General features: G+C 41.2%; 76 protein-coding genes, 20 tRNA genes, 2 rRNA genes, 1 pseudogene, 1 riboswitch and 1 other annotated feature. Of the genes and pseudogenes, 22 read left to right on the top strand and 77 right to left on the bottom strand.

Annotated features, from left to right (window positions below):
• Positions 1 to 46 precede the first annotated feature (46 nt).
• Positions 47 to 1,750 carry a septation ring formation regulator EzrA gene (ezrA, locus tag FQ085_RS07900; protein ID WP_149456340.1) on the bottom strand — a complete coding sequence of 568 codons (1,704 nt, stop codon included), beginning with the start codon at positions 1,748 to 1,750 and terminating at the stop codon, positions 47 to 49.
• A 152-nt stretch (positions 1,751 to 1,902) separates the two neighbouring features.
• Between ezrA and hisJ the strand changes: the two genes are divergently transcribed.
• Positions 1,903 to 2,703: a histidinol-phosphatase HisJ gene (gene hisJ / locus FQ085_RS07905; RefSeq protein WP_149456341.1), complete on the top strand. Its 801-nt coding sequence runs from the start codon at positions 1,903 to 1,905 to the stop codon at positions 2,701 to 2,703.
• A 48-nt stretch (positions 2,704 to 2,751) separates the two neighbouring features.
• A complete protein-coding gene (locus FQ085_RS07910) occupies positions 2,752 to 3,231 on the top strand; it encodes a GAF domain-containing protein (RefSeq protein ID WP_058385754.1) in 480 nt (159 codons plus the stop codon).
• A 43-nt stretch (positions 3,232 to 3,274) separates the two neighbouring features.
• On the opposite strand, the gene megL is transcribed toward FQ085_RS07910, so the two are convergent.
• Positions 3,275 to 4,483, bottom strand: coding sequence for a methionine gamma-lyase (gene megL / locus FQ085_RS07915; RefSeq protein ID WP_149456342.1), 1,209 nt, complete (start codon positions 4,481 to 4,483; stop codon positions 3,275 to 3,277).
• Positions 4,484 to 4,816: 333 nt separating this feature from the next.
• On the opposite strand from megL, the gene rpsD reads away from it, so the two are divergent.
• Positions 4,817 to 5,419: a 30S ribosomal protein S4 gene (rpsD, locus tag FQ085_RS07920; RefSeq protein WP_149456343.1), complete on the top strand. Its 603-nt coding sequence runs from the start codon at positions 4,817 to 4,819 to the stop codon at positions 5,417 to 5,419.
• A gap of 313 nt (positions 5,420 to 5,732) precedes the next feature.
• Here rpsD and FQ085_RS07925 read toward each other — a convergent pair whose 3' ends face one another.
• Positions 5,733 to 6,524, bottom strand: coding sequence for an STAS domain-containing protein (locus FQ085_RS07925; RefSeq protein WP_262499773.1), 792 nt, complete (start codon positions 6,522 to 6,524; stop codon positions 5,733 to 5,735).
• A 365-nt stretch (positions 6,525 to 6,889) separates the two neighbouring features.
• Between FQ085_RS07925 and FQ085_RS07930 the strand changes: the two genes are divergently transcribed.
• Positions 6,890 to 7,696, top strand: coding sequence for a cobalamin-binding protein (locus FQ085_RS07930; protein WP_149456345.1), 807 nt, complete (start codon positions 6,890 to 6,892; stop codon positions 7,694 to 7,696).
• Between the two features lie 49 nt (positions 7,697 to 7,745).
• Here the strand turns inward: FQ085_RS07930 and tyrS are convergent, their stop codons facing one another.
• Positions 7,746 to 9,011 carry a tyrosine--tRNA ligase gene (gene tyrS / locus FQ085_RS07935; RefSeq protein WP_149456346.1) on the bottom strand — a complete coding sequence of 422 codons (1,266 nt, stop codon included), beginning with the start codon at positions 9,009 to 9,011 and terminating at the stop codon, positions 7,746 to 7,748.
• Positions 9,012 to 9,383: 372 nt separating this feature from the next.
• On the opposite strand from tyrS, the gene FQ085_RS07940 reads away from it, so the two are divergent.
• Positions 9,384 to 12,356 (top strand): transglycosylase domain-containing protein, encoded by a 2,973-nt coding sequence (locus tag FQ085_RS07940; protein ID WP_149456347.1) that lies wholly within the window; start codon positions 9,384 to 9,386, stop codon positions 12,354 to 12,356.
• A gap of 46 nt (positions 12,357 to 12,402) precedes the next feature.
• On the opposite strand, the gene acsA is transcribed toward FQ085_RS07940, so the two are convergent.
• Positions 12,403 to 14,121, bottom strand: coding sequence for an acetate--CoA ligase (gene acsA / locus FQ085_RS07945; RefSeq protein ID WP_058385762.1), 1,719 nt, complete (start codon positions 14,119 to 14,121; stop codon positions 12,403 to 12,405).
• 166 nt (positions 14,122 to 14,287) lie between these two features.
• Here acsA and FQ085_RS07950 point away from each other — a divergent pair, with 166 nt between their 5' ends.
• The 3 genes from FQ085_RS07950 to FQ085_RS07960 are packed head-to-tail and all read left to right on the top strand — an operon-like array spanning position 14,288 to position 16,736.
• Positions 14,288 to 14,920, top strand: coding sequence for a GNAT family N-acetyltransferase (locus tag FQ085_RS07950; protein ID WP_058385763.1), 633 nt, complete (start codon positions 14,288 to 14,290; stop codon positions 14,918 to 14,920).
• Positions 14,921 to 14,943: 23 nt separating this feature from the next.
• Positions 14,944 to 15,588 carry an acetoin utilization AcuB family protein gene (locus FQ085_RS07955; RefSeq protein ID WP_058385764.1) on the top strand — a complete coding sequence of 215 codons (645 nt, stop codon included), beginning with the start codon at positions 14,944 to 14,946 and terminating at the stop codon, positions 15,586 to 15,588.
• On the top strand, positions 15,585 to 16,736 hold the full coding sequence (locus FQ085_RS07960; RefSeq protein ID WP_058385765.1) for an acetoin utilization protein AcuC: 1,152 nt from the start codon (positions 15,585 to 15,587) through the stop codon (positions 16,734 to 16,736). The genes FQ085_RS07955 and FQ085_RS07960 overlap by 4 nt, the downstream gene beginning before the upstream one ends.
• A gap of 99 nt (positions 16,737 to 16,835) precedes the next feature.
• Here FQ085_RS07960 and ccpA read toward each other — a convergent pair whose 3' ends face one another.
• The 13 genes from ccpA to FQ085_RS08025 form a co-directional block, all read right to left on the bottom strand.
• Positions 16,836 to 17,834: a catabolite control protein A gene (gene ccpA, locus FQ085_RS07965; RefSeq protein WP_058385766.1), complete on the bottom strand. Its 999-nt coding sequence runs from the start codon at positions 17,832 to 17,834 to the stop codon at positions 16,836 to 16,838.
• 101 nt (positions 17,835 to 17,935) lie between these two features.
• On the bottom strand, positions 17,936 to 19,021 hold the full coding sequence (locus tag FQ085_RS07970; RefSeq protein WP_058385767.1) for a bifunctional 3-deoxy-7-phosphoheptulonate synthase/chorismate mutase: 1,086 nt from the start codon (positions 19,019 to 19,021) through the stop codon (positions 17,936 to 17,938).
• A gap of 168 nt (positions 19,022 to 19,189) precedes the next feature.
• Entirely contained in the window at positions 19,190 to 19,519 is a 330-nt protein-coding gene (gene ytxJ, locus FQ085_RS07975) for a bacillithiol system redox-active protein YtxJ (protein ID WP_058385768.1), read from the bottom strand.
• A gap of 16 nt (positions 19,520 to 19,535) precedes the next feature.
• Positions 19,536 to 20,267 carry a YtxH domain-containing protein gene (locus FQ085_RS07980; protein WP_149456348.1) on the bottom strand — a complete coding sequence of 244 codons (732 nt, stop codon included), beginning with the start codon at positions 20,265 to 20,267 and terminating at the stop codon, positions 19,536 to 19,538.
• 37 nt (positions 20,268 to 20,304) lie between these two features.
• Positions 20,305 to 20,796: a DUF948 domain-containing protein gene (locus FQ085_RS07985; RefSeq protein ID WP_058385770.1), complete on the bottom strand. Its 492-nt coding sequence runs from the start codon at positions 20,794 to 20,796 to the stop codon at positions 20,305 to 20,307.
• Positions 20,797 to 20,929: 133 nt separating this feature from the next.
• Positions 20,930 to 22,243, bottom strand: a complete 1,314-nt coding sequence (gene murC / locus FQ085_RS07990) for a UDP-N-acetylmuramate--L-alanine ligase (RefSeq protein WP_149456349.1) — start codon at positions 22,241 to 22,243, stop codon at positions 20,930 to 20,932.
• Positions 22,244 to 22,483: 240 nt separating this feature from the next.
• Complete coding sequence (locus FQ085_RS07995; RefSeq protein ID WP_149456350.1) at positions 22,484 to 24,985, bottom strand: DNA translocase FtsK; 2,502 nt, start codon at positions 24,983 to 24,985, stop codon at positions 22,484 to 22,486.
• 6 nt (positions 24,986 to 24,991) lie between these two features.
• Positions 24,992 to 25,600, bottom strand: coding sequence for a YtpR family tRNA-binding protein (gene ytpR, locus FQ085_RS08000; protein WP_149456351.1), 609 nt, complete (start codon positions 25,598 to 25,600; stop codon positions 24,992 to 24,994).
• On the bottom strand, positions 25,597 to 26,412 hold the full coding sequence (locus tag FQ085_RS08005) for a DUF1444 family protein (protein ID WP_058385774.1): 816 nt from the start codon (positions 26,410 to 26,412) through the stop codon (positions 25,597 to 25,599). Before FQ085_RS08005 ends, ytpR begins: the two co-directional genes overlap by 4 nt.
• 64 nt (positions 26,413 to 26,476) lie before the next feature.
• Positions 26,477 to 26,794 (bottom strand): thioredoxin family protein, encoded by a 318-nt coding sequence (locus FQ085_RS08010; RefSeq protein WP_058385775.1) that lies wholly within the window; start codon positions 26,792 to 26,794, stop codon positions 26,477 to 26,479.
• Between the two features lie 12 nt (positions 26,795 to 26,806).
• Positions 26,807 to 27,322 (bottom strand): hypothetical protein, encoded by a 516-nt coding sequence (locus FQ085_RS08015; protein ID WP_058385776.1) that lies wholly within the window; start codon positions 27,320 to 27,322, stop codon positions 26,807 to 26,809.
• A gap of 59 nt (positions 27,323 to 27,381) precedes the next feature.
• On the bottom strand, positions 27,382 to 27,900 hold the full coding sequence (locus FQ085_RS08020; protein WP_078080281.1) for a DUF84 family protein: 519 nt from the start codon (positions 27,898 to 27,900) through the stop codon (positions 27,382 to 27,384).
• Positions 27,901 to 27,941: 41 nt separating this feature from the next.
• On the bottom strand, positions 27,942 to 29,015 hold the full coding sequence (locus FQ085_RS08025; protein WP_058385778.1) for a M42 family metallopeptidase: 1,074 nt from the start codon (positions 29,013 to 29,015) through the stop codon (positions 27,942 to 27,944).
• A gap of 166 nt (positions 29,016 to 29,181) precedes the next feature.
• On the opposite strand from FQ085_RS08025, the gene FQ085_RS08030 reads away from it, so the two are divergent.
• Complete coding sequence (locus FQ085_RS08030; protein WP_058385779.1) at positions 29,182 to 29,496, top strand: PepSY domain-containing protein; 315 nt, start codon at positions 29,182 to 29,184, stop codon at positions 29,494 to 29,496.
• Between the two features lie 26 nt (positions 29,497 to 29,522).
• Here FQ085_RS08030 and FQ085_RS08035 read toward each other — a convergent pair whose 3' ends face one another.
• From FQ085_RS08035 to pepV, 6 genes are all read right to left on the bottom strand, one after another.
• On the bottom strand, positions 29,523 to 30,377 hold the full coding sequence (locus FQ085_RS08035; protein ID WP_058385780.1) for a YtnP family quorum-quenching lactonase: 855 nt from the start codon (positions 30,375 to 30,377) through the stop codon (positions 29,523 to 29,525).
• Positions 30,378 to 30,399: 22 nt separating this feature from the next.
• Positions 30,400 to 31,050, bottom strand: a complete 651-nt coding sequence (trmB, locus tag FQ085_RS08040) for a tRNA (guanosine(46)-N7)-methyltransferase TrmB (protein ID WP_149456352.1) — start codon at positions 31,048 to 31,050, stop codon at positions 30,400 to 30,402.
• Positions 31,051 to 31,173: 123 nt separating this feature from the next.
• Positions 31,174 to 32,100 (bottom strand): diacylglycerol/lipid kinase family protein, encoded by a 927-nt coding sequence (locus tag FQ085_RS08045; RefSeq protein ID WP_058385782.1) that lies wholly within the window; start codon positions 32,098 to 32,100, stop codon positions 31,174 to 31,176.
• A gap of 33 nt (positions 32,101 to 32,133) precedes the next feature.
• Entirely contained in the window at positions 32,134 to 32,661 is a 528-nt protein-coding gene (thpR, locus tag FQ085_RS08050; protein ID WP_262499774.1) for an RNA 2',3'-cyclic phosphodiesterase, read from the bottom strand.
• A 93-nt stretch (positions 32,662 to 32,754) separates the two neighbouring features.
• On the bottom strand, positions 32,755 to 33,603 hold the full coding sequence (gene dat, locus FQ085_RS08055; protein WP_149456353.1) for a D-amino-acid transaminase: 849 nt from the start codon (positions 33,601 to 33,603) through the stop codon (positions 32,755 to 32,757).
• A 17-nt stretch (positions 33,604 to 33,620) separates the two neighbouring features.
• The gene (gene pepV, locus FQ085_RS08060) at positions 33,621 to 34,994 is read right to left on the bottom strand and encodes a dipeptidase PepV (protein WP_058385784.1); all 1,374 of its coding nucleotides are present in this window, start codon (positions 34,992 to 34,994) and stop codon (positions 33,621 to 33,623) included.
• Between the two features lie 302 nt (positions 34,995 to 35,296).
• On the opposite strand from pepV, the gene FQ085_RS08065 reads away from it, so the two are divergent.
• The gene (locus tag FQ085_RS08065; RefSeq protein WP_058385785.1) at positions 35,297 to 35,518 is read left to right on the top strand and encodes a DeoR family transcriptional regulator; all 222 of its coding nucleotides are present in this window, start codon (positions 35,297 to 35,299) and stop codon (positions 35,516 to 35,518) included.
• Between the two features lie 39 nt (positions 35,519 to 35,557).
• Here the strand turns inward: FQ085_RS08065 and FQ085_RS08070 are convergent, their stop codons facing one another.
• Together FQ085_RS08070 and FQ085_RS08075 are read right to left on the bottom strand one after the other, a co-directional pair.
• Positions 35,558 to 36,271 carry a pseudouridine synthase gene (locus FQ085_RS08070; protein ID WP_058385786.1) on the bottom strand — a complete coding sequence of 238 codons (714 nt, stop codon included), beginning with the start codon at positions 36,269 to 36,271 and terminating at the stop codon, positions 35,558 to 35,560.
• 10 nt (positions 36,272 to 36,281) lie between these two features.
• The gene (locus tag FQ085_RS08075; protein WP_071154612.1) at positions 36,282 to 37,886 is read right to left on the bottom strand and encodes a putative polysaccharide biosynthesis protein; all 1,605 of its coding nucleotides are present in this window, start codon (positions 37,884 to 37,886) and stop codon (positions 36,282 to 36,284) included.
• Between the two features lie 129 nt (positions 37,887 to 38,015).
• Between FQ085_RS08075 and FQ085_RS08080 the strand changes: the two genes are divergently transcribed.
• Positions 38,016 to 39,281 (top strand): BaiN/RdsA family NAD(P)/FAD-dependent oxidoreductase, encoded by a 1,266-nt coding sequence (locus tag FQ085_RS08080; RefSeq protein WP_149456354.1) that lies wholly within the window; start codon positions 38,016 to 38,018, stop codon positions 39,279 to 39,281.
• A 633-nt stretch (positions 39,282 to 39,914) separates the two neighbouring features.
• On the opposite strand, the gene leuS is transcribed toward FQ085_RS08080, so the two are convergent.
• The 3 genes from leuS to FQ085_RS08095 form a co-directional block, all read right to left on the bottom strand.
• Positions 39,915 to 42,326: a leucine--tRNA ligase gene (leuS, locus tag FQ085_RS08085; protein ID WP_149456355.1), complete on the bottom strand. Its 2,412-nt coding sequence runs from the start codon at positions 42,324 to 42,326 to the stop codon at positions 39,915 to 39,917.
• Between the two features lie 42 nt (positions 42,327 to 42,368).
• Positions 42,369 to 42,574 (bottom strand) — a binding site (T-box leader).
• A 44-nt stretch (positions 42,575 to 42,618) separates the two neighbouring features.
• Positions 42,619 to 43,272, bottom strand: a complete 654-nt coding sequence (locus FQ085_RS08090; RefSeq protein ID WP_149456356.1) for a 3-oxoacid CoA-transferase subunit B — start codon at positions 43,270 to 43,272, stop codon at positions 42,619 to 42,621.
• Positions 43,273 to 43,289: 17 nt separating this feature from the next.
• Positions 43,290 to 43,982, bottom strand: coding sequence for a CoA transferase subunit A (locus tag FQ085_RS08095; protein WP_058385791.1), 693 nt, complete (start codon positions 43,980 to 43,982; stop codon positions 43,290 to 43,292).
• 152 nt (positions 43,983 to 44,134) lie between these two features.
• Between FQ085_RS08095 and mnmL the strand changes: the two genes are divergently transcribed.
• Entirely contained in the window at positions 44,135 to 45,112 is a 978-nt protein-coding gene (gene mnmL / locus FQ085_RS08100) for a tRNA modification radical SAM protein MnmL/YtqA (protein ID WP_188074732.1), read from the top strand.
• The gene (gene mnmM, locus FQ085_RS08105; RefSeq protein WP_149456358.1) at positions 45,109 to 45,672 is read left to right on the top strand and encodes a tRNA 5-(aminomethyl)-2-thiouridylate-methyltransferase MnmM; all 564 of its coding nucleotides are present in this window, start codon (positions 45,109 to 45,111) and stop codon (positions 45,670 to 45,672) included. The genes mnmL and mnmM overlap by 4 nt, the downstream gene beginning before the upstream one ends.
• 41 nt (positions 45,673 to 45,713) lie before the next feature.
• Here mnmM and FQ085_RS08110 read toward each other — a convergent pair whose 3' ends face one another.
• The 8 genes from FQ085_RS08110 to FQ085_RS08145 form a co-directional block, all read right to left on the bottom strand.
• Entirely contained in the window at positions 45,714 to 46,997 is a 1,284-nt protein-coding gene (locus tag FQ085_RS08110) for an MFS transporter (protein WP_149456359.1), read from the bottom strand.
• A gap of 162 nt (positions 46,998 to 47,159) precedes the next feature.
• Positions 47,160 to 47,663 (bottom strand): redoxin domain-containing protein, encoded by a 504-nt coding sequence (locus FQ085_RS08115; protein ID WP_149456360.1) that lies wholly within the window; start codon positions 47,661 to 47,663, stop codon positions 47,160 to 47,162.
• A 42-nt stretch (positions 47,664 to 47,705) separates the two neighbouring features.
• Entirely contained in the window at positions 47,706 to 48,371 is a 666-nt protein-coding gene (locus FQ085_RS08120; protein ID WP_149456361.1) for a haloacid dehalogenase type II, read from the bottom strand.
• Positions 48,372 to 48,581: 210 nt separating this feature from the next.
• Complete coding sequence (locus FQ085_RS08125; RefSeq protein ID WP_149456362.1) at positions 48,582 to 50,006, bottom strand: murein hydrolase activator EnvC family protein; 1,425 nt, start codon at positions 50,004 to 50,006, stop codon at positions 48,582 to 48,584.
• A 354-nt stretch (positions 50,007 to 50,360) separates the two neighbouring features.
• Positions 50,361 to 50,831 (bottom strand): peptide-methionine (S)-S-oxide reductase, encoded by a 471-nt coding sequence (locus FQ085_RS08130; RefSeq protein WP_058385797.1) that lies wholly within the window; start codon positions 50,829 to 50,831, stop codon positions 50,361 to 50,363.
• 108 nt (positions 50,832 to 50,939) lie between these two features.
• On the bottom strand, positions 50,940 to 51,503 hold the full coding sequence (locus tag FQ085_RS08135; RefSeq protein ID WP_058386929.1) for a GNAT family N-acetyltransferase: 564 nt from the start codon (positions 51,501 to 51,503) through the stop codon (positions 50,940 to 50,942).
• A 72-nt stretch (positions 51,504 to 51,575) separates the two neighbouring features.
• Positions 51,576 to 51,881 (bottom strand): hypothetical protein, encoded by a 306-nt coding sequence (locus FQ085_RS08140; protein ID WP_058385798.1) that lies wholly within the window; start codon positions 51,879 to 51,881, stop codon positions 51,576 to 51,578.
• Between the two features lie 84 nt (positions 51,882 to 51,965).
• Entirely contained in the window at positions 51,966 to 52,682 is a 717-nt protein-coding gene (locus FQ085_RS08145; protein WP_262499775.1) for a kanamycin nucleotidyltransferase C-terminal domain-containing protein, read from the bottom strand.
• Between the two features lie 326 nt (positions 52,683 to 53,008).
• Here FQ085_RS08145 and FQ085_RS08150 point away from each other — a divergent pair, with 326 nt between their 5' ends.
• Both FQ085_RS08150 and FQ085_RS08160 read left to right on the top strand, forming a co-directional pair.
• A complete protein-coding gene (locus FQ085_RS08150) occupies positions 53,009 to 54,208 on the top strand; it encodes an MFS transporter (protein WP_149456364.1) in 1,200 nt (399 codons plus the stop codon).
• Between the two features lie 171 nt (positions 54,209 to 54,379).
• Positions 54,380 to 54,649 (top strand): addiction module toxin RelE, encoded by a 270-nt coding sequence (locus tag FQ085_RS08160; RefSeq protein WP_149456366.1) that lies wholly within the window; start codon positions 54,380 to 54,382, stop codon positions 54,647 to 54,649.
• A 235-nt stretch (positions 54,650 to 54,884) separates the two neighbouring features.
• On the opposite strand, the gene FQ085_RS08165 is transcribed toward FQ085_RS08160, so the two are convergent.
• Together FQ085_RS08165 and FQ085_RS08170 are read right to left on the bottom strand one after the other, a co-directional pair.
• Positions 54,885 to 55,655: an ABC transporter permease gene (locus tag FQ085_RS08165; protein WP_149456367.1), complete on the bottom strand. Its 771-nt coding sequence runs from the start codon at positions 55,653 to 55,655 to the stop codon at positions 54,885 to 54,887.
• A gap of 12 nt (positions 55,656 to 55,667) precedes the next feature.
• Complete coding sequence (locus FQ085_RS08170; RefSeq protein ID WP_058385804.1) at positions 55,668 to 56,582, bottom strand: ABC transporter ATP-binding protein; 915 nt, start codon at positions 56,580 to 56,582, stop codon at positions 55,668 to 55,670.
• Positions 56,583 to 56,795: 213 nt separating this feature from the next.
• On the opposite strand from FQ085_RS08170, the pseudogene FQ085_RS08175 reads away from it, so the two are divergent.
• Positions 56,796 to 57,679, top strand: a pseudogene (locus FQ085_RS08175) (IS30 family transposase).
• A 505-nt stretch (positions 57,680 to 58,184) separates the two neighbouring features.
• Here FQ085_RS08175 and FQ085_RS08180 read toward each other — a convergent pair.
• The 4 genes from FQ085_RS08180 to FQ085_RS08195 form a co-directional block, all read right to left on the bottom strand.
• Positions 58,185 to 58,697 carry a GNAT family N-acetyltransferase gene (locus tag FQ085_RS08180; RefSeq protein WP_149456368.1) on the bottom strand — a complete coding sequence of 171 codons (513 nt, stop codon included), beginning with the start codon at positions 58,695 to 58,697 and terminating at the stop codon, positions 58,185 to 58,187.
• A gap of 362 nt (positions 58,698 to 59,059) precedes the next feature.
• Complete coding sequence (locus FQ085_RS08185; protein ID WP_262499776.1) at positions 59,060 to 60,142, bottom strand: M14 family zinc carboxypeptidase; 1,083 nt, start codon at positions 60,140 to 60,142, stop codon at positions 59,060 to 59,062.
• 267 nt (positions 60,143 to 60,409) lie between these two features.
• Complete coding sequence (locus FQ085_RS08190) at positions 60,410 to 61,447, bottom strand: LLM class flavin-dependent oxidoreductase (protein WP_149456369.1); 1,038 nt, start codon at positions 61,445 to 61,447, stop codon at positions 60,410 to 60,412.
• 33 nt (positions 61,448 to 61,480) lie between these two features.
• Positions 61,481 to 62,287, bottom strand: coding sequence for an alpha/beta hydrolase (locus tag FQ085_RS08195; RefSeq protein ID WP_058385817.1), 807 nt, complete (start codon positions 62,285 to 62,287; stop codon positions 61,481 to 61,483).
• Positions 62,288 to 62,399: 112 nt separating this feature from the next.
• Between FQ085_RS08195 and FQ085_RS08200 the strand changes: the two genes are divergently transcribed.
• Positions 62,400 to 62,915: a gamma carbonic anhydrase gene (locus FQ085_RS08200; protein WP_071153370.1), complete on the top strand. Its 516-nt coding sequence runs from the start codon at positions 62,400 to 62,402 to the stop codon at positions 62,913 to 62,915.
• 56 nt (positions 62,916 to 62,971) lie between these two features.
• Here FQ085_RS08200 and metK read toward each other — a convergent pair whose 3' ends face one another.
• Entirely contained in the window at positions 62,972 to 64,168 is a 1,197-nt protein-coding gene (gene metK / locus FQ085_RS08205) for a methionine adenosyltransferase (RefSeq protein WP_149456370.1), read from the bottom strand.
• Between the two features lie 201 nt (positions 64,169 to 64,369).
• Positions 64,370 to 64,482: riboswitch (SAM riboswitch) on the bottom strand.
• 384 nt (positions 64,483 to 64,866) lie between these two features.
• On the opposite strand from metK, the gene pckA reads away from it, so the two are divergent.
• The gene (gene pckA / locus FQ085_RS08210; RefSeq protein ID WP_058385820.1) at positions 64,867 to 66,456 is read left to right on the top strand and encodes a phosphoenolpyruvate carboxykinase (ATP); all 1,590 of its coding nucleotides are present in this window, start codon (positions 64,867 to 64,869) and stop codon (positions 66,454 to 66,456) included.
• 42 nt (positions 66,457 to 66,498) lie between these two features.
• Here pckA and FQ085_RS08215 read toward each other — a convergent pair whose 3' ends face one another.
• From FQ085_RS08215 to FQ085_RS08225, 3 genes are all read right to left on the bottom strand, one after another.
• A complete protein-coding gene (locus tag FQ085_RS08215; protein WP_058385821.1) occupies positions 66,499 to 67,278 on the bottom strand; it encodes an alpha/beta hydrolase family protein in 780 nt (259 codons plus the stop codon).
• Entirely contained in the window at positions 67,259 to 67,717 is a 459-nt protein-coding gene (ytkD, locus tag FQ085_RS08220; protein ID WP_058385822.1) for an RNA deprotection pyrophosphohydrolase, read from the bottom strand. The genes FQ085_RS08215 and ytkD overlap by 20 nt, the downstream gene beginning before the upstream one ends.
• Before the next feature lie 66 nt (positions 67,718 to 67,783).
• A complete protein-coding gene (locus FQ085_RS08225; protein WP_058385823.1) occupies positions 67,784 to 68,230 on the bottom strand; it encodes a Dps family protein in 447 nt (148 codons plus the stop codon).
• A 106-nt stretch (positions 68,231 to 68,336) separates the two neighbouring features.
• On the opposite strand from FQ085_RS08225, the gene yidD reads away from it, so the two are divergent.
• Complete coding sequence (yidD, locus tag FQ085_RS08230; protein WP_058385824.1) at positions 68,337 to 68,567, top strand: membrane protein insertion efficiency factor YidD; 231 nt, start codon at positions 68,337 to 68,339, stop codon at positions 68,565 to 68,567.
• Positions 68,568 to 68,653: 86 nt separating this feature from the next.
• Complete coding sequence (locus FQ085_RS08235; RefSeq protein WP_149456371.1) at positions 68,654 to 69,616, top strand: metal ABC transporter solute-binding protein, Zn/Mn family; 963 nt, start codon at positions 68,654 to 68,656, stop codon at positions 69,614 to 69,616.
• A 52-nt stretch (positions 69,617 to 69,668) separates the two neighbouring features.
• Here FQ085_RS08235 and FQ085_RS08240 read toward each other — a convergent pair whose 3' ends face one another.
• The 8 genes from FQ085_RS08240 to FQ085_RS08275 all read right to left on the bottom strand — a co-directional run bounded on the left by FQ085_RS08240 (position 69,669) and on the right by FQ085_RS08275 (position 78,416).
• Entirely contained in the window at positions 69,669 to 70,337 is a 669-nt protein-coding gene (locus FQ085_RS08240) for an MOSC domain-containing protein (RefSeq protein ID WP_149456372.1), read from the bottom strand.
• 69 nt (positions 70,338 to 70,406) lie between these two features.
• Positions 70,407 to 71,126, bottom strand: coding sequence for an AAA family ATPase (locus tag FQ085_RS08245; protein WP_149456373.1), 720 nt, complete (start codon positions 71,124 to 71,126; stop codon positions 70,407 to 70,409).
• Complete coding sequence (menC, locus tag FQ085_RS08250) at positions 71,117 to 72,220, bottom strand: o-succinylbenzoate synthase (RefSeq protein ID WP_149456374.1); 1,104 nt, start codon at positions 72,218 to 72,220, stop codon at positions 71,117 to 71,119. Before menC ends, FQ085_RS08245 begins: the two co-directional genes overlap by 10 nt.
• Complete coding sequence (locus FQ085_RS08255) at positions 72,211 to 73,635, bottom strand: o-succinylbenzoate--CoA ligase (RefSeq protein WP_149456375.1); 1,425 nt, start codon at positions 73,633 to 73,635, stop codon at positions 72,211 to 72,213. Before FQ085_RS08255 ends, menC begins: the two co-directional genes overlap by 10 nt.
• A 63-nt stretch (positions 73,636 to 73,698) precedes the next feature.
• The gene (gene menB / locus FQ085_RS08260; protein WP_038703419.1) at positions 73,699 to 74,517 is read right to left on the bottom strand and encodes a 1,4-dihydroxy-2-naphthoyl-CoA synthase; all 819 of its coding nucleotides are present in this window, start codon (positions 74,515 to 74,517) and stop codon (positions 73,699 to 73,701) included.
• The gene (gene menH / locus FQ085_RS08265; protein WP_058385829.1) at positions 74,514 to 75,341 is read right to left on the bottom strand and encodes a 2-succinyl-6-hydroxy-2,4-cyclohexadiene-1-carboxylate synthase; all 828 of its coding nucleotides are present in this window, start codon (positions 75,339 to 75,341) and stop codon (positions 74,514 to 74,516) included. The genes menB and menH overlap by 4 nt, the downstream gene beginning before the upstream one ends.
• Positions 75,338 to 77,038, bottom strand: a complete 1,701-nt coding sequence (gene menD, locus FQ085_RS08270; RefSeq protein ID WP_149456376.1) for a 2-succinyl-5-enolpyruvyl-6-hydroxy-3-cyclohexene-1-carboxylic-acid synthase — start codon at positions 77,036 to 77,038, stop codon at positions 75,338 to 75,340. Before menD ends, menH begins: the two co-directional genes overlap by 4 nt.
• Positions 77,025 to 78,416: an isochorismate synthase gene (locus FQ085_RS08275; protein ID WP_058385831.1), complete on the bottom strand. Its 1,392-nt coding sequence runs from the start codon at positions 78,414 to 78,416 to the stop codon at positions 77,025 to 77,027. The genes menD and FQ085_RS08275 overlap by 14 nt, the downstream gene beginning before the upstream one ends.
• Positions 78,417 to 78,586: 170 nt before the next feature.
• Between FQ085_RS08275 and FQ085_RS08280 the strand changes: the two genes are divergently transcribed.
• Complete coding sequence (locus tag FQ085_RS08280) at positions 78,587 to 79,498, top strand: 1,4-dihydroxy-2-naphthoate polyprenyltransferase (RefSeq protein WP_058385832.1); 912 nt, start codon at positions 78,587 to 78,589, stop codon at positions 79,496 to 79,498.
• Between the two features lie 130 nt (positions 79,499 to 79,628).
• Positions 79,629 to 80,594 (top strand): DMT family transporter, encoded by a 966-nt coding sequence (locus tag FQ085_RS08285; protein ID WP_058385833.1) that lies wholly within the window; start codon positions 79,629 to 79,631, stop codon positions 80,592 to 80,594.
• Between the two features lie 13 nt (positions 80,595 to 80,607).
• Here the strand turns inward: FQ085_RS08285 and FQ085_RS08290 are convergent.
• The 22 genes from FQ085_RS08290 to FQ085_RS08395 all read right to left on the bottom strand — a co-directional run.
• Positions 80,608 to 80,679 (bottom strand) — tRNA-Glu (locus FQ085_RS08290).
• Between the two features lie 6 nt (positions 80,680 to 80,685).
• Positions 80,686 to 80,776: transfer RNA gene (locus FQ085_RS08295), tRNA-Ser, on the bottom strand.
• A gap of 4 nt (positions 80,777 to 80,780) precedes the next feature.
• A tRNA-Asn gene (locus tag FQ085_RS08300) sits at positions 80,781 to 80,855 on the bottom strand.
• Between the two features lies 1 nt (position 80,856).
• A tRNA-Ile gene (locus tag FQ085_RS08305) sits at positions 80,857 to 80,933 on the bottom strand.
• Between the two features lie 13 nt (positions 80,934 to 80,946).
• A tRNA-Gly gene (locus tag FQ085_RS08310) sits at positions 80,947 to 81,020 on the bottom strand.
• A 6-nt stretch (positions 81,021 to 81,026) separates the two neighbouring features.
• A tRNA-Phe gene (locus FQ085_RS08315) sits at positions 81,027 to 81,102 on the bottom strand.
• A 17-nt stretch (positions 81,103 to 81,119) separates the two neighbouring features.
• A tRNA-Asp gene (locus tag FQ085_RS08320) sits at positions 81,120 to 81,195 on the bottom strand.
• 3 nt (positions 81,196 to 81,198) lie between these two features.
• Positions 81,199 to 81,275, bottom strand: a tRNA-Met gene (locus FQ085_RS08325).
• A gap of 47 nt (positions 81,276 to 81,322) precedes the next feature.
• Positions 81,323 to 81,415 (bottom strand) — tRNA-Ser (locus FQ085_RS08330).
• A gap of 15 nt (positions 81,416 to 81,430) precedes the next feature.
• Positions 81,431 to 81,507 (bottom strand) — tRNA-Ile (locus FQ085_RS08335).
• Positions 81,508 to 81,515: 8 nt separating this feature from the next.
• Positions 81,516 to 81,589 (bottom strand) — tRNA-Met (locus FQ085_RS08340).
• Between the two features lie 21 nt (positions 81,590 to 81,610).
• A tRNA-Ala gene (locus tag FQ085_RS08345) sits at positions 81,611 to 81,686 on the bottom strand.
• A gap of 6 nt (positions 81,687 to 81,692) precedes the next feature.
• Positions 81,693 to 81,769, bottom strand: a tRNA-Pro gene (locus tag FQ085_RS08350).
• A gap of 26 nt (positions 81,770 to 81,795) precedes the next feature.
• A tRNA-Arg gene (locus FQ085_RS08355) sits at positions 81,796 to 81,872 on the bottom strand.
• Between the two features lie 31 nt (positions 81,873 to 81,903).
• A tRNA-Leu gene (locus FQ085_RS08360) sits at positions 81,904 to 81,992 on the bottom strand.
• A 29-nt stretch (positions 81,993 to 82,021) separates the two neighbouring features.
• A tRNA-Gly gene (locus FQ085_RS08365) sits at positions 82,022 to 82,096 on the bottom strand.
• A gap of 5 nt (positions 82,097 to 82,101) precedes the next feature.
• Positions 82,102 to 82,186 (bottom strand) — tRNA-Leu (locus tag FQ085_RS08370).
• Between the two features lie 20 nt (positions 82,187 to 82,206).
• Positions 82,207 to 82,282: transfer RNA gene (locus FQ085_RS08375), tRNA-Lys, on the bottom strand.
• Between the two features lie 7 nt (positions 82,283 to 82,289).
• A tRNA-Thr gene (locus FQ085_RS08380) sits at positions 82,290 to 82,365 on the bottom strand.
• A gap of 11 nt (positions 82,366 to 82,376) precedes the next feature.
• Positions 82,377 to 82,452: transfer RNA gene (locus FQ085_RS08385), tRNA-Val, on the bottom strand.
• 8 nt (positions 82,453 to 82,460) lie between these two features.
• A 5S ribosomal RNA gene (gene rrf / locus FQ085_RS08390) occupies positions 82,461 to 82,576 on the bottom strand.
• Positions 82,577 to 82,715: 139 nt separating this feature from the next.
• Positions 82,716 to 82,840, bottom strand: a 23S ribosomal RNA gene (locus FQ085_RS08395); the annotation flags it as partial.

Below are 82,840 nucleotides of genomic sequence, written 5' to 3' on the forward strand. Positions count from 1 at the left end.
GAAAAGAAAACCACCAGCAGATTAGCTGGTGGTTTTACATGTTGTTTTAAATGCGCCATGCGTCTTCTTTAACCAGCACTTCAATCCGTTTCATCGAACCTGGTTCAAAGTTTTCGACTGCAGTTGCCGCTTCTTCTAATGCTTTTGTATAACGAAGCTGTCTAAATGATTCTTCAGCTTCTTCAAGTTTGGCATCTAACTGAAGATTGGATTTGCGGTAACGGTTGCCATATTGAATGATGCGCTCAATCAAAAGTACATTTTCAACCATTTCAACTGCTTTAGTATGACCGTCTTCAATACTTTTTTCAGCTTGTTCTAAATAATTATCCACAAGCTTGATGTTTAATGGTACTTCACGCAAAGTCTGTATTGTCACGAAAAGGTGTTCTTCGGCTTCTTCTAGACGCACATCCATGTCTTCTGGAATACCCGGTATATTGGCTTTATGCAAAACACGATCGGTTTCTTGCAATTTGCGTTTCAACTGTTCTACTTTCGCGCGCGCATTGTTTTCTTCGATGCGCAAGCTCTTAAGTGCCGTCATAAAATCAATTTGTGTCGAGTCAACAATCGATAAATCCTCACGAATATGAACCAATTCTTCTTGAAGACTTGAATATGCCGATTGATCTTCTTCGAGACGTGATGCCAGCAAACTATAGCGTTTCGCTAATTGCTCCATTTTATCCATACATGACTTTGGAATGGCCGCTTCGCTTTCGCTAATTTTATAGCTATGCTGAACGTATCTACACTCTTCTTCCATTTCTTTCGTATCTCGTGCCACAACTTCTAAATGACGCTCTGTATCGATGCGGAATTCGTCTACATATTGTTTCGCTTCCACTTCTTTTTCCAAAAGTTCATAAAATGAATCGATGCGATCTTTTATTTTTTCGACGGCAATTTTCGTTTGTGGAATTTCCAGAAGCGTTATATTTTCTTTTAATACTTCTAGTTCTTCTTCTATTTCGTCCAGTTGAAGAGTCAATTCTAAATGTCCTAAGTAATAAGACTGCTCTTCCATTTCTTCTTTGCCTTGACGCAATTCAGCAACGTAAGAAGGAATTTTAGTTTGGACATCCGACAATAACGGTGGAATGTCATCAACTAGTAAAAACGCCTCTTCGCCTTCTGACGATAAACTAATGACGGTTTCACGTGCTTTCAGGTAATTCCCTTCATTGGTCAGTTGTTCATATTCATCAAATAACGGAATAAAAGACTCAAGTTTTTTCTCTAACGGTACAGCAGCCATCCCGTAAGAATGCTGATGAGCCAATAAGTTTTTGCGTGCACGACGGTATTTTTCTTGAAGGAGATCAATTTCACTGCGATTTTTTTCCTCGCTACCAATCAACTCTTTTAGTTCTACCAAAATGCCGTTCATCTGCTGATCCACAAGATCAATTTTAACTTCTGTATCTTGTTCTAGCTTTGTCGCCTTGTTGAATCTGAAACGATTAATTGCTTCTTCTGCATCATATAAAGCAGCATCAATTTTCGGAATATGCACATCCATAATTTCAGTCCACACGTTGCGCCAGCGTTCGAACATTTCTTCTGTCTGGCCATTCATGTTCAACTGTTTCACTTTAGTCAATTCTTCAAGTATCGGTTTATTTTGTATTTGCAGTTTTAACTGTTCCAAGCGCTCAATTTCAGCTAAATGTTTTTTACGAAACATAAAACCAATGATTGTTACCGCTAATAGAATGATGACCGCAATGATGATATACTCCATCATAAGTCACATAGCCCCCTGTTCCAAATCACATTACCAGTTATACGTAAATGTATTCATGATTCTTTTATTTTAACATGTATTCTACTCTTTTGTTTGCCAAATTAGAAGAAAAGCGATTATATTTTTTAATAGACAGAAAAGAGGATGCCTTTATGAAGCGAGACGGTCACATTCACACCCCCTTTTGTCCACACGGGACAAAAGACTCAACAAAATTATATATTGAAAAAGCAATAAAGTCCGGATTTACGGATATCTCTTTTACTGAACACGCTCCACTTCCAGCTAACTTTTCAGATCCTACTCCTGATCAAGACAGCGGCATGAGCACAACTCAGCTAACTGCCTATATAAATGAAATTACCCATCTTAAGCATGTTTATGAAAAAGATATTCGCATTCGATTAGGGTTGGAAGTTGATTACATTGAAGGCTTTGAAAAAGAAACAGCCCTTTTTTTGGATGAAATTGGTCCGGAATTAGATGATTCTATTTTATCGGTTCATTTCCTGCACGTAAATGACCACTATGTTTGCGCTGACTTTAGTAAAGAAGTATTTACAGAACTCGCAACGGCTTGCGGATCTGTAGAAGCTGCCTATCAGCTTTACTATGACACGCTTGAAAAATCGATTTACGCAGATCTTGGCCAATTCAAACCCAGACGAATTGGTCATCCCACATTAATTCACAAATTCCAAAAAGCACATGGCGAGAACATCAATGATGACAAACAAATCCGACACATTCTCGAGCTAATAAAGAACACCGGCTTAGAACTGGATGTAAACGGGGCGGGGTACTCGAAATCAGATTGTTTGGAAGCCTATCCTCCGCTCCCTTATATCGAATTCGCCCAATCACTTGGCGTTCCGTTAGTATTCGGCTCAGACGCCCATAGTGTCAATGGCTTGCATAAGCATTACGACAAAATTTATACTTACTTAAGTTAAGCGGATTTGATTTTCAACATACAATACACCGAAACGAGGGAATTCTTTATGTTTACACAAACAGATTACAGTGGCAGTAGCATTGAACAATACACGATGCTTTCAAAACAATTAGATGCTTTATTAGACGGTGAGAAAAACAGCATTGCTAATTTAAGTAATGCCTCTGCTTTACTCAATCAATTTCTTGAACGCATCAACTGGGTTGGATTTTATTTGATGGAAGAAGGCGAACTTGTTCTTGGGCCTTTCCAAGGTTTGCCGGCATGCGTACGAATTTCAGTCGGAAAAGGCGTTTGCGGTACAGCCGTTGCTGACAAAAAAACCATGTTAGTAGAAGACGTTCAAGCATTTCCTGGTCACATTGCATGTGATGCAGCGTCACGTTCTGAAATTGTCGTGCCATTGATGAAAGAAGATCAAGTGATTGGGGTTCTTGATATTGATAGCCCTGAGTTAAGTCGTTTCACAGAAGAAGATCAGCAAGGCTTAGAACTATTCGCCAAAGTGTTGATGAAGCATTTATAATCGAATGAAAACCCGAAACTCAATTGATGAGTTTCGGGTTTTTTTAGATTTCTTGAAGTTTTGGTTTCACTTGTTCGAATGCTTTGTTTAAGTCTTCGATTAAGTCGTCTGTATGCTCAAGTCCAACTGATAAACGCAGTAAGGAATCACTGATGCCCATTGCTTGTCTACTTTCAGGTGGCACGACCGCATGCGTCATCGTAGCTGGATGCTGAATCAATGTTTCTGCATCTCCTAAACTAACAGCAATTTTGATCAGTGATAACGCATTTAAAAAGGCTTGCGCTTCTTTTTTACCACCCTCAATTTCAAATGAAATCAAACCGCCACCTTCACGCATTTGGCGTTTCGCAATTTCAACTTGCGGATGACTGTCATCAAACGGGTAATATATATTTTTAACGATTTCTTGTTGTTTTAAAAATTCTAAAACTACTTTTGTATTGCTAACATGTCGATCCATTCTGACATGAAGTGTCTTTAATCCTCTAAGCAATAGCCATGCATCAAATGGCGACATAATACCACCGACGTCTTTTTGTACCGTCATTCGAATATGTTGCATTTCTTCTGCATCACTTCCGACCAAAACGCCACCAACTACATCTCCGTGGCCATTCAAGTATTTCGTCGCACTATGCAAAACAAAGTCTGCGCCCATTCGCAATGGATTTTGTAAGTAAGGTGAACAGAAGGTATTATCTACAACGACTCGAATGTTGTGTTTTTTCGCTACCGCCATGACTGCTTCAAGATTCACGAGTTCCATAGTCGGATTGATAGGTGTTTCTACGTATATGCAGACCGTTTCTGGGCGAATCGCATTTTCTACCTCTTCTTCAGTAGTCATCGACACCAAGCTATGCGTAATGCCATATTTCTCTTCCATAATCTCCAACAAACCGAACGTGCAGCCGTAAATCCCCCGTGAACAAAGAACGTGATCTCCCGCTTTTGTTAAGTAAATCAAAATTGCACTAACCGAGGCCATCCCCGACCCAAAAGCTAATGCACCTTGACCGCCTTCGATTTCTGCCATTCGTTCTTCGAGTACGCGAACTGTTGGATTTCCGAGACGCGAGTAAATATTTCCTTCGCAATTCCCTGCAAAACGATCTTCCCCTTGCTCGGCATTTGCAAACGAATACGTTGAAGTTTGATAAAGCGGTGTCACCAAACTATCATGATGTTTAGTGCTGTCGTACCCTTTATGGATAACCGCCGTCTCAATGTTCATTTCTTTATCTCTCATTACACATACACCCCTTACCTAATTATAGAAAGCGCTTACATACATACTCATTTCCATTCTACCTTGTCCTATCAAAAAAAGAAAGTTAGGTTGCCTAACTATTTTATAGGGGTTACTGTTGACTTACAGTTCTAAATTCAGTTATACTATGCTTTGTGTAAAATAATCGCAGCAGTTGTATGTGCGTGTTTGCCCATTTTATTCCTCATAGCAGGTGTATCGTGTAACTCTTTGGCTGCTGAGCGAAGGTACAAGAATATAAAATGGCTTGCAGCATGAATGCATCTGGTTTTTATTTTACTCTAAAAACCAAAAATAGAGGAGGAGACTTATATGTCTCGTTATACAGGTCCAGCATGGAAACTGTCACGCCGCTTAGGAATTTCCCTTACAGGCACAGGTAAAGAATTAGAAAAACGCCCTTACGCACCAGGTCAACACGGTGCTAACCAGCGCAGAAAAGTTTCTGAATATGGTTTGCAATTACAAGAAAAACAAAAACTACGCTTTATGTACGGAGTGAACGAACGTCAGTTCAAAACTTTGTTCAACAAAGCTGGTAAAATGGACGGCAAACACGGTGAAAACTTCATGATCCTTCTTGAAGCTCGCCTTGATAACGTTGTTTATCGTTTAGGTCTTGCGCGCACTCGTCGCCAAGCTCGTCAAATCGTAAACCACGGCCACATCCTTGTTGATGGCAAACGCGTTGACATCCCGTCATTCAGCGTGAAACCAGGACAAACAATTGCTTTCCGTGAAAAATCAAACAACCTTGATGTAGTAAACGAAGCAATCGAAGTAAACAACTTTGTTCCTGAATACGTAACTATCGATACTGATAGCAAAACAGGAACATTCGTACGCCTTCCAGAGCGTAGCGAATTGTCTGCTGAAATCAACGAACAGTTGATCGTTGAGTACTACTCACGTTAATTCCAACTTGATTTCGAAAACCTCTCAAACCTTTTTAAGGTTTGGGAGGTTTTTTCTTTGGGTTTTGGAAAGCGCAAACAAACTTGGTTATCACGCAAACAACTTCTCCTCCGCTGCAAACAAACTAGCTTAATCCGCAAACAACCCCCTTTTTCCCGCAAATAAACTCCCTCCCTGCAAACAATCCGGTCTTTCGCGCAAACAAAGTGAGCGATCCCGCAAACAACCACACAGTCACCGCAAATAAAACCAGATTTCACTATAATAAATCACAAAAAATCCCTAGAACCTTTATTGGTTCTAGGGATTTCTATTACAATGAATCAACTTTATTTTGTTTTAATGCTTGAGCAAGCGTGTTGTACACTTCAATGTCAATAAATTTAATGCCTAACTGCACAGCAGTTTGAGCGATGACTGGACTAATGCCAGATAAAGCCACTTTTACACCAATGATTTCTAAACCTTTGATTAGCTGGAACACTTGTTGCGCAACCATCGTATCAATCATCGGTACGCCTGATAAATCGATAAATAGTTTTTCTAAATCGTGTTTCGAACTTTGTGCCAATGTTTTTTCAAAAATAATGTCTGCACGATGTGGCGTGATTTCGCCGACCAATGGTAGCATTCCAATCTTGTTAGCCAACAGAATGACTGGCGCACTCATTTCCACAATCATTTGTTGCTGTGAGTTCATCCGTCTTTCTGCAGCCATGGAATTTTTATCTGTGAATTTAAGACTTACCTCACTAATTACTTTGACGATTGTTTTTGTCCATTCCATCAGCTTTTCAAGACTTACCTGCTCTTTATGATTCAAAGCAAAACGTTCAATTTCATCCAAGTATTGCTGTTGAGTCCGGAAAAATTCACCAATAACTTCTACAATAGGTGTGTCGAGATGCGCTTCGTCCGTGGCAACCAGATCTATCCAATGCTGAAAGTCTGATTTAAAATTAAGCTTCCCCTCTTTAAACATCGTACAAAACAAAAGATGAAATTCATGATTTTGTTTTTTTAATAGAGCGATTTTATCCGGATCGGTCGAACCATAAACACCGGCTTTACTTTTGTCCAGTGAATGGTACCAGTCTTCAGTCATTTTCCAAGTTCTTGCGCTCAAGTGTTCATATAAATCTTGGTCTTTCAACATTTAATAGCTATTGCGGCAAATCGACTATTAGGTACTCGCATAATACAAGTTCGAAAATTTCTCGTCTCATTTGGCAATAGCCTCACCCCGCTCTCACTAATAATTTCATTGTTGTTTAGCAGTTTAGTTTTTCTACTCAACTATGAATACCCATTTTTTTGAAAGTTAAACGTTGAGACTTGCTCTTTCTCTTTTTAAAAAAGTACTACGCAAATTCCCCAATCCCCTTACACGCTTTTGTTTTATCAATTTCACCGAATTGAAAGAATTTAATCAATAGACATGGTAGACTGAAAAAATGGAGGTGGAGCTAAATGCGAATTATTTCAATTTGCCCGAGCAATACAGAATTACTAGCATTTTTAGATGCCGAACATCTACTCGTCGGGGTTGATGATTATTCTGACTGGCCTAAAGAAATTACAACATTGCCTCGTCTAGGACCTGACTTGTCGATTCGAATGGATGAACTAGAAGCGTTACAACCTGACTTGGTATTGGCGTCATTGAGTGTTCCTGGAATGGAAAGGAACATAGACGAGTTGGTGCGGAGAAAAATCCCTCACCTTATTTTGGATCCTCAGTCATTAGAAGAAATCGGACAAGACCTGTTAAAGGTCGCGCATGCTTGTGGACTCGATGCCACGACTGTTCATAACGAATACCTAGCCGTCATTGAAGACATCAAAACACGTGGGCAACTTGCTGCAACTCGTCCATCGTTGTACTGGGAATGGTGGCCAAAGCCTGTTTTCACACCAGGTAACATCAACTGGCTAACAGAAATCAGTGCCATTACCGGCGCTAGAAATTTGTTCGATGACACTGATTCTGCTAATATCCAAACAGATTGGGCCGATGTACTCGAGCGCCAACCTGATTATATTTTACTTGCCTGGGTCGGTATTTTAACGGCAAAAGTAAAACCGGAACTCGTTAAAAAACGCCCCGGCTGGGATGACATGACCGCTATCAACCACATTCATGTAATGGAAGAAGAATTGTATTGCCGACCTTCTCCTCGCTTGATTGAAGGCGCTATCCGCTTAGGAAAACTCATTCATCCGAATGAATTCAATGATATGGCACTGCCTCGCTTCATTAAAGAAAAGCAAATTTAATCTGCTATGTTGAAAGGACAGCCAAAATCCGGCTGTCCTTTCTTCATTTTTATTGAAATTGCACCATATGGTATTTCTTTTTGCCGCGGCGGATAATGGCAAAAGCATCTTCCAAACGGTCTTTTCCATCAACAATGTATGCTACGTCAGTTACTTTTTCACCATTTACTGAAATTGCACCATTTGTAACGTCTTCACGCGCTTGTCTTTTTGACGAAGAAATACCGGCTTCTACAATCAAGTCCACAATTGTCTTGTCTTCTTTTGACATTTCCACAGAAGGAACGTCTTTAAATGCGGCTTTCATCTCTGAAGAAGACAAAGCTTTCAAGTCTCCACTGAACAACGCTTTGGTAATACGCTGAGCATCTGCAAGTGCAGCTTCCCCGTGAATCAGTTTTGTCATTTCTTCTGCCAGCGTTTTTTGCGCTTGGCGTAGATGTGCTTCAGTTTCAACCGTTTTTTCTAACGCCTCAATGTTTTCACGGCTAATGAATGTAAAAATCTTCAAGTATTTGATTACATCTGCATCAGCGGCATTGATCCAAAACTGGTAAAACTCGTAAGGTGTTGTCTTTTTTGGATCTAACCAAACTGCACCACCGGCTGATTTCCCAAACTTCGTACCGTCCGCTTTTGTGACCAGTGGAATGGTAATACCAAATGCTTTAGATTCTTCATCATGTGTTTTGCGAATCATTTCAAGACCTGAGGTAATATTCCCCCATTGGTCCGAACCACCGATTTGAATGCGACAATTGTGTTCATTGTACAGATGGTTAAAGTCGATCGCTTGAATAAGCGTGTAAGCAAATTCTGTAAACGAAATTCCTGTCTCTAAGCGTGACGCAACTGAATCTTTTGCGAGCATGTAGTTAACTGAAATCAGTTTGCCGTAATCGCGTAAGAATTCGATCACGTTCATCGCACCGATCCAATCGCGATTATTAACCATTTTGGCTCCGTTTTCAGACTGAAAATCAAAAATTTGTTCCATTTGAACTTTGATGCCTTCGACGTTGCGGTCAATTTGTTCGGTCGTTTGCAATTGACGCTCTTCGTTGCGACCTGAAGGATCCCCAATCATGCCTGTAGCTCCACCGACTAATAAAATCGGTTGGTGGCCATGCATTTGAAAACGGCGTAATGTAAGGAGCGGCACAATATGCCCAATATGCATACTGTCTGCTGTTGGATCGACTCCGCAGTATAATGAAATTTTTTGTTCATTTAGTAACTTCTCCATACCTTCTTCATCTGTTTGTTGGTATAACAAACCGCGCCATTGTAAATCTTGAATTAATTCGTTAGCCATTCCAATTCCTCCTTTAACTTTTAAAAAGATGAGCGCCATAAAAAACCACATAAAAAAGCCCCTGCATGAAAAATTCATGCAGGGACGCAATTAGCGCGGTACCACCCAGCTTGGAGAACACAGTCTCCCTCTCATCATGTGCCATACGGGACACTTCCGTAAACTCCAGACCTGTAATTCGATCTATGCATTTTGACCGGTTTGCACCACCCACCAGCTCTCTAAACAAAATTGCACACTCTACTTCGGGACCTTCATCGTTTTAAATATGAATTATAGTAGTAGTTTACGTTATTTTTCAATATTGTCAATATGCTTCGATGCAATTATAACTTTATGATATACTATAAAAGATTTTAGGAGGGTGATCATGTGCGCGATAAAATAAAAAATTGGATTCATAAAGCCGAAGAAACAACTGATAGATGGACTTCAAGTAAGTGGTTCAAGCGAATGAGTATAACATCAGGAGTCCTGTGGAATTTAGCCTTGATTCTGGCCATTGTCTTAGTGACAGGAGGAGTTTTTGCTGCATCGGTTGGAGCAGGATATTTTGCTTCGCTCGTTGATGAAGAAAAGCTTCGTTCTGAAGATGAAATGCGAAACGAAATTTACAGCTATGTGGAAACGTCAGAAATGTTTTTTGATAACGATGTCTATATCGGAAAAATTCAGACTGACTTGGAACGAAAAGAAACAACACTTGATAAAATTTCACAGACCGCCATCGACGCTGTATTTGCAACGGAAGATGAATACTTTATGGAACATGAAGGCATTGTTCCAAAAGCCATCTTCCGCGGCCTACTTCAAGATGTTGCAAACTCCGATAGTCAAACAGGTGGATCGACGCTGACACAACAGCTCATTAAAAACCAAATTTTGACAAACGAAGTTTCTTACGAGCGAAAAGCAAAAGAAATTCTCCTTGCTATGCGTCTTGAAAAGTTTATGACAAAAGATGAAATCATGGAAGCTTATCTCAATATTATACCGTACGGCAGAAACTCATCAGGTGCTAACATTGCCGGAATTGAAACTGCAGCTAATGGACTGTTTAACAAGTCAGCAAGTGAATTAAGCTTGCCTCAATCTGCTTTTATCGCTGGAATACCAAAAGCCCCTTTCCGCTACACACCTTATAATTCAGTTGGCCAGTTGAAAGACGCGGATGGATTAGCACCAGGAATCGATCGGATGAAAACCGTTTTATTCCGAATGAAAGAAACTGAGTACATCACACAAGAAGAATACGATGCTGCCATTGCTTATGACATCGTTAAAGATTTTCGTGAAAACGAATCACGTTCACGAGATAGCGAACCGTATATTACAGATGAGCTCGAAAAACGAGCAGCACGTATTATTATGGATGTGCTTGCTGAAAAAGACGGTATAGATCCGAAATCACTTGAAGAAAACAATAAGCTGTACGAGGAATATGCAATTTTAGCTGACCGGGCAGTTCGTTCAAATGGTTACCGAATTCACTCAACCATTAACAAAGAGCTGTACTTGGCTCACGAAAAGGCAAAAGACGCTTATGCACGTTACGGCACAACATTGTCCGTACCAAGTGAAGACGGCGGAGACAAAATGAAAGACCTTCCTGTTCAAGTTGGAAGCATGATGATGGAAAACAAAACAGGACGTATTTTAAGTTTTGTCGGTGGACGTGATTTTGAAATTGAAGAATTGAATCACGCAACTCAAGCATATCGTTCGATTGGTTCTACAGTAAAACCTTTACTCGTATACGGACCAGCTCTTGACCTTGGTACGATTGGTGCAGGAAGTCCCGTTGTTGATGTGAAATTCAAATTAGCTGACGGTTACTCGCCTGCAAACTTCATCCCTTCTAGCGAACAAGGCATCATGTCAGCACGTGATGCGCTAGCACAATCTCAAAACTTGCCAGCTCTTCGCTTGTTTGGTCAAATTAGAGAGCAAATGCCGATCAATTACTTGATCAATGCCGGCTTCTCCAAAGTCAAAGAGGAATCAAACTATTATCCTGCTACTGCTTTAGGTGGTGGTGTCGAAGGATCTGTAGAAGAGTTAACGAGTGGTTATGCCACTGTCGCAAATGGCGGTAAAAAAGTTGAGCCGTATATGATTCAACGCATTGAAGATGCAGATGGCAATGTCATTTTTGAACACAAAGTTGCCGAAAAAGAAATTTATACACCGCAAACTGCTTATATTTTGACCGATATGTTAAGAGATGTGTTTACTACAGATCGCGGTACCGCGAACCGAGCGAATAGTTTACTAAATTTTAGTGGCGACTTCGCCGGGAAGACAGGAACTACTCAGAACACAAAAGATGTTTGGCTAGTTGGCTATAACCCAAACATTACGATGGGTCTATGGCTTGGATACGATAGCGAAAAATATTCACTTGATAATTTCCCGAATTCGAATTTACAGCCTTCTGTTCGTGTCAACCAACTGTGGGCAAGCTTAATGAACACCACTTATCAAACAGTTCCAGAGCTAGTTGGAGCAAAGTCGACTTTCAAACAACCTGAAGGTGTCGTTACCAAGTCGTTTTGTGGAATTTCTGGCTTGGCACCAGGAGGAGCTTGTCAAAGTGCTGGCCTTGTACGTTCAGATTTGTTTAATGCCAACGTTATGCTTCCAAAAGGACAAGATGATAGTTTAACAAGTAGTTCCTTTACAACAATTAATGGTAAACGTTATACAGCTTTATCAACTACACCCAGCGAATTCGTCTCTGGTGGAGGCATTGGTGTATCGCAAAAATACATTGATCGCATGATGGCTCCGTTCGGCGGAGATGCTGGTAAATTGTTCCCTGGTAATTCAAAATTCTCTTCAGTAGTTGCAGGGGCAACTTTCAAAGCAGATGGCGCTGCTCCTGGAGCTGTTCAAGCAGCAATTAGCGGCCAAACCATTACGTGGACCAATTCTGGTTCAACTGATGTTGTTGGATACCGAGTTTACAAAGGCGGCTCACGCGTTGCTTCTATTTCGGAATCGAGAAGCAATTCATATAGCGCGAGTGGGGCTGGAAGTTATACAGTCGTTGCTGTAGACATCACAGGCAAACAATCAGGTGCTTCAAATAGTGTCAGCATTGCTGCACCAAAGCCAAAGCCTGAACCAAAACCAACTCCACCACCTGAAGATAAAGAACCAGAAAAAGAAGAAACACCACCGGTTGAAGAAGAAGTTGTGACTCCTCCTGAAGAAGAGGAAACTCCTCCTGAAGAAAAACCGGAAAAGCCAGTTGAAGAAAAACCGGATCCTGAAAAACCTGAGAAACCAGAAGAACCTGAAAAACCGGATCCTGAAAAGCCTGCTGAAGATGACGCAGCGTAACTAAAAAATCCCGATTCGCTCGTTTAGCGAATCGGGATTTTTGCTATTAATCTTCCATGGAAGACAAGTCACCTGTTGGCAAATTAAGTTCCCAAGCCTTTAGCACTCGGCGCATAATTTTACCACTTCGTGTTTTCGGAAGTTTGTCTTTAAACTCAATTTCACGTGGTGCCGAATGGGCAGCTAACCCTTTCTTAACAAATTGCTGAATATCTTGAACCAATTCTTCTGAAGGCTCATAGCCATCGTTTAATGCCACAAACGCTTTAATAATTTCGCCACGTACCGGATCTGGCTTACCAATCACCCCGGCTTCAGCAACTGCTGGATGTTCCAGTAATTTGCTTTCTACTTCAAATGGTCCAACTCGCTCACCAGAAGTCATAATGACGTCATCCACGCGACCTTGGAACCAGAAATACCCTTCCTCGTCCATATAAGCTGAGTCCCCTGAAACATACCATTTATCTTTTAAGAAATAAGAATCGTATTTCGCTGGATTATTCCAAATTTGACGCATCATTGCTGGCCATCCTTTTTCAATCGCTAAGTTCCCCATCTGATTAGGTGGCAATACATTGCCTTGGTCATCGACAATGGCAACATTGATGCCCGGCACCGGTTTCCCCATTGAACCTGGCTTAATGTCGACAGATGGATAATTACAGATAGTTTGTGCTCCCGTTTCAGTCATCCACCACGTATCATGAATACGTTTGTCGAATACTTCCGCTCCCCATCTGACCACTTCAGGGTTTAACGGTTCCCCTACAGACAACACATGACGCAGCGTCGATAAATCATATTCTTTTACTAGTGCATCTCCTGCGCCCATCAACATACGGAAAGCTGTCGGTGCACTATACCAAACTGTTACGCCAAAATCTTCAATGGCTTTGTACCAGCCATCTGGAGAAAAGCGTCCACCTAAAATGACGGTCGTCACGCCATTCAACCAAGGCGAAAACACGCCATAAGCTGTTCCTGTCACCCAGCCTGGATCCGCTGTACACCAATAGATATCCGTTTCATTAAAGTCCAACACCCATTTCCCTGTCTGGTACTGCTGGACCATCGCATACTGGGCATGCAAGACACCTTTTGGTTTACCTGTAGAACCAGATGTGTAGTGAAGAACCAAACCATCTTCTTTGTCTAACCACTCAATATCAAATGTATCTGAGCTGACCGGTAACTGTTTCAACACATCGACGTGTCCGTCTTGCGCTTTAACGTTCTCCCCTACTAGAAAAATCGTTTCAAGCTCCGGCAAACGATCATAAGGAATCCGCTCTAATAGTTCTGGCGTTGTAACAATTGATTTGGCTCTACTGTCGTCAAGTCGATCGTAAATAGCGCCTTCCATAAATGCTTCAAACAGCGGGCCGACAATTAGCCCCATTTTTAACGCTCCGAACATCATGAAATAGAGCTCCGGAGAACGAGGCATAAAAATGAAGAGGCGATCTCCTTTTGCTAATGTTGAATTTTCTTTTAACAAATTAGCTGCACGATTTGTCATACGCTTCATTTCATAAAACGTGTATGACTCATTACGATTTTGATCTTTGTAGTAAAGAGCTACTTTGTTTTTCCGGTCGGAATCTGCGTGACGATCAATGGCTTCGTGCGCCATGTTAACTCGACCAGTCTCATACCAACTAAATTCTTTTTCAACGTCAGCCCAATCAAAATTGGCAGCTATTTCTTCGTAATTATGTAATTGATGAATTCCTGGTTTTGCTGGTAAGATTTTCACATTCATACTGTTCACCCTTTCAAGTTGATTACTTATATTCTACAACATTGCCACAAATTATTGCGAACTATTTAAACTCTTTAGAAAACACTGCATATTCCAGTGGCTTTTTTCCAAATCTACTTACGTTCATGTATAATGGAACCAATTGTATCTGACAGGCGGTGAAATGATGGAACATAAAAAAATGTACAACTCGATGGAATTAGAAACTGAACACGGTCTTCTGGTCATTGAAGGTCCTATACCTGGAAAAGAAATAAGCAAACTTGAGTTCCACGAAGACTTGGTCGCCTTCAGACCACCCGCTCAGCAACACAAAGCCATTACCGAAATTGCCGATTTGCCAGAAGGACGTATTCTTATTGTTCGAGATGATAACATGATTGTCGGTTATGTTACATTTCTTTATCCGGATCCTTTAGAACGTTGGTCAGAAGGAAAAATGGATAACTTGATTGAACTTGGGGCAATTGAAGTAATTCCAAAATACAGAGGTAGCGGTGTTGGAAAAGCCTTATTGAGAGTGTCAATGATGGATGATGCTTTCGAAGATTTCATTGTCATTACAACAGAATATTATTGGCATTGGGATTTAAAAGGGACAGGCTTGAATGTTTGGGAATACCGAAAAGTTATGGAGAAAATGATGCAAGCTGGTGGACTAGAATATTATGCTACCGATGACCCTGAGATTAGCTCTCACCCAGCGAACTGCCTAATGGCCAAAATCGGTAGCCGGGTCGATAACGAGTCAATCCAGAAATTCGATCAGTTACGTTTTATGAACCGTTATATGTATTGATTTAACACAAAGGGGGTGCTCATATGTTAGTGGAAGAAATTATGAAAACGGACGTTCATACGCTCACGTCCAACCAAACTGTGCAAGATGTTATGGACTTATTCAAAGACAAGCGAATTCGCCATGCACCTATTGTTGATGACGGGAAAGTAGTCGGCATTGTAACCGATCGTGACTTAAAAGATGCAGTTCCTTCTCGATTTACCGTCTCACCAAAAGGTGAACCTTACAAAAAAAAAGTAACAGAAATTATGACACCTAATCCGGTTACAGCACATCCGCTCGACTTCGCAGAAGAAGTAGCCATGATTTTCTATGAGCAAAAAATTGGTTGTATCCCAGTAGTCAGCAACCAGAAACTTGTCGGCTTTCTGACCGAAACAGATCTTTTGTACACCTTTATTGAACTAACCGGCGCACACCAGCCTGGTTCACAAATCGAAGTGCGCGTAGAGAACCGATCAGGAATTCTATACGAAGTTTCAAAAGTATTTCATCAACAGAATGTCAATGTGCTCAGCGTCCTCGTTTACCCCGATAGAGAAAATAATGCCAACAAAATTCTGGTTTTCCGAGTCCAGACGATGAATCCACTTGCAATTATCAATAATTTACGAAAAAACGGATTTGACGTTTTGTGGCCAAGTATGCCACAAGTGAACGAATGAAACACGCTGTATTCGTCTTTTCAGAAGATCAATTGGGGTATAAATTTTCTGAAACACATCCATTCAACCAGAAAAGACTCGTCTTAACGATTGATTTATTAAGAGAAATGAACGCGCTTCCAAAAGATTTAATTGTCCCAGCTCGCATTGCAACCGATGAAGAATTATTACTAGCACATGATGAACGTTATATTGATATTGTCAAAAAAGCGAGTCGCGGTGAAATCACACCAGAAGCCGGTGAAAGTTATGGCATCGGCACAGACGATACGCCCATTTTTGAAAATATGCATGAAGCGAGTGCACGTCTAGTAGGTGGGACGCTAACCGCTGTGGATTATGTCATGGAAGGAAAAGCACAGCATGCATTAAATCTAGGCGGCGGTTTGCATCACGGTTTTCGAGGTAAAGCATCCGGGTTTTGCATTTACAATGACAGCTCGGTTGCTATCAATTACCTAAAAAGTAAATACAATGCACGGGTGCTCTACATTGATACCGATGCTCACCATGGCGACGGTGTGCAATGGAGTTTTTACGACGACCCTGATGTCTGTACAGTCTCTATTCATGAAACAGGACGTTACCTGTTTCCAGGAACAGGTAATATTAATGAACGCGGCAGTGGTCAAGGTTATGGTACTTCTTTCAATTTTCCAATCGATGCTTTTACTGAAGACGAGTCTTTTCTCGAAGTTTACCGGACGTCCATGAAAGAAATCATTGATTTTTTTAAACCGGATGTCATCTTGACACAGAATGGGGCAGATGCCCATTATTTGGACCCTCTGACCCACTTATACGGCACGATGAATATTTACAAGGAAATACCCCGGATTGCTCACGAACTCGCTCATGAGTATTGTGAAGGCCGCTGGATAGCTGTTGGTGGTGGCGGCTATGATATTTGGCGTGTAGTTCCACGTGCTTGGTCGTTAGTTTGGATGGAAATGAATAATTTTCCTATACCTTCTGGGAAATTACCCGAGTCGTGGACCGCGAAATGGCAGCCAGAGTCGCCAGTTAAGTTGATCGATACGTGGGAAGATCCACCGAACTTGTACAAAGCCATACCACGTAAAGCAGAGATTACCGACAAGAATCTGCAGATGTTGAATAAGGCTTTGTATATGATTCGTAACAAATGATGAGGTATTCGTTTCCCCTACTGAACAACAAAACCCTTGTGCAGATCATTTGATCCGCACAAGGGTTTTGTTTGTTTATAGCAATGAAGTTTTAAAAACTTAATCGTTTTTAGTCGATTGTCTTTCTTCAATTCGGTATGGGAGAATAACTTGCTGTTCTTCGATTTCTTCGTTGTTCATATATTTTGTTAACAAACGCATTGATACCGCTCCAATGTCGTAAAGCGGGAAAGCGACTGCTGTTAACGTTGGACGTGCCATACGTGACAGTTTGGAATTTTCGTAGCTAATAACTTCTGCATCCCTTGGAATCTTTCGGCCTTGCTCTTCTAATCCATGAATGACCCCGATTGACATTTCGTCGTTCCCTACAAAATAGGCAGTCGGCTCGGCAGTCGCTAAAATTTTGACAGCCTCAATGCCCTCATCATAAGAGTTGTTGCATTCAACGACCAGTTTTTCATCGTAAGCAATCCCTGCATCTGCTAATGCTTCTTTATAAGCTTTTAACTTATATTCCTTGTTAATCATCGAAGTCATTGGCCCTGAAATAAGCGCAATTTTCTTATGACCATTATCAATGAACTTCTTAACAACTTCGTAGGCAGCACCATAATAATCAATATTAACCGAAGCAATTGCTGCTGATTCATCAATTGAACCAGCCAGGACGATTGGAGTTGGAGAACGCTCCATTTCTTTGAGAAGTTCAGGTGAGATGACATCACTCATGAAAACAATTCCATCTACTTGTTTTCCGAGCATTGTTTCCAATAGCTGAAGTTCCTTATTTTCGTTCTGATCTGAGTTGGATAAAATAATATTGTAACGGTACATTGTCGCGATATCTTCAATTCCACGGGCTAGTTCAGCGTACATGCTATTGGAAATATCGGGTATAATGACGCCGACCGTCGTTGTTTTTTTACTTGCAAGTCCACGAGCCACAGCATTTGGACGATAGCCTAATTCTTCTATCACTTTTAATACTTTCTTCCTTGTGGCAGGTTTGACGTTTTGATTAGCATTTACTACACGTGACACAGTAGCCATAGAAACGTTCGCCTCTCTTGCCACATCATATATCGTAACGGTCATTGTGCACCCTCCTTTTCCAGTCTTTCTATAATCATACGACAAAAACTTCAACAATATCAACTAAAAAAAAGAAAAGCCGAAGAAACTCCGGCTTTTCATGTTTATACTTTCATTTCGTACTGTTTCATGAATTTCATTAATGCATCGTAGTATTCATCAAATTGACCTAAATCCATTTGCTGTTGAGCATCAGATAATGCTACTGCTGGATCTGGATGAACTTCAGCCATTACGCCATCCGCTCCAATTGCGATAGCCGCTTTAGCAGCTGGAAGCAATAAGTCACGACGACCTGTTGAGTGAGTTACGTCTACAAATACCGGAAGATGCGTTTCTTGTTTTAAGATGGGCACAGCCGAGATATCTAATGTGTTACGTGTCGCTTTTTCGTATGTGCGAATTCCACGTTCACATAAAATGATGTTTTCATTTCCTGAAGCAATAATGTATTCAGCTGCATGGATAAATTCATCCACAGTTGCTGACATGCCGCGCTTTAAAAGAACAGGTTTGTTGATCTGGCCTACCGCTTTTAATAATTCGAAGTTTTGCATATTACGAGCGCCTACTTGAACAACGTCTACATAGTCAAGAGCCGATTCTAAATGTCCAGGTGTTACGATTTCTGAAACCACAGCCAAATTATGCTGATCAGCTGCTTTTTTCAACATTTTCAATCCTTCTAAGCCAAGTCCTTGGAAATCATAAGGTGATGTACGTGGTTTGTAAGCTCCACCACGAATCATTTTCAAGCCTTTCGCTCCGATAGCTTCAGCAACTTTCATCACTTGGTCTTGAGATTCAACTGCACATGGGCCAAAGATGAATGATGGATCTCCAGAGCCTACTAGTTCGCCGTTAATGTTGATAATCGTATCTTCAGCTTTTTTCTTACGTGAAACAAGTAAAGCTTTGCGGATATCTTCTTCTTGCATATCCAGTGCTGATTTGAAAATTTCTTTAAAGATATGATCAACTGTTTTCTGATCTAATGGTCCAGCATTATTTTCTTTTAACAGATTCAACATATGACGTTCACGCAACGGATCGTAACGGTTAACTCCTTGTTTCTCTTTTAGTTTACCGATTTCCTGAATTACGGAAGCTCTCTCATTAATCAGAGATAGAATCTGCAGGTTGACTGCGTCCACTTTTTCTCTTAGTTGCTCTAAATCTAAATTACTCATTCTATAACTTCCCCTTTCGCGAATAACCTTTATCAGGTGACTCATATTAACATGATAGGACTATTATAAGCAAACTATTCAATAAAGTCACGGAAAATGTTTTAGCGATTCAACGCGCTAAAGTATTTTCACGCAATAAAGCCGAAGCGACTAGGCTTCGGCTTTGTTTTAAAAAATAAATTCTTTCATGGAATCACTTTTAATTTTATCGTGTGAAGCGTGCCAGTCCATTTTTTGACTTGTAAAATGAAACAATTGTGGCGACTCATGCGTAACTCCCGTAATCTCTTCGATAGCTTTAGAAAGTTCACGATTTTCCTGAACGACTAAATACAAAAAGAGTTGATTCGGGTGCAACGAGCTGTACTCATTATACTCATTCCACGCTTTAGCAGACACTGGGCACGTACTACTGTGTTTGAAGAGCCAGTAATGCTGATTATGCCCTACTGCTTGTTTTAGACTGTCTAAATCGTCTACATGCACTAAGTTTTCCATCTAAATCGCTCCTAGATTAATTCTTTTTATCGTAATTAGTCGTTGGATTTGATGATTTATTGCTGTTGTTGTTGCTGCTGGTCGTATTTGGACCCTTGCTCGCACTTGCTGTGTTGCTGTTCATGTTGCTGCCTGTGTTGGCAGCATTTGACGAGCTTGATTTTTTTTCTTCTTTTACTTCTTCAACCGCTTCTTTTAAAGCGTTGGCTGTGGAAGTGAACGCATCAAAGTCGGCAGATGAATTTTGAATTGTCGAATGAATGTCAATCGACTCTTCGCCTTCTGATGAAGCGGTTCCATCGTCCATCGGTGAATTACCAGCCTTCATATTTTTTACTTTATCAACTACTTTTGTTGATTGTTCTTTTAGCTGTTTTGCGAATCCACCTGAACCATCGTCATTAAAGTCTGTCTGCTGAGAGGCTTTTTCTTTTAATGTAGTTGCTTGAGTTTTAAGATCAGCTTGGAATTCTTTTCCTGATTTAGGCGCAAGAAATAACGCAGCTGCAGCTCCGATAACTCCCCCAACCAAAATACCAACCAAGAAACTTGAACCTCCATCTGATTCTTCATAGTCGTAAAGATCGTCGTAACGGTTTGAAGCTCCGTATGACTGAGGTACATAGTCGCTCTGCTGATAGCTTCTGCCACTATTTTGGCTGTACTGGCCACCTTGCGTATAGTAATCCTTATTATACTGTGAATCGTTCGCATCAGATTGATTATAAAAGTTTTTGTTTTTACTCATTGATATTCCCTCCATTTAATTTATGATAAAAGCAATTTTAGTATTGTTCGTTATGAGGTAATTTTTTTTGTCCAGGTACAGGTACCGAAGCAGCATTCGCACGAGCTTCGTAGATTTTACGCTCGTTCCACTTATCACGGATTCCCATAGCCACGTTGCCCCATTGAACAACTTGAGCAATCTTATCTTCATTTTGTTCTACATGCACTCCAACGCTTGACGTAATGCGACGGACAGTAGAGTTTAAATCAGTAACTGAGTTGCCGACACCTTTTACTGCATCTACGACACCGTTTAATTTTTCTGATTTCACTTGAATGTCTTCAGCTAGTTCATTTGTTTTATGCAATAGGTTTGTTGTTTCCAACGTTACCCCCTGCAATTGATTTTCAAGACCGGCTACGGTACCTGAAACTTCTTTTAATGTGTTTTTCAACGAATTTAATGTCATTGCCAACGCTATGCATAGAACTAAGAATCCAATAGCGGCCACGATCGCGGCAATGTAAAGCAAAATTTGCCAATCCATTCTATTTCCTCCTTTTAAACGAATTATGTTATATCCTTTTCTACCCTTGAAGAGTTTGGATTAAACACCGTCTTTATTATTATTCGACAAAAATAGTTTCGTTCCTGCATGAAAAAACAGTTTAACTCGAAAGTTAAACTGTTTTTCCTGTATTCAATCCATTTTCGAATGCTTCTTGGAATTTAGTGACGTCTCCCGCACCCATGAACAAATAAACTGCGTTACCATGCTTGGCTAGTAAGTCTACCTCTTCTAACTGTAGCAAATGACTGCCTTCGATTTTCTCAGCTAAATCTTGAATTTTAAGCGTCCCTACTTTTTCGCGTGCAGAACCAAAGATGTCACAAAGATAAACCTGATCTGCTTCAGCCAGGCAATCAGCGAACTCTTGTAAGAAAGTTTGTGTCCGCGTAAATGTATGTGGCTGGAAAATAGCGATAAGTTCACGCTCCGGATATTTTTGGCGAGCGGATTGTAAAGTTGCCCGGATTTCTGTCGGATGATGCGCATAGTCATCGATTAAAATTCGATCACCAATTGCTGATTGTGTGAATCTGCGCTTTACTCCTTCAAAATCTTCAAATTGCTGCTGAATGATATCTGCAGGAATGTTTTCATAATGGCAAAGCGAAATAACTGCTAACGCATTTAAGATCGCATGATCTCCAAACATCGGTAGCGTAAATGTATGAAAAAACTCATTACGAATCACGACATCAAAAGTAGTACCCTCAACGGTTTTCGTAACATTTCTCGCTTGGAAGTCATTTTCTTCCCCAAAGCCGTAGTAAACGACAGGGATTGGTGCTTGAATCCGTTGCAAGTATTCATCATCACCACAAGCAATGATGCATTTCTTCACTTGCTGCGCCATTTCTTCAAATGCCTTAAAGACATCATCAATTCCCGTAAAATAATCGGGATGATCGAAATCGATATTGGTCATAATTGCGTAATCTGGGTGATAAGCCAAAAAATGTCGACGGTATTCGCAAGCTTCTGCGACGAAGAAATGAGAATCTCCTTGTCCGACGCCTGTTCCGTCTCCTATTAAATACGACACAGGTTTATAGCCAGCTAAGACATGCGCCATTAAGCCTGTCGTCGATGTTTTACCATGCGCGCCTGTAATGGCAACTGATACGTATTGGCGCATCAAATCCCCTAGGAACTGATGATACCGAATAATCGTAGCACCTAATTCACGTGCTTGAACCAACTCAGGATGATCATCACCAAATGCATTTCCTGCAATAATGGTCATCTCTTTTTCTATATTGTTTGCATCAAACGGCAAAATGGTAATGCCTCTTTCGCGTAATCGATCTTCTGTAAAAAAATGTTGCTCAATATCCGAGCCTTGTACGTGTTCTCCCATATCATGCATGATTTGGGCAAGTGGACTCATACCAGAACCTTTGATTCCGGTAAAATGTAAAACTGTCATAAATGAACCTCCTGTGGGAGTTGAAAATTAGTCTATATAAGTCGCTAAGCGAATTTTATAGCTGATAAAGATAAGCACAAGTACAGTATTATATCATAAATTTGTCTTTCTTTAAAATGCCTCATTATTTACTGCATTCTTTTTTATGTGGCTAGCTTGTAGATTTTTCTACTTAGCGTTTCTTTCTCGTATTAAAGGAAAACTGAAGTCGTCTGTAGAAAATCCACAGACGACTAGCTTTTACCGAAATACTTCTTCAATATCGTTTTCTGTAATTAACACTGACCGAGCTTTGCTCCCATTCTGCTCTGAAATAAAACCATGTTTTTCGATTAAATCCATTAACCGCGCAGCTCGATTATAGCCAATATGGAACTTCCTCTGCAACAGCGATGTGGATGCACTTCCTTGTGTCATGATGAATCGACAAGCCTCTTCAAACAGGTCATCCTGTTCAGCAGGAGACTCACTTCGCTTAATCAATTCTTCTTCTCTAAAAAAGTATTCAGGCTTGCCTTGCAATCTGACATGCTCAATGACTTTTTCAATTTCGTCATCGGTAACAAACGTCCCTTGTAAACGATTTGGAGCCGACATTCCGTTTCCAAGATACAACATGTCTCCTCGTCCAAGAAGACGCTCTGCACCTTGAGAATCCAGTATCGTGCGACTATCTACTTGCGATGAAACCGAAAACGCAATACGTGTCGGAATATTGGATTTGATCAATCCTGTAATCACATCTACAGACGGACGTTGAGTCGCAATCACTAAATGGATACCGCAAGCGCGAGCTTTTTGTGCAATCCGACAAATAGAATCTTCGACATCTGAAGGAGACATCATCATTAAATCGGCTAATTCATCAATCACAATTAAGATATACGGCAAATGCTGCACGTAATCTCCTTTTTCTTTCACTAATTTATTGTAGCGACTAATATCACGCACACCACTATGTGCGAACAATTGATAGCGTCGTTCCATTTCTTCAACTGCCCATTTTAATGATGCAGTTGCCGCTTTGACATCCGTAATAACGGGACTGACTAGATGCGGTATATGATTATACGGTGCCAGCTCGACCATTTTCGGATCGATTAGCAACAGCTTCAAGTCTCTTGGTGATGATTTATATAACAAGCTGACCAGCAACGAATTGATGCACACCGATTTCCCAGAACCTGTAGCACCCGCAATTAAGCCATGAGGCATTTTACGTAAATCAAGCGTGACCGGCTTGCCAGTCAAGTCCAGCCCAAGAGCCGCTTCGAGTGGAGAATCCGACTCTTCAAAAATAGTACTACCGATAATTTCAGAAATCCGTACAGCACGACTTGTGCGATTCGGAATTTCAATTCCAATGGAACTTTTCCCAGGAATTGGCGCTTGAATTCGAATATCTCTAGCTGCTAACGCCAATTTTAAATCATCCGCTAAATTGCGAATTTTGCTAACTTTTATGCCTTGTGCAACTTTCAACTCGAACTGCGTTACAGCTGGACCTTGGACGATACTTAAAATTTCAGCTTTAATCTGAAAATGAGACAATGCTTCGATTAACCTTATGCCTTGCTCATCCATCCAAACATCATCTTTACGATCGTTTTCAGGAGCCATCAAATATTCTAAGAGTGGCAGCTGATAAGCTTGAGATTCAGCTTCTGATACTGAATTGAAGGCATGTGAAGGCTGATCAACTAAATTTATCGTTTTTTTTTCCGATAGTGGCGTTGTTACTAGTTGCTCATCATGCGGTGGAACATCTGGCAATGGTTTAGTTTTGTTTTTTAACAGTTCTTTGTCTGATTTAAGCATTAGCACATTAAATGGCACGGTTTTTTCGCGTTTTGGCGCAGGTGTTGACATTGCTTCAGTTGCTGGCTGTTGTTCCTGTGCCGGTAACTCTCTAGCCATTGCTGATTCGGACTGCTCTTCGTCAATTTTCAGCTCTGTTACTGCGCACAACTCGATCGTAGGCTCTGATATTGTTTCTAATTCATTGTTTTCCTCCGTAGCAGCTGCTACTGGTGCCGTTTTTATCGGTGAAAAGGGCGGTACTATCCGTTCATCTTGCTTCTCTTCTACAATAGAAACTTCAGCTGGCTCTTCTTCGGAAACATTGATTACTACAGACTCTTCGATTGATTCTGTAGTTTCAACAGCTTTGGCAACCGCTATTATCGGTTCTTCCTTTTTTTCAAAAATTGGAGCAATCTCGTGTTCGATTGGCGCTTTCGGTTTATGCCATCCGCTTCTAGCCTTTTCTTCTATAGCTTCATCTAGCAACTGACGGTTTATCTTTTCTTCTCTGTCCTCTCCTAACTTTTGAGTAGGTGCAGGTCGAGCCGTGTTAAAGCCGTGAATCGGTGAAGCGATACGAGTTGGTTCAAACCGGTGCGTCTTATTGACCGGCAATTCGGCATTTTTTCGATTGGCAATTGTCGATTGACGGATTGGTGCCTCTTTTGGCCCCATCACTTTTTTTTCTATAGGAAATACGGGCTCTTTTCGAGGGGTTTCCCTTTCACGTCCATTGAAAAACGGCTTTTCTTGACGCGGTGCTGCGCGTTTTACATCGTGAATAAAACCCTCTTTTTCTTCATCTGGAATAAGTGGAAAGCGAAAAGGTGCTTTTTCTTTTTTTACAGTCGGGGGCGTTTCAGAGATAATTTCTTCTTCTTCGAACTCCTCGGCGTCATCTGTGAACATGCGATTCCATACATTTTTAATCCAGCTCATTCTGCATCACGCCTTTACTTTGAAAGCTGAACCGATTTCTGCATCATCAGACAAGACAAGAATTCCTTTTTCCTCTGGTGCATCTGGTAAAGCTAGCTCTTTTGCCGAACAAATCATTCCAGACGATGCCACTCCCCGAAGTTCTGCATCACGAATGATCATTCCTGAAGGCATTACAGCTCCTACTTTTGCCACAACAACTTTTTGTCCTTGCTCAACGTTTGGAGCACCACAGACAATCTGTAATTGCTCGTCTCCAACAACTACTTGGCAAACATTCAATTTGTCAGCATTCGGGTGCTTTTCTTTAGCTTCTACAAATCCAACAACAAATTTTGGTGAAAAATCGACTTCAAGCGTAAAATCAATACCGTTTTTAGCTAGTGCATTTTGCAAAGATGTTACAAGCTTTTCAGACACTTCTACTTGTTGGCCTTCAGCTAATTCTGCATAGCTTGAAGCGTTGAATACATTAAATCCAGCAATCGTTCCCGTTGCATCTTTGATCAATGTGATATCCCCAAATTGTTCTGGGTTAATTTTTTCTGGAGTTTCTGTTTGCAGTTGAATGAGCAACACATCGCCAATTCCTTCGTTGTTATAAAATACATTCATTTTTTATCGTTCTCCTCGTTTGGTCTATTTTTTGCCATAATGAAAATCGGCTCTAATTCGTCATTTTCATAAATGAACGATAAGGAAGTGATCGGCACTTTGCCATTCGTAAAGAAATGCATAGCCATTTGCGCGAGCACGTCGTATCCCGTTTCATTTCGGATATCGCCTATAATCAATACATCTTGATGAGGTACAGATACGGTCATATCCCCTGTAATTTTAGCTTTCATTTCTTTTAAAAACGATTCGTTCAAAATTCTTGAAGCGTCATAACCATCGTTTTCGTTAAGAAAATAAAAGATATTGCCAGCAACATGGTCTTCTTTCACAGCAGTTTTTAGTTTCTTCACTTGAAATTTCGCAATTTCCTTAATTTGCTCTTCTGTGAGACTTAATGAATTTACCACATTTTCATCAATTAAGCGATAGGTAGTACCAGCATCTAAAGCAAAATAAACGCGTGTTTCTGCAGTATGTTCAGCTGTGATAAATTTATGGCCCTCGTTAGATTCAGTTGGGAAAGAAGTTGAGCGAATAACCGGAAAAATATGTTCGGTCGATTTCATTTCTCCTTTCGCTTCTTTTTCCATCGCTTCAAAAGTTTCCGTAATGGTATAAACGATTTCTTGAATCGCGGCATCACCTTTTGCTTCGAATCGGTTGATTACTTGCGGCAAGGAAATACTCATGCCTTTACCGAGTTCTTTGTGTTGAATGTTGACAACATCTTGTTCGCGGTCAAAGCGCCATTCTAGTTGGCGGCTTGGCATACGCTCTCTTAATATATTAAAAAGTTCAGTAGATTTCATCGTTGGTTGGCCTCACTTTCATAAATAAACGGTTCAGCCAAGTATAGGCGAACCGTTTTTGTTGTTATTGCGACAAATTCGAAACAAACTCTTCGATTTCTGCCTGTGTTTTACGGTCTTTGCTAACAAAGCGTCCCGTTTCCTGTCCATTTGCAAAACCAAGAAAACTAGGAATGCCATAAATATCTTGCTCAATACACAAATCGATAAACTGGTCGCGATCCACTGATATAAACGTATAAGCTGAAAACTTCTTTTCGATATCAGGCATGATTGGATCAATTACACGGCAATCTGGACACCATGCTGCAGTGAACATAAAAACAACCTTTTTTTGCTTCGTTAATTCGTGAAATTCATCCGTAGATTGCAAGCTTCTCATTTGAGTAATCCCCTATTCATTCTTCGCGATTGAGCGTACAGTTTTCATCATCCAGTCCATATTTTTTGGAAGTTCGTTTTCGTTTGTAGTCGTCGTCAAGCTCACTCCACCCGCACTAACAACTAGTTCTAACTGATTTTCCGCAACTTCTTTAACTGTTGTAAATCCGAAACGACCGTTTTGCTGAAACGTCTCATCTACCAGCCATTGCTGATCCGAATCAACTTTTTGCAAATCATAGAAGAAAGTACTTGTAGCTTTTTCGTTCGGATTAATGACTAAAGCAAAAGAGTTTTTGCCATTTGTGATTAAGCGATTGAATTCATCCGCTGTTTCTTCAATAACGTAATCATTTGGCACAAACAAATCGACTTGCCCAACCATTTCATTGGGATTTTCCGGCTTTGCCTGAAACGCATCACGTGCGTTCGATACTCCCTGTAAAACCTGTTCTTCCGGCGCTACCGCACAGCCAGACAATAGGCCTAGCAGCACAGCCAGCATAAAAACCCGTCTATATCGAGGCACGCACATTCCCCCTGACATTACTGCTATTTATTTTAAAGGTGTTTTCAAAGACATGCAACTTAATCGCCGTCTCTCTGATACTGCCCAATTAATAATTTAACAACGTGACCGAACATTTCTCCTCGATTAACAAGACCATCCGTTAAAATACCAATGGCTCCTTTATGATGACGGATTCCACTTTCGTTGGCGTAGTCATCCATGATTGTACCAAGTTCAGTACCCGAACGAAGACCTGCTGCAATTTCCTCTGGTAGTGGAATTTGAGCACCCGCTGCTGTAAACAAACGTCCGTCTTGAGTTGCTAACGCCCCCCAATTGCATAAGTATAAAATCTCTTCAACTTCATATACTCCGCCTTCTAGCCCGATAGCGAAATCTTGATCTCCTAATGCATTTTTGGCTCTGTTAACTGCTCCTTGACGCGTTTCTTGCTGAGAAAAAGGCTGTGCTGAAACTTCCGATTCAGCATCTACAGCGGATAAATCAACAGCCCATTCTAGGTTTTTAAATACATTTGACACTGCCGTAATTTTCGCAGGATTTTTTGATGCAATTGCTACACGATTTTTTCTCATCAATAGTATTCCCTTCAAAAAAAGAGCCCTGCAGGCACTTTTTAGACATTTTTTTGGATGGTTTCAAGCGTTGTTCGATCTGTCGCTTTTATAAGCTTCACTAATAACTCTTTAGCTGCTGCATAATCGTCTGTGTGAATGATTGACGCTGAAGTATGAATGTAGCGAGAGCAAATTCCAATTACTGAGCTTGGAATTCCTTCATTGGCTGTATGTACTCGTCCTGCATCTGTTCCACCTTGTGAAACAAAATATTGATACGGAATATTATGTGTTTCGGCTGTATCCAATATAAATTCACGCATACCACGATGAGTGACCATGCTCTTGTCTAGAATACGTAATAATGTTCCTTGACCAAGCTGGCCAAACTCATTTTTATCGCCTGTTGCATCATTGGCCGGACTGGCATCTAGTGCAAAAAATAAATCTGGTTTGATCATCGTTGCTGCTGTCTGTGCTCCTCGCAAACCAACTTCTTCCATCACTGTAGCGCCTGAGAACAATTGGTTCGGTAGTTTTTCATCTTTTAGTTCTTTTAAAAGTTCAATCGCTAAGCCACAGCCATAACGATTATCCCATGCTTTCGCCATAATTTTCTTATCATTAGCCATTGGAGTAAATGGGCTGAATGGCACAATTTGTTGCCCAGGTTGGATGCCAAGTGCCAGTGCATCTTGTTTATCATCGGCACCAATATCAATCAACATGTTCTTAATGTCCATTGGCTTACTGCGAAGTTCTTCGCTTAATAAGTGTGGAGGAATAGAGCCGATCACACCTGGAATTACCGTGTCGCCTGCCATAATGTCTACACGCGTAGCTAGCATCACTTGGTTCCACCAGCCACCTAAAGGCTGAAAACGAATCATGCCATTATCGGTAATTTGGGTGACCATGAATCCCACTTCATCCATATGGCCAGCAACCATAATACGCGGGCCGTCTTCTTGACCATCTTTAACGCCGAAAACGCTTCCTAAATTGTCTTGAAGCAAGCGGTCAGCGTATTTCCCCAGCTCCTGTCGCATAAATTTACGGACAGCGTGTTCATTTCCTGGTGCTCCTGGTAGTTCGGTTAAGATTTTAAACATTTCAAGAGTTTCAGTATGCATATTAAAATTCCCCCTAATTCATTTACCTTTATCAAGTTTAGTGCTTTTATCAGATAATTTCCAGTTTTATACTCTCTTTTTTAAAATAACTAGACTTTCAAGCTTTCATTTCGTCCTTCAAAATATTTATGGTACAATTTATCCACTAAGCAGAGGAGGGATTTTAGTGAAAAATCGTGATTTACTTATTGGATTTGCTACAGGCATCGCAGCTTCGTATTTAGCAAAAGAAGTCTATAATCGTACAGAAAAGCTATATCCAGCAGATGACGTATTAAAAGAAGTTAAATCTGCATTTAAAGAAGAAGGCCCTATTGATGGTTCTTGGATTTTTATGAAAACCGAGCCTTATAAGCAGCATGCATTAACAACCGAAGTCTATAAAGGCGGTATTACTCGCCATAAAGAAGATGAACTTCAACAATTCGAATTTTTAGCTGATGCTTTTACCGGTGCAGTGATCGAAGTAAAACAAGTATAAAAAAAGGAGCCCATAGGCTCCTTTTTTTATAGATTTTTTTCTTTCCGCTCTAGTGCTTCGACAATTTCTTTGCCGTCTGTACTCCACTTCAGAATGCGGTAATACGCATCGTGATAAAAACTAAAATAATAGCCGTTTTCCAATGCTTCTTTCATCAGCTTTTCTTTTGCGTAAATTGAATCCATCGGGTAATCATCAAAAGCTAACACCCATAATGGATTTTGATGCGCGTGAGTTGGCATGATGTCGGCCATATGCAAAATTGTTTCATGGCCACTAGTCATTTTGATGACACTATGGCCATCTGAATGACCTCCGGTATGAATGAGCGTGATAGCATCAAACAAGGTTTTTTCACCTTCAAAAGTTTCGACTTGATCGACAATAGGTTGCCAATTTTCTTTCCAGTAAGTGTTTCGTGAGCGGATATTCGGATGTTGCATTTCATTCCATTCTACTGCTGATACATGGATTTTAGCATTTGGAAAAGTAGACACCAGCTCTTCGCCTTGCCATTTCGTTAACCCCGCTGCATGATCGCCGTGAAGATGAGTCATTAAGACGGTATCAATATCTTCAGGTGCTAGCCCAAGCTCCGCCAAATCTTCTTCTACTCGCGACTGCTCAGAAACACCTAGGTTCCGCAACTGACGCTCTGTCAATTTGCCATCACCAAGACCGCTGTCGATTAGTATATTATGACCTTCAAACTGGACAAGTATAGGATGTGTTGGTAATTCAATTTGATTTTTTTCATTGGTTGGATAACGTTTTGACCAAATGACTTTTGGTACTACCCCAAACATCGTACCGCCGTCCAAAAAAGTCGTGCCCCCATCAAGCCAAGTTAAGTTCATCTCGTGAAATTGAAATGTCTGCATTCCCTTATCCCCCCTATTATGATCAACTACCTGAAAACTGTGCTTCCATTCGGTAAATTGGTTGGCCTTTTTTCGAGAATTTTTCTTCGTACTCGGTCATGATGTTCCATTCAGGCTCATTGTCATGAAGATCCAATGACACCTCTTTTAATAACATACCATATTCAGAAATACTCGTGAGTGAATATTCGAACAGGTTTCTATTGTCAGTCTTAAAGTGAATTTCGCCTTTTTTAGGTAATACGGCTTCATATAATTTAAGAAATGATTCATGTGTCAACCGGCGTTTTGCGTGACGTGTTTTTGGCCACGGATCCGAAAAATTTAAGTAGAGTCTGTCCACTTCACCTTTTTCGAAATAATCAGCAATTTTTTTTGCATTAACTTTTAAAAGCCGTAAGTTTGGAACGCCGTTTTCTTGTTCAAGAACTGTCTCAAGAGCTGTGACGATGACACTATCAAACAGTTCGATGCCGATGTAGTTGATGTCTGGATTTGCTTTTGCCATTCCAATAATAAAGCGGCCTTTACCGGTCCCTGCTTCGATATGAAGCGGCTGATTATTGCCAAAAACTTCGTTCCACTTGCCTTTTTGTTGTTCTGGATCTGGTATAACAATCTCCGGGTGATTATCGAGCAAATCTGCTGCCCATGGTTTAAAACGTGATCTCATGTTTCATCCTCTTTCTATTTATATAAGCTGAGCTAGTAATTCTAACCTGTCGCAAACCAGTACCTGCATCACGAAGCGTACTTTGTCATCGGCAACTGTTATTGACTTAAAACTCCTTTTAATTCAACTTATATAGTCGGTTAATTTTATTGATTGCCAATCGGTTTGACTTACTGTGTAGCTGACTAAATCGTTTGCTGGGCTCATGCCAGCATCATCTCCATCTACATGACGGCATACTGGCTTTTCGGTCGAGAGCCAAAATTCTGTGCTGCTCATTTGAGTAACTTCTTTGAAACGTGTATGTGCTCCGCTGAATACCGTACCAAAAACCAGCAATAGTTTCAAACGGGAAATTTTGTGAACGACCGTCAATTCAAGTAAACCATCGTCCGTTTTTGAGGAAGGCGAGATTTTCATGCCCCCACCAAAATAAGGTTGGTTGTTGACAGTCGCTAACCAAACGTCTTTGTAAGTAACTAGATTACCGTCGCATTTTACAGACAACGTAAACTTCTCGAATTTCAATAAAGTCCGGATGACATAGACAACGTAAACTAATTTCCCTAGACCCAGTTGGTTTAGTTTTTTCTTAAGAGGTGACCGGTTAACCGAAATGGATATTTCTGCATCAAAGCCGATACCTGAACTGCTAACAAACTGAAAAGCTTTGCCGTTAGTGAATTCACCAAGGTCTTGCCGTTTGGGTAACGGCTTGTGAAGAAATTGTTCAATTGCCTGCGCATCTGTAAAAGTGCCGTAAGCACGTCCAAAATCATTGCCTGATCCTGCTGCTATTGAACCAACAATCAATTTTTCAGATCCTGCTGCACCTGCAATAATTTCACGCAGCGTACCATCTCCACCAAAGCCGATTAAGAGAGCAACTTGTTTACTTTCCCGGTAGTTTGCAGCAATAGCTAAGGCGTGTCCAGAATATGTAGTGACGACTTGTTCGAATGGAAACTGAATTGTTTTCTCAAAGCGGCGCCATCTTTTCAAGGCTCGACCATTCCCAGCTGCAGGATTAATAATAAATACTATTTTCATAAACACTCGCCTTCGGATGTATTAGATGGGTCTTTAAAGCGGATAATCGAAGATCTTTTGATAACGTGGTATTTCTTTCATTGCAATTCGGAACAGTGAAAACTCCGTCACTTCAAATTGCATCTGATCAATTGAAAATTGTGGTTCTGCAGGCACGCCTCCTGCCCATTTACTAGCCAATGTGATATGCGGCACGAATTCTTTCAGGTTTGGACTCACCTGTAGTGAATCCAAAGCATGGACAATTTGTCGCTGAAGCACATTTAATTCTTCACAACTTTCAAGAGAGGCATAAATTATACGTGGAGTTACCGGGTTACCGAAAGTCTTAATGCCATTCACTGTTAGTTTAAATGGCTGCTGATTGGTTCTGGCTAGTAGTTTTTCAATTTGACCTATTTCGCCATTCACATCTTCGCCAATAAACAGTAAGGTAATATGCATATCTTGAGCTGGGGTTTGCCTTTTATGACTTTTCAACTTCCAACTGTCTCGTTCTGCAACTAAGTTCTCTGCAATGTTCTGTGGAATTTTTATGCCAATAAAGTAATGTGGTTTCATTTAACGTCACCTCGCTTCAGTTTACCATGTGCACGGGTACAAAAAAATAGTGATTGGCTTGAGCCAATCACTTTTCTTCTGATAAATGATGGATTACGATTTTACGCCGACTCCAATGCGCGCTTCAAAAGCCGCCTGTAATTTACGCGTCAATTCTCCAGGAACACCTTGACCGATTTTTTTATCACCAATTGCGACAACTGGCATTACTTCAGTGGTCGTTGAAGACATGATAAATTCGTCCATTTCAAGTGCTTGAGCTTTTGTGAAAGGTGTTTCTTCTACTGGAATTTCCAACTCTTCGCATAATTCAAGAATTACACGTCTCGTAATGCCATTTAAAATAAGGTTGTTAGCAGGATGGGTATAAAGGATGCCGTTTTTAATGCCATACATATTCGATGAACAGCCTTCTGTCACGGTTTCACCACGGTGCAAAATCGCTTCAAAATATCCTTCTTCATAAGCTTCTTGTTTCGCTAGTACATTGCCGAGCAGGTTCAAGCTTTTAATGTCACAACGCAACCAACGAATATCTTCGATAAACTTCGCCGTTACTCCAGACTCTAAACTCCCAACTGGACGCTCTACTGATTTCGTATTGCCGGTAATCACAGGATTTGCTTGTGTTGGGAATTGATGCTGTCGTTCTGCAGCGCCGCGCGTAACTTGAACGTATACCTGACCGTTATCAATCATGTTCAATTCCACAAAATCATACATCATTTTATGAAAAACATCTTTTGTATAGGGAATAACAATTTTGATTTTATCAGCACTTTCATAGAAACGGTCAATATGTTCTTTTGCTGTAAATAAGTTGCCGTCATAAACACGAATGACCTCGTAAATACCGTCTCCAAACTGATAGCCACGATCTTCTTTCGAAATCACCAAATCCTCTTCACGAATAAACTCACCATTATGCAATATCAAATCCATATCTAATCCCTCTTCCCTTATTTTTTACAAGCCAATTGATAAATTGCTTCTGCGTAAATTGCAGTTGCTTTAACTAAATTGTCGATATCGACAAATTCATCTGCTTGGTGCGCAACGTCCGGCTCACCTGGAAACAGCATACCAAATGCTACACCTTTATCAAGTACGCGCGCATATGTGCCCCCACCAATAGCAAGAAGGTCTGCTTTGTCACCTGTTTGTTTTTCATAGGCATTTTGTAGCGTCTTGATAAATGGATCGTTTCCATCCACGTAATGAGGAGGAGAATTGGACGCTATGTCCAGAACAAAATCCTTGAGTCGATAAGCCGCGATCTTTTCTTCAAATGGATAACTGATGGAATACCGCATGCTGACTGTAATCATCGCTGTTTTCTTTTTCTCAAAGCGAATAATTCCCGCGTTAAATGTCGTATTTCCTGATTGTTCATCCATAAACTCCAGTCCCAGTTTGCGACCACGCGAATCTTGATAAAACGTATCCGCGACAAATGCCACAAATTTCTGGCCATCGCCTTCTAAGCGATCTTTCAAAAATAATGCCAGTAAAACCCCTGCATTGACACCGTCTTCAGGCTCCATGGCATGGGCTGACTTTCCATTTAACGTCAACTCGGTCGAGCCGTTATGCTGTTCGACGACTCCTGTAACATTGTGTTCTTTGCAAAACGCTTTAAAATCTTCCTGCCATTCTGCTAGTTGGCCATTTAAAATAGCGGTTGCTTGGTCAGGCACCATATTGGTTCGATGACCTGCAATAAAAGATTCTAAAATCGCATCTTCATGCATGGAAAATGTTGAAAACACCAAGGTTGCGATCCCCTTTTCAGCATTGATGATTGGGAAATCCGCATCTGGTGTAAAGGCAATAGAGGGCATTTCTTCTGTTTTAAAATAACGATCCATGCAGCGGAACTCACTTTCTTCATCGGTTCCAATAATCAACCGCACGCGTTTTGTAAATTCTACGCCTGCTTCTTTTACCATGTTCAAAGCCGTCCATGCGGCAATTGTCGGACCTTTGTCGTCGATCGTGCCTCTGCCATAAAGTCGACCATTTTCAATTTCTCCACCAAATGGAGCTTTTGTCCATCCACTTCCCACTGGCACAACGTCAACGTGTCCTAAAATACCGAGCAATTCTTCACCTTGCCCAATCTCAAGATGCCCTGCAATGTCCCCTACATTTTTTACTGAATAGCCCTGAGTTTTCCCTTTTTTTAAAAACCAATCCAATGCCTGTTTAACTTCTTTTCCAAAAGGAGCCGTTGGTGTTGTGTCGTCACTTAACACGCTGGGAATCGCCACTAATTCCTGTAATTCTCTCAGCATGGTCTCTTTGCGTTTGTTAGCTTCTAGCAGCCAATCCATGGTTCACACTCCTTTTTGTTATGGCTATTGTACACCTTTTTCCATCAAATTAAAGAATTTGTGACAATTTGCATAAAAAATTCTGTCTTTCTATTGTTATTTTTGTGTAAAGATAGAGGGAAATCCTAGAATTCGAGATGTTTTTCCGGTATACTGGAATTGTCAGACTAGTCAAATTGACACACTATTTTAGGAAAAGGGGCTGTCTTTGGCATCAATCATAAACCAGCTGTATAAATCTCAGCCTATCGTCCGCTAGTCTTTGCCAATGGGAAAAAAGATGAAGGAGTGGTTCTATTATTATGAAACCCACAACCGATCGCATGCTCATTCGAATTAAAGATATGTATAAGTACATTCTCGACAACGGGACTGTAACGACGCAAGATCTTGTCGATGAATTCGGCATCACTCCTCGCACCATTCAAAGAGATTTGAATGTGTTAGCCTTTAACGACTTGGTGACCAGCCCAACTCGAGGCAAATGGACAACGACGCAACGGAAAGTGAAAATGACGTCTTAAACAATTTCCTAAACAAAGAAAATGACCGCAGCTATGCGGTCATTTTCTTTGTTTTAAACTAGTTACTTCTTCTTCCGTCAAATGACGGTATTCTCCAAGACCAAGCTCTGGATCAAGACTCAGAGGCCCCATCGACAAACGTTTCAAATAAACTACCCGCTTGCCGACACTTTCGAACATCCGTTTAACTTGATGGAATTTGCCTTCAGTAATCGTCAATTCGATTTTAGATTCGGCACCACTCTCAATTATATTTAAACTAGCTGGCTTCGTCACGTAACCATCGTCAAGCGCTACACCTTTTTTGAATGCTTCTGCATCCTCTTCTGTGACTTGTCCTTCAATTACTGCATAGTAAGTTTTGTCTACATGCTTTTTGGGTGATAATAATTCATGGGCTAACTTGCCGTCATTCGTCAGCAACAAAAAACCTTCAGTATCTTTGTCCAGTCGCCCAACTGGAAACGGCTCGAAATGCTGTTCTTGTTCTCCCAATAAATCGATTACCGTTTGGTCGTATTTATCTTCGGTTGCAGAGATGACGTCTTGCGGCTTGTTCATCAGCAAGTAGATAAACTCAGTATAAACAACCGCCTCGCCTTCTACTGCTACTTGATCTGTCTGTTCATCTACATGTATTTTTGGATCACGGACAATTTCCCCGTTCACTTCCACTGCAGTTGATTTCAGTAGGATTTTAACTTCTTTTCTAGAGCCAAAACCCATATTCGAAAGGAATTTATCTATGCGCATTGTGTCACTCCTAAAAGCCTAATTTCCGAGAAATTTTCGTTATTTTTGACCCCATTAACTTTTGTGCTAGTCCTGTTTTCAGTCCAAGATAACCATAAACAACTATTCCCACACCACCAACTAAAAGCAAGCGCAACATTGATAATAATTTATTGTCCATGCCTATAAATAGATCTAATCCCGACATCGCTAAGAAAACCGCTCCCGCCATAATCACGTTTAAGATGACGATTAAAATAACACGTCTTCCAACCATTTGCGAACGGTAATTCATGGTTTTAGCGATGACCACCATGTTCATACCAATCGCTACTAAATAGCCAATAATCGTTGCAGCAATAGCACCGTCTGTTTCAAAGCGTTCGATCAACGGTGTATTTAATACTGCTTTTAATAATAAACCTATCGACAAGTTGATAATAATCCATTTTTGTTTGTTAATCCCTTGTAAAATAGAAGCAGTGACTGGAAAAGCTGAAAATAAAATTGCTACTGGTAAATAATGTGCCAGGATTTCAGATCCAACATCACTGACTTCGTAAAAGACATGGTATAACTCATCAGACAGCATCGTCATACCGATAACAGCCGGTAATGTCAAGAATAGTAGTAACTGTATTGATTGATCGAGTGTTCGCGATACTTGAAGATATTCACGACGCGTAAAATGTTTGGTGATCAATGGAATCAATGCCATTGAAAATCCAGTTGCGAGCATCACAGGAATCATGACTAGCTTATGAGCAGTCAAATTTAGAATTCCAAGAAGATCGATTTCAGAGACATTCCCACCCGAGCTCATCGCTCGGTTAAATGTCATCAAATCAACAAATTGGAATAATGGATTGGCAATTCCTAGGAAAATAACTGGAACCGCGTAAATCAAAATCTCCTTGTACATATCACGTAACTTTACATCGTACGATTCAACGGAGTTCGCTAACAGACGATTATATTCAGGCTTTTTCTTTTTCCAGAAATAAGCTAGTGTCACAACACCACCAAGTGCCCCAACTGCAGCTGACAACACAGCAAATTGAATCGCCGTTTTTGGTGTACCTCCGAAGATATAAATTACTGCATAAGATCCGCCTAATAGGAAAATAATACGAACGATTTGCTCCACTAACTGTGAAACAGCGGTCGGCATCATGTAATTATAGCCTTGGAAAAACCCTCTCCACAAACTCATAAACGGCACGACAATTAATGCAAAGCTGACCCAGCGAATGGCTTCAGTAATGTCGCCTACTGAATAAATAAGCTCATCTTCAGAAATGGTGATGCGCGCTAGTGGTTCTGCGAAGATATAAAGTAAAAGAAACGACACAAAACCAGTAATCATCATTGTCAAAAGACCTGACTTTAATAATCGCCTACCGGTTTCATAATCACCGAGAGAATTGTATTTCGCGGTAAATTTCGAGAACGCAATCGGTGCACCGGAAATAGCCAGTGCCAGCATCAAGTTATACGGGATATACGCATATTGATAAAGTCCGATATTGTCTTTTCCTACCATGCTATAAAACGGGATGATATAAAGAACGCCAAGGATTTTCGATAAAAATAGACCCAAGGTTAAGATGGCTGTACCTTTAATTAATGATGACATTTTACACTTCCTGACTTGTTCGTGATAAAAACAATCTACACGATAGTTTACACCTATAGAAGAAATTACTCAACGTGTTTCGCTGCATCGTGTATACTTGAGAGAAAAACGAAAGCGAGTTCTTATTCTATGTATGACGTTATAATCATAGGCGGAGGTTCCTCCGGCTTAATGGCATCTATTGCCGCAGCTTCGATTAACCAAAAAGTATTGCTGATCGAAAAAGGTAAAAAGTTAGGAAAAAAATTAATTATATCTGGCGGTGGACGTTGCAACGTCACCAATCGATTGCCACTCGATGAAATTGTTAAACACATTCCAGGGAATGGACGTTTTCTTCATAGCCCCTTTTCTGTATTCGATAACGAAGATATTATTTCCTTCTTTGAAGGACTTGGTGTTGCCCTAAAAGAAGAAGACCATGGCCGCATGTTTCCCGTTTCTAATCGGGCACAGGACGTAGCAGATGCCATGTTTAAAGAAATGGAACGACTCAACGTCACCATTTTATTGGATTCACCCGTGAAAAAATTATTAATGACCGATGAAAAAGTAACCGGTGTCCGTCTGCACACTGGTGAAGAATATACGGCGAAAGCAGTGGTTGTAGCGGTTGGAGGCAAAGCCGTGCCACAAACTGGCTCTACTGGAGACGGCTACCCGTGGGCAGAAAAAGCAGGTCATTTGGTGACAGAGCTTTATCCAACTGAAGTACCACTTTTATCAAAAGAACCGTTTATCGTCAGTCGCGAGCTTCAAGGTTTGGCTTTACGTGATGCCGCTGTAACCGTATTAAACAAAAAAGGCAAGGTGCTTGTCACGCATCAAATGGACATGCTGTTTACGCATTTTGGATTGAGCGGTCCTGCAGTTTTGCGCTGTAGCCAATACGTTGTCAAAGAAATGAAAAAAAATGGTGGTCACCCAGTTGAAATGCGTATCAATACCTTGCCAGATGAAAATGCAGAATCTGCCTTTCAGCTGTTAAACAATATGATGAAAGACGAACCCAAAAAATCATTGAAAAATGTTTGGAAAAGTTTAGCGCAAGAGCGTTGGTTGCTGTTCCTTATGGGCCGTGCAGAAATTGATCCATTACTGACTGGTGCCGAATTGCCAAGTGACAAAGTACGCGCAATGGCTCAACAGCTAACCGCTTTTACAATGTTCGTTAACGGTACACAATCGATTGAAAAAGCGTTTGTTACGGGTGGCGGTGTATCGATCAAAGAAATCGAACCCAAAACGATGGCTTCTAAAAAGAAACCTGGATTGTATTTCTGTGGTGAAATTTTAGACATTCACGGCTACACGGGTGGCTACAACATCACGTCTGCATTAGTCACAGGCAACGTAGCCGGACAAAGCGCAGCACAATTTGCCAAAGAAAGTTAAAGAGAAGGCGGAGGTTAAACGCTATGGGTGATGTAACCGAGTATGTTCTGTTGCTAGTCTACTCCCTTCCACTGCTCATCATTTTCGGCGCCTTGTTAATTGGGCGTGCTTTTGGTAAAAAGAAAAAGAGTTAGTTTTCAAACAAATAAGAAGTGTCTATTTTGAATAATCTGCTCTAAGTGATTGCTTTTCACTCGTTCTCTTAAAAGCCTTTAGTCTATTTTTTGTACCATTAAATCACACTAAAGCTTATGTCCTATCAAAATTGGCCAAAGCAGTTCATAAAGACAAACAAGCTACTGGTAACAACACAAAAGAGGCAGACCGGAATTTCTCCGATCTGCCTCTTTTGTTATTCGTTTTAATAAATGCTACCGGAAGACTCCGCTTTTCTTTGTCCAGACTTTGTCTTCCAGCTCCTCGAGTCTTAAGTCAGCCCAGCTGTGTGGCAAAACGCCACTTCGCCAGTCTGTCTTAAGCTTGTCGGAGCTACCGGAAGACTCCGCTTTTCTTTGTCCAGACTTCGTCTTCCAGCTCCTCGAGTCTTAAGTCAGCCCAGCTGTGTGGCAAAACGCCACTTCGCCAGTCTGCCTTAAGCTTGTCGGAGCTACCGGAAGACTCCGCTTTTCTTTGTTAGCCTACTACGATGTTAACTAATTTCCCTGGAATGACGATGACTTTACGTACTTGTTTACCTTCTGTCGCTTTCTGGACTTGTTCGTCTGCAAGTGCAGCTGTTTCTAGTTGTTCTTTTGAGCTGTCTTTAGCGATTGTCAGCTTAGTTTTTACTTTGCCGTTTACTTGAACTACAACTTCGACTTCATCGTCGACCATTTTCGATTCATCGAATTGTGGCCAATTTTCGTAAGAAACAGATCCTTCATGACCCAATTTCTGCCACAGTTCTTCTGCTACGTGAGGTGCGATTGGCGACAGTAATTTCACAAAGCCTTCTACGTATTCTTTCGGAATCGAATCGACTTTGTAGCCTTCATTGATGAACATCATCATTTGTGAAATAGCCGTGTTAAAACGGAGTCCTTCAAAATCGTCCGTGACTTTTTTTACGGTTTGATGATAAACTTTTTCCATTTTGCCATCGTTGGTGTCCGTGACTTTCGCACTCAATTGATCTTCATCCATCAATAAGCGCCAAACGCGGTCTAGGAATCGACGAGAGCCATCTAGTCCGTTTGTCGACCAAGCAATTGATGCTTCAAGTGGCCCCATAAACATTTCGTACATACGTAATGTATCTGCACCGTGGCTTTCGATAATTTGGTCGGGGTTGACGACATTGCCTTTTGATTTCGACATTTTCTCGTTTCCTTCGCCCAGAATCATACCTTGGTTAAACAATTTCTGGAAAGGTTCTTTTGTTGAAACTACACCGATATCGTAAAGCACTTTATGCCAGAAACGGGCATACAGCAAATGAAGCACTGCATGCTCTGCACCGCCGATATAAACATCGACCGGCAACCAGCGTTTCAATAGTTCTGGGTCTGCCAACATTTCGTCATTCGTTGGATCGATAAAGCGCAAGTAATACCAGCAGCTTCCTGCCCATTGTGGCATCGTGTTGGTTTCGCGGCGCCCTTTCATGCCTGTTTCTGGATGAACAATATTGACCCAGTCCGTAATATTAGCAAGCGGTGATTCACCAGTTCCACTTGGCTTAATATCCGTCGTTACCGGCAACATCAATGGCAAATCTTGTTCTTCAACGGGTGTCATCGTGCCGTCTTCCCAGTGGATAATTGGAATCGGCTCGCCCCAGTAACGTTGACGGCTAAACAACCAGTCACGCAAGCGGTACGTAATTTTCTTGTCGCCGACTTTCTTGTCAACTAGCCATGCAATGGCTTTTTCGATTGCTTCTTTTTTGTTCAATCCATTAAGGAAATCAGAATTGATCAATTCACCATCGCCAGCATAGGCCTCTTCTTTGATATTGCCACCTGATACAACTTCCACAATTGGCAAATCGAATTGCTGAGCAAATTCATAATCGCGCTCGTCGTGAGCAGGAACCGCCATGATGGCACCTGTTCCATAAGTTGCCAATACATAATCGGCAATCCAAATCGGCATTTTCTCACCACTTGCTGGATTTGTTGCATAAGCGCCTGTGAAAACACCAGATTTGTCTTTTGCCAAATCAGTACGTTCCAAATCACTTTTCGTTTTCACGTCATCAATGTATTTTTCAACAGCCTGTTTTTGTTCTACTGTTGTAATCGCAGCTACTAATTTATGTTCAGGGGCTAGTACCGCATAAGTCGCACCAAAAATCGTATCCGGGCGTGTCGTAAATGCGCGGAAAGAATGTTCCGTGTCTGCTACTTGAAATTCCAGTTCTGCGCCTTCTGATTTACCAATCCAGTTGCGTTGCATATCTTTCAAGCTTTCTGGCCAATCCAAGTCTTCCAAATCTTCAAGAAGACGATCTGCATAATTTGTAATACGCAACACCCATTGGCGCATTGGACGACGCTCAACCGGATGACCTCCACGTTCTGATTTGCCATCAATGACTTCTTCATTTGCAAGAACCGTACCGAGTGCTGGGCACCAGTTAACCGCTACTTCGTCAACATACGCCAGTCCTTTATTATACAATTGAATAAAAATCCATTGTGTCCATTTGTAATAAGACGGATCTGTCGTGCTAATCTCACGGTCCCAGTCATATGAAAATCCAAGTTCTTGAATTTGACGTTTAAAGGTTTCAATGTTTTTAGCTGTAAATTCAGCTGGGTCATTTCCAGTATCCAGTGCATATTGCTCTGCCGGCAGACCAAATGCGTCCCAGCCCATTGGGTGAAGAACGTTGTACCCTTGCATGCGTTTGACACGACTTAAAATGTCCGTCGCCGTATAGCCTTCTGGATGTCCTACGTGAAGTCCAGCACCTGATGGATACGGGAACATATCTAGTGCGTAAAACTTTGGTTTTGATGGGTCATCCACCATTTTAAACGTCTTATTATCTTGCCAATATTTTTGCCATTTTTTCTCAACTAGTTTGTGATTGAATGTCATTTCCGATTCCTCCTCAAAATAAAAAAATCCCGTCCCTTAAAAATAAGGGACGGGATTTTCCCGCGGTACCACCCAAATTAGCGATTGCTCGCTCAACTTGATTCCTTAACGCGGAAAACGGTGTATCTTACTTAGTTTCACATACACGGACTCCAAGGCGAGTTCACTTGCGCATTTTACCAGCTTGCACCTACCGCCGGCTCTCTGTCAAAAACACACAAACTACTAGTCCTCTTCACTGTCATTGGTTATTGTCTCTATTTTAGACGAAGCGCTGTTTTTTCGCAATAGCTTAAGAAACTTTGACGTTTTTCGTATTCAACGGTGCGTCTGTAGAATCGATGATATCTTGAACAGTAAAGCCTTCAAATACCTCTGACAACACTAAACCCTCTTTTGTTACTTCAATCACTGCACGCTCTGTGATGATTTTGTTGACCACGCCTTTGCCAGTTAACGGCAAATCACATTGTTTTTTGATTTTAGCAGACCCGTCTTTTGACACATGATCCATAATGACAATGACTTTTTTGGCACCATGCACTAAATCCATCGCTCCGCCCATGCCTTTAATCATTTTGCCAGGAATCATCCAGTTGGCTAAGTCGCCGTTTTCAGCTACTTCCATTCCACCAAGAATGGCGACATCAATATGTCCGCCGCGAATCATCGCAAAAGATTCCGCACTGGTAAAGAAAGACGATCCTGGGATTGTCGTTACGGTTTCTTTTCCAGCATTGATCAAATCCGGATCTACATTGTCTTCTGTCGGATAAGGGCCGATTCCTAAAAGTCCATTTTCTGATTGAAGCACAACACTTTTGTTATCGGAAATGAAATTCGCTACCAAAGTCGGCATACCGATTCCTAAGTTAACGTAATCGCCATCGTTGATTTCTTTTTCAGCGCGTTTTGCAATGCGTTCTCTGACCAATTGTTTATCCAATATTTCTCCACCCTTTCTTAAACAGTGCGTGTTGTAAGACGTTCGATCCGTTTTTCCTGATCTGCTTGAAGCAAGCCTTGTACATAAATGCTTGGCGTTTGAACGTGATTCGGATTGATGTCACCGATTTCCACGATTTCTTCCACTTCCGCAATGGTAATTTTTCCAGCTGCTGCAGCAAGCGGATTGAAGTTTTGTGCCGTTTTGTTGTAAACCAAGTTCCCCATCTTATCAGCTTTATGTGCTCTCACCAAAGCAAAGTCAGCTCTTAATGCGTGTTCTAGTACGTGTTCTTTGCCGTCAAATTCGCGAATTTCTTTGCCTTCTGCAACAGTTGTACCAACCCCAGCTGGTGTAAAAAATGCTGGAATTCCAGCTCCACCTGCGCGCATTTTTTCAGCAAGTGTTCCTTGCGGTGTCAATTCCACTTCGATTTCGCCCGACAATACTTGACGTTCGAATTCTTTGTTTTCACCCACATAAGAACCAATCATTTTTTTTATTTGTTTGTTTTTAAGTAGCAGTCCCAGGCCCCATTCGTCTACACCGCAGTTATTAGAAATGACGGTCAGATTGGTTACCCCTTTATCAACTAGTGCTAAAATAAGTTGTTCAGGTATGCCTACTAACCCAAAACCGCCCACCATAATTGTGGCACCGTCTTGAATTTGTTCAACTGCCTCTTTTGCAGAACTGTAAATCGGTTTCATTCCATTATGCCTCCTCTGACTCATCAACTAAAAAGTAATTAGTAAAACGCTTCCATAACCAATTTAAACAAACTATCGCACTAAACGCAATATTCATAAATATCGGCACTACATTTCACTAGCATTGTTGATCGTTTCCACGGCATGCTACAATGTTGTTTAAGGAGTTGTTACGAGTGAATACAGAATTTCCTTTTTCATCTGATGGAAAACGTTATTATACATGGAATCGCCATTTGCGCGATCATTTTGGTTTTAAGGTCATGAAAATCGCGTTAGATGCCGGATTTGATTGTCCGAACCGGGACGGCACAGTCGCACACGGGGGCTGTACATTTTGCAGCGTAGCAGGTTCTGGTGATTTTGCTGGAGACCGTGTGGACTCGATTCCCAAGCAGTTTGATCAAATTAAAGAAAAAATGCATCGCAAATGGAAAGATGCCAAATACATGGCGTACTTCCAAGCCTATACCAATACACATGCGCCGTTACCGGTGATTAAAGAAAAGTTTGAAGCGGCACTTGAGCAAGAAAATGTTATCGGGTTAAGCATCGCAACGCGTCCGGACTGTTTGCCAGACGATGTCGTAGATTATTTAGCCGAATTAAACGAACGAACATATTTATGGGTCGAACTTGGCTTGCAAACGGTTCATGAGCGAACGGCCCTTTTGGTCAACCGTGCACATGATTTTGAAGCTTATGTCGAGGGCGTAACGAAATTACGCACGCGCGGCATCCGGGTATGTACACATATCATCAACGGCTTACCACTTGAAGACCGTGACATGATGATGGAAACTGCGCGTGAAGTGGCAAAACTTGATGTTCAAGGCATTAAAATTCACTTATTGCATTTATTAAAAGGCACACCGATGGTCAAGCAATATGAAAAAGGCATGGTCGAGTTTCTTGAAAAGCAAGAATACATTCACTTAGTCGCCGACCAACTTGAAGTGTTGCCACCTGACATGGTCGTGCAACGCATTACAGGAGATGGCCCGATAGACTTAATGATTGGTCCGATGTGGAGCGCAAACAAATGGGAAGTCTTAAACGGCATCGATGCAGAACTCGCACGCCGTGAAAGTTGGCAAGGTAAACGGGCTACAGGGAGTGTGACTTCATGACGGTACAACGTGTATTGCCTTTTACAAAATCATTACTTGAACAAGCGGTCTCTTCTGGAGACGTAGTCATTGACGGCACTGCTGGCAACGGACATGATACACACTTTCTTGCGAGTTTAACTGGAGCAACCGGAAAAGTTTTCGCTTTTGATATTCAAGCAGAAGCGATTGACGCGACACGAATTCGAGTGCAAGACGTTGACCACGTCGAACTTATTCATGACAGCCATGCCAAAATAAAAGACTATGTGTCAGAGCCCATTGCAGCTGCTGTTTTCAATCTTGGCTATTTGCCAAAAGGCGATCACAGCATTATTACGAAAGCACAAAGTACACTTTCTGCTCTCCAACAATGTTTAGAGCTGTTGAAAATAAATGGCGTATTGCTAGTTGTTGTATACAGTGGACACGAAGGTGGCAGTGAGGAACGGGATGCTGTTATGGAATTCGTTTCCTCGCTCCCGCAAAAAACGTTTGATGTGCTAAAATACGAATTTATCAACCAGCAACATTCCCCCCCTTTTTTATTAGCCATTGAAAAAAAACATGCAAGCAATTAAAAAAGCAGAAAAGAGCACTTGCTCTTTTCTGTTTTTTTAGCTTAGTTTTCTATTCCTTCTTTTTCCGGCGGATTTGCTAGTAATGCTGCCACAATTCCAAGAAGCGGGAAAATCATAATAACCCATAACACTTCCTTATAGCCGCCAAAGAAATCGTAAAACAAGCCGAACGGCAACGGCCCAAGAGCAGAACCAACGACCATAAAGGCCATCGAAATACCGGTTATGCTACCAAGGTATTGCCGACCGAAATAATTCGGCCATACAACACTGAGAGTTACCCGTTCAATTCCCAACATAAAGCCCCAAACAACCGCAAATAGAATCGCGCCTGAAAACAGGTCCGCTTCTTTTAATAAAAAAATTGAGGCGATTTCCCCAACGAATACAAAAGCTAACATCCACTGCACACGTATTTTATCAAGCAAATAACCTGCTAGAAACGTTACCGGAAAACCGATAATCGCCATTAAACTCAAGACAGTCGCAGCTGTTTCAGGTGCTAACGATTGAATTGAAAAAATAGACACCAAATGGAAAGTCATTCCCGTATTAACCAAAGCAGGAACCACTACACAAAACAACAAGAGCCAAAAAGAGCGGGTCTTTTTCGCTTCTTTTACTGTCCAACTACTATCTGAGGATAACGGCTTTTGTTGATCCTCATCTCTTACTAGAGGTCCATTATCTGGAAGCAAGCCAATATCTTCTGGTCGATTTCGGATAAAGAAAAATGCTAAAGGTGTAAAAATCAGGACAATGGATGCGCCAAGAATTTGCCAAGTCGTCCGCCAGCCATATGCTTCAATTAACCAAACATTGATCAATGGAAATGCAGCCGATCCAATCATCCCACCCAATGCAGCTAAACCAAGTGCACGACCTCGTTTTTGTATAAACCATTGTGGTACCAACGCATTTGGTACGAGCGTCATTGATCCTTGACCAAACAACCGTATAGCGAAAAACCCCATAAATAACATCACCCAATTGACTACAAAGCTATTAAATATACTGGCTGCTGCTAAAATTAAGGATACCGCAATTGCCATTTTTCGCGCACCGACTTTATCAATCATTCGACCGATAATAAACAATAAAAACCCTGCAAGAAGTGTCGCTGACGAATAAATACCGGACACGGTTGAGCGGCTCCAGCCAAATTCTTCTATGTAATAATCAATAAAAATGGCATTTGAATAAGTTTGTCCAGGTCCAGAAAAAAAGTGAGACAATCCTGCGAGAATGACAATAACCCAGCCGTAATAAAATGGTGTCTGGATAACACCATTTCCATTAATCCTTTTTCCTTTTGTTTTCTTCACAACAACCCTCCTCCAAAGAAAAAGAGCCCCTTTGAGCTCTTTTTATCCGTTCTATTATTTTACAATTAACACTGAGTAATTTGCACGTCTTACCTCTTTATGGCTAACACACAAAAGAGACCTTGCCCCATTAATAGGCAAGGTCTTTTTAAGTGATTTGTATCACTTTAAATTCTTTTTAATATACTGCACAACTTTGCGAAGTTCTGTTGCGCTCGGACGTCCATAAGGGCTCGTTTGCTGCTGTTGATAAAGAATATTCCCTTTTTCATCAAGCAAATAATGAGCAGCTTCCCCGTGGATTCCATGATCTTCATATGGTGCATCTTCTCCGTGGTAATAAGCTCCGTACTGCTTTAATAAATCTGTTGTAAGGTCACACAGGAGTGGAAAACTTAAGCTATGCTCATTTTTCATCCCTAACGAATTTTCTTGGCTATCTGTTGATAGAGCCGTAAAATAAACGCCTTTTCCTTCAAAATAAGAAAGGCTTTCTTCAATTTCTTTTAAATCTTGGTTACATACTGGGCACCATGATCCTCTGAAAAAGACCAAAAATCTCCAACCTGGACGATCCGTCAAATCTTGTTCCAAAGAATACGTACCGCCTTCTGCTAATGGTAATTCAAATTGTGGTGCTTTGTCACCGAGTTGTAATGTTGTCATAGGTAGTTTCCTCCTTATTTTTAAAACGCAATCAAGTGAACGTTATTTCCACTTTAACAATCCAGTTAAATCATCAAATACATAATCCGGCTCGAGATCGAGTTCTTCAACTGGCATCCCTTTTCGGTTGATCCAAGCTGTTTGGAATCCAAAACTTTTCGCCCCTGATACATCCCAGCCATTAGACGACATGAAAAGAACTTCATGACTTTCGATTCCAAGTTGTTCTAATGCATATTGATAAGATGCCGGTGTTGGTTTAAATTCTTTCACGTCATCAATACTCAATACTTGATCAAACAACTCTTCTAAACCTGCATTTTTAACTAATGGATCCAGCATATCGTGAGAGCCATTTGAAAAAACCACTAAGTTTTTATCTTTTAACTGCGTAAGAATTTCTTTAGATTCTGAGTAAAGCGGTAAATGCAGATATGCAGCTAATAATTTTTGCTCGTTTTCTTTACTTGGCTGCAAATCATTTTCGTTCAGTGCATATTTTAATGCATCATGTGTAATGGCATAGAGCGTGGCATAATTACCCATAAGCTGGCGCAACATAAAATATTCCACTTGCTTAGATCTCCATGTTTGACTGATCTTCTCGCCGTAACCTGGATATAATTCCTCGCATTCTCTTTTTATTGCCGTAACATCGAACAAGGTTCCGTATACATCGAACACGAAGGCTTTGATTGAACTGTCCACTCTCCATCCTCCTTTTGATGATTCTGCAAACATCGACTATACGTATGTACAATTGGTTGACCTACAATACAGTCTCTTCTCTTTATACCCAAAGGCAGTCGGATTAATCGGAAATCAACAAATTAATCTAAATGTAAAATAAAAACCCGAACGGGCACACTTTTAAAAGTGCCAACAATCGGGCTTAATCTCTCATTTATTAAAATTAGTTTAGAAATAATTCATCGGATCCACAGCATTTGAGCGAGCCCCATTCCAAGAGCCAATATGGACTTCAAAATGAAGGTGAGGTCCGGTAGAACGTCCTGTGCTACCGACTAATCCTACATTTTGGCCTTGTGAGACTGCTTGACCAGCTGAAACGTTAATAGCGCTCATATGACCGTATACAGTTGCATACGATTGACCATTGATTGAATGGGTCAAAATTACAACGTTACCGTAGCCGCCCATATTACCTGCAAAGGAAACATAACCGGATGCCGCGGCAGAAATTGGTGTGCCCGTTACATTGGCAATGTCCTGTCCGAGATGCGATTCAGCACCGTCGCCAATATCCCGTCCACCAAAGCCTGACGAGTATCGTCCAGAAACGGGTCTAATAAACATCGCGCTAGATGAAGGTGCAGGTGCAGTTTCCACTTTTTCAGGCGCGCTCACAACCGGGCTTGATACTTTCGGCTTACTCGCTGTTTCAGCTTTGGCGCTAGTTTTAGCTTGTGCTTCACGCGCTGCTTGTGCACGGGCTTCTTCTTTTGCAGTAGCATCTGCTTGTGCTTGTGCTTGTGCTCTTGCTTCTGCTGCAGCTTTCTCAGCAGCTATTTTTCGTTGACGTTCTTCTTCTGCTTTTCTGGCAATTTCAGCTAAACGTGCTTGTTCGTTCATGATTTGCTTTTCTAAATCAGCGCTAATTTCGATAGCTTCTGTACGTTTATTTTCTAAACCGCCTTTTTCTGTTGCTAATCGTTGCTGTTCAGTTTCTAAGTTCCGAACAAAACCTGCTTGCTCTGTTTTTTTACTACCTAAAGATGCTTTTAACCCAACTAATTCCGAACGGCGTAATTCTTGTTCAGCTAGCTTGGATTCTACTTGTTCTTTTTGTTCCGCTAGCAGTTCTTTATCTGCTGCTTGTTCGCGCATGATTTCTCGGTCTGCTTCGATCAATGTATTGACTGCAGAAAATCGATCAATAAAATCTACGAAACTGTTTGCGCCAAGTAGAACGTCCATGTAATCTACAGAGCCGCCACTCAATTGAATTGCACGCGCTCGTTCTTTCAATAACTGTGTGCGTTCCTCAATTTTTCGTTCCAGCTCTACAATTGATTTTTTTAGCTCATCAATTTCTATTTTCGTTTGATCAATTTCTGCTTGAACATTGTTAATGTTTGCTTCTGTATCATTGATTTGCGTATTCAAATCTGCAATTTTTGATGCAAGCTGCTCTAGCTTTGATACATTTTGAGTGATTTGCCCTGCTTTTTCATTAATACCTGCATTCAATTCACTTTGCTGTTGTTGTGTTTCTTGCTGTTTTTGCTCTAATTCACTTAGTGTATCTGCGTTAGCTGTTGGTATCAATATTGATAAGGCTAATACAGAGGATAAACTAGTTACCATCCATTTTGAAATCACGTGTCTAATCCCCTCTCGAATCTTTCTAATGTTTTAATCTCTGTATGTCTTATGTATATAAGTGTAAATCGTATAGGTTTCTTCGAAAATTGCGACTCGCTCAGTATACCAGCTAGGAACCTCTATACTGTTACAGCAATATTTCTTTTTCTTCTAATAATGAAATATTTTTGTAATATATTAGGAATTATAATAATCAGAATTTTACACCTACTTAAAACTACTTATTGTTTTACACTAGTTGTTCGAGAAAAAAAGAATTTCAAAGTTTCTTTACCGTACTATTAACATGAACTAATAAGAAAAGAAGCTCTGATTAGAGCTTCTTCTTGTTCCGTAATAAGCGATAGTTTCTTACTTATATTTGCTCAAAAGTTCTTCAGGAATATGACAGTAATCATCTGGGCATCTGGTCAACCGATCTTGATGTTCTTCTGCACTTTTTACGTAGTTTGTAAGCGCCCGTACCTCAACTACGATAAGGTCGTAATCGCTTCTCTCGCGAAGAAATGCCTCTGCTTCTTCTAAGTGCTGAGGCTTTTCACTGTATACACCCGTTCTGTATTTCTCACCAATGTCCTGCCCTTGTTTGTTTAAACTGTATGGATCGATAATTTCAAATAAATAGCCCATTAATTCTTGGCATGTCACAATGGCTGGATCAAATGCTGTCTTCACACATTCGGCGTAGCCATCGTAATCTCCTTCACGTGTAGGACTTGTTCCGTTAGCCCTCCCCGCTTCTGTAAATATGACACCAGGCAAAGTTTTAATAAAAGCTTCTACTCCCCATAAACATCCACCCGCAATATATAACACTTCCATGTTGTACCTCCTAGTAGTTTTTAATATAACTTCGATTGTTCCAATAACATAAGCGAAAAAAATGATTCTGTTAATGGATCATATGTAAACTCAATGAAACAGGTTAAATTATATAATAGCGCTTAGTTTCTCCCATTCTTCTCTCAATATACCCATTTTGATGGCATCAAAATACTGTCCTTCTACTGTTCGGGCATTTCTAATACGCGCTTCTATAATCATCCCCATTCGTTCGGCCACTATTATCATTCGTTCGTTTCCGGACCAGGTTGACATTCCCAATCTATGTAATTCTGTTGATTCAAAAAGAAAATCAATCCAGAGTTTGTAAGCTTCCGAACCATAGCCACCATTCCAATAGTCTTTATCGTAAATCACAATTCCGGTCTCGAGCCAGTTTGTATTCTTATCTATCCAGTAGGCACCCACATAGCCAATCACTTTTCCCTCAGCTCTTATCACAAGAGAAGCTGGAACTCCTGTTGCAATCTCTTCTTCATTTAGCCAGTGTTTGCGATGTTCTTCCTTTGTTATTCGCTTTTCGGGTATGTAAGGTCCATTCCATTTTTTCGCTTCTTGTTCCTTTTCTTCAAATCTCCAAAAATACAAATCATCCAAGTTTGCTTCCCTATTTCCTATTAATTCAACTTTTCTTCCAATTATCTTTATCATAGTTATGGTTCAGCCTCTCTTCCTGTAATCATATGTCCATTTTGTTAGCCCTTTCAAATAGAATTGAACTGTTTACTTTCTATTTAAGAAGTTATATTTAACTCCCTTTATTGCATTAATTTCAGACAAATACTCATAAGCAGCAAGAAGCAATAATGGCTTTTTGGTTTTTAGAATCTCTACTGTTTTTCCTTCGTCCTCGATTCTAGACATTAGTCTATCTGACTTGGGGAACTTGAAGACGATTTCTTCATTTACTATTAAAATATCATTATCCCAACCCGTGCTATTTGTTTGCACTTTATTTAGTGGTAAATCCGGAAACCTATTTTCTACAAAACTAACATGTCTTCCTTGGTCATAAGCGTCTTCCTCCATATTTAATCCCCTTCTGATAATCCACAATTTGTAAACCACTTAACCGACTTCTGCTGTCATTTCCGGCTTCTTATTGCTGAAAAATCAAATGGGAAGCTCCTTTAACCGATAGTCCAGTCCCATATTGTTATACCACTCATTTAGGCCGGTCCATAAATCTTCACAAAGGGAATAAAATTTTTCTTTGTCTTGCAGCTGCCCTTCCGTGATGAAATCCAAGAGTTTTTTGTATCCTGAAGGAATGGATTCCAGTTCCACCGATTCTTTAAATGTTCTGGCTCTTGTAGTGTAAAACGTCTTATTTGCAAGCCCAATCAGTTTCGCACTTTGCCAGAGCAAATCTCTGGCACCTATATCTAGATAATTTAAGTTGCCATTGCTGTAATTATTTCTTATTTTCGCAATGGTTTCATAAGGCTCCCAGACCATGAACTCTTGCATAATATCTCGCCTATTAGCATCCAATGCTTCAAAAGGAAGGTCTTTGACTTGCTCGAATAAATGAGTTGGATCATGAATCGAAAGAATATGAATAAACACACCGGCCTTAATCGCCCATGAATCGTCCACTTCTTTTGCTTGTTCGATAAATGTACGATGGTCTTTTGTACTGAGTTCGATTTTGAATTTGTCGCAGATAAATTCAAGGCTCTTTAACTGATTGGCATCTTTTGTAGTGACATGCAATTCGATGTCTGAAAACGGTCCATCCGTTTTTAAAGCGATAGATCCATAAGCACCGATAGCCAATATGGCATCCCCGTGTGCATCGAGCAGTCTCTCTTTTATCGTGTGTATCATTTCTAACTTTTCTTTTCTCGTCGTTGAAACCGGATAGGCTAGCATGTCTAAATCCTTTCATACACCTTACCCGCAACGAAAAGAACATGCTAAGGCCTCTTGAAAAAATGGCGTAGTTTCTATCTACTATATCCAAAATTTTCTTTTAACGCCATTTATTTTCTGTTAATTTCACGTATAATAGGAATAATCAAATTTCTCGATAAATCGAAATCCCCCAAGATTTATCTTCAATCGGAAAGGAACTGCTGATATGATAATTAGTCCAATTTGATCTCCCTTCAATAGAAATCATTTAAGAAATGAACTCTTGGGGGAACTTATTCATGAAACTGAATCGAAATTTCAACTTATTGCTGACCGGGCAATCGCTTGCCAACATCGGCGATGTCTTGTACATTGTCAGCATCATTTACATGATTTTCGAATTGACCGGATCAGCCACTGCGGCTGCTTTTGTGCCGTTTACCATCACCAGTTCAATGTTCATCTCGAACACCTTAACACCTTTGTTGATGCAACGCTTCAACCTGAAATGGCTGTTGGCAGGTTTGCAGATGGGCAAAACGGTGTTGCTAATCGGACTGGCATTCTTTCTGCCGCAACTCTCGCTGGCCAATTTTTACGGACTGTTTTTGCTTATCAGCCTAGTCGCCTTACTGGACGGCTGTGCCAATCCCGTAACCCAATCGCTCATTCCGAATTACGTGAAAAGCGAACAGTTGCTAAAAACAAATGGCCTTATGGAAACTGTTACCCAACTAATCCAAACCGCCATGTGGTTTGTCGGTAGCTCCTTGTTGATTTGGCTCTCTGCAAATGAATTGGTCTGGTTGACAGCTGGCTTGTTTTTGGTCTCGAGTCTGCTATTGAGCTTTTTGGAGACGATCGACTTTACGCCATCGAAGGAGCAAGAAAAGTGGAAACAAATCAGCCAAGGCTGGCAAACGGTCTCCACTTCGCCTGTACTCAAGCGAATTGTCTGGATGGATGTCCTGGAGACGATAGCTGGGACGGTGTGGATTGCGGCGATTCTCTATGTTTTTGTCAGTGATGCCTTATTGGCAGATGAAAAATGGTGGGGGTTCATCAATGGCGCATTTTTTTTAGGATTGATCGCTGGCAGCTTGTTCTGTCTGCGGTTTTCAGATTGGATCGAACAAAAGCTCAGCCAGTTTATTTTCCTGGGTGCAATCTCCAGCAGCTTGGTCACCATCTTCTTTGGCTTGACGAACCTTCCGATGCTTGCGCTGCTTTTTTCCTTTTTGGTTGGTGTTTTTGGTCAGATTAAAAATATTCCGCAACAGACGGTAGTTCAGACAAGTGTTCCCAAAGCACAATTGCCAACCGTATTTACTACACTCGGCGCAATTGGTACCGGAACCTTTGGCATTGCTTCCCTTTTGATGGGTGTTCTGGCAGACGCATTTGGCATTCGCGGGGTATTCATTTTGTCTGGAATTTTATTGAGCATCGTCAGCTTGATTGCTTATAAAGGCAGAGTCTTACTATGGCGAACAGTATAAGTTTTTAATAGAAGAACTTTACGATCAGCTGGCTGATTTGATGGCTGAAAAACGGCTACTGACGGAAAATGTCTCTACTTTTTCAGTCGTGGAAGTTCGCGGTGCGAGTGCTACTGAATCCCCTGTTATCGATGAAGAAGACGGGTGGGAATAAACGTTGTATCAGCTTGAATGGACACAGTATTCAAGGAAGATTATGAACAACTTGATGGCAGCCAAAAGATTTTCGTCAATAAAGCGCTGGACCGAATCAAATTGAGAGGGATGGAAGCGGGCCAATCCCTTCACGGCAACTTGGCGCAATGCAACAAGCTGAAAAACAAGAAGATGGGCCTGCGGATTATTTTCAGAGAAGCCGAGGCGACCATCCAAATAATTCAGATTGTAGCTATTGGAAAACGCGATAAAGAAAAAATTATAAAATGGCTGAAGAGTGATTAAGCTAATTGAAATGAAGAACAGGTTTTCCCAACTAAAAAGAGTCCGACAAAGCGAACACTTTAGAAGTGCTCGCTTTGCCGGACTCTTATTTTGTTGAACCAAATTATTCTCTATTTTGATGACTACAACTTCTGATAATCTGATGATACGTAAACTAGACTATCTTTATAAAGTTGATTTTCTTCTTGTAAACTGATTCTGATCTACATACATATATGAACCAAGCCTATAGATATTAACTTCTCAGCCCACGGCCTTTTTCGATCAGATACCAATTGAGTCCATAAAGTAAAACCACAAAAATAATCGAAATGAGAACAGAGAATAGAATCGGTACATCGATTACACCGAGGATCCCGAATCGAAATCCAGAAATCATATAAACAATCGGGTTAAACTGTGATACAATCTGCCAAAATGGAGGCAACATTGAGATGGCAAAAAATACACCACCTAAGTAAGTTAATGGCTGAAGAACAAAAGTAGGAACAATAGACACATCGTCAAACGATTTTGCAAAAATGCCGTTCAACAGACCAGCCAAAGAGAACAAAATAGACGTCATTAAAAACGTTAATATGACAATACTCCAAGAATGGACTTGCAACGGGACAAAAAGTAGCGAGATAATGGTGACCAGTACCCCTACCAGAGTACTTCTTCCTAGTCCTCCCATCACAAATCCCCAAATAATAATATGGGTCGGGACGGGAGCGACCAATAGTTCTTCAATATTCTTTTGAAATTTTTGTGAGAAAAATGATGACGATACATTCGAGTAGGAACTGGTAATGACTGACATCATAATCAATCCAGGAACAATAAACTCCATGTACGAAAATCCTTCCATTTCGCCAATCCTTTTGCCAATCAAATTCCCAAAGATGATAAAGTATAAGGAAGTCGTAATAACAGGCGGAACCAATGTTTGGATCCAAATTCTAAGATAACGGTTCGTTTCTTTGACCGCCAAACCTTTTAATGCTACTAAATATAGTTTAAACATGTGAATCCTCCACTACGCAGTTTCTTTTGTAAGTTTTAAAAATAACTCTTCTAATCGATTAGACTTATTACGCATCGACAACACTTTAATCCCTTGTTCGGTCAATTGGTTAAACAGTTCGTTGATCCCTTGATCACGCCCTACTTCCACAGAAAGGGATCCTTCATCCATAAGTTCACTCTTATAGCCTTTAATTACCGGAATTTGTCCTGAAGATTCAATATCTAAAATAATTGTTTCAAACTGAAGCTTAGCAAGCAATGATTTCATACTTGTATCTTCAATCAGCTGCCCCTTTTGAATAATACCAATATTGCGGCATAACATCTCCGCTTCTTCCAAATAATGTGTTGTCAAAATTATCGTCGTACCATTATCATTCAACTCTTTCAGAAACGTCCACATCTCTCGTCTCAATTCAATGTCCACACCCGCCGTCGGCTCATCAAGAATAAGTAGACGCGGTTCATGCATCAAGGCGCGTGAAATCATCAATCGACGTTTCATCCCTCCGGAAAGCATCCGTGCCTGAACATTTTTTTTCTCCCATAAATCAGACTGCTTCAAGTACTTTTCGCTGCGCTCTAATGCTTCCTTCCTTGATACGCCGTAATAACCTGCCTGGTTCACGACAATCTGTTGAACCGTTTCAAAAGGACTGAAGTTAAACTCCTGGGGGACCAAACCAATCTGCAGCTTCGCCTGCATTAACTGTGTGTCCATATCATAGCCGAAGACTTTGACATTTCCTGATGTCTTATTGACAAGGGATGTCACAATCCCGATGGTCGTAGATTTCCCAGCACCGTTAGGACCTAAAAGAGCGTAGAAGTCTCCTTCTTCTACTTTCAAATCGATGCCACGCAAAGCCTCAACGCCGCCAGTATAGACCTTTTTCAAGTCGTTTATTTCTAATGCATATGTCATTCACTTTATCTCCTAACTATCTTTTTATTAGTTGTATTTAACTACCTAATTGCCAGTATGCCACTCCCTTATATTCGTAAAGCTTTGTGTATACATTTTTTAAATGCGCCGGTTGTGAAATTAAGCTAGACAACCGAAAAAGTCATTCGTGGTACCTCACTATGTGTTTTCCAATCAAAGAAAAACTTCAGAGTGATCACGAATGAACCGGTGATGATAGAATCCTACCACCACCAAATATGCACGTTTCAATCATCGCTGAGTGCCTGAATCGTTCCAGACAGCCAATTTATAATATCATAAAATTCCTGGAATCGGGGCATAAAGCCCTCGACTTTCACAAGTAGTACGAAAGAAACAAGAAACCTTGCGTTTACTGAAAATGGGCTTACCGAAGGAAAAATCGCTTATATTCAAGACAAGATGACGCAAGTCTAAACAACAGATGTCATTGTCGGTCGTGAAAAAAAGCAATCCACTGTTTCATGCGCACGCTCTATCACATGTTCAAAAATCGGATTTTTAATGTAGCGACTCTGCCGATAAAAGGGAAACGGAAATCCCATAGTCACCAGGAACGCCGTGGAAAACAGGCGTTCAAAAGGTACATTTTCGAAAAAGAATTCGGGCACATTGAAGAGATACCATTGTGGGCGCCCGACACAAAAGTGCGGTAACCACGCTCGTTGAAAGGCTAACAAAAGTCATCATCGCCGTGAAGCCTGCAGGATAAGGCGTGCCATAGTGAGACCACATTACATCAGTTGTTTCGAGGGATTCCCAGAAATCTGTTCAAGTCCATCACGTTTGATTCTGGAAAGGAATTCTTCAACTGAAAAGCGCTGTGGAACCAACATGACGTCTCGATTTATTTTACGGATCCCGGCACGCCTTCTAAGCGCCTTGAATGAACATTCCAACGGGCTGCTTTGAAAAGGCTGCCAAAGGAAATGGACTTCGACCAGGTGGATCAACCGTTCATTTCCTCAGTGGGCGACAAGCGGAATCACATCCCTCGTAAGTCGCTGGATTACCGCACACCTCTGGAAGCATTTTTGAGTCACCTGAATGGAGTGGACTTGTCTAGCTTATATTGACAAACGGATTAAAGAAAAAAAGATTTCTTGAAACAGATGATTTTAACAGATTTCAAAATACACTATTCCTCCCACCAATCGTAAATTTCTGGCTGTTAAAATTGTTTTTGATCATAAGCGGTTCGCTTTTCATATTATTCGGTATCTATTTAATCGTAATCGGTGTATTTTGAATAAAATTTCTGCGGTAGGCTATCAGAAGTAGCAGTAATTCTAATAGCCAAATAGGAAGAGCTCCTAAAGTTAAACAACTTTCTAAATAAACTTGACGAGAAAAAGGATATAGATCGAAATCGCAGTTCCGTATTTGTTATTCGATTTTTTTTACAAATTATAAATTATAAGAGCCATTAAGAAAAGAAGGAAGATGCTTAGTCAATAGCATCTTCTTTCTCTTTAATTAGGAGACTTCCGATAATTCGGGATATGTAAACTTGCTATACAGCTTTGTCTTAGAATGCTATTTTTCTGTAAGAAAGGAAATATTCAAATCGAAATTCCCCCTTCACACTTCTAATCTATATTGTATAAGCAAGCCAATCATTCCTAAGTATTCTTCACTTCCTACTCTGCTGATTTCTTTAAAACCAATCTTTTTAAGCATTTTTCGTGAACGCAAATTTGCTTCATTTGTTTCTGCTTTAAAAATCATAATTCCTAATTGATCTGCTGCAAACTTCATCATACATTTGAAAGAGTTATATCCAATTCCTTTTCCCCATAATTCACTGTTCCCTATTGCAATACCTAACTCCGCCGTATAATCCTTAATATTAGCCAAATCTGCATATCCGACTAAATTCCCGTCATATTCTATTCCCATTCGAATAAAGTCGTTTGATACATTGTTAACACAAAGAAGCCACCATCTATACAATTCTTCAGGATTTCTGTTTATCTCCCATCCATTAGCCAAACAAAAGGAGTCGTCTTTGCTCCATTTTAAAACCCTTTCATAATCATGTATAGCTATAGGTCTAAGTTGAATGTATGATGAAAGGTTCTGTTTTTCATTCATTTCTGTTCCCCCGAACTTTTTTTATTTAAATCGTTCCTTTTATAAATTCTTGAAGCTTATTTTTCACTTCTAAAAAAGGAGTATGATTACTTTCCTCGTTTAACTAAATATACTCAGAGCTTTGAATAATAGCTAGATAATTTTGGAAACAGAAACGTTCGCAAAAGTACACTTTTACGAACACTCTAAAAACAGCACAAAAACTAAAAAAAGAACGTTCGTAAACGTATCTAGACACTTTACGAACGTTCATATTTTACATATACATTTACGAACGCTTTTCTTAGTCCCATTCCTATTAGCGTCTATATTCCGTTAACACTAAAGTTAAAATAGTAATTCGTTCCTTACATATTCACATCTCACTCAGATGTACGGTTTTCTTGATAAGAAAGTGTATCCCAGAATGAGATGTCCGCATCTGCAATAGAATCATCCGCAATTGCACGAACTGTTGCATCGAGTGTCGTGATGGTTTGTTTAATTAGATAGCCATTGCTCTTTTGTCCCAAAACATACGACTCGTAAGAATGATCCGACATGCCGCGCATTTCGAATAACAGGGTAGAAATTCCATACTCGACTGCAATGCCATTTCGACTAATGGTTTCTGCATTTCCGCCTCTGTACTTGCCTAAATGGCCCCATCCTTTTGAATCGATAGCATCGAATACTACAGCTCCCAGCTGCTTGGATTTAAGAAGTACATCCGGGTCAACGTTCGGTGTTGTCGGGTACAAAATAGAACCGGATACCAGTTCTCCATCTCGCTCACTTTGAGTACCTTGATGATGCAAATCAATCATGTAATCAATATCATATTTTCTCATCACATTTTCGTGGAAGGCTTTTGTTTCAGGTTGAATTTTGGTAATGTGATCACGGTTCAAATCAATGCCGTCCGCGTTATAGCGTGTGAGATTCCGCTCTCCTTTCGCTATGTAATCATCTAATGAAAAATTCACATCTCCCATTGCTCCATCTGGATTGAGCATCGGCACGATTAACATATTGACGCCATCTATTACCCCTTTCATCTTGCCTGTTCCAAGGTGTTTGATAAATTCAAGCGCGCCTTCTGTTGTCAATTGTTCGTTGCCATGTTGTTGAGTGAGAAAAAGAATGGTTGGATTTTCAGGATTTGTCACATACTTAACTAAGTACAAATCACGCCCTTTAATACTTTGTCCAATTACTTCAAGTTCCATATTTTTTTGTTTGGCTTCTTGTGTTTGTAAAAAATCCGCCATTTCATCATATGTTGTTAGTATGGATGTGTTGATGGTTTCGTTGCCACCATAAGCTGGTCCATCCCCCACTGCTCCGACAACAGGCGACATAAAAGGAGAAGCGCTCAAAACCATCGCTCCGGCAATTGTTAATGTCATCATTTTTTTGCGAATCATCTTCTTGTTAGCTGTTTTCGTCACATTCATTTTCTTCATCCATTTTCCACCCCTATGATTTTTTTAGAAACGGTCTTAAGAAAAACAATTCAGCTCCATCTGTAGCCTCCGCTCCAAAGTATTTCGTCACACTAAGTTCTTCCTTCTTTATTGATTGAAATCCTTTAATTGATTTTAAAATGAACAAATGGAATCAGTATATTTTAAATTAACAGTCTATTAGTCATATTGAACACTATAACTTTCTTCTTAGCATCAAAAAACCACTTCCTCTAGTGGAAGTGGTTAGAATATAAAATGTATTTATTATTGATCTGTGAATAAAGAAATGTCAGTTTGTCTACGTCTTTTCATTTCTTCAGCAATCAATTCAAAGGTTTTGAGTTTGTCCTTAAAATCGTACGTTGCTGAAACTAGCATGACTTCGTCTGCTTCGTATTCTGAAGCTACTGTTTCGAGTTGGTCTACAACGTGTTGCGACGTGCCCACTACCATGCGACGACGATTTTCAGCGACTAATTGCTTTTCGAATTTCGAGTATGGATAAGCACTTGCTTTTTCAGGTGGCGGTGTGCCGTTTGAGGGCATCCCTTGCGCACTCATGGATAATGATAAATCTAAAGAAGAGGCGATCCACTCTACTAGTTCAGGTGTTTCTTGGCAGACTACAAAAATGGCAATACCGACATAAGGGTTACTGCCATCAATTGACTTAAACTGTTTTCGGTATTCTTTTGTAAAGTTTTGGCCGCCTTCTCCATTGATAAAGTGAGCAAACATATAAGGCAATCCTTTTTCAGCTGCTAGCCGTGCTGAATTTTCACTAGATCCTAAAATCCAGATGGGTGGCGTATTTACCGTAACCGGCGTTGCTTTCATGCCAAAGTATGGATGGTCTTCTGGAATAGCATCGTTTAAGTACATACAGAGCTCGTCTATTTGTTTAGGAAATAGACTACTGTCTCGCTTTTTCCCTTCATTTAATGCATAAGAAGCACGTGGCATACCACCAGGTGCTCGTCCCATTCCTGCATCGATTCTTCCAGGATATAAGGCTTCCAGCAATTTGAAGTTTTCCGCAATTTTAAAAGCAGCATAATGTGGCAGCATGACGCCACCAGAACCTAGCCGTATTGTTTGAGTCACAGCTCCTAGATGCGCAATCAGCACTTCTGGAGAAGATCCGGCTAGCGTTGTTGCATCATGATGCTCAGACACCCAAAAGCGTGTATAACCCCACTTTTCAGCTTGTTGTGCAAGAATGGCGGTATGCTTTAATGCCTCCTGCGGTGTGCTGCCTTCTGAAATTGGTGATTGGTCTAATAGGCTATACTTTAATGCCATAAAAATTCTCTCCTTTACAAAAAAACAAACAGCTTATTCTTCAACCAAGTAACCGACAGAGCGCAAAACTGTATGAATAAACGCCTGCGCTGCTAGAAAGACTTCTTCTTTTTCAGGTTCTTGGAAAATATCGTGATAGCAGAATTTCCATTCTTTGTAGCTGAATTCGTTTAGTTGTTGCTTTAGTAACCATTGACGAGCTACTTCTTTCTCAACAATCAAATCTCGCTCTGCTGTATACAAACAAGTCGGAATCTGCGGATACCTGTCAATACTTGCAGCCGTTTCTTTCATATAACTCTGCACTTCTTTATACCAACTTGCAGTAATAACCGTTTGATACCGCTTGCTTTCGGTTTCTTGACTATAAGAAAAACGATCGCGTGTCAGGTGGCGTAATTCGATGCCATGATCCATCTTTCTGCGGCCAGTCAATTGCGCAACTCCCGGAAATGCGTTTGGCGCTTTCGGTGGCAATTTTTTTAACTGCAACCAAGGCGACGTAAAAATAACTCCGGCTACATTGAATTTCCGGTTCCCTAAGACATTCATCGCAATGGTTGCGCCCAGTCCATGGGCAATGACAAATACTGGCAACTCATTTTCTGACGACAGTCTCAGCAACTCATTTACTGCCTGTTCATAGTCATCAAACGATTCTCGGTGAACTTTGTCCGCTCCCGCATTTTTGCCATGGCCCGGTAAATCTCCTGTATATACGTCAAATCCTGCCGATCGCCATTTTTCAATTTGCCATGCATAGCGCAGGTGTTGTTCATACGCACTATGTATGAACACAACTACTGCCTTTGCTGATCCTTCAGCCTGCCATTTCCACATAATCCAACTTCCTTTCCCTGCTAATCAATTCTTGATGTTGTCTGTTAATTTGACGTTTTGATTTGATTTGTTACGATTAAGAATATCTTATCTTGTTTAAAGGAGCTTTGCTATGATTTATCCATTTAAAGACAAATTCCCTAAAATCGATCCATCTGTTTTCATTGCAGACTACGTCACAATTTCTGGTGATGTGACAATTGGCACAGACTCTTCTGTGTGGTTTAATACGGTGATTCGCGGGGATGTCTCTCCGACGATTATTGGCGATAAAGTCAACATTCAAGACCTCTGCATGCTTCATCAAAGCCCGGGTAAAACCTTGCTTCTTGAAGATGACGTGACCATTGGCCATCAAGTTACACTTCACAGTTGCATTGTTCGTAAAGGTGCTCTCGTCGGCATGGGTTCGATTATTCTTGACGGCGCTGAAATCGGAGAAGGCGCATTTATTGGTGCGGGTAGTCTCGTACCGCCTGGAAAAGTTATCCCTCCTGGCATGCTAGCACTCGGACGCCCCGCGAAAGTCGTCCGCGAACTTCGTGAAGACGATAAAGAAGATATGGAACGTATTGTTCGAGAGTATGCAGAAAAAGCAGCTTATTATAAATCACTCCAAAAAAAGTAACAATAAAAAAGGACGACCGGGCATCACTGCCTAGTCGTCCTTTTCGTTTTGTTAACTTATACGCCAGCTTGTTCTTTTAAGATCGCTGCTTTGTCTGTACGTTCCCACGGCAAATCAACATCCGTACGGCCAAAATGTCCGTAAGCTGCCGTTTGCTTGTAGATCGGGCGACGTAGATCCAACATTTTAATGATGCCAGCAGGACGCAAGTCAAAGTTTGCACGTACCAAATCATCTAATGTGTCTTCATCAACGATGCCAGTTCCAAACGTATCAAATGCGATCGATACAGGATGTGCTACACCAATTGCATAAGCTAGTTGCACTTCGCACTTATCTGCAAGGCCAGCTGCGACAATGTTTTTTGCAACATAACGTGCCGCGTAAGCCGCTGAACGGTCAACTTTTGTTGCGTCTTTCCCTGAGAATGCGCCGCCACCGTGACGAGCATAACCACCGTATGTATCTACGATGATTTTACGTCCAGTTAAACCTGCATCTCCTTGAGGTCCACCGATAACAAAACGGCCAGTTGGGTTGATAAAATATTTTGTTTCTTCATCGATCCACTTTGCTGGAACAACTTCGTTAATGACGTATTCCTTAATATTACGTTGAATTTGTTCTAACGTTACTTCTGGATGATGTTGAGTTGAGATAACAATGGTATCCACACGAAGCGGTTTGTTGTTTTCGTCATATTCAACGGTCACTTGCGTTTTGCCATCTGGACGCAAGTATGGAAGAATTTCTTCTTTGCGTACTTCAGCCAAACGATGTGCCAATTTATGTGCCAATGAAATTGGCAAGGGCATTAACTCTTCTGTTTCGTTGTTCGCATATCCAAACATTAACCCTTGGTCACCTGCACCGATATCGTCTAACTCTTTATCTGTCATTTGGCCTTCGCGTGATTCAAGCGCTACGTTTACTCCAGCAGCGATGTCCGGTGATTGCTCATCGATTGCGGTAAGAACTGCACTTGTTTCTGAGTCGAAACCATATTTAGCTCGCGTATAGCCAATTTCTCTTACCGTTTGTCGAACGACTTTCGGAATATCCACATACGTAGAAGTGGTAATTTCTCCGGCTACTAGAACGAGTCCTGTCGTAACGGTCGTTTCACACGCAACGCGTGCATTTGGATCCTCGGTTAAAATGGCATCCAAAATAGCATCTGAGATTTGATCACAAATTTTATCTGGATGTCCTTCTGTTACTGATTCTGATGTAAATAATCGACGGTTTTTCAAAAAATGTTCCTCCTTATATCCTGCGAGATTGCTCTCGAAATTGATACGGTACTCGTTTCCCATGTCAAGTCCGTTCCAGACAATCTGGATTGAACTTCAAGCCGTTTGTGGCCTTTCACACGAGGATTAAGGGCATTTCACAAAAAAATCCCTTCACTCATTCGTCATGAGGAAAGGAAGAATCATCATTAGCACCTTTCACTCTTATCATCCAAGGTCTGTGCACCTTGTGTCAGGTTGGGCACCATCACTGCAAAAGCAGCAGGTTGCCGGGTTTCATAGGGCCTGCCCCCTCCACCAGCTCGGAATAAGAGTATCCGTTCAATTTTTCATCATACGGAATTAGCAAAGCGATGTCAACAATTTTCGAAAATAAAATTACATTCTTCAAATAAAAACAATGATTTTTTGATTATGCTATTCTACTAAACTTTAGATTCCCGCAAGTAAAAAACCAAACTATTCAGTAATATCTCTGTTCACACAAAGCCATTGTACACTGTAGAAAACCGCTTTAAAAGGCATCAGTACTATTTAGAAATTATAGAAATAATTCTACGTATTGTCGGAGCTATCCTCTAATATTTTTTAATTTCCCCAGTGGATTAGTGTAGACTAATAAAGCTAATGTGTTATACTAATGAACGAATATACATCCTCCCCATTATGGGAATAACAGAAAAGGAAGGTACATATATATGACTTCAGTGAACTTTGCAAACGATTTAAAAGATCTTTTGACTGGCCAAAATGTGCATGTTCAATTATCAGTGCCACAATTAGTGGAAGCGGCAACATCCCGCAAAGAAGCAGTATTAACTCGGGAAGGCGCTGTAACAGCGGAAACAGGAAAATATACTGGCCGCTCACCGAAAGACAAATACATGGTGGAAGAAGAAAGTTCTAAAAACAAAGTCGACTGGGGCAATGTGAACCGTCCGATTTCAAGCGAAGTATTTGAAAAGCTTTACGCTAAAGTGATTAAGCACCTTAAAGACAAAGATGCGCTTTATGTATTCAAAGGATTTGCCGGAGCCGACCATGAATCACGTGTGCCCATCCAAACAATCAATGAATACGCATGGCATAATCTATTTGCTCACCAATTGTTCATCCGGCCTACAGCTGAAGAATTGCAAACACACGAAGCTGAATTCACAGTTGTGTACGCTCCGACTTTTCAAGCAGACCCTGCAGTTGATGGTACAGCTTCTGAAACATTTATCATTGTATCGATGGAGCAAGGCATTATTTTGATCGGCGGCACTGAGTACGCTGGCGAAATGAAAAAATCAATTTTCTCTATCATGAACTACTTACTTCCTGAAAAAGGAATTTTACCTATGCATTGTTCAGCAAACGTTGGTCCAGAAGGCGACGTAACTTTATTTTTCGGTTTATCCGGAACAGGTAAAACAACTTTATCAGCTGACGGTGATCGCAAACTAATCGGTGATGATGAGCACGGCTGGTCAGATAACGGCGTATTTAACATTGAAGGCGGTTGCTACGCTAAAACGATTAATTTGTCTCGTGAAAATGAACCACAAATTTACGACGCAATCCGTTTTGGTTCAGTACTTGAAAACGTAGTAGTGGACCCTGAAACACGCATTCCAAATTATAATGACGGTTCATTAACTGAAAACACACGTGCAGCATACCCAATGCAAGCAATCGACAATATTGTAGACCCTTCTGTTGCAGGACATCCGAAAACAATTGTCTTTTTGACTGCTGACGCATTTGGCGTATTGCCTCCAATCAGTAAATTAACAAAAGAACAGGCAATGTACCACTTTTTAAGCGGCTATACATCGAAACTTGCTGGAACAGAGCGCGGAATCACTTCACCTGAAGCAACATTCTCTACATGCTTCGGTTCACCTTTCTTGCCGTTGCACGCAACAGTTTACGCTGAAATGCTTGGTAAGAAAATCGACGAGCACGGCGCTCAAGTTTTCCTCGTTAACACTGGATGGACTGGTGGCGTATACGGAGTCGGTAGCCGTATGAAACTTTCTTACACACGCACAATGGTTCGCGCTGCGATCAAAGGCGAATTAAACACAGTGCCAACTGAAAAAGAAGCAGTCTTCGGTTTTGAAATTCCAACTGAAGTACCTGGAGTTCCAAGTGAAGTATTAAACCCACGCCATGCATGGTCAGACAAAGCAGCTTATGACCAAAAAGCAAATGAATTGGCGCAAGAATTCCAAGAAAACTTTAAAAAGTTCGGCACTGTCGCACCTGAAATCAGCGTGCTAGGCGGACCAACTCAAAAATAATCTTGCAAAAACCCGTTCGGATTTTATTCCGAACGGGTTTTTTTACTTTTCTTTTTCTCTCATCCACAGACAAACTGCTTTGACTGTTTTCCAATTCGCTGCAGGTGGAAAAAAGTGCGTGTAATCTGGAAAATACCATGTTTCATGCGGCTGATCCTTTAACTTTAATGCCTCTTCTAACAAATATGCTTGTCCGGGTGAGACATTGTCATCTAGTAAACCGTGAATGATCAAAACGGGCGCAGTATTTTCTTCAATCCGCAATAATGGGTTGCGCTCTTCAAATTGAGTTAAAGCGGTGTTCGGCGTTCCTCCGTAAAGTCGCTTCATCATGCGACGCATATCCGGACGTTCTTTATACGTTAATACCGTATCTGTAACACCTGCCCATGTAACAACCGACCTAATATCTTGACGCAAAATAGCTGTCCATAATGCCATAATCCCGCCTCGTGAAAATGCCAGTAAGTGGACATTTCCATTACTGAATTTTTTTAAAACATCGACAGCATGAACGGCATCCCACCTGTCCTCTCCTGCAAATTCATCACGGCCTTCACCGCCTCGATTGCCTCGATAATACGGAGCAAACACCACAAAGCCTTGTGCGGCAAATTGAGCGATTCGTGCAGGACGTACCATCCCAATCGACTGAATGCCTCCTCTTAAATACAAGATGCCACTATTGCTTCCTCTTTTTTTCGGTTCAGCTAGCATTCCTTTTACGCGTAATCCTTCTGACCAGTAAACAATTTCTGATAACCGAACGTGTGGATTCGGCGATGGATAAGGTCTCTTCGATCTAATCGTTCCATTTTTCAAGCTGCTTCACCTTTTCTATTATTTTACTCATTCCTTCATCTTTCATTAAAAAACTAAAGTGGCTAGTTGTCTTTAATTCTTTTAACAAGACGATTCCCTCTGTTTCAAGAAGGGAAATTCGGTCTATTCCTTCTACCTCTGCGACAAAAACCGTTTTGCAAAACGGTTTCTCTGAATACACCACGTATTCAGCAAACCAGTCTAAGTTTTTGATATGCGCCCCAGTTTCTTCGTAAACTTCCCTCTTGGCAGCCTCCTGTAAACTTTCCCCCACTTCTACTTTGCCACCTGGAAATTCTAACCCTCGCTCATTATGCTTGGTCAGTACCCACTTTCCGTTATCGCTACAGATTACCAATACATGTCTACTTTCAATAGAAAAGCTATTTTTTTCAAATGATAGTTCACATAAGTAGCCGTTCAAGTCTCGATAATGCATTTTTTCACCTCAATGCCATAAGAAAAGCGTACACTAAATTTCAGTGTACGCTTGTATAATTCTATCTTACTTCTTTTCGCCCAAGAATGCTGATAACATCCAAGAATGTTTTTCAAGGTTTTGATGAATGGCATTCAACATGTCTTCTGTCATGTCGTCACCATCTTCAGCTGCCAAATGCATTCCTTTTTTCAGTGATTTCATAATTTTATCGTAATCACTCACAACAGTATCTACCATTTCCTCAGCCGACTCCTTGCTATTCGCTTCTTCGATCACAGAAAGCGCTAGCTGTTCTTTCATTGTAGCGACCGGCTTTCCACCAAGCGCTAATAACCGTTCTGCAATCTCATCCATATGCAATGTCGCTTCATTGTATAATTCCTCAAATTTTACGTGCAATGTAAAAAACGAAGGGCCTTTTACATACCAATGGAAATTATGTAATTTTGTATAAGCAACAGACCATGTTGCCACCTGTACGTTTAGTTCTTGGTTTAATTCGTTTGACATTTCCGATCACACTCCATTTTTTTGATAAGTTCATATACTTTATTTATACCACTGATGCCCCTACAATAAACATATGAAGTAATTCTGCGAAAAGAGTTGAAATTTTATGAAGACGACTTTACTACGGATGTTCCGTTTTTATCAACGATTCATCTCTCCTTTATCACCCCCAAGCTGCCGATTTTATCCAACATGTTCGCATTACGGCATTGAAGCTGTCGAAAAGCATGGCGCGTTAAAAGGCGGATATCTAGCCGCGAAACGCATTTTAAGCTGCCATCCTTTCCATAAAGGGGGAATCGATTTCGTCCCTGAAGAATGGCCACCAAAAAAATAATTGGTGGTTTTTCTTGTGTTTTTATTGCGTATACTGTAATATTCAACTAGTCATTAAAACGTAATCATTACATTTTGGAGGAAAATATGAAAAAAATACTATTACTAATCTCTATTGTTTTATTATTAGCAGCTTGTGGAAAAACAAGTGATGAAGCGCAAAGTATCGATACTGATGCTTCGAAGCTACAAATTTACACAACGGTTTATCCACTAACTTATTTTACGGAGCGCATCGGTGGTGATTTGATTGATGTTCAGTCAATTTATCCTGCCGGTTCCAATGAACACACCTTTGAACCCACACAACAAGAAATGATTCAACTCGCAGATGCAGATTTGATGTTCTCGATTGGTCTGGGTCTTGAAGGGTTTATCGACAAAGCTCAAAAAACATTGAAAAATGAAAATGTTGAATTTGTAGCGACAGCCGAAACAATGACAGAGGAAGATTTTGAAGCGGTACTTGGCCATACAGAAGAAGCCCATGTTGAAGAATCTGCAAGCGACGATGGTCATGATCACGGTTCAACTGACCCGCACGTCTGGATGTCTCCTGTACTAAGCGAGAAATTAGCAGAATCGATTAAAGATTCCTTGATAACAGCCGACCCAGAAAACGCAGAAACTTACGAAAGCAACTACACAGAATTAGTTGTTGAGCTCGAAACCTTAGACCGTTCGTTCGCTGCGCTATCTGAGCGCGTCACGAAAGACACCTTTTTCGTTTCCCATGAGGCTTTTGGCTACTTGTCAGAGCCTTACGGTTTTGAACAAATGGCAATCGCTGGGCTAAATAGCCAGGATGAGCCTTCGCAAAAAGAGTTAACAGAGATTGTTGATTTAGCGAAAGAAAAAAACTTAGAGTATATCGTCTTTGAACAAAATGTTTCGTCTAACCTGACAGAGGTTATTCGAAAAGAAGTAGGTGCTGAAGCAATCCAAATGCACAATCTTGGCGTTTTGACACAAGAAAACATCGACAATGAAGAAACATATTTTACCTTGATGGAAAAAAATCTTCAAGTACTTGAGACCATTCTAAAATAGCAAAAAGGCACAGCAGAGAGACCTTCTCTGCTATGCCTTTCTTTTTTTCATATTAGCTACCCGATGTTAATTTAGTTAGTCGTTTGGTCAAAAATTGCCGCCATTCAGCTGCGAGTTCTTCTACTTCCAATACTTTGACGATCCCATCGATGTCTCTTGGTCTATGGAAATTGATTTCATTGGCATATAGAACCGATACTTGTTGTGGGCTTTTTGCTACTAGACGAATCGATGAATCGGCTCTCACAATGCCTTCTTCTAGTACACGGCAAAGATAACCAGTAAAGCCCGTTTTCACCATTTCTTTTAGTAAAGGCTTCATGTCCAGTCGCCTGTCAATGGTATTACAAGGAACTCTTCCTTGCGTCACTTGAATAATAGCCTCTCCCACTTGAAAAATGTCCCCAATGCAGACGTCTCGCTCTAACATATTTGTCACCGTTAAATTTTCGCCAAAAGCAGCAGGGGGTAACTGAACTTTAAATTGGTCCTTCCAATAAGCATAATGTTCATACGAATAAATGCACACGGCACGTTCTGGACCTCCGTGATGCTTAAGATCTGCGACACCATCTCCTTGAAAACCGTCCTTAGTTAACAACACCGTTTGCGCTTGTTGTTTACGAATAGCGGTTTCCATTTCCTTGCCGTTTTCATAGGTCATTTTCTCAGGTAAACCAATCGCAAAATTTTTGATGACCGCTTTTTCTGAACTTCTCATACATCCCCCACCTTTTGATCCGTCAGCTAATCGACTCTGATTTACTTTTCTGTATTATACATCAGACCATCAATTTTCTAAAATTTCATTTAAAAACTTTTCGCGATGATCTAAAAAATATTTGGTGATTCGGTAATGGTCGGTCATTTCATAATCGATTTCTTCAATCGCTCCTCCGTCAAAACTTAAAATTTGTGCATCTGGATATCCAAGAAGAATAGGTGAATGTGTCGCAATGATAAATTGACAATTCTCTTGTGTAGTCAAGTCTTTTAAAATCCTCAAAAATGTCAATTGTCGTTGGGGGGACAATGCGGCTTCTGGCTCATCAAGCAAATACAGTGCTCGCCCATTAAAGCGATTCAAAAATAAAGACAAGAACGATTCCCCGTGAGATTGCTTGTGCAACGAACGACCTCCATATGACTGAAATCCATCTTCATCCACATCTTCTAAATGTGTCGCAAAATGATAAAATGATTCAGCGCGCATGAAAAATCCATTGGTCACTTTCGGCATCCAGGATAATCGAATGTACTCACCCAACACCGATTCAGAAGCGTGTACGTCATAGTTATTGTTGCGTCCACCTCCCGCTGTATTAAATTCGCATTTATCTGCGATGGCCTCGAGTAATGTTGACTTGCCCGACCCATTTTCTCCAACAAAAAAGGTAATGGGGTTGCTCAGCTTGACTTGTTTCATACTGTTTACCGCAGGTACTGTAAAAGGGTATTGTTCAAAATCCTCTACTTGGTCTCTCAATAAACGGATGCCAGTCAAAAACATTCCTTCGCCTCCTCGCTAGGGCTTAAATGAGCAGTGTCTACTTTATAACCGATTCCTGTAAGCTGACTTAACTGGATCTCACCATTGTCGACAAAAATTTCCGGCTCGATTATATCTTTTTCCCAAAAATGAGTAGAAGCAGAAAAATCACCTGGATATTCTATACCTGGTAACGACGCCAGCGCTAAATTATGAGCCTTTGATACGCCAAATTCAATCATGCCCCCCACCCACATGCCTATAGAATGCTCACGACACAATTCCACCACTTTCAAGGTTTCTGTCCAGCCTCCAAGACGACTCATTTTTAACACGACAATGTCTCCTGCTTTCATATCGATCATTTGCTGAACATCATCTACACTAGAAATACTCTCGTCCAAACAAATTTTAGTGTTGAGTTGCGCTTTTGCTCGCGCATGTAACGCCCACTCACGCTCTCCAAACGGCTGTTCAATAAGCGTGAACCCAACATCATCAAATTCTTTTAACCGTTCAAAATTGGCTTTGTTGAAACTACCATTGGCATCCGCAAAAAATAATAGCTCGGGATAGTTAGTAACAACAGATTTCAACACAAACGGATCTGTATCTGGATGAATTTTGATTTTGATACGCTTGTACCCCGCATTGTTCGCTTGCGCTACTCGGTCTCCTATTTGAGACGGATCTGCAGCTACAACGATGCCAGCAGGAACTGCTTTCAAAGTGCCACCGACAAATTGCCAAAGCGGCTGCTGTTGCTGTTTTGCAAACAAATCCCACACAGCCATTTCTACGGCTGCTTTTGCCATCCGATTGCCTTTCACAGCTTTGAACAGTTCCCAAACTTCTTTTGGATGTTGAAAATTTTGACCCGTGAGTAGTGGCAGTAACACGTGCTCAATTACAAAACGACAGCTGGTAATGGTTTCTTCTGTATACCAAGGAGTTTCAAATGCTACACATTCTCCGTAGCCAATGTCTCCTGACTCGTCTCGTACACTTACAACAATTACTTCCCGCTGATCTACTTGCTGTAAAACAGATTTAAAAGGGGTTTTGAGCGGTCTTCGTACTTTCTTAAAGCCAATCTCTTTAATGGTTATACCCATGCTCTCAGCTCTCTTCTCAGCAGCTTGTTGGAAGCATTGCGCGGCAACGACTCAACAACCGTCAATTGTTTTGGCACTTTGTAAGACGCCAACTGCTCGCGGCAATAATCTAGCAATTCTTCTGCAGTCACGTCTTGTTGCAATACCACAAATGCCACGGGAACTTCTCCCCACCTCTCACTCGGTGCCCCGCAAACGCCAACTTCTTGAATAGCTGGATGACCCGATAAAACTTTTTCAATTTCAGCTGGGTACACATTTTCCCCACCAGAGACGATCAAATCCGAACGGCGGTCCACCACAAACAAAAATCCTTCATCATCTAAATAACCCATGTCTCCCGTATGAAGCCAGCCATCTTGTTGCACATTCCGCTCCGCAAATTTCCCGATATAGCCGGGTGTTACTTGAGGACCGCGAATCAGAATTTCTCCCACTTCACCCAATTTTTCCGTTTTGACTTCATATAAAAATAATGGCTTACCCGCTGATCCAATTTTTCGCTCTGCGTCCGCCACTTGTAAGGTTGTTGTTTGCGATGATGTTTCTGTCATGCCGTATGTTTGCAACACCGGTATCCCACAGTTTTCAGCACGTTTCATATAGGCAATGGGAATCGGTCCACCTCCAGCAAGAACCGCTTTAAAACGATCAGAAGCTTGCGTGGAACCTCTTTCGACACTCGTTAATATGCGTTCTAACGTCACACCCACAACCGACATATGCGTCACGCTGCCGTTACAAATTTCTTCTGCGCTGCGTTCTGCGTCAAATTTCTCATATAACCGGACGCCCATGCCATAAATTAACGATCTCATCAATATGGAAAATCCACTAATATGGAACAATGGCACGGCACATAGCCAAACATCTTCCGGTGCAACGCCAATATTAAGTGCAGAAGATACAGCACTTGAAAAATGATTTTCCGCTGTTTGGCGAACACCTTTTGGATGTCCGGTAGTACCTGACGTATACATAATCGAAAGAGTCCGGTCTTTTGCCCATTGTTGTTGCGGTTCGAATTGATCGGCGTTGGCTTTTTCGATTTCACTAAATAAAACCATGCGTGAATCGTCCATTTTTTCTTTTAGCACATCAGCTACGAAAATAAACGCGACTTCCGCATCGTTTATTTGGTACGTTAATTCATTGCTTGATAAACGCTCATTGAGCATGACCATTTCACAGCCTAGATGCATACAACCATACAAGACAAAAACAAATTCTGGAGTAGATTTTGCTAATACTGCAACACGTGAATGTTCTTTCACGCCAAGCGCGCTAAGTTTACGTGCATAATCGAGTGCAATCTTATTGATTTCAGAAAAAGTCCATTGCTGCTGCTCAAACGACAAGGCCATACGGTCCCCGCTCAAATAACTTCGCTGACTCAACCAATTCGGATAGGTCATGTTAAAAATCCTTTCTTCAAAAAAAGCTGTCCCCCAAGAGGACAGCTTTCAATTATTCTATAATCATGGGAAACGTGGGAATTGACCAAAGTCCGGTTTGCGTTTTTCTTTAAACGCATCGCGTCCTTCTTTTGCTTCGTCTGTTGTGTAATACAATAGCGTTGCGTCTCCAGCCATTTGCTGCAATCCAGCAAGACCGTCTGTATCAGCATTCATCGCCGCTTTTACAAAACGAAGTGCAGTTGGGCTCATTTCAAGCATTTCCTGACACCATTGAACCGTTTCGTCTTCTAACTGTTCAAGAGGTACAACTGTGTTCACTAAGCCCATGTCCAGTGCTTCTTGTGCGTCGTATTGGCGGCATAAGTACCAAATTTCACGTGCTTTCTTGTGACCAATAATACGTGCCAAGTAACCAGAACCGTAGCCAGCGTCAAACGAACCAACGCGCGGTCCTGTTTGCCCAAATCGTGCGTTGTCTGCTGCAATCGTCAAGTCACACACAACGTGCAAGACGTGTCCGCCGCCAATTGCATAACCTGCAACCATTGCGACAACTGGTTTTGGAATAACACGGATTAAACGTTGTAGATCCAATACGTTCAAACGTGGAATTTCATCTTCCCCAACGTAACCACCGTGTCCGCGTACAGATTGGTCGCCACCTGAACAGAAAGCTTTTTCACCTTCGCCAGTTAAAACAATAACGCCTACATCTGCGTTATCGCGCGCACGTGAAAACGCATCGATCAATTCATGAACTGTTTTCGGACGGAATGCGTTGCGCACTTCCGGACGGTTAATCGTAATTTTTGCAATACCGTTAAAAATTTCATACTTAATGTCTTCATATGTACGTTCTGTAATCCACTCGCGTGTCATGATTTTCCTCCTTGATAGTTCAAACTTAAATACTCTCTTACTATTGTAGCAAATTCAGCAGGTTTTTCCACATGTATTGCATGTCCTGCGTCGATAGTTTTATGAATGGCCTTTGGCATCAGACTAGCCATCTCTTTAGCAATCAACTCAAACTTCAAGTCCAACTGCCCTGTCACCAATAAAACCGGCATATTTAAACACATTAACTCTCCCCAATAAGAAGCTTGAGAACCGGTTCCCATACCGAGTAAACTATTCGCAAGCCCTACTGGATTTTGCTCCAAGCGTTCTTGGCGAATTGCGTCCTTGACCTTTTCTGGCAAAGATTTCTGACTATCGAACAATGCAATGTTTTCCCAGGAATCGATAAAACCTACAAGACCTTGCGTAACAATTCGCTCTACAAGATGTGCGTCATTGGCTCGGCGTTTTCTTCTGGCCTCTTCACTTCGGAGTCCAGGAGAAGCACTTTCTAGAATCAATCCACTAACTCGCACTGGAAATTCACAAGCATAAGCAAGCGCTGTACGCCCGCCCATTGAATAGCCGATAAGAGAAAAGCGATCAAGCTCTAACTGGTCAAACAAAGCATCTAAATTGGCGAGTTGCCGTTCCATTGTATAAAATTCGACTGATTTTGGACTCTCCGTCTTTCCGTGACCAATCAAATCAATGAAAACAAGTTTGTGGTCCGTCCAACCTGTTGCAACTGAGTGCCAGCTTTTTGTAGTGCCCGTAAAGCCATGCAGAAATACTACGGTTTCTTGTTTTTCTCGATTCCTTACTTCTATATGGTAGTGAGTTCCATTAACTGTTAGTTTCATTGCTTAGCCAGCTCCTCATCAAAGCGGCTCCATAATTTACGATGTGTCATCACATTATTTTCACGATTGGTGAACACTTCAATAATCTTCACTGATTTTGTTTTCGGCTCATCTAACGCGGCAGCAAATTGGGCAATCGTTTCAGCAGATACATATTGCGCATCGTACATGTTCGCTGCATCGCTAAACGTTAATCCAGTCGGCGTACCGAACAGTTCTTCAAAATGACGTTCTTCTTGAGACTGAGGCAAATAAGAGAAAATGCCGCCACCATCGTTATTCATCACAACAATCGTCAAATCGGTTTCCTGCATTTTAGACGCAATCAAGCCGTTCATGTCATGCAAAAAGGATAAGTCGCCAATATATAAATACGCAGGTCGCTGTTTTGCCGCTTGTACGCCAAACGCCGTTGACACCACACCATCAATGCCATTCGTCCCACGGTTCGCATACATCATGATATCCCGCTCTGTTGATTGGAAGAAGGTATCCACGTCGCGAATTGGCATACTGCTACCAATGATCAAATCGCAGTTTTCCAATGTCTCAAAAAACACTTTTGCTAACACGCCTTCATCCAACTCTTCTTGACTATGAAGAGCTACAACTTTCCAATATAAAGAGGATGCCTTGGTCCATTTTTCACGGTACGAATTCGTTTGTTTCATTTCTAAAGACAATTGCCACAAACCATTTATAGAAGCCTGAATGTGATGCGTTGCTACCGATTGCGCATCTCGCAACATCGGACTTTCATCAAACACCACATAAGTTTCAGGTCTAGCTGCTGCCAAAAACAAACTCAGTGGTTTTGAAACCGGTTGTGGCCCAATCCGAAACACGACTTGTGGGGTTACTTGTTCTTTAAACTCTTTATTTTTTAACAACGCATCGTATGAATCAACAATCAGATGTCTTGTAGTTGATGGACAATTGCCTCGTAAATTCGATAGTGGATCGGCAAGTACTGGCCAGTTGAGCTTTTGAATAAACTTCCAAAATTCAGGTGGCATCGGTTTGGTCATTTCCCCAACAATTAATAGTCCCCGGTCCTTTTTTAACACGTTCTGCAAAAACACACGACTTTCGGCAGGTAGGGAAAGTTCTCCACCAAAATGGGCAATGTCTCCGCTACTTTCATAAGTTTGTTCAAAATCAATACCGAGTGGTTCACGAAATGGTACATTGATATGCACGGGTCCTCTTGGTTCACTGTTGGCATTTTGAACAGAACGGTGCAAATGACGCGTTAAGAACGCCAATTGATTTTCCGTTTCCGGCATCGGCAAATCAGTTGACCATTTAACATGTGATCCAAACAAATTGATTTGATTGATTGCTTGCGGTGCCCCGACTTCTCGCAACTCGTGCGGTCGGTCAGCCGTTACGACGATTAACGGTACACGTGCGTAGTAAGCTTCGACGACTGCTGGAAAATAATTAGCGGCTGCAGTTCCAGATGTGCATAACAGCATCACCGGTTTACCAGACGCCTTCGCCATGCCCAGCGCGAAATAAGCTGCGGAACGTTCATCGATTTGACGGTATACCGTCAAGCCTTCTTGTTTCATACAAGCATAAGCTAATGGTGTTGAACGAGATCCTGGACTAATGACTGCAGCTGCCACGCCTAGTTCAACTAGTGAATGGGTGAATGCAGATACATATTCTGTTAATGCTTTACGACTCGTCACTCAATTGACCTCCCAATGCCCGGAGCATCGGCCTAAACTTAACCCATGTCTCGTCATATTCTGACTCTGGCGTGGAATCTGCTACAATTCCACCTCCCGCATATAAATAAGCTTCTTTGCCATCTAGTAAAGCCGACCGAATAGCAACCGCAAATTCGCCGTCTCCTTTGGCATCAATCCACCCAACAGGCGCAGCATAATAACCGCGATTCATTGCTTCGTAGTTCCGAATCATTTCCAACGCTAGTAATTTGGGTTCTCCACCGAGTGCTGGCGTAGGATGAAGAACTTGCACCAAATCAAATAGCGTAGCACCTGGATTCAAGTCTCCTTCAACCGGTGTATATAAATGCTGAATATCCCTAATTTTCATCAATTTCGGCAATTTGGGTACGATTGTCCGACTGCAATTCGCTCTAAAAACTTCACTAATCATGTTTACTACATATTGATGTTCAGCACGATTTTTAGAATCTTTCAGTAAAATTTCCCCAAGTTCGGTATCCTTCTCAATGGTTTTTCCACGCGGAGTAGAACCCGCTAAACATGTCGAAAGGGCTTTATGATTTTCCACTTTTACTAATCGTTCAGGAGTCGCACCAAAGAAAAATTGGTCTTCTGCCTCCAAACCAAATAGAAAACTTTCAGGTTGTTCATTAGATACTTGATACAATGCTGAAGTCGGTGTAAACACATCTTCAAATTCCAGTTTCATCGTGCGTGCAATAACGACTTTTTCAACTTCTTTAGCTTTAATAATGTCGGTTACTTGTTTGATGGAATCCAAATAAGCTTGTTTTTTCAGTTCTATACGACCCGTTGTTTGCGGTTTATCGTATTTGTCCACTTCTGATACTTGGGCTGCATGGATCAATTTATCCCGCTCTTTGCGCATCGCCTCAAATTCTGCAAAACTCTCTTGCTTTTGAGTGATTAAATGGATACTAATAAAAGCCTGTTCTCCTTTTAACACTAGTTGAAAAGTCGGCACTGCGAAATAAGCCTGAGGAAATCTCTTCCATTCACTCGCTTTATTGTTTAACGGATCAAACGAAAATCCACCAAATAGAACCGGCTGAACCGAATGCTCTTCATTGACAATTTGGCGACATAAGTTCTGCCAATCTTTTTTTATTTCTTCAAATCTTCCATTTGCCTTGTTTGTAGACAATACATGGGCATGACCGATTCCGACCAACGTAAAGGTCTTTTCCCGATTTTGCCAGTACAGTCGTTTTCCTGAGTGGTCACTTCCGCCGGCTTCAAAAAATGCCAATGCTGACATGCGTGTTACTTCAATTGTTTCCGTATAAAAGCGGTAGCCTTCGTATTGGCTATCCGCAGATTGTTGAGTCGATGAAGACGATTCTGAATTCACCTGATTACCTCCGTTTTAAGACAACAGTCTAGTTTATTCCACAAACGTTCTACTTTTTAATCTCTACCTTCTATCATACTCTTTTCTGCTAAAATCAGCACATCATTTGCTGTATTCACTGTTACTTTGAAGTACAATGAGGAGTGGAAAGAATTAAAGGAGAGAGATATATGACACATTCACTACAAGCAGACAGCGGATGGCGCGTATGGTGGCAACTAACTCGGCCGCATACCTTAACCGCTTCTTTCGCTCCCGTATTCCTCGGAACGATGATTGCTTTACAGTATTCCCCTATCGATTGGATTTTATTCCTAGCTATGCTCGTTGCGAGTTTATTGATTCAAGCAGCTACTAATATGTTCAATGAATATTACGATTTTGCTAGAGGGTTAGACAATGAGAACTCTGTCGGTATTGGGGGTGCAATTGTTCGGAACGGTGTGAAACCGAAAACTGTATTAACTCTAGCTTTATTGTTCTACGGGATTGCTGCAGTTATTGGTCTCTACATTTGTTCACTAACTAGTTGGTGGCTTTTAGTTGTAGGTGCCGTTGCAATGGGGATTGGCTATTTTTATACCGGTGGGCCATATCCTATTGCCTACACACCTTTTGGCGAACTTTTCTCTGGCGTAGTCATGGGCTATTTGATTGTAATCATTGCCTTCTATATTCAAACGGGGATGGTAACCCTAGAAGCATCGTTACTTGCTATTCCGAGCACATTATTAGTAGCAGCTATTATGCTAGCTAATAACATTCGCGATATTGTGGGCGACGAAGAAAGTGGACGCAAAACACTTGCTATTTTGGTTAAAAGACCGGCAGCTGTCAATATTCTTATGTGGTTTTTCATTCTAGCCTACGTATGGATTGTCATCCTTATCCTAGTAGGAATATTGACACCGTGGGCTTTACTAGTCTTCATAAGCGTCATTAAACCTATTAAAGTCGTTCAAATCTTTAAACGTTTTACAGAACCTCTAAAGGTGATGCCGGCGATGAAAGATACTGGAAAAACAAATACATTTGTGGCTTTTTTACTTGGAATTGGGTTACTGATTGATTACCTTCTATAATATAGACAAACAAAAAAGGATTTCTCTAGAAATCCTTTTTTTGTTTGTCTAAAATAATACTTTGAAGAACAGTTAATTATAAGTTATAGTAAATAAATAATTCTAAATTTTCGAATGAGGAGGATATATAGTGAAACCTATCATCATCGGCATTATTGCAGCTTTTTTCTTTGCATTTACTTTCGTACTCAACGCCACGATGGAAGCTGACGGCGGGAATTGGATCTGGAGTGCGTCTCTCCGATACTTTTTCATGATTCCCTTTTTACTTTTGATTGTTGTTTTAAGAAAGAACTTAAAACCACTGTTACAAGAAATGAACAAAAACAAAAGAGCTTGGACCTTATGGAGTTTTGTTGGATTTGGCTTATTCTATGCTCCACTATGTTTCGCTGCAGCCTATTCCCCTGGCTGGCTCATCGCAGGAACATGGCAAATTACCATAGTCGCTGGTACATTACTTGCTCCCTTATTTCTCATTACCATACATAGCAATAAAGAAACTACTCAACTAAGAGGAAAGATTCCTGTTAAAAGCTTGATGATTTCTTTTATCATATTAGCAGGAGTCAGTTTAATGCAACTTGAACATGTAGCAGTTGTTTCTTCTTCAACACTTTGGTTCGGTTTTATCCCTGTTATCCTCGCAGCTTTCGCATACCCATTAGGAAATAGAAAAATGATGGATATATGTGGAGGCAGGTTGGATGCGTATCAGAGGGTTTTGGGCATGACACTAGCTAGTCTACCTTTTTGGTTCATCCTATCATTATATGGGCTTGTTACTGTAGGTGGACCTAGCGCTTCACAAAGCTTACAAACTTTAATTGTAGCAATCAGTTCAGGTGTAATGGCAACAGTACTCTTCTTTAAAGCGACTGATCTAGTTAGAGGCGATATGCAGAAACTAGGAGCAGTAGAAGCGACACAATCAATGGAAGTTTTATTTGCGTTAGCAGGAGAAGCACTTTTCTTGTCAATTGTCTTACCTTCAAGCTTAGCAATAATCGGAATTTTCATTGTAATGCTTGGCATGATTCTTCACAGTCTTAATTCTAGTAAAACGAAAAAAAGTGTTATGCAATTAAATGCATAACACTTTTCTATAATGACCCCTACGGGATTCGAACCCGTGTTACCGCCGTGAAAGGGCGGTGTCTTAACCGCTTGACCAAGGGGCCAAATACTGGCGGAGAAGGAGGGATTTGAACCCTCGCGCCGGTTGCCCGACCTACACCCTTAGCAGGGGCGCCTCTTCAGCCACTTGAGTACTTCCCCAGTATGGCTCCGAAGGTAGGACTCGAACCTACGACCATCGCATTAACAGTGCGGTGCTCTACCACTGAGCTACTTCGGAATGGTGGGCCTAAATGGACTCGAACCATCGACCTCACGCTTATCAGGCGTGCGCTCTAACCAGCTGAGCTATAGGCCCATATGTAATATTATGGAGCGGGTGGGGGGAATCGAACCCCCATCATCAGCTTGGAAGGCTGAGGTTTTACCACTAAACTACACCCGCGTAAAATGGTGGGTCAGGACGGAATCGAACCGCCGACACTTAGAGCTTCAATCTAATGCTCTACCGACTGAGCTACTGACCCACTTTATTTATTGAAAATGGCGGTCCCGACCGGGATCGAACCGGCGATCTCCTGCGTGACAGGCAGGCATGTTAACCGCTACACCACGGGACCATTTGGTTGCGGGGGCAGGATTTGAACCTGCGACCTTTGGGTTATGAGCCCAACGAGCTACCGAACTGCTCCACCCCGCGACAATATTATAATTCAAAAGAAATTCGTCCACACATTTTAAAAAATATGGAGGAGGAAGAGGGATTCGAACCCCCGCGGGATTTGACTCCCCTGTCGGTTTTCAAGACCGATCCCTTCAGCCAAACTTGGGTATTCCTCCGAGATAAAATACATATGGTGGACCTTGCAGGACTCGAACCTGCGACCGGACGGTTATGAGCCGTCTGCTCTAACCAACTGAGCTAAAGGTCCTAAAAAAGTGGCGGCAGAGGGGATCGAACCCCCGACCTCACGGGTATGAACCGTACGCTCTAGCCAGCTGAGCTACGCCGCCGGGATCTTTACTTTAAAAAGTTGGTGGAGCCTAGCGGGATCGAACCGCTGACCTCCTGCGTGCAAGGCAGGCGCTCTCCCAGCTGAGCTAAGGCCCCATTGTTTGGTCGGGAAGACAGGATTCGAACCTGCGACCCCTTGGTCCCAAACCAAGTGCTCTACCAAGCTGAGCTACTTCCCGAACTTGAGTTACTGAGTATAAAAATATGGTGCGCCCGAGAGGACTCGAACCTCTAACCGCTTGATTCGTAGTCAAGTACTCTATCCAATTGAGCTACGGGCGCATATGATGCTATTCACTATTTCGTGAAAAGATGGTGCCGAGGACCGGAATCGAACCGGTACGGTAGTCACCTACCGCAGGATTTTAAGTCCTGTGCGTCTGCCAGTTCCGCCACCCCGGCTAAGGGTCGGTATCACGTGCAAATAAATATGGAGCGGAAGACGAGGTTCGAACTCGCGACCTCCACCTTGGCAAGGTGGCGTTCTACCACTGAACTACTTCCGCAAAAATGGTGCGGGTGAAGGGAGTCGAACCCCCACGCCCGAAGGCGCTAGATCCTAAGTCTAGTGCGTCTGCCAGTTCCGCCACACCCGCGTGGCAATATAAAATTAAAATGGTGAGCCATGAAGGATTCGAACCTTCGACCCTCTGATTAAAAGTCAGATGCTCTACCAGCTGAGCTAATGGCTCGAAAAAGTGGTGCCGGAGAAAGGAGTCGAACCCTCGACCTACTGATTACAAGTCAGTTGCTCTACCAACTGAGCTACTCCGGCAAAAGAAAAAATGGTGGAGGATGACGGGATCGAACCGCCGACCCTCTGCTTGTAAGGCAGATGCTCTCCCAGCTGAGCTAATCCTCCGATATATTGCCCAGCGACGTCTTACTCTCACAGGGGGAAACCCCCAACTACCATCAGCGCAAAAGAGCTTAACTGCCGTGTTCGGGATGGGAACGGGTGTGGCCTCTTTGCCATCATCACTGGACTATTTGGTTTTGAAAGACAAGATTTATTATACCAGTAGTACTGGTGTTTTTCAAGCTTTTTTTACAAAAACTTGGGCTTATTCTTTCAAAACTGGATAAACGACAGGTGAAACAAGCAAGTTTTTCGCATACAATGTGTTGGTTAAGTCCTCGATCGATTAGTATTCGTCAGCTGCACGTATCGCTACGCTTCCACCTCGAACCTATCTACCTCATCGTCTTTGAGGGATCTTACTTGCTTGCGCAATGGGAAATCTCATCTT

The organism is Planococcus sp. ANT_H30 (assembly GCF_008369335.1).
GTDB classification, from domain to species: Bacteria; Bacillota; Bacilli; order Bacillales_A; family Planococcaceae; genus Planococcus; species Planococcus kocurii.

Bases quoted from the DNA above. Each gene is read 5' to 3' on its own strand.
- ezrA (WP_149456340.1), bottom strand. From the start codon at position 1,750: ATGATGGAGTATATCATCATTGCGGTCATCATTCTATTAGCGGTAACA.
- hisJ (WP_149456341.1), top strand. From the start codon at position 1,903: ATGAAGCGAGACGGTCACATTCACACCCCCTTTTGTCCACACGGGACA.
- FQ085_RS07910 (WP_058385754.1), top strand. From the start codon at position 2,752: ATGTTTACACAAACAGATTACAGTGGCAGTAGCATTGAACAATACACG.
- megL (WP_149456342.1), bottom strand. From the start codon at position 4,483: ATGAGAGATAAAGAAATGAACATTGAGACGGCGGTTATCCATAAAGGG.
- rpsD (WP_149456343.1), top strand. From the start codon at position 4,817: ATGTCTCGTTATACAGGTCCAGCATGGAAACTGTCACGCCGCTTAGGA.
- FQ085_RS07925 (WP_262499773.1), bottom strand. From the start codon at position 6,524: ATGACTGAAGACTGGTACCATTCACTGGACAAAAGTAAAGCCGGTGTT.
- FQ085_RS07930 (WP_149456345.1), top strand. From the start codon at position 6,890: ATGCGAATTATTTCAATTTGCCCGAGCAATACAGAATTACTAGCATTT.
- tyrS (WP_149456346.1), bottom strand. From the start codon at position 9,011: ATGGCTAACGAATTAATTCAAGATTTACAATGGCGCGGTTTGTTATAC.
- acsA (WP_058385762.1), bottom strand. From the start codon at position 14,121: ATGAATGTGAAAATCTTACCAGCAAAACCAGGAATTCATCAATTACAT.
- FQ085_RS07950 (WP_058385763.1), top strand. From the start codon at position 14,288: ATGGAACATAAAAAAATGTACAACTCGATGGAATTAGAAACTGAACAC.
- FQ085_RS07955 (WP_058385764.1), top strand. From the start codon at position 14,944: ATGTTAGTGGAAGAAATTATGAAAACGGACGTTCATACGCTCACGTCC.
- FQ085_RS07960 (WP_058385765.1), top strand. From the start codon at position 15,585: ATGAAACACGCTGTATTCGTCTTTTCAGAAGATCAATTGGGGTATAAA.
- ccpA (WP_058385766.1), bottom strand. From the start codon at position 17,834: ATGACCGTTACGATATATGATGTGGCAAGAGAGGCGAACGTTTCTATG.
- FQ085_RS07970 (WP_058385767.1), bottom strand. From the start codon at position 19,021: ATGAGTAATTTAGATTTAGAGCAACTAAGAGAAAAAGTGGACGCAGTC.
- ytxJ (WP_058385768.1), bottom strand. From the start codon at position 19,519: ATGGAAAACTTAGTGCATGTAGACGATTTAGACAGTCTAAAACAAGCA.
- FQ085_RS07980 (WP_149456348.1), bottom strand. From the start codon at position 20,267: ATGAGTAAAAACAAAAACTTTTATAATCAATCTGATGCGAACGATTCA.
- FQ085_RS07985 (WP_058385770.1), bottom strand. From the start codon at position 20,796: ATGGATTGGCAAATTTTGCTTTACATTGCCGCGATCGTGGCCGCTATT.
- murC (WP_149456349.1), bottom strand. From the start codon at position 22,243: ATGACAGTTTTACATTTTACCGGAATCAAAGGTTCTGGTATGAGTCCA.
- FQ085_RS07995 (WP_149456350.1), bottom strand. From the start codon at position 24,985: ATGAGCTGGATTAAAAATGTATGGAATCGCATGTTCACAGATGACGCC.
- ytpR (WP_149456351.1), bottom strand. From the start codon at position 25,600: ATGAATGTATTTTATAACAACGAAGGAATTGGCGATGTGTTGCTCATT.
- FQ085_RS08005 (WP_058385774.1), bottom strand. From the start codon at position 26,412: ATGAAATCTACTGAACTTTTTAATATATTAAGAGAGCGTATGCCAAGC.
- FQ085_RS08010 (WP_058385775.1), bottom strand. From the start codon at position 26,794: ATGAGAAGCTTGCAATCTACGGATGAATTTCACGAATTAACGAAGCAA.
- FQ085_RS08020 (WP_078080281.1), bottom strand. From the start codon at position 27,900: ATGAGAAAAAATCGTGTAGCAATTGCATCAAAAAATCCTGCGAAAATT.
- FQ085_RS08025 (WP_058385778.1), bottom strand. From the start codon at position 29,015: ATGCATACTGAAACTCTTGAAATGTTTAAAATCTTAACCGAACTACCA.
- FQ085_RS08035 (WP_058385780.1), bottom strand. From the start codon at position 30,377: ATGCAGACATTTCAATTTCACGAGATGAACTTAACTTGGCTTGATGGG.
- trmB (WP_149456352.1), bottom strand. From the start codon at position 31,050: ATGAGATCACGTTTTAAACCATGGGCAGCAGATTTGCTCGATAATCAC.
- FQ085_RS08045 (WP_058385782.1), bottom strand. From the start codon at position 32,100: ATGAAAATAGTATTTATTATTAATCCTGCAGCTGGGAATGGTCGAGCC.
- thpR (WP_262499774.1), bottom strand. From the start codon at position 32,661: ATGAAACCACATTACTTTATTGGCATAAAAATTCCACAGAACATTGCA.
- dat (WP_149456353.1), bottom strand. From the start codon at position 33,603: ATGGATTTGATATTGCATAATGGTGAGTTTATTCGTGAAGAGGATTTG.
- pepV (WP_058385784.1), bottom strand. From the start codon at position 34,994: ATGGATTGGCTGCTAGAAGCTAACAAACGCAAAGAGACCATGCTGAGA.
- FQ085_RS08065 (WP_058385785.1), top strand. From the start codon at position 35,297: ATGAAACCCACAACCGATCGCATGCTCATTCGAATTAAAGATATGTAT.
- FQ085_RS08070 (WP_058385786.1), bottom strand. From the start codon at position 36,271: ATGCGCATAGATAAATTCCTTTCGAATATGGGTTTTGGCTCTAGAAAA.
- FQ085_RS08075 (WP_071154612.1), bottom strand. From the start codon at position 37,886: ATGTCATCATTAATTAAAGGTACAGCCATCTTAACCTTGGGTCTATTT.
- FQ085_RS08080 (WP_149456354.1), top strand. From the start codon at position 38,016: ATGTATGACGTTATAATCATAGGCGGAGGTTCCTCCGGCTTAATGGCA.
- leuS (WP_149456355.1), bottom strand. From the start codon at position 42,326: ATGACATTCAATCACAAACTAGTTGAGAAAAAATGGCAAAAATATTGG.
- FQ085_RS08095 (WP_058385791.1), bottom strand. From the start codon at position 43,982: ATGAAACCGATTTACAGTTCTGCAAAAGAGGCAGTTGAACAAATTCAA.
- mnmL (WP_188074732.1), top strand. From the start codon at position 44,135: ATGTTGTTTAAGGAGTTGTTACGAGTGAATACAGAATTTCCTTTTTCA.
- mnmM (WP_149456358.1), top strand. From the start codon at position 45,109: ATGACGGTACAACGTGTATTGCCTTTTACAAAATCATTACTTGAACAA.
- FQ085_RS08115 (WP_149456360.1), bottom strand. From the start codon at position 47,663: ATGACAACATTACAACTCGGTGACAAAGCACCACAATTTGAATTACCA.
- FQ085_RS08130 (WP_058385797.1), bottom strand. From the start codon at position 50,831: ATGGAAGTGTTATATATTGCGGGTGGATGTTTATGGGGAGTAGAAGCT.
- FQ085_RS08135 (WP_058386929.1), bottom strand. From the start codon at position 51,503: ATGATAAAGATAATTGGAAGAAAAGTTGAATTAATAGGAAATAGGGAA.
- FQ085_RS08140 (WP_058385798.1), bottom strand. From the start codon at position 51,881: ATGGAGGAAGACGCTTATGACCAAGGAAGACATGTTAGTTTTGTAGAA.
- FQ085_RS08145 (WP_262499775.1), bottom strand. From the start codon at position 52,682: ATGATACACACGATAAAAGAGAGACTGCTCGATGCACACGGGGATGCC.
- FQ085_RS08150 (WP_149456364.1), top strand. From the start codon at position 53,009: ATGAAACTGAATCGAAATTTCAACTTATTGCTGACCGGGCAATCGCTT.
- FQ085_RS08160 (WP_149456366.1), top strand. From the start codon at position 54,380: ATGGACACAGTATTCAAGGAAGATTATGAACAACTTGATGGCAGCCAA.
- FQ085_RS08165 (WP_149456367.1), bottom strand. From the start codon at position 55,655: ATGTTTAAACTATATTTAGTAGCATTAAAAGGTTTGGCGGTCAAAGAA.
- FQ085_RS08170 (WP_058385804.1), bottom strand. From the start codon at position 56,582: ATGACATATGCATTAGAAATAAACGACTTGAAAAAGGTCTATACTGGC.
- FQ085_RS08180 (WP_149456368.1), bottom strand. From the start codon at position 58,697: ATGAATGAAAAACAGAACCTTTCATCATACATTCAACTTAGACCTATA.
- FQ085_RS08185 (WP_262499776.1), bottom strand. From the start codon at position 60,142: ATGAAGAAAATGAATGTGACGAAAACAGCTAACAAGAAGATGATTCGC.
- FQ085_RS08190 (WP_149456369.1), bottom strand. From the start codon at position 61,447: ATGGCATTAAAGTATAGCCTATTAGACCAATCACCAATTTCAGAAGGC.
- FQ085_RS08195 (WP_058385817.1), bottom strand. From the start codon at position 62,287: ATGTGGAAATGGCAGGCTGAAGGATCAGCAAAGGCAGTAGTTGTGTTC.
- FQ085_RS08200 (WP_071153370.1), top strand. From the start codon at position 62,400: ATGATTTATCCATTTAAAGACAAATTCCCTAAAATCGATCCATCTGTT.
- pckA (WP_058385820.1), top strand. From the start codon at position 64,867: ATGACTTCAGTGAACTTTGCAAACGATTTAAAAGATCTTTTGACTGGC.
- ytkD (WP_058385822.1), bottom strand. From the start codon at position 67,717: ATGCATTATCGAGACTTGAACGGCTACTTATGTGAACTATCATTTGAA.
- FQ085_RS08225 (WP_058385823.1), bottom strand. From the start codon at position 68,230: ATGTCAAACGAATTAAACCAAGAACTAAACGTACAGGTGGCAACATGG.
- yidD (WP_058385824.1), top strand. From the start codon at position 68,337: ATGAAGACGACTTTACTACGGATGTTCCGTTTTTATCAACGATTCATC.
- FQ085_RS08235 (WP_149456371.1), top strand. From the start codon at position 68,654: ATGAAAAAAATACTATTACTAATCTCTATTGTTTTATTATTAGCAGCT.
- FQ085_RS08240 (WP_149456372.1), bottom strand. From the start codon at position 70,337: ATGAGAAGTTCAGAAAAAGCGGTCATCAAAAATTTTGCGATTGGTTTA.
- FQ085_RS08245 (WP_149456373.1), bottom strand. From the start codon at position 71,126: ATGTTTTTGACTGGCATCCGTTTATTGAGAGACCAAGTAGAGGATTTT.
- menC (WP_149456374.1), bottom strand. From the start codon at position 72,220: ATGGGTATAACCATTAAAGAGATTGGCTTTAAGAAAGTACGAAGACCG.
- FQ085_RS08255 (WP_149456375.1), bottom strand. From the start codon at position 73,635: ATGACCTATCCGAATTGGTTGAGTCAGCGAAGTTATTTGAGCGGGGAC.
- menB (WP_038703419.1), bottom strand. From the start codon at position 74,517: ATGACACGCGAGTGGATTACAGAACGTACATATGAAGACATTAAGTAT.
- menH (WP_058385829.1), bottom strand. From the start codon at position 75,341: ATGAAACTAACAGTTAATGGAACTCACTACCATATAGAAGTAAGGAAT.
- FQ085_RS08280 (WP_058385832.1), top strand. From the start codon at position 78,587: ATGACACATTCACTACAAGCAGACAGCGGATGGCGCGTATGGTGGCAA.